Source organism: Bacillus sp. OK048 (assembly GCF_900103525.1).
In the GTDB taxonomy this organism is placed as follows: domain Bacteria; phylum Bacillota; class Bacilli; order Bacillales; family Cytobacillaceae; genus Neobacillus.
The window spans coordinates 229,534-342,102 of the sequence record NZ_FNHN01000005.1; the positions used below are offsets into that span (position 1 = coordinate 229,534).

The 112,569-nt window shown below is 36.4% G+C and carries 116 protein-coding genes, 1 tRNA gene, 1 rRNA gene, 2 riboswitches and 1 other annotated feature (1 of these 121 only partly in view); of the genes, 95 read left to right on the forward strand and 23 right to left on the reverse strand.

Features of this window, described 5'->3' with window-relative positions; translation table 11 throughout:
• The 10 genes from BLR86_RS11580 to kapD form a co-directional block, all read left to right on the forward strand.
• Positions 1 to 665, forward strand: the 3' portion of a protein-coding gene (locus BLR86_RS11580; RefSeq protein ID WP_090761512.1) for an NAD(P)/FAD-dependent oxidoreductase. Its footprint begins 553 nt before the window's first position; the window shows 665 of its 1,218 coding nt (coding positions 554-1,218); its start codon lies beyond the left edge, outside the window; the stop codon is at positions 663 to 665.
• Between the two features lie 81 nt (positions 666 to 746).
• A complete protein-coding gene (locus BLR86_RS11585; RefSeq protein ID WP_090761514.1) occupies positions 747 to 1,238 on the forward strand; it encodes an NUDIX domain-containing protein in 492 nt (163 codons plus the stop codon).
• A 156-nt stretch (positions 1,239 to 1,394) separates the two neighbouring features.
• Positions 1,395 to 1,526 carry a YuiA family protein gene (locus BLR86_RS26035; protein WP_175492860.1) on the forward strand — a complete coding sequence of 44 codons (132 nt, stop codon included), beginning with the start codon at positions 1,395 to 1,397 and terminating at the stop codon, positions 1,524 to 1,526.
• A 152-nt stretch (positions 1,527 to 1,678) separates the two neighbouring features.
• Positions 1,679 to 2,002, forward strand: a complete 324-nt coding sequence (locus tag BLR86_RS11590) for a YuiB family protein (protein WP_090761516.1) — start codon at positions 1,679 to 1,681, stop codon at positions 2,000 to 2,002.
• Between the two features lie 60 nt (positions 2,003 to 2,062).
• The gene (locus BLR86_RS11595; protein ID WP_090761518.1) at positions 2,063 to 2,305 is read left to right on the forward strand and encodes a hypothetical protein; all 243 of its coding nucleotides are present in this window, start codon (positions 2,063 to 2,065) and stop codon (positions 2,303 to 2,305) included.
• 141 nt (positions 2,306 to 2,446) lie between these two features.
• Positions 2,447 to 3,064 (forward strand): 3D domain-containing protein, encoded by a 618-nt coding sequence (locus BLR86_RS11600; protein ID WP_090761520.1) that lies wholly within the window; start codon positions 2,447 to 2,449, stop codon positions 3,062 to 3,064.
• 104 nt (positions 3,065 to 3,168) lie between these two features.
• Positions 3,169 to 4,677: a leucyl aminopeptidase gene (locus BLR86_RS11605; protein ID WP_090761522.1), complete on the forward strand. Its 1,509-nt coding sequence runs from the start codon at positions 3,169 to 3,171 to the stop codon at positions 4,675 to 4,677.
• A gap of 117 nt (positions 4,678 to 4,794) precedes the next feature.
• On the forward strand, positions 4,795 to 5,028 hold the full coding sequence (locus BLR86_RS11610; RefSeq protein ID WP_139185602.1) for a hypothetical protein: 234 nt from the start codon (positions 4,795 to 4,797) through the stop codon (positions 5,026 to 5,028).
• A 106-nt stretch (positions 5,029 to 5,134) separates the two neighbouring features.
• Positions 5,135 to 5,518 carry a hotdog fold thioesterase gene (locus BLR86_RS11615; RefSeq protein ID WP_090761719.1) on the forward strand — a complete coding sequence of 128 codons (384 nt, stop codon included), beginning with the start codon at positions 5,135 to 5,137 and terminating at the stop codon, positions 5,516 to 5,518.
• Positions 5,519 to 5,695: 177 nt separating this feature from the next.
• A complete protein-coding gene (gene kapD / locus BLR86_RS11620; protein ID WP_090761526.1) occupies positions 5,696 to 6,316 on the forward strand; it encodes a 3'-5' exonuclease KapD in 621 nt (206 codons plus the stop codon).
• Between the two features lie 37 nt (positions 6,317 to 6,353).
• Here kapD and BLR86_RS11625 read toward each other — a convergent pair whose 3' ends face one another.
• Positions 6,354 to 6,734, reverse strand: a complete 381-nt coding sequence (locus tag BLR86_RS11625) for a kinase-associated lipoprotein KapB (RefSeq protein WP_090761528.1) — start codon at positions 6,732 to 6,734, stop codon at positions 6,354 to 6,356.
• Positions 6,735 to 6,835: 101 nt separating this feature from the next.
• On the opposite strand from BLR86_RS11625, the gene BLR86_RS11630 reads away from it, so the two are divergent.
• The 7 genes from BLR86_RS11630 to BLR86_RS11660 all read left to right on the forward strand — a co-directional run bounded on the left by BLR86_RS11630 (position 6,836) and on the right by BLR86_RS11660 (position 10,978).
• Positions 6,836 to 7,576 (forward strand): peptidylprolyl isomerase, encoded by a 741-nt coding sequence (locus BLR86_RS11630; RefSeq protein ID WP_090761530.1) that lies wholly within the window; start codon positions 6,836 to 6,838, stop codon positions 7,574 to 7,576.
• Positions 7,577 to 7,671: 95 nt separating this feature from the next.
• Positions 7,672 to 7,887: a hypothetical protein gene (locus BLR86_RS11635; RefSeq protein WP_090761532.1), complete on the forward strand. Its 216-nt coding sequence runs from the start codon at positions 7,672 to 7,674 to the stop codon at positions 7,885 to 7,887.
• Positions 7,888 to 7,963: 76 nt separating this feature from the next.
• Positions 7,964 to 8,485 carry a superoxide dismutase family protein gene (locus tag BLR86_RS11640; RefSeq protein WP_090761534.1) on the forward strand — a complete coding sequence of 174 codons (522 nt, stop codon included), beginning with the start codon at positions 7,964 to 7,966 and terminating at the stop codon, positions 8,483 to 8,485.
• Between the two features lie 144 nt (positions 8,486 to 8,629).
• Complete coding sequence (locus BLR86_RS11645) at positions 8,630 to 8,875, forward strand: hypothetical protein (protein ID WP_090761536.1); 246 nt, start codon at positions 8,630 to 8,632, stop codon at positions 8,873 to 8,875.
• 174 nt (positions 8,876 to 9,049) lie between these two features.
• A complete protein-coding gene (locus tag BLR86_RS11650) occupies positions 9,050 to 10,261 on the forward strand; it encodes an alanyl-tRNA editing protein (RefSeq protein WP_090761538.1) in 1,212 nt (403 codons plus the stop codon).
• Positions 10,262 to 10,311: 50 nt separating this feature from the next.
• On the forward strand, positions 10,312 to 10,689 hold the full coding sequence (locus BLR86_RS11655) for a PH domain-containing protein (protein ID WP_090761540.1): 378 nt from the start codon (positions 10,312 to 10,314) through the stop codon (positions 10,687 to 10,689).
• Positions 10,690 to 10,714: 25 nt separating this feature from the next.
• Entirely contained in the window at positions 10,715 to 10,978 is a 264-nt protein-coding gene (locus tag BLR86_RS11660) for a DUF1871 family protein (protein ID WP_090761542.1), read from the forward strand.
• A 47-nt stretch (positions 10,979 to 11,025) separates the two neighbouring features.
• Here BLR86_RS11660 and BLR86_RS11665 read toward each other — a convergent pair whose 3' ends face one another.
• Positions 11,026 to 11,850: an alpha/beta fold hydrolase gene (locus BLR86_RS11665; protein ID WP_090761544.1), complete on the reverse strand. Its 825-nt coding sequence runs from the start codon at positions 11,848 to 11,850 to the stop codon at positions 11,026 to 11,028.
• A gap of 197 nt (positions 11,851 to 12,047) precedes the next feature.
• Positions 12,048 to 12,263 carry a helix-turn-helix domain-containing protein gene (locus BLR86_RS11670; protein ID WP_090761546.1) on the reverse strand — a complete coding sequence of 72 codons (216 nt, stop codon included), beginning with the start codon at positions 12,261 to 12,263 and terminating at the stop codon, positions 12,048 to 12,050.
• Positions 12,264 to 12,469: 206 nt separating this feature from the next.
• On the opposite strand from BLR86_RS11670, the gene yugI reads away from it, so the two are divergent.
• Entirely contained in the window at positions 12,470 to 12,874 is a 405-nt protein-coding gene (gene yugI / locus BLR86_RS11675; RefSeq protein WP_090761548.1) for a S1 domain-containing post-transcriptional regulator GSP13, read from the forward strand.
• 403 nt (positions 12,875 to 13,277) lie between these two features.
• On the forward strand, positions 13,278 to 14,561 hold the full coding sequence (locus tag BLR86_RS11680) for a Glu/Leu/Phe/Val family dehydrogenase (RefSeq protein ID WP_090761549.1): 1,284 nt from the start codon (positions 13,278 to 13,280) through the stop codon (positions 14,559 to 14,561).
• A 225-nt stretch (positions 14,562 to 14,786) separates the two neighbouring features.
• Here BLR86_RS11680 and BLR86_RS11685 read toward each other — a convergent pair whose 3' ends face one another.
• Entirely contained in the window at positions 14,787 to 15,011 is a 225-nt protein-coding gene (locus BLR86_RS11685) for a DUF378 domain-containing protein (protein WP_090761551.1), read from the reverse strand.
• Between the two features lie 131 nt (positions 15,012 to 15,142).
• On the opposite strand from BLR86_RS11685, the gene BLR86_RS11690 reads away from it, so the two are divergent.
• The 7 genes from BLR86_RS11690 to BLR86_RS11720 all read left to right on the forward strand — a co-directional run bounded on the left by BLR86_RS11690 (position 15,143) and on the right by BLR86_RS11720 (position 22,787).
• Entirely contained in the window at positions 15,143 to 16,306 is a 1,164-nt protein-coding gene (locus tag BLR86_RS11690; protein ID WP_090761552.1) for an iron-containing alcohol dehydrogenase, read from the forward strand.
• Positions 16,307 to 16,649: 343 nt separating this feature from the next.
• Positions 16,650 to 17,996, forward strand: a complete 1,347-nt coding sequence (locus tag BLR86_RS11695; protein WP_090761554.1) for a glucose-6-phosphate isomerase — start codon at positions 16,650 to 16,652, stop codon at positions 17,994 to 17,996.
• A gap of 109 nt (positions 17,997 to 18,105) precedes the next feature.
• The gene (locus BLR86_RS11700; protein ID WP_090761556.1) at positions 18,106 to 18,504 is read left to right on the forward strand and encodes a YugN-like family protein; all 399 of its coding nucleotides are present in this window, start codon (positions 18,106 to 18,108) and stop codon (positions 18,502 to 18,504) included.
• 141 nt (positions 18,505 to 18,645) lie between these two features.
• Positions 18,646 to 18,810, forward strand: a complete 165-nt coding sequence (locus BLR86_RS11705; RefSeq protein ID WP_090761558.1) for an aspartyl-phosphate phosphatase Spo0E family protein — start codon at positions 18,646 to 18,648, stop codon at positions 18,808 to 18,810.
• Positions 18,811 to 18,982: 172 nt separating this feature from the next.
• The gene (locus BLR86_RS11710) at positions 18,983 to 20,632 is read left to right on the forward strand and encodes a DUF6044 family protein (protein ID WP_090761721.1); all 1,650 of its coding nucleotides are present in this window, start codon (positions 18,983 to 18,985) and stop codon (positions 20,630 to 20,632) included.
• Between the two features lie 19 nt (positions 20,633 to 20,651).
• Positions 20,652 to 21,671, forward strand: a complete 1,020-nt coding sequence (locus BLR86_RS11715; protein ID WP_090761560.1) for a glycosyltransferase family 2 protein — start codon at positions 20,652 to 20,654, stop codon at positions 21,669 to 21,671.
• 489 nt (positions 21,672 to 22,160) lie between these two features.
• Entirely contained in the window at positions 22,161 to 22,787 is a 627-nt protein-coding gene (locus BLR86_RS11720) for a LysE family transporter (protein ID WP_090761562.1), read from the forward strand.
• A 347-nt stretch (positions 22,788 to 23,134) separates the two neighbouring features.
• Here BLR86_RS11720 and BLR86_RS11725 read toward each other — a convergent pair whose 3' ends face one another.
• Both BLR86_RS11725 and BLR86_RS26040 read right to left on the reverse strand, forming a co-directional pair.
• On the reverse strand, positions 23,135 to 24,496 hold the full coding sequence (locus BLR86_RS11725; RefSeq protein ID WP_090761564.1) for an amino acid permease: 1,362 nt from the start codon (positions 24,494 to 24,496) through the stop codon (positions 23,135 to 23,137).
• Complete coding sequence (locus tag BLR86_RS26040) at positions 24,480 to 24,653, reverse strand: hypothetical protein (protein ID WP_175492861.1); 174 nt, start codon at positions 24,651 to 24,653, stop codon at positions 24,480 to 24,482. The genes BLR86_RS11725 and BLR86_RS26040 overlap by 17 nt, the downstream gene beginning before the upstream one ends.
• A 218-nt stretch (positions 24,654 to 24,871) precedes the next feature.
• Here BLR86_RS26040 and BLR86_RS11730 point away from each other — a divergent pair, with 218 nt between their 5' ends.
• Positions 24,872 to 25,627 carry a yteA family sporulation protein gene (locus BLR86_RS11730; RefSeq protein ID WP_090761566.1) on the forward strand — a complete coding sequence of 252 codons (756 nt, stop codon included), beginning with the start codon at positions 24,872 to 24,874 and terminating at the stop codon, positions 25,625 to 25,627.
• 41 nt (positions 25,628 to 25,668) lie between these two features.
• On the opposite strand, the gene BLR86_RS11735 is transcribed toward BLR86_RS11730, so the two are convergent.
• Positions 25,669 to 25,887, reverse strand: a complete 219-nt coding sequence (locus BLR86_RS11735; protein ID WP_090761568.1) for a YozQ family protein — start codon at positions 25,885 to 25,887, stop codon at positions 25,669 to 25,671.
• Positions 25,888 to 25,978: 91 nt separating this feature from the next.
• On the opposite strand from BLR86_RS11735, the gene BLR86_RS26045 reads away from it, so the two are divergent.
• The 6 genes from BLR86_RS26045 to BLR86_RS11755 all read left to right on the forward strand — a co-directional run bounded on the left by BLR86_RS26045 (position 25,979) and on the right by BLR86_RS11755 (position 30,314).
• Entirely contained in the window at positions 25,979 to 26,119 is a 141-nt protein-coding gene (locus BLR86_RS26045; protein WP_175492862.1) for a hypothetical protein, read from the forward strand.
• A gap of 25 nt (positions 26,120 to 26,144) precedes the next feature.
• Complete coding sequence (locus BLR86_RS11740; protein ID WP_090761570.1) at positions 26,145 to 27,029, forward strand: cation diffusion facilitator family transporter; 885 nt, start codon at positions 26,145 to 26,147, stop codon at positions 27,027 to 27,029.
• 208 nt (positions 27,030 to 27,237) lie between these two features.
• The gene (locus BLR86_RS11745) at positions 27,238 to 28,176 is read left to right on the forward strand and encodes a magnesium transporter CorA family protein (protein WP_090761572.1); all 939 of its coding nucleotides are present in this window, start codon (positions 27,238 to 27,240) and stop codon (positions 28,174 to 28,176) included.
• A gap of 226 nt (positions 28,177 to 28,402) precedes the next feature.
• On the forward strand, positions 28,403 to 29,623 hold the full coding sequence (locus BLR86_RS11750) for a helix-turn-helix domain-containing protein (RefSeq protein ID WP_090761574.1): 1,221 nt from the start codon (positions 28,403 to 28,405) through the stop codon (positions 29,621 to 29,623).
• Positions 29,624 to 29,634: 11 nt separating this feature from the next.
• The gene (locus tag BLR86_RS26050; protein ID WP_175492863.1) at positions 29,635 to 29,787 is read left to right on the forward strand and encodes a hypothetical protein; all 153 of its coding nucleotides are present in this window, start codon (positions 29,635 to 29,637) and stop codon (positions 29,785 to 29,787) included.
• A gap of 116 nt (positions 29,788 to 29,903) precedes the next feature.
• Positions 29,904 to 30,314, forward strand: a complete 411-nt coding sequence (locus BLR86_RS11755) for a cytosolic protein (protein ID WP_090761576.1) — start codon at positions 29,904 to 29,906, stop codon at positions 30,312 to 30,314.
• 327 nt (positions 30,315 to 30,641) lie between these two features.
• On the opposite strand, the gene BLR86_RS11760 is transcribed toward BLR86_RS11755, so the two are convergent.
• From BLR86_RS11760 to BLR86_RS11790, 7 genes are all read right to left on the reverse strand, one after another.
• Positions 30,642 to 31,205 (reverse strand): FAD-dependent oxidoreductase, encoded by a 564-nt coding sequence (locus BLR86_RS11760; protein WP_090761578.1) that lies wholly within the window; start codon positions 31,203 to 31,205, stop codon positions 30,642 to 30,644.
• Between the two features lie 162 nt (positions 31,206 to 31,367).
• Positions 31,368 to 32,588, reverse strand: coding sequence for an MFS transporter (locus BLR86_RS11765; RefSeq protein WP_368086782.1), 1,221 nt, complete (start codon positions 32,586 to 32,588; stop codon positions 31,368 to 31,370).
• Between the two features lie 5 nt (positions 32,589 to 32,593).
• Complete coding sequence (locus tag BLR86_RS11770) at positions 32,594 to 33,007, reverse strand: MarR family winged helix-turn-helix transcriptional regulator (protein WP_090761582.1); 414 nt, start codon at positions 33,005 to 33,007, stop codon at positions 32,594 to 32,596.
• A 432-nt stretch (positions 33,008 to 33,439) separates the two neighbouring features.
• Positions 33,440 to 36,889 carry a methionine synthase gene (metH, locus tag BLR86_RS11775; RefSeq protein ID WP_090761584.1) on the reverse strand — a complete coding sequence of 1,150 codons (3,450 nt, stop codon included), beginning with the start codon at positions 36,887 to 36,889 and terminating at the stop codon, positions 33,440 to 33,442.
• On the reverse strand, positions 36,867 to 38,729 hold the full coding sequence (locus tag BLR86_RS11780) for a bifunctional homocysteine S-methyltransferase/methylenetetrahydrofolate reductase (RefSeq protein ID WP_090761586.1): 1,863 nt from the start codon (positions 38,727 to 38,729) through the stop codon (positions 36,867 to 36,869). Before BLR86_RS11780 ends, metH begins: the two co-directional genes overlap by 23 nt.
• 2 nt (positions 38,730 to 38,731) lie before the next feature.
• On the reverse strand, positions 38,732 to 39,919 hold the full coding sequence (metC, locus tag BLR86_RS11785; protein WP_090761588.1) for a cystathionine beta-lyase: 1,188 nt from the start codon (positions 39,917 to 39,919) through the stop codon (positions 38,732 to 38,734).
• Positions 39,919 to 41,034 carry a methionine biosynthesis PLP-dependent protein gene (locus BLR86_RS11790; protein WP_090761590.1) on the reverse strand — a complete coding sequence of 372 codons (1,116 nt, stop codon included), beginning with the start codon at positions 41,032 to 41,034 and terminating at the stop codon, positions 39,919 to 39,921. The genes metC and BLR86_RS11790 overlap by 1 nt, the downstream gene beginning before the upstream one ends.
• 80 nt (positions 41,035 to 41,114) lie before the next feature.
• Positions 41,115 to 41,228, reverse strand: a riboswitch (SAM riboswitch).
• 399 nt (positions 41,229 to 41,627) lie between these two features.
• Here BLR86_RS11790 and BLR86_RS11800 point away from each other — a divergent pair.
• The 35 genes from BLR86_RS11800 (at position 41,628) to BLR86_RS26805 (ending at position 77,854) form a co-directional block, all read left to right on the forward strand.
• Positions 41,628 to 43,577, forward strand: a complete 1,950-nt coding sequence (locus tag BLR86_RS11800; protein WP_090761594.1) for a lasso peptide isopeptide bond-forming cyclase — start codon at positions 41,628 to 41,630, stop codon at positions 43,575 to 43,577.
• Positions 43,578 to 43,581: 4 nt separating this feature from the next.
• Positions 43,582 to 43,734 (forward strand): paeninodin family lasso peptide, encoded by a 153-nt coding sequence (locus tag BLR86_RS25665; RefSeq protein ID WP_139185603.1) that lies wholly within the window; start codon positions 43,582 to 43,584, stop codon positions 43,732 to 43,734.
• Positions 43,735 to 43,910: 176 nt separating this feature from the next.
• Positions 43,911 to 44,843, forward strand: a complete 933-nt coding sequence (locus tag BLR86_RS11805) for a phosphoenolpyruvate carboxykinase (ATP) (protein WP_090761596.1) — start codon at positions 43,911 to 43,913, stop codon at positions 44,841 to 44,843.
• Positions 44,840 to 45,145 carry a lasso peptide biosynthesis PqqD family chaperone gene (locus BLR86_RS11810; protein ID WP_254782308.1) on the forward strand — a complete coding sequence of 102 codons (306 nt, stop codon included), beginning with the start codon at positions 44,840 to 44,842 and terminating at the stop codon, positions 45,143 to 45,145. Before BLR86_RS11805 ends, BLR86_RS11810 begins: the two co-directional genes overlap by 4 nt.
• A 79-nt stretch (positions 45,146 to 45,224) precedes the next feature.
• The gene (locus tag BLR86_RS11815) at positions 45,225 to 45,656 is read left to right on the forward strand and encodes a lasso peptide biosynthesis B2 protein (RefSeq protein ID WP_090761725.1); all 432 of its coding nucleotides are present in this window, start codon (positions 45,225 to 45,227) and stop codon (positions 45,654 to 45,656) included.
• A gap of 17 nt (positions 45,657 to 45,673) precedes the next feature.
• Entirely contained in the window at positions 45,674 to 46,846 is a 1,173-nt protein-coding gene (locus BLR86_RS11820) for a nucleotidyltransferase domain-containing protein (protein WP_090761727.1), read from the forward strand.
• Positions 46,843 to 48,636: an ABC transporter ATP-binding protein gene (locus tag BLR86_RS11825; RefSeq protein ID WP_090761598.1), complete on the forward strand. Its 1,794-nt coding sequence runs from the start codon at positions 46,843 to 46,845 to the stop codon at positions 48,634 to 48,636. Before BLR86_RS11820 ends, BLR86_RS11825 begins: the two co-directional genes overlap by 4 nt.
• Before the next feature lie 221 nt (positions 48,637 to 48,857).
• Positions 48,858 to 49,592, forward strand: a complete 735-nt coding sequence (locus BLR86_RS11830; protein WP_090761600.1) for a YveK family protein — start codon at positions 48,858 to 48,860, stop codon at positions 49,590 to 49,592.
• A complete protein-coding gene (locus BLR86_RS11835; protein WP_254782309.1) occupies positions 49,579 to 50,235 on the forward strand; it encodes a CpsD/CapB family tyrosine-protein kinase in 657 nt (218 codons plus the stop codon). Before BLR86_RS11830 ends, BLR86_RS11835 begins: the two co-directional genes overlap by 14 nt.
• 440 nt (positions 50,236 to 50,675) lie before the next feature.
• Positions 50,676 to 52,502 carry a polysaccharide biosynthesis protein gene (locus BLR86_RS11840; protein WP_090761602.1) on the forward strand — a complete coding sequence of 609 codons (1,827 nt, stop codon included), beginning with the start codon at positions 50,676 to 50,678 and terminating at the stop codon, positions 52,500 to 52,502.
• A 13-nt stretch (positions 52,503 to 52,515) separates the two neighbouring features.
• Positions 52,516 to 53,394 (forward strand): UTP--glucose-1-phosphate uridylyltransferase GalU, encoded by an 879-nt coding sequence (gene galU, locus BLR86_RS11845; protein WP_090761604.1) that lies wholly within the window; start codon positions 52,516 to 52,518, stop codon positions 53,392 to 53,394.
• A 26-nt stretch (positions 53,395 to 53,420) separates the two neighbouring features.
• The gene (locus BLR86_RS11850; protein ID WP_090761606.1) at positions 53,421 to 54,587 is read left to right on the forward strand and encodes a glycosyltransferase family 4 protein; all 1,167 of its coding nucleotides are present in this window, start codon (positions 53,421 to 53,423) and stop codon (positions 54,585 to 54,587) included.
• Positions 54,550 to 55,617, forward strand: coding sequence for a glycosyltransferase (locus BLR86_RS11855; RefSeq protein WP_090761607.1), 1,068 nt, complete (start codon positions 54,550 to 54,552; stop codon positions 55,615 to 55,617). Before BLR86_RS11850 ends, BLR86_RS11855 begins: the two co-directional genes overlap by 38 nt.
• Positions 55,618 to 55,629: 12 nt before the next feature.
• A complete protein-coding gene (locus BLR86_RS11860) occupies positions 55,630 to 56,748 on the forward strand; it encodes a glycosyltransferase family 1 protein (RefSeq protein ID WP_090761608.1) in 1,119 nt (372 codons plus the stop codon).
• A 22-nt stretch (positions 56,749 to 56,770) separates the two neighbouring features.
• Entirely contained in the window at positions 56,771 to 57,673 is a 903-nt protein-coding gene (locus BLR86_RS11865; protein ID WP_090761609.1) for a glycosyltransferase family 2 protein, read from the forward strand.
• 33 nt (positions 57,674 to 57,706) lie between these two features.
• Positions 57,707 to 58,774, forward strand: coding sequence for an EpsG family protein (locus BLR86_RS11870; protein WP_090761611.1), 1,068 nt, complete (start codon positions 57,707 to 57,709; stop codon positions 58,772 to 58,774).
• Positions 58,775 to 58,977: 203 nt separating this feature from the next.
• Complete coding sequence (locus BLR86_RS26055) at positions 58,978 to 59,664, forward strand: glycosyltransferase (RefSeq protein WP_175492864.1); 687 nt, start codon at positions 58,978 to 58,980, stop codon at positions 59,662 to 59,664.
• A gap of 334 nt (positions 59,665 to 59,998) precedes the next feature.
• On the forward strand, positions 59,999 to 61,126 hold the full coding sequence (locus tag BLR86_RS11880; protein ID WP_090761613.1) for a glycosyltransferase family 1 protein: 1,128 nt from the start codon (positions 59,999 to 60,001) through the stop codon (positions 61,124 to 61,126).
• Between the two features lie 21 nt (positions 61,127 to 61,147).
• Positions 61,148 to 62,344, forward strand: a complete 1,197-nt coding sequence (locus BLR86_RS11885; RefSeq protein WP_090761615.1) for a glycosyltransferase — start codon at positions 61,148 to 61,150, stop codon at positions 62,342 to 62,344.
• 59 nt (positions 62,345 to 62,403) lie between these two features.
• Positions 62,404 to 63,471, forward strand: coding sequence for a UDP-glucose 4-epimerase GalE (gene galE, locus BLR86_RS11890; protein ID WP_090761617.1), 1,068 nt, complete (start codon positions 62,404 to 62,406; stop codon positions 63,469 to 63,471).
• Between the two features lie 28 nt (positions 63,472 to 63,499).
• Positions 63,500 to 63,661, forward strand: a complete 162-nt coding sequence (locus BLR86_RS26060; RefSeq protein ID WP_175492865.1) for a YwzD family small protein — start codon at positions 63,500 to 63,502, stop codon at positions 63,659 to 63,661.
• Positions 63,662 to 63,680: 19 nt separating this feature from the next.
• Complete coding sequence (locus tag BLR86_RS11895; protein ID WP_090761619.1) at positions 63,681 to 64,295, forward strand: sugar transferase; 615 nt, start codon at positions 63,681 to 63,683, stop codon at positions 64,293 to 64,295.
• Positions 64,292 to 64,942 (forward strand): acetyltransferase, encoded by a 651-nt coding sequence (locus BLR86_RS11900; protein ID WP_090761621.1) that lies wholly within the window; start codon positions 64,292 to 64,294, stop codon positions 64,940 to 64,942. The genes BLR86_RS11895 and BLR86_RS11900 overlap by 4 nt, the downstream gene beginning before the upstream one ends.
• Positions 64,943 to 66,124: an aminotransferase class I/II-fold pyridoxal phosphate-dependent enzyme gene (locus BLR86_RS11905; protein WP_302847217.1), complete on the forward strand. Its 1,182-nt coding sequence runs from the start codon at positions 64,943 to 64,945 to the stop codon at positions 66,122 to 66,124.
• 40 nt (positions 66,125 to 66,164) lie between these two features.
• Complete coding sequence (locus BLR86_RS11910; RefSeq protein WP_090761623.1) at positions 66,165 to 66,503, forward strand: helix-turn-helix domain-containing protein; 339 nt, start codon at positions 66,165 to 66,167, stop codon at positions 66,501 to 66,503.
• A gap of 79 nt (positions 66,504 to 66,582) precedes the next feature.
• Complete coding sequence (locus BLR86_RS11915) at positions 66,583 to 67,659, forward strand: glycosyltransferase family 2 protein (protein WP_090761625.1); 1,077 nt, start codon at positions 66,583 to 66,585, stop codon at positions 67,657 to 67,659.
• A complete protein-coding gene (locus BLR86_RS11920; protein ID WP_090761627.1) occupies positions 67,656 to 68,828 on the forward strand; it encodes a CDP-glycerol glycerophosphotransferase family protein in 1,173 nt (390 codons plus the stop codon). Before BLR86_RS11915 ends, BLR86_RS11920 begins: the two co-directional genes overlap by 4 nt.
• Before the next feature lie 99 nt (positions 68,829 to 68,927).
• The gene (locus BLR86_RS11925) at positions 68,928 to 69,986 is read left to right on the forward strand and encodes a glycosyltransferase (protein WP_090761629.1); all 1,059 of its coding nucleotides are present in this window, start codon (positions 68,928 to 68,930) and stop codon (positions 69,984 to 69,986) included.
• Positions 69,987 to 70,019: 33 nt separating this feature from the next.
• Positions 70,020 to 71,216: a glycosyltransferase gene (locus BLR86_RS11930; RefSeq protein ID WP_090761631.1), complete on the forward strand. Its 1,197-nt coding sequence runs from the start codon at positions 70,020 to 70,022 to the stop codon at positions 71,214 to 71,216.
• A gap of 17 nt (positions 71,217 to 71,233) precedes the next feature.
• On the forward strand, positions 71,234 to 72,424 hold the full coding sequence (locus BLR86_RS11935; protein WP_090761633.1) for a glycosyltransferase: 1,191 nt from the start codon (positions 71,234 to 71,236) through the stop codon (positions 72,422 to 72,424).
• 4 nt (positions 72,425 to 72,428) lie between these two features.
• Positions 72,429 to 73,964: an oligosaccharide flippase family protein gene (locus BLR86_RS11940; protein ID WP_090761636.1), complete on the forward strand. Its 1,536-nt coding sequence runs from the start codon at positions 72,429 to 72,431 to the stop codon at positions 73,962 to 73,964.
• A 577-nt stretch (positions 73,965 to 74,541) separates the two neighbouring features.
• Positions 74,542 to 75,618: an acyltransferase family protein gene (locus tag BLR86_RS11945; protein WP_090761638.1), complete on the forward strand. Its 1,077-nt coding sequence runs from the start codon at positions 74,542 to 74,544 to the stop codon at positions 75,616 to 75,618.
• Between the two features lie 289 nt (positions 75,619 to 75,907).
• Entirely contained in the window at positions 75,908 to 76,369 is a 462-nt protein-coding gene (locus BLR86_RS11950) for a VanZ family protein (protein ID WP_254782310.1), read from the forward strand.
• A 221-nt stretch (positions 76,370 to 76,590) separates the two neighbouring features.
• A protein-coding gene (locus tag BLR86_RS11955) for an IS3 family transposase (RefSeq protein WP_090761642.1) occupies positions 76,591 to 77,711 on the forward strand; the annotation gives its coding sequence in 2 pieces (ribosomal slippage) (positions 76,591 to 76,840 and positions 76,840 to 77,711; 1,122 coding nt in all).
• 17 nt (positions 77,712 to 77,728) lie between these two features.
• A complete protein-coding gene (locus BLR86_RS26805; protein WP_302847218.1) occupies positions 77,729 to 77,854 on the forward strand; it encodes a hypothetical protein in 126 nt (41 codons plus the stop codon).
• A 158-nt stretch (positions 77,855 to 78,012) separates the two neighbouring features.
• Here BLR86_RS26805 and BLR86_RS11960 read toward each other — a convergent pair whose 3' ends face one another.
• Complete coding sequence (locus tag BLR86_RS11960) at positions 78,013 to 78,717, reverse strand: DUF421 domain-containing protein (protein ID WP_090761643.1); 705 nt, start codon at positions 78,715 to 78,717, stop codon at positions 78,013 to 78,015.
• A 26-nt stretch (positions 78,718 to 78,743) separates the two neighbouring features.
• The gene (locus tag BLR86_RS11965) at positions 78,744 to 79,802 is read right to left on the reverse strand and encodes a lactonase family protein (protein ID WP_090761645.1); all 1,059 of its coding nucleotides are present in this window, start codon (positions 79,800 to 79,802) and stop codon (positions 78,744 to 78,746) included.
• 533 nt (positions 79,803 to 80,335) lie between these two features.
• A riboswitch (cyclic di-GMP riboswitch) is annotated at positions 80,336 to 80,419 on the forward strand.
• Positions 80,420 to 80,448: 29 nt separating this feature from the next.
• On the opposite strand from BLR86_RS11965, the gene BLR86_RS11970 reads away from it, so the two are divergent.
• Positions 80,449 to 80,577, forward strand: a complete 129-nt coding sequence (locus BLR86_RS11970) for an anti-repressor SinI family protein (protein WP_090761647.1) — start codon at positions 80,449 to 80,451, stop codon at positions 80,575 to 80,577.
• A gap of 400 nt (positions 80,578 to 80,977) precedes the next feature.
• Here the strand turns inward: BLR86_RS11970 and BLR86_RS11980 are convergent, their stop codons facing one another.
• The gene (locus BLR86_RS11980) at positions 80,978 to 81,682 is read right to left on the reverse strand and encodes a DUF421 domain-containing protein (RefSeq protein ID WP_090761650.1); all 705 of its coding nucleotides are present in this window, start codon (positions 81,680 to 81,682) and stop codon (positions 80,978 to 80,980) included.
• Between the two features lie 29 nt (positions 81,683 to 81,711).
• Entirely contained in the window at positions 81,712 to 82,770 is a 1,059-nt protein-coding gene (locus BLR86_RS11985) for a lactonase family protein (protein ID WP_090761652.1), read from the reverse strand.
• A gap of 134 nt (positions 82,771 to 82,904) precedes the next feature.
• Between BLR86_RS11985 and BLR86_RS11990 the strand changes: the two genes are divergently transcribed.
• Together BLR86_RS11990 and BLR86_RS11995 are read left to right on the forward strand one after the other, a co-directional pair.
• Positions 82,905 to 83,612 (forward strand): DsbA family protein, encoded by a 708-nt coding sequence (locus BLR86_RS11990; RefSeq protein ID WP_090761654.1) that lies wholly within the window; start codon positions 82,905 to 82,907, stop codon positions 83,610 to 83,612.
• Positions 83,605 to 84,015 (forward strand): disulfide oxidoreductase, encoded by a 411-nt coding sequence (locus tag BLR86_RS11995; protein ID WP_090761656.1) that lies wholly within the window; start codon positions 83,605 to 83,607, stop codon positions 84,013 to 84,015. Before BLR86_RS11990 ends, BLR86_RS11995 begins: the two co-directional genes overlap by 8 nt.
• 61 nt (positions 84,016 to 84,076) lie before the next feature.
• Here BLR86_RS11995 and BLR86_RS12000 read toward each other — a convergent pair whose 3' ends face one another.
• A complete protein-coding gene (locus tag BLR86_RS12000) occupies positions 84,077 to 84,523 on the reverse strand; it encodes a Dps family protein (RefSeq protein WP_090761658.1) in 447 nt (148 codons plus the stop codon).
• 352 nt (positions 84,524 to 84,875) lie between these two features.
• Between BLR86_RS12000 and BLR86_RS12005 the strand changes: the two genes are divergently transcribed.
• From BLR86_RS12005 to BLR86_RS12010, 3 genes are all read left to right on the forward strand, one after another.
• Positions 84,876 to 85,475, forward strand: coding sequence for a cell wall hydrolase (locus BLR86_RS12005; protein ID WP_090761660.1), 600 nt, complete (start codon positions 84,876 to 84,878; stop codon positions 85,473 to 85,475).
• Positions 85,465 to 85,638, forward strand: coding sequence for a hypothetical protein (locus tag BLR86_RS26420; RefSeq protein ID WP_217642380.1), 174 nt, complete (start codon positions 85,465 to 85,467; stop codon positions 85,636 to 85,638). The genes BLR86_RS12005 and BLR86_RS26420 overlap by 11 nt, the downstream gene beginning before the upstream one ends.
• Positions 85,639 to 85,856: 218 nt before the next feature.
• The gene (locus tag BLR86_RS12010) at positions 85,857 to 86,996 is read left to right on the forward strand and encodes an HAD family hydrolase (protein WP_090761662.1); all 1,140 of its coding nucleotides are present in this window, start codon (positions 85,857 to 85,859) and stop codon (positions 86,994 to 86,996) included.
• A gap of 156 nt (positions 86,997 to 87,152) precedes the next feature.
• Here the strand turns inward: BLR86_RS12010 and serA are convergent, their stop codons facing one another.
• The gene (serA, locus tag BLR86_RS12015) at positions 87,153 to 88,787 is read right to left on the reverse strand and encodes a phosphoglycerate dehydrogenase (RefSeq protein ID WP_090761664.1); all 1,635 of its coding nucleotides are present in this window, start codon (positions 88,785 to 88,787) and stop codon (positions 87,153 to 87,155) included.
• Positions 88,788 to 88,853: 66 nt separating this feature from the next.
• Positions 88,854 to 89,062: a binding site (T-box leader), on the reverse strand.
• Positions 89,063 to 89,325: 263 nt separating this feature from the next.
• Between serA and BLR86_RS12020 the strand changes: the two genes are divergently transcribed.
• The 14 genes from BLR86_RS12020 to BLR86_RS12085 all read left to right on the forward strand — a co-directional run bounded on the left by BLR86_RS12020 (position 89,326) and on the right by BLR86_RS12085 (position 105,373).
• Complete coding sequence (locus BLR86_RS12020) at positions 89,326 to 90,612, forward strand: homoserine dehydrogenase (RefSeq protein ID WP_090761666.1); 1,287 nt, start codon at positions 89,326 to 89,328, stop codon at positions 90,610 to 90,612.
• A 5-nt stretch (positions 90,613 to 90,617) separates the two neighbouring features.
• Positions 90,618 to 91,679, forward strand: coding sequence for a threonine synthase (thrC, locus tag BLR86_RS12025; protein WP_090761668.1), 1,062 nt, complete (start codon positions 90,618 to 90,620; stop codon positions 91,677 to 91,679).
• On the forward strand, positions 91,676 to 92,599 hold the full coding sequence (gene thrB, locus BLR86_RS12030) for a homoserine kinase (RefSeq protein ID WP_090761670.1): 924 nt from the start codon (positions 91,676 to 91,678) through the stop codon (positions 92,597 to 92,599). The genes thrC and thrB overlap by 4 nt, the downstream gene beginning before the upstream one ends.
• A 131-nt stretch (positions 92,600 to 92,730) precedes the next feature.
• Positions 92,731 to 95,979, forward strand: a complete 3,249-nt coding sequence (locus BLR86_RS12035) for a winged helix-turn-helix domain-containing protein (protein ID WP_090761672.1) — start codon at positions 92,731 to 92,733, stop codon at positions 95,977 to 95,979.
• Positions 95,980 to 96,182: 203 nt separating this feature from the next.
• A complete protein-coding gene (locus tag BLR86_RS12040) occupies positions 96,183 to 97,364 on the forward strand; it encodes a substrate-binding domain-containing protein (RefSeq protein ID WP_090761733.1) in 1,182 nt (393 codons plus the stop codon).
• Between the two features lie 81 nt (positions 97,365 to 97,445).
• Positions 97,446 to 98,219, forward strand: a complete 774-nt coding sequence (locus tag BLR86_RS12045; RefSeq protein ID WP_090761674.1) for an ABC transporter ATP-binding protein — start codon at positions 97,446 to 97,448, stop codon at positions 98,217 to 98,219.
• Positions 98,197 to 98,904, forward strand: a complete 708-nt coding sequence (locus BLR86_RS12050) for an ABC transporter ATP-binding protein (RefSeq protein WP_090761676.1) — start codon at positions 98,197 to 98,199, stop codon at positions 98,902 to 98,904. The genes BLR86_RS12045 and BLR86_RS12050 overlap by 23 nt, the downstream gene beginning before the upstream one ends.
• A gap of 18 nt (positions 98,905 to 98,922) precedes the next feature.
• Positions 98,923 to 99,783 (forward strand): branched-chain amino acid ABC transporter permease, encoded by an 861-nt coding sequence (locus tag BLR86_RS12055; protein WP_090761678.1) that lies wholly within the window; start codon positions 98,923 to 98,925, stop codon positions 99,781 to 99,783.
• Positions 99,784 to 99,787: 4 nt separating this feature from the next.
• Positions 99,788 to 100,783, forward strand: a complete 996-nt coding sequence (locus BLR86_RS12060) for a branched-chain amino acid ABC transporter permease (protein ID WP_090761680.1) — start codon at positions 99,788 to 99,790, stop codon at positions 100,781 to 100,783.
• A gap of 10 nt (positions 100,784 to 100,793) precedes the next feature.
• Positions 100,794 to 100,973 carry a hypothetical protein gene (locus tag BLR86_RS12065; protein WP_090761682.1) on the forward strand — a complete coding sequence of 60 codons (180 nt, stop codon included), beginning with the start codon at positions 100,794 to 100,796 and terminating at the stop codon, positions 100,971 to 100,973.
• A gap of 18 nt (positions 100,974 to 100,991) precedes the next feature.
• Positions 100,992 to 102,005 (forward strand): 3-oxoacyl-ACP synthase, encoded by a 1,014-nt coding sequence (locus tag BLR86_RS12070; RefSeq protein WP_090761684.1) that lies wholly within the window; start codon positions 100,992 to 100,994, stop codon positions 102,003 to 102,005.
• Entirely contained in the window at positions 102,006 to 102,908 is a 903-nt protein-coding gene (locus BLR86_RS12075) for an intracellular short-chain-length polyhydroxyalkanoate depolymerase (protein ID WP_090761687.1), read from the forward strand.
• Positions 102,905 to 103,645: a 3-oxoacyl-ACP reductase FabG gene (gene fabG, locus BLR86_RS12080; RefSeq protein ID WP_090761689.1), complete on the forward strand. Its 741-nt coding sequence runs from the start codon at positions 102,905 to 102,907 to the stop codon at positions 103,643 to 103,645. Before BLR86_RS12075 ends, fabG begins: the two co-directional genes overlap by 4 nt.
• 228 nt (positions 103,646 to 103,873) lie before the next feature.
• Positions 103,874 to 105,373, forward strand: a complete 1,500-nt coding sequence (locus BLR86_RS12085; RefSeq protein ID WP_090761691.1) for an acyl-CoA synthetase — start codon at positions 103,874 to 103,876, stop codon at positions 105,371 to 105,373.
• Positions 105,374 to 105,405: 32 nt separating this feature from the next.
• Here BLR86_RS12085 and BLR86_RS12090 read toward each other — a convergent pair whose 3' ends face one another.
• The gene (locus BLR86_RS12090) at positions 105,406 to 106,305 is read right to left on the reverse strand and encodes a selenium metabolism-associated LysR family transcriptional regulator (protein ID WP_090761692.1); all 900 of its coding nucleotides are present in this window, start codon (positions 106,303 to 106,305) and stop codon (positions 105,406 to 105,408) included.
• 163 nt (positions 106,306 to 106,468) lie between these two features.
• Here BLR86_RS12090 and BLR86_RS12095 point away from each other — a divergent pair, with 163 nt between their 5' ends.
• The 6 genes from BLR86_RS12095 (at position 106,469) to BLR86_RS12120 (ending at position 111,030) form a co-directional block, all read left to right on the forward strand.
• Entirely contained in the window at positions 106,469 to 106,708 is a 240-nt protein-coding gene (locus BLR86_RS12095) for a sulfurtransferase TusA family protein (RefSeq protein WP_090761694.1), read from the forward strand.
• 91 nt (positions 106,709 to 106,799) lie between these two features.
• A complete protein-coding gene (locus BLR86_RS12100) occupies positions 106,800 to 107,162 on the forward strand; it encodes a DsrE family protein (RefSeq protein WP_090761696.1) in 363 nt (120 codons plus the stop codon).
• Positions 107,163 to 107,176: 14 nt separating this feature from the next.
• On the forward strand, positions 107,177 to 107,890 hold the full coding sequence (locus tag BLR86_RS12105; protein WP_090761697.1) for a sulfurtransferase TusA family protein: 714 nt from the start codon (positions 107,177 to 107,179) through the stop codon (positions 107,888 to 107,890).
• 15 nt (positions 107,891 to 107,905) lie between these two features.
• Positions 107,906 to 109,075 (forward strand): cobalamin-independent methionine synthase II family protein, encoded by a 1,170-nt coding sequence (locus BLR86_RS12110; protein WP_090761699.1) that lies wholly within the window; start codon positions 107,906 to 107,908, stop codon positions 109,073 to 109,075.
• Between the two features lie 27 nt (positions 109,076 to 109,102).
• Complete coding sequence (locus tag BLR86_RS12115) at positions 109,103 to 109,546, forward strand: OsmC family protein (protein WP_368086781.1); 444 nt, start codon at positions 109,103 to 109,105, stop codon at positions 109,544 to 109,546.
• Positions 109,547 to 109,674: 128 nt separating this feature from the next.
• The gene (locus tag BLR86_RS12120) at positions 109,675 to 111,030 is read left to right on the forward strand and encodes a DEAD/DEAH box helicase (RefSeq protein ID WP_090761703.1); all 1,356 of its coding nucleotides are present in this window, start codon (positions 109,675 to 109,677) and stop codon (positions 111,028 to 111,030) included.
• 42 nt (positions 111,031 to 111,072) lie between these two features.
• On the opposite strand, the gene BLR86_RS12125 is transcribed toward BLR86_RS12120, so the two are convergent.
• Positions 111,073 to 111,145: transfer RNA gene (locus tag BLR86_RS12125), tRNA-Ala, on the reverse strand.
• Between the two features lie 81 nt (positions 111,146 to 111,226).
• The gene (locus BLR86_RS12130) at positions 111,227 to 111,925 is read right to left on the reverse strand and encodes an MgtC/SapB family protein (RefSeq protein WP_090761705.1); all 699 of its coding nucleotides are present in this window, start codon (positions 111,923 to 111,925) and stop codon (positions 111,227 to 111,229) included.
• Positions 111,926 to 112,492: 567 nt separating this feature from the next.
• Between BLR86_RS12130 and BLR86_RS12135 the strand changes: the two genes are divergently transcribed.
• A 16S ribosomal RNA gene (locus BLR86_RS12135) occupies positions 112,493 to 112,569 on the forward strand; the annotation flags it as partial.

Sequence of the window (112,569 nt, forward strand, 5' to 3'; positions counted from 1 at the left end):
AATATGATGTGGATTTCCACAAAGTGAAAGTAACTTGTGTTGAGGCATCCCCTACGGTTTTACCAGGATTTGATCCAGAACTTGTAAACTATGCTGTTTCCCAATTAGAACGTAAAGGGGTAGAATTCTTAATTGGTACTGCCATTAAAGAATGTACACCTGAAGGAGTTCTTGTTGCTAAAGGTGATGATGAACCTAGGTTGATCCAGGCTGAAACAGTTGTTTGGGCCGCTGGTGTTCGAGGAAATTCTATTATTGAAAAATCAGGTTTTGAAGCAATGAGAGGTCGTGTGAAGGTTCAGCCAGACCTTCGTGTACCAAGCTTTGATGATGTATTTATTATTGGTGACAGCTCGCTTGTTATCAATGAAGAAATCAACCGACCATATCCACCAACGGCACAAATTGCCATGCAACAAGGTGAAGTGGTTGCTCGTAACTTAGCAGCATTAATTCGCAACAAAACTGAACTTGAAACATTTACGTTTGATAATAAAGGAACCGTTTGTTCGCTTGGTGAAGACGATGCCATTGGTGTCGTGTTCGGTAAGAAAATAACAGGTGCCAAAGCATCCTTCATGAAAAAAGTAGTCGACAATCGTTCTCTATTTATGATTGGCGGAGCAGGTCTTGTATTGAAAAAAGGGAAATTCAACGTTTTTTAAATAATAATTTTCCAAAAAGGGCAGAGATATCTGTCCTTTTTTTGTTACTATAAATATAACAGATAGGCGAGGGGGGTTTTTATGAGCAATAAAGAGAAGCGAGGCAAAGTTTGGTTAGCAGTTAGTGGGCTGGTTAAATCTTCCGAGGGGCATTGGCTGGTTGTAAAAAAGCGGTATGGCGGCCTGAAAGGGAAGTGGTCACTTCCTGCAGGTTTTGTAGACGAGGGAGAAACGGCGGATGAGGCGGTTGTTAGGGAGGTAAAGGAAGAAACCGGAATTTCCTGTACCGTAAAAGGATTAATAGGTCTAAGAACCGGTGTCATTTCAGAAGAAATTAGTGATAATTTGCTCGTCTTTTTACTTGAACCACTGGGTGAATATTTTATTAAGCACCAGGAAAATGAGTTGTATGAGGCAAAATTTATCGCACCCGAAGAACTTCTTCATGAAAAAGATGCTTCGATTATGCTTCACTATCTTATCAATCAAAAAGAAACAGTAACGATCCCTGGTTATGATGGATTAAACCCGGGAGAACAGTTTCATTACAGTTCCTATAAATTATTTTTTTAATTTTTAGAAAATTTGAGTATCATTTAGAAAATATAAGAAAACCAAGAGTGTATCCGCTTTTTTACCTTTTTTTGGGTGAATTTCGTCCTTTTCATTTTATCAGATTCTTGATATATTATCGGAATATTTTAAAAATATATTAAGGAGATGATTCGGATGAAAACAACAAGCTTAGATACGAAAAAATGTGAGTATTGCTCAGGTATCGGTTATTTTCAATTACTGCTTGGGGGTTCTGAAACATGTACCTGCTGCGAGGGCTCGGGAAAGAAACAGGAAAAATATTAATTATGGTCTATAATAACAATGGAGCCAGCTTCCACGAGCAATTTTGGGAAGCTATTTTTTTTAGGGATTTGCACCTGAGTACCGTATGTTAGGATTGACTCCCTTTTGGACATTCAGTAAACTTATTAATGATGTGTAAAGGGGGTTATTCCATGCAAATGAGCATTGTTGTTTTAATCATATCCATCTTATTATTCTTTGTGTTATTTTTTGGTATTGGGTTTATTCTTAATATGCTTTTAAGAATGTCATGGATTATGGCAATTATTTATCCGATTATTGCTATATTTATCGTTGATAAAGTTAGGTTTATTGAATATTTTACAAACAGTAAAGTAGCATTTCAAGAGCTTGGTCAAAAGTTAAGTAGTTTGGCTACAGCTGATATTCTCATTTTACTTAGCGGATTGGCAGGAGCAATTGCAGCCGGCATTACCATTAAAATGTTACGGAAAAATGGGTATCAAATGTTTTAAGATCTTTACCCTGGGTAAAGGTCTTTTCAGATTGTCGAGATAGGGTGTTTTTCCTTCATCATGAGTCTGGCAGTCTTAATCCAGCCGATGATAACTAAAATTCCTGGAAAAATCGCAAAAGTGGTCATCATCCCAGCCGATGATAACCAAAATTCCTGGAAAAATCGTAAAAGTGGTCATCATCAAGCCGATGATAACCAAAATTCCTGGAAAAATCGTAAAAGTGGTCATCATCAAGCCGATGATAACCAAAATTCCTGGAAAAATCGTAAAAGTGGTCATCATCAAGCCGATGATAACTAAAATTCATAGAAATTGGCTGTCGAGACTTTCTCGGCAGCCTTTTAAGATCTTTACCCTGGGTAAAGGTCTTTTTTTAATTGCCTTTTTGAATAATTCCTCTCAAGTTGGGAAATGAATATTTTGGGAGGAGTGAAAATTTAAATGAGTAATATGAAAAGATGGATAATACGAGTTACAATGACTTTTCTTTTTTTATTTGCCCTTTCCGTGACTGTTAAATCCATTTCAGGGATTGATTTTACATCATTCATCAGTCATGTCCTGCAGATTGAGGCTAAAGCTGCTGCAAGTGAACAAGTTTCTGAGACCCCTCCACCATTAGAGGAAGCATTTGATTGGTCAAAATATCCGAAAACAACCGTTATTGCGACCGGATATACAGCAGGGTACGAATCCACAGGAAAAAATGAAAGTCATCCCGAATATGGCATTACCTATTCAGGAGTAAAAGTAAAACGTGACTTATACTCTACAGTCGCAGCAGACTTATCGGTTTTTCCAATTGGAACGATTCTGTTCATTCCCGAGTATGGGTATGGGGTTGTTGCTGATAAGGGCGGAGCAATTAAAGGGAACAAAGTGGATCTTTATTATGAAACAGTTGAGGATGTTTATAACAAGTGGGGTAAAAGGGAAGTTGAGGTATATGTGGTTGAACAAGGAAATGGAAAACTTACCGAAGCCCAATTACAAGCATTAAATGAGGAAAAATCAATGCAAGTATTCCGTCAGCAATACATTCGTTCTGAAAGAGAATAAAGCAGGCCATGTGCCTGCTATTTTTATTGAATTACTTAGGAAGTCGAAATATATTCATTTTTCCGATATAATGAGAAGGTATTTTACACGGAGGTGGGAAGGCTATGTTTACTGTAATAAATGAAATTGACTTTTCAACAGCACATGAAGGAATGATTATCGGACTTTTTGATAAGCCAGAGAAGTTTAGCGGGTCCTTAGCGAAGCTGGATGAACTTTTTGGTGGACAATTAACTGAGCTTGTCAAAGCTGGTGATGTTTCAGCAAAGTATAAAAAAATTAGCAAAGTACATAGTTTTGGAAAAATAGCTGCTAAAAGAATTTGGTTTGTTGGACTTGGCAAGGAAAAAGAGTGTAACTTCGAAAAGTTAAATGAGGCTTTAGGGAAGGCATTTAAAGCGGTAAAGGCCAGCAAGCTCCAAGAAACGGCCATTCTTTTAGATACTTTTATGACAGAGTCAGTGGATGGAATAGAAGCCGCACATGCAGTAGGCGAAGCATTCTCATTGGCTACCTATCAATTCCAAGGTTATAAACAAAAGTCAAATGAACCCGAGAAGAAGCTTGAAAAGATCACTGTCTATAGTGAAGGTGTGGATAAAGAGGATATTCAGGCGTCATTAACTGTGGGTCTTGCTTTTGGAAATGGGACTAACTCTGCTCGTACCCTTGTAAATATTCCAGGTAACCTGCTGACAGCAACGGACATGGCGGATTATGCATTAAAACTTGCTTCTAAATACGACTTTGAAGCAGAAGTCCTTGATAAAGAAGAGATTGAAAAGTTAGGGATGGGCGCATTCCTTGCTGTTAACCAAGGATCTACAGAGCCTCCAAAAATGATTGTCTTAAAGTATCAAGGGAAAGAGCAATGGGAAAATGTCATTGGATTAGTTGGAAAAGGAATTACCTTCGATACTGGCGGATATTCGATTAAAACAAAAGCCGGCATCGTCGGGATGAAGTCCGACATGGGCGGAGCTGCGGCTGTTCTTGGGGCAATGGAAATCATCGGTGAATTAAAACCTGAACAAAACGTTGTCGCGGTTATTCCTTCGACCGACAATATGATTTCAGGTAATGCCTTCAAGCCAGATGACGTAATCACTTCAATGAGTGGCAAGACGATTGAGGTGTTAAACACTGATGCAGAAGGTAGACTGGTTCTAGCGGATGCTGTCACCTATGCAAAGCACCATGGTGCAGAATATTTAGTGGATGTGGCAACATTAACTGGCGGAGTTATTACAGCGCTCGGATTACACACGACAGGTGCCATGACCAATCATGAAACGCTCTATGAACAAGTTTTAGAAGCCTCTATGGAAGCTGGTGAACCAGTCTGGCAATTACCATTGTTCGAGAAAGACAAAGAACGGGTAAGAAATAGTAAAGTGGCAGATTTAAATAATTCCCCCGGCAGTGAAGGACATGCCATCGTCGCGGGTGCCTTTATTGGTGAATTTGCTGAAGGAACACCTTGGGTTCACTTAGATATTGCTGGAACTTCCACCACTTCTAAGGAACATGATCTAGGTCCTGCAGGGGGAACAGGTGTAATGACACGTACGCTGGCTCTATTTGTTGAACGTTTTGAACCGATCGGAAAATAGCTCTTTAAGCCCCTGATTAATTATCTGGGGTTTTTCCGCTGAATGCCCAACCCATCTCCCATCTTTTTGCATATGTAGTAGTGTAGGCAAGTATAGATGAAAAGGAGGTATGGCTGCATGCATTATTATCGAAGCCCTTACCCTACACGGAATGATCGCTTTTTTGGCATTGGATTTGGATTGCCATTTTTAGGTGGTTTAGCAGGGGCACTATTAGGTGGTGCATTATTGTATCCTCGTCCATTTTATGGGTATCCTAGCCCATTCTACGGGAACCAATTCTATGGAAACCAATTCTATGGCAATCAATTTAATGGTCCCCCCGGATTCGGTCCCCCTGGATTTTATTAAGATGTTAAAAAACAGCTTTAGAGGCTGTTTTTTCTTTTTTAAAGGAAATTACACCAATGAAAGAGAATATAGAATTACATACATTGAACTAGAAAGGATGAAAAAGATGATTAAAAATACGTTAATTGAAGCATTAGGAATTGAGATTACGCATTTGGAACCAGGAAAAGTTATCGCAACGATGCCAGTCGATGAAAGAACGCGCCAGCCATTTGGTTTGTTACATGGTGGTGCTTCAGTTGCCTTAGCAGAGACAGTCGCAAGTGTTGGTGCATTTGAATTGGTTGATAAAGAAACAGAAGGTGCTGCGGGTTTAGAAATAAATGCCAACCACGTGCGTCCTGTTAGCGAAGGAACCGTAACAGCGGTAGGGACTATCCTACATCGTGGGAAAACAACCATGGTCTGGGATATCAAAATTACCGATGAACAAGATCGCCTCATTTGTATTTCGAGATGTACAATGGCCATTTTTAAACAGAAAAAGTAACCTTTAAAAAGATGGGGATAATTCCATCCGCTTTTCTTGTTAATTGATAAAATATTTAAAAAATTTATACCGATTTCGTGATATAATGTAAGAAATATAGAGAATTAGTACAATACTTTGTACAGGTTTCTTTATATAATGGTAGTAAGAAAATGGTTTGGAAAAGGTGGTGAAAGTATGAAGGAAAAGAGACAAACTATCTTTATTGATTTTGAATTTACAATGCCTGAACGAAATGTCCGCATGAAAGACTTTTTCCCGGAGATTATTGAGGTTGGACTAGTGGCAGTTGTTGATGATCAAATAACAGAGCAATTTTCATTCTATGTGACACCACTCAAGTTCCCTATTCTTTCTGAACGCTGTAAATCATTCTTACATATTTCACAGCAGCAGGTTGACCAGGGAATTTCATTTTATGAACTCGTTCGAAAGTTAGGAGAATTCAATAATCAGTATGAAACTACCATCGTCACTTGGGGAAACATGGATATGAAGGTTCTTCGGCATAATTGTTTAGAGGCAGGTGTGGAATTTCCTTTTAAAGCGACAGAGTTGGATTTATCTATGGAATATAAGCGGTTTTTTGGGGATCAAAATCAAACAGGATTATGGAAAGCCGTTCAAGAATATGGAAAAGAGGGCACTGGAAGGCATCATCGAGCACTAGATGATGCACTGACTACTTATAACATATTTCGGCTTGTTGAAAAGGATAAACGCTATTTAGAAAAACCTAAACCTACCACAATCGGTGACCGCATTGATTTTTCAAAACTATTAAATGAATTTGCATAATAGGCCAAATCATTCAATCTGATTTGGCCTTTATTATTCATTTAAAGTAATCCTTTTCTAAAGAAGCTATGCTTTTTAAACTCATATCAGCCCAAGCAGTTTTATTCTCTGTTAATTCATTTTTCACTTTTTCCACTGCTTGTCTCAATGATTCGAGGTAGTCAGGGACTTCTTCTTTGAAAGGCTTTACCATCTGTTTTGGAATATTGGCCTGCTCTCTAAAAGAAAGTGCTTTTCTTTCATGGAAAATAAGTACATCTGCATCTTTTGGATTATGTAAATCACCTTGCATTGGATGTTTGACAACAGCTAAAACTCTGACTAAATAATGCTGCGGACGAACTTCGGTTATTTCCCCAATATATTTCCCGGTTTTATAAATTCCGGTGACAATCTCACCAATCTGTAACTCTGACATCATATTCTCTCCTTCACTCATCTAGGCTAATTACATTATATAAAAAACAAGGTGCAAAAAACAAAAAATTGGGTTAAATTAATAAAATGGAGGGATTATATATGAGAAAGAATTTGCTGTTTTTGTTCGTTTTGTTAATCGGTGTTCTTGTCTTAGCAGGATGTGGGACAAGCAAAGAGAAAGAGGAGGCAGCTTCTGGGAGTACTGCTTCAAAGACTGAGGAAAAGGAAGGGAGCGATCAAGTGGCTAATGCAGTTTATCCTCAACTTTCAAATGAAGTTTCTGAAAATGAAAAGCTCGTTGAAATAGAAACGACTATGGGAAATGTAAAAATTAAATTATTCCCAGAATATGCTCCAAAAGCGGTAGAAAATTTTGTGAAGCATAGTGAAGAAGGATATTATGATGGATTGATTTTTCATCGGGTCATCACTGACTTCATGATTCAAGGTGGCGACCCAAATGGAAATGGAACCGGTGGAGAAAGTATTTATGGGAAACCATTTGAGGATGAATTCTCCAAGAATCTATACAATTTACGTGGTGCCTTATCAATGGCCAATTCAGGGTCAAATACAAATGGCAGCCAGTTCTTTATTGTTCAAAAAAAATCAGTAGACCCATCAATGAAAACAGAAATGGAAAAGGCGGGCTTCCCTAAAGAAATTATTGGAGCCTATGAAGAAAACGGTGGTACTCCATGGCTTGATCAACGCCATACAGTCTTTGGTCAAGTTGTGGAGGGAATGGATATCATAGATAAAATCGCCGAGACTCCGGTGGACGATAAGGACAAGCCAGTAGAAGATGTGATCATTAAGGGAATCAAAATACTTAAGTAACAACCATGGATTCGAATCAATAAATGGCAGGTCACTCTTTTTGTTGCTATAATTAATTATCAGTGACATTCCTTTATAGAAAGGGAGAAAAAGAGATGTATCAGCCATTTGTATTATCGTTATTCTTATACTTTCCTGAAGATAAATCTGAATATGGTCCAGCAGCGATTACTTTTATTATCTTTATGATTGGAGCCTGGCTAACCATGCGGCTTATCATCAAGGTCTCTAAGCGAGAAGCTAAAAAGGCAAAAGAACTCGAAGAAAGAATCATAGCCGGGCAGCATAATCAAGGAAACAGTGAACAATAAGCTGTTTCTTTTTTCATACATAAATTTCCTCTCTAAGCGGATACTAAGACAAAATGTCGACTTTTGGGGGATACATATGAAGCAAATTTGGATACTCATCCTATTTATCCTGCTCACAGGTTGTTTGGAAAAGGATATAACGAAGCTTGATGTTGAAATGGTTAATGAAAAAGGTGAGTCTGTAGGGAAAGTTACCATACAAGAGGTATCGAGTGGAGTAAAAATGAAATTTAAGTTGAAGGGACTTCCTCCTGGTGTGCATGCGGTTCACATTCATGATATGGGAACATGCAAGGCTCCCAACTTCAAATCAGCAGGCAAGGATTTGAATCCTGATAAAAAAAAGCATGGTCTTCTACATCCGAAGGGTGCTCATCCAGGTGACCTTCCCAATTTAATTGTCGAACCGGATGGGTCTGTAAAGGCAGAGCTTAAGGCCCCTCAAGTTACGTTAAAAGAGGGGAAAGCATCACTTCTTACGAAAGATGGAACATCCCTTATCATTCATGAAGGAAAAGATGATGGCATGTCACAGCCTGAAGGTGATGTAGGAAAAAGGATTGCATGTGGTAAAATCTCCAAGGATAAGGCGAAGTAAGGGCGAATAGTATCACAGATAAAGGCTTCCTCCGATGAGAGACAGCCTTTTTTTGTGAGAGAAACTACTTTTTTAGGACTTTAACCTAAGCTTATCCACATAGTCATGCATACAATAGCATGTAGAAGAAAGGAGGAGATAATAATGGCAGAACGACAGTATGGAGGCTATCCACAAATGGGAGGATACCATCACGGCTATCCGCAAATGGGAGGATACCATCAGGGCTATCCACAAATGGGAGGATACCATCACGGCTATCCACAAATGGGAGGATACCATCACGGCTATCCACAAATGGGAGGATACCACCAGGGCTATCCGCAAATGGGAGGGCATCACCACCAAGGCTATCCGCAAATGGGTGGTTATGGTCAGCGGAAAAAATAATTAGAAAAAATTAGACGTAGCAAGCCTGTTTCTTCATAATTGAGGGGACAGGTTTCTTTTTAATGAACTTTGTAGCTTTTTGGATCAAAATTAATTGATTCTGCTATGTTTCCGCAGAAAAAAGCATAAATTTAGTAAGAAAATAGCCCTTATTAAAAACTAGGAGTAGTAAATATGGAAAATAAACTATTTTATCAAGACCCTTACATAACAGCATTCACAGCAAAAGTAGTTATTCAAGGAAAAGAAGATAATGGAAATGACTACATTGTATTGGATCAGACTGCCTTTTACCCTACTGGAGGAGGGCAGCCTCATGATGAAGGTACAATTGAAAACATTAAAGTAATAAATGTTGAGGAAGCTGAGGGAGAAATACGTCACTATCTCGAAAGTGAATTAGATGATATATATTCTACCGTGCATGGTGTTATCAATTGGGATAGAAGATTTGATCATATGCAGCAGCATGCAGGACAGCATATACTCTCTGCTGCATTTGAAACTCTTTTTAAACACAAGACGGTGGGGTTCCATTTAGGAAATGAAATTCTAACCATTGATTTAGAGACAGAAAACCTTACAGAAATAGAAGCTGAAAAAGCTGAGCAAATGGCTAATAAAATTATTTTAGAGAACAGGATCATTGATGTTAAATGGGTGTCCGAGGAAGAGTTATCTCGCTATCCTTTAAGAAAAGAAACAAAAGTAAAAGAAGATATACGGCTAGTTATCATTCCCGATTTTGATTATAACGGCTGTGGAGGAACACATCCGAAAGCAACGGGAGAAGTACAGGCAATAAAAATATTGGAATGGGAAAAGCAAAAGAAAAAAACGAGAGTACAATTTGTGTGCGGGAATCGGGTGATTAAGCAGCTAAGTCAAAAAAATAAGGTCTTAATAGAACTCACAAAACTTCTTAATTCACCGGAAAAAGAAATGCCAAAAAGTGTTACCCGCCTTTTAGAGAATGGTAAAAACACCGAGAAAGAACTAGAACAAACATTAGAAAAAGTACTTTATTTTGAAGCTAGGAGCTTACTTGATCATTCAACGGAAAAAAGAATTGTCAGTGAAGTGTTTCAAAACAGAACGATTCAGGAACTACAAAAATTGGCTCGTATTATATTAACAGAAGATGAAAAGGCTATTGTGTTATTTGTTTCTCAAAATGAGAACAGGCTTCAGTTAGTCGGTGCAAGAGGTTCAGCAGATCGTGTAAGTATGAAAAGGATTATTGGAGATGCCTTAACGCTAATAAAAGGTAAGGGGGGAGGCAGTGATTCATTTGCACAGGGTGGGGGCGAAGCCTTACTATCTGCAGACCAAATGCTGGAATATTTAATGGAGTTCATTCAAAAAGAATTGTTAAAAAATAATTGATAGCAATAGGTAGTATAATAAAGGAAAAGGTAGGAAAGGTGAGGGGTAAAATGGGATTTTTTGATGGTGTGATGGGAAATGCTTCAGAGGTGAACCCTGCTGATGCACAAAGGGAATTCGCTCGAATTTTGGCTGTAGATGAAAGAATTGAAAAAGCGTATAAATTAATTAGGGATTTGTTTATTTTTACGAATAAAAGGTTAATCCTTGTGGACAAACAGGGACTGACAGGAAGGAAAGTGGAATATCACTCCATTCCCTATAAAAGTATTACCCATTTTAGTATCGAGACAGCAGGAAGCTTTGATTTGGATGCAGAATTAAAAATCTGGATTTCAGGTAACGCCCTTCCTCTGCAAAAACAATTTAACAAGAATTTAAATATTTACGAGCTTCAAACAGTGCTTGCAGAATATGTTCTTAAATAGAAAAAAAGAAGTAGGAGAAAATGATATGGAAAGTGAAATGAAAACGAATCTGCAATTTGTGGACGTGTTAAATGAATGGGACCCTTTCCATTTAAAAAATGGCAATTATGATACAGAAATCGCCGATACCATTCAAGCGATCCATGAATTAGACCACCCAGAAGACTTAGCAGCAAGAATTCAAAGTATCTATGAATTTTCCTTTGAAAAGGCTATACCTATCGATCGATGCTTAAAAGTGGCAAACCAGCTTTTAGCGATAAAGGATAACGATTCCTGTACCATATAAAACGACAGCTATGCTTAAAGATAACTTTAAGCATAGCTGTCGTTTGTTTAAGCCAAGAATTGTTTGATATACTGAAACACATCTTCAGGGCGTTCTTCAGGAACCAAATGACCTGTTTCTTTTAAAATAACGAGTTCGGACTTTCTTAAATCATTTTTCAACCGCTCTCCCACGGTTAATGGTACTACCTTATCATGCTCTCCCCAAATTAATAAACATGGATGTGCAATTTGATTCAATGCTCCTGTAGAGAGGTCTCCTTCACGGTCGCGAATCATTCTTGTTAATGCCAAGAAGATTTCATCCTCTAAAAAAGGCTGCAAATAGCCAAACAGCATTTCGTCACTGAGTAATGAATGGTCATGCACAACATTTTGGAGATTTTGCCGTACACCAGACCGAGCGAGCCAAAACTTTACGTATAAATGGAAATAAGGAATGTAACTACTGATAATTAAAGGCAATCGTAAGCGTTTGGAATAAGATGAACTACAAAGCAGGACGGCCCTTTCGGCAATATCCGGCTGTTGATTTAGGATATTTAGGACGATTTGGCCGCCCATTGAATGACCGATTAGGGTAATATCCTTTAAATCAAGTGAATGAATAAGCTGAATGACAGTTTGTGCAAGATTGCTATAAGAATAAACAAATTTGCTGCTTTTTCCACTTTTTCCAAAGGGAGGAAGATCAATGGATACGACTTGAAATTCTTTATTTAAATAAGGGATTAAACGCCGATAACTAAAAGTTGAGGAAAGAAATCCATGAAGCAGTACGAGAGTCTTAGTGGAATCAGGGTTTGAATAGAATTCATAATAAATATCAATATTATTTACTTGCTGATTACGATAAAAGACTTTCTCTTCCACGTTGTTTATCCCACCTTCTGTTGATATGTTCGTGATTATAATTTCTCCTGCAATCTCTTGTTTCACACATGTTTTTGCACTTTTTCAAAAAAAAGAGGACATACCAAATATGGTTGTCCACTTCAAAAAAGGGGGGAATACTAGAAAGCTTACAGGTTTATGATGCCCTTTTTTTGAACATTTATGCAGTCAAAAAATTAAATTTGTTTGTCAAGTTGATCTAATTTAAGTTCAGAAGCAGGGATATCAAGTACAGTCGACAATTTTAGAAGAGTTTGATTGCTTGGGATTTGTTCGCCAGTCTCATATTTTTCAATTGTATGTGTCCCGACTCTAATTTTTTGGGCCAATTCCTCTTTGGTCATTTTCAAGTGTTCTCGATAATTTTTGATCGTACGGCCTATTGGATTCACACTGATCACCTCTCCTATAAAGACATTATCTCATATTTATATTACCATAAAATTCTTTTTTATTGGGAAGGTGCCATTTGAACATTATGTTAACGTTTTCCATTCCAACTTTAGAAAAACCTTTTTTGATTAAATTTGCACAATGTGTTATAATTTCTTATTGCGTATATAAAAGATAAAAATAATTATTTCTTAGGAGTGTTTTCATGACAGAAAAGATCGAAACTGGAAGTGTTTTAGCGGGTAAAGTAACTGGAATTCAACCTTATGGAGCGTTCATAGCATTAGATGATAATACACAAGGTCTTGTGCATATTTCAGAAATCACGCATGGTTATGTAAAAGATATTAATGATCATCTTAAAGTTGGAGATGAAGTGCAGGTAAAAGTATTATCAATTGATGAAAATGCTGGGAAAATTGGTTTATCCATTCGTGCAACGGAAGAAGCACCTGTTCAACAGGCTGTTGCTAAACCAAAGAAACCTCGTAAGCGTCAAGCAGCTACTATTGTACCTGATGTTGATGGACAACAAGGCTTTAACACATTAAAAGATAAGCTTCAAGAGTGGATTGACCAATCTCAACGTGAAGATTTAATAAAGAAATAAATAAATGGTAAAAAACCTAGTGCCCTGCTTAAATAATAGCAGGCATTAGGTTTTTTATTTTGAGGCTGTGTTAAACTTGGCTGTTGATTTGAGCTCCAGGCACTTCGCTTTCCGCGGGCGGTCGGTGAGCCTCCTCGCCGCTGCGCGACTGCGGGGTCTCACCCTGACCTGCTAGTCCCGCAGGAGTCTCGTGCCTTCCGCTCAAATCAACAGGTTATAAAATCAACAGTATCATTTAACACAGCTTATTTTGAAAAGATTTTTATCGATTTTGTTCATTCTTTTTGCTGCCTCGGCTACAATAGGTATATATATTATTCACTTTTGAATAGAGGAACAAGGTTTAAGGCAATAGAACGCATTCAAAAAGTGTTGGGCTAAATGAAAAAACAGAGGTGCCAAAATGGGGAATATTGAGATAACAAATAGTGTTGGTGATAATGAGATAGAGACATTAAATCTACTTACATCCACACAGATTGTTATTCATGATGCGTTAACAAGAATGGGAATAAGGAAAGAAGCATTTGAATTATTAAAAGAACCATTAAGGATTCTCGAGGTCAGGATTCCCGTTCGTATGGATGATGGTTCTGTTAAGACTTTTAGCGGCTATCGGGCGCAGCATAATGATTCAGTTGGACCGACAATTGGAGGTGTTCGCTTCCATCCAAAAGTAAATGAAGATGAAGTGAAGGCATTGTCAATGTGGATGAGCTTGAAATGCGGTATTGCTGATTTACCTTTTGGCGGTGGAAAGGGTGGAATTATTTGTAACCCTCGTACTCTTTCCTTTGGTGAATTAGAACGTCTAAGTCGAGGGTATGTGCGTTCCATAAGTCAAATAGTGGGTCCAACCAAGGATATCCCGGCACCGGATATGTATACAAATTCTCAAATAATGGCCTGGATGATGGATGAATACAGTTGTCTTCGTAAATTTGACTCTCCTGGTTTTATTACGGGTAAACCGCTTATACTTGGAGGTTCAGAAGGCAGGGAGGAAGCAGGGGCACTTGGGGCTGCAATTTGTATTGAAGAAGCGGCAAAAATACAAGGACTTTCTCTAAAAGGGGCTCGAGTCATTGTTCAAGGATTCGGTAATGCAGGCAGTTATATTGCAAAATTCATGGGGCAAGCTGGAGCGATAATTGTTGGAATTTCTGATGTATATGGTGCCCTTTACGACCCAGATGGACTAAATATTGAGTATTTATTGAGCCGCCGTGACAGTTTTGGAACGGTAACATCGCTTTTTGAAGGAACGCTTACCAATGAGGAATTGCTTGAACAAGAATGCGATATTCTTGTCCCTGCAGCGGTTTCAAATCAAATTACATCTAAAAATGCTTGTAATATAAGGGCTAAGATTGTGGTGGAGGCAGCAAATGGTCCCACAACAATAGAGGGTACTAGGATTCTTTCTGATCGTGGCATTTTAATTGTTCCCGATGTTTTGGCAGGGTCCGGGGGAGTTACTGTTTCATATTTCGAATGGGTTCAGAATAAACAAGGTTATTATTGGGACGATAAAGAAGTAGAAAAAAAATTACGAGAAAAGATGGTTAGGGCATTTCACCAAGTATATGAGACCTCAAAAATCAGTAGTGTAAATTTGCGCATAGCCGCTTATATGGTTGGCGTTAGAAAAATGGTCGAAGCCTCAGAGTATAGAGGCTGGATATAAGAAATCCTTGCAAATGGTTTGCAAGGATTTTTTTAAAAGATAAGAAAGTATAAGGTTTTGAACTTAGTTTACTGTCCAGCTCCAGCACCCTAGCGGCTAGTGTCCTTCGCTCTCCGCTCTACGATAAGTCAACATCGAATCGCCTCCGGCTCTTCGTGTTTCCTTTATCTCGGTTGGAGCGCTCCAGGCCATACGCCGCTGACCAGGGCGCTTGCGCTTTTCTTGTTAACTTCTATTGGTTTCTGGTTCTCTTACATGTGCCTCGTTTGGTTTGAAGAGAAGACCGAGGTTGATAAGCCCTGCTATTCCAACCAAGCCATAAATAATGCGTGAAAGTGCTGAATTACCAAAAATGGCTTCAACTAAATTAAAATGAAAAAATCCAATTAAGCCCCAATTGATAGCCCCAATAATGGTAAGAATTAGAGCAATTCTTTGAATAGTACTCAAGCATGATCCCTCCTATTAATATTCTTACACTACTAGATTGCTGAAAACTAGAAACAAATATACATCGTTCTATTCTTTGCAAAATAAATTTTTTTCGATAATAATAAAATGTGGAAAGGATGGTGCTGATGATGCATAACTTCACATTTTGGAATCCGACAAAATTAATTTTTGGAAAAGATCAGCTAGAGCAATTAAAAAATGAAATTCCTCGGTTTGGGAAAAAAGTCTTAGTCGTTTATGGCGGCGGAAGCATTAAACGTAATGGTCTTTATGCCAAGGTAATGGGCGTATTAAAGTCAATTGATGCACAAGTATACGAATTACCTGGAGTTGAACCGAATCCTCGAATTACGACTGCTCGTAAAGGGGTGGAAATTTGTAAAAATGAAGGGATTGACTTCCTGTTAGCTGTTGGCGGCGGAAGTGTAATTGATTGTACCAAGTTAATAGCAGCCGGTGCAAAATATGACGGAGACGCATGGGACTTGGTTGTAAAAAAAGCGGCAGTTAAAGAGGCATTGCCATTTGGAACGGTACTGACGTTAGCAGCTACTGGTTCGGAAATGAATTCTGGGTCCGTTATTACCAATTGGGAGACGAATGAAAAATATGGGTGGGGAAGTCCATTCACTTTCCCTAAATTCTCCATTTTGGATCCTGTACATACTTTTTCGGTTCCAAGGGATCAGACGATATATGGAATTGTCGACATGATGTCTCATGTATTAGAGCACTATTTTCACTTGGAGGAAAACACCTTATTCCAAGATCGAATGTGTGAATCATTACTACTTACCGTAATGGAAACCGCGCCTAAATTGCTTGCAAACCTTGAAAACTATGAACATCGGGCAACGATCCTTTATAGCGGGACAATGGCATTGAATGGGGTTTTAAATATGGGGTATCGAGGAGATTGGGCTACCCATAATCTTGAACACGCTGTATCAGCTGTGTATGATATCCCGCATGGCGGCGGTCTTGCGATTTTATTTCCTCACTGGATGAAACATAATCTCAACGTAAAACCAGAGCGGTTTAAACAACTTGCTGTAAGAGTATTTGGTGTAAACCCAGAAGGTAAGAGTGCGGAAGAAGCAGGACTAGAAGGGATTCAAAAATTACGTGAATACTGGAATAGTATCGGGGCACCAGTACGGTTAGCAGACTATGAAATTAATGACAGTAAAATTGAGTTGATGGCAGAAAGAGCCATGGCAAACGGTGAATTTGGCAACTTTACGAAATTAACTAGGGAAGATGTTTTAGCTATTTATCGGGAATCACTTTAGCTTTTAGCTGTGTTAAAGGTAAATGTTGATTTTTGCGGAAGGCGCGAGACTCCTGCAGGAGGACGGGACAGGGGAGACCCCGCAGGCGCTTTAGCGCCGAGGAGGCTTCCCGAACCGCCTGCGGAAAGCGAAGCGCCTGGAGCACAAATCAACAGCCCAGTTTAACACAGCCTAACTTTTAAATACGGGCATGTTCATCATGCTCGTTCTTTTTTCGACAAATTTTGAACAATGTAAAAAAAATGGCGAAAATGGGTACGCTTACAGGGAAAGACCATTCTTGATAATCTGTCCCGCATTGGTTAAAGTGAGTATTGAGAATAAAATTATGGAGGATACATTCATGACACACATACGTTTTGATTACTCAAAAGCGTTAACCTTCTTTGCAGAACATGAAATTACATACTTACGTGATGCCGTTAAGGTAGCACACCATTCCCTGCACGAGCAAACTGGAGCAGGAAGTGACTTTTTGGGATGGATTGACCTTCCTACAAACTACGATAAGGAAGAGTTTTCCCGTATTAAAAAGGCTGCAGATAAAATTAAATCTGATTCAGATGTGCTGCTAGTAATTGGGATTGGCGGCTCATACTTAGGAGCAAGAGCTGCAATTGAAATGTTACAGCACAGCTTCTACAATGCACTTCCAAAAGATAAGCGGAAAACCCCGCAAATTATTTTTGTCGGCAACAATATCAGTTCCACTTATATGAGAGATGTTATGGACCTTCTTGATGGAAAAGACTTCTCTGTTAATGTTATTTCGAAGTCAGGTACAACAACGGAACCAGCTATTGCTTTTAGAATTTTCCGTAAGATGCTTGAGGAGAAATACGGTGTGGAAGAAGCCCGTAAGCGAATTTATGCGACAACAGATGCCGAAAAAGGTGCTCTGAAAACATTAGCGAATGAAGAAGGCTATGAATCTTTTGTCATTGCTGATGATATTGGCGGCAGGTACTCAGTATTAACAGCAGTTGGCTTACTTCCTATTGCTGTAAGTGGTGCTGACATTGATACAATGATGCAAGGTGCAGCAAAGGCGCAAGAAGACTTCAGCCATTCCGAGCTAGAAGAAAATCCAGCCTATCAATATGCTGCCGTTAGAAATGCTCTTTATAATAAAGGGAAAACAATTGAAATGCTGGTCAATTATGAACCTGGACTTCAATACTTTTCTGAATGGTGGAAGCAATTGTTCGGAGAAAGTGAAGGCAAAGACCAAAAAGGGATTTATCCATCATCAGCGAACTTCTCAACGGATCTCCATTCACTTGGACAATATGTGCAAGAAGGTCGCCGTGATTTATTCGAAACGGTGATTAAGGTAGAAAAATCTCGTCATGAATTAACGATTGAAGGTGCCGAAAGTGATTTAGACGGTTTAAATTATCTAGCTGGACAAACTGTTGACTTCGTTAATAATAAAGCATTCCAAGGAACCATGCTTGCTCATACAGATGGCGGAGTTCCAAACTTAATCGTTTCAATTCCTGAACAAGATGAGTATACATTTGGCTATCTAGTCTATTTCTTTGAAAAGGCTTGTGCAATGAGTGGATACTTACTAGGAGTAAATCCATTCGATCAACCTGGTGTTGAAGCTTATAAGGTAAACATGTTTGCCCTATTAGGAAAACCAGGATTTGAAGAAAAAAAGGCAGAACTTGAAAAAAGACTTTAATAAATAGTTGTGTATATTGAATTAGATTATAAAAAAGTAGGGTACTGTGAAAATCAGTACTCTATTTTTTATAACTTTTGGGAAAACTAATAAAAAGGGGGCGAAAAGATTGATTGAGATACCATCAATTATTGAGGGTAAACAATATGATTTATACAAGCTGGAACAAACATTAAAGCCAATCGGATATTCTATCGGAGGTAACTGGGATTATGACCACGGTGCCTTTGACTACAAAATAAATGATGAAGTGGGTTATCAGTTTCTAAGGCTTCCGTTTACAGCTGTAGATGGTCAGCTTGATGCACGTAATTGCACCGTTGAGCTCGGTCGGCCATACTTGTTATCCCATAAATACCAAATGGGACTTGATGACCATATAGGTGATGCAGGTACCATGAATCAGTTTTCCGAGCCAGTGGATAAAGATGCAAGTTTTCCTGAACAATATATTGAAACAGGGAAGACCCTTGTTAAGGAGCTAGAATCCCTTTTGACTACGGTCTAAACGATAGGGATATTGTACTAGGATAATGTTCACGAAAGGTACAATTATTTTTAATTCAGCCTACTTGTTTTAATGTGAAAAATTACTTAAATTAAGGTTAATAATATAAATATGTTATAAACCCGAAAAGAGGTGTCAGCCATGGAAACGAGCATGAACTATTTGTTATCTGATATTGAAAAAACGAGAATTGAAATGATTGATTTAGCACGACAATATGGATATTCAAACCCAAATGTTGTTCAATGTAGCCAAAAGCTCGATATCCTTTTAAATGTTTATGATAATAAACCGGCAAGCCCCTAAATAATAAGTTCATGTAACCTTCCAATACAATCTATTGGAAGGTTATTTTATATATCGAAAAGGAAAACAATTGATAAAGAGGAATAATTTCCATGCCAGATGCAAACTTTATTAAACGTGAAGAAGGTTTAATTTGAGGTGTGTGTGATTGTTAACTGATACGAAAAAAGAGATGAAATACATTATTTTTGCTTTGTTGATCATTGCTCTATATCTATCCCCACTTTTTATTCTTCAAGAAAATGCTCATATTCGTGTTCATGATAACTTAGATTCGAATCTGGCATGGTATAAAGTTCTCGCCAATAGTGGTCAAATGTTTGGGGATGTCAATGCTGTCGTCCCCCAAATTATTAATGGAGTTCCAAGAAATACATTTGGAACAGAATACAGTATCATCGTTTGGCTCTATGCGTTATTTCCAACCATGATTGCATATGGACTTAGCCAGGCGTTGACAAGGGTTGTCGCCTTTATTGGGATGTATTTGCTTTTAAAAAAACATTTTCTCCCTGGTGACAAGTGGGCATTCCTCCAAATTACAGTATCGCTTGCCTTTGCTTTAACACCTTTCTGGCCCTCTGGAATGCTAAGCACCTTAGGGATGCCGCTTGCACTTTGGGCTTTCCTTACTATTCGCAATGGAGAGGGGACAGTGAAGGAATATCTCGTCCTTACTTTTATTCCCTTTTACGCGAGTATTGTTTTGGGATTTTTCTTTTTTCTAAGTGCAATGGGGATTTTTTGGCTTGTGGATGTGGTCAGGGGCAAGGGGTGGAACCTTCAATTTCTATTGTCTATTGCATACATGACAGTTATTTTTATGTTTGTTGAATATCGGTTAGTCTATTCCTTTTTATTTTCTACGGAACTCAATAGTCGTGATGAATATTTCCATGCATCCTTGCCGTTCTTACAGGCAGCACGGCTAACCATTAAAAATTATGTATTAGGTCATACGCATGTAATGACTGTACACGGACTCTTTATTTTACCTATTACGTTTATTGCCCTTTATTTTGTTTATGTAAAAAAGAGATGGAAACATGAAAAAGTTTTCGTTTTTTTATTTCTATTAAATTTCTTGTTATCCCTTTGGTATGCCTTTTGGTTCTATCGTGGTTGGTTACCAGTAACAAAAATTTTTCATTTTATGGACACCTTCAATTTTGCTCGCTTTCACTTTTTGCGACCGCTGGTTATTTATGCAGGATTTGCATTGGCATTAAAAATTATTTCACTTCAGGGGCATAGCTGGGCTAAAACGGCTAAATGGTTCGCCATCTTACAGATTCTTTTATTGGGTTTATATAATGATGAGATTATCTATCAAAAAAAGCCAACCGTTAAAGAGTTTTATGCCGAAGAATTGTTTACAGACATAAAAAACCATATTGGACTTAATCAAGAAGACTATCGGGTAGCGAGTATTGGAATCCATCCTGCTATTTCACAGTACAACGGTTTTTACACCATTGATACTTATAATAATTTTTACCCTTTAACCTATAAGCATCAATTTAGAAAAATAATTGAGTTGGAATTAGAGAAAAATAAGACCATCCGCAAGTACTTTGATCAATGGGGTGGGCGCTGTTATATTTTTACAGGGCAACTTGGAAAAAGATACATGATCAAGAAGGACTCCAGAAGGAAATTAAAAAACCTACAATTAAATACTTCTGTATTTAAAGAGATGGGTGGTCAGTACATACTATCTGCCATTCCGATTGAAAATTCAGAAAAAATCAAACTCTCCCTTGATAAAGTATTTGAATCAAAAAGCTCCGCATGGAAGATTTACTTGTACAAGACTTTATAAACACCGGGGGTTATTATCTATGATGGAACCTGTCCTGACAATAGTTGTGCCTTGTTATAATGAAGAGGAAGTATTAACCGAAACTATAAATCAACTTGATCAGTTCGTAGAACAATTGATAAGTGAACATCTCGTTTCGAAACGAACTAGAATCCTGTTGGTGGACGATGGTAGTAAGGACCGAACCTGGGAGATTATTTATAAAACAGGACTAAGAAATGAACATGTCCGCGGTTTAAAACTTTCAAGAAATGTTGGTCATCAAAACGCATTGTTAGCTGGTTTGTTTGCTGCAAAGGACACATCAGATTGTGTTGTCTCAATAGATGCTGACCTGCAGGATGAGATTGAGGTCATTCGAGAATTTATTCTTAAATATAATGAAGGAAATGAAATTGTTTATGGTGTTCGAAAGCGCAGAGATAGCGACACTTTCTTCAAGAGAACGACTGCACAAGGTTTTTATAAGCTTATGAAAAAAATGGGTGTTGATCTAGTTTACAATCATGCTGATTTCCGTTTAATGAGTAAACGAGCAGTAACGGAGTTAGAGGGCTACAAAGAAGTAAATCTCTTCTTACGCGGTATTGTTCCACTCCTCGGTTTTAAGTCCGATATCGTTTACTATGATCGCAAAGAAAGACAAGCTGGAGAAACAAAGTACCCTTTAAAAAAAATGCTTGCCTTTGCATTTGATGGGATCACATCCTTTTCTATTTCGCCAATTCGATTTGTATTATTTATTGGGTTTGTTTCTTTTTTCCTTAGCCTATTATTTGGCATATATTTCATACTTCTAAAGGCATTGGGGGAAACACAAACAGGCTGGACATCACTGATTACATCTATCTGGTTGATTGGCGGTTTACAACTGATTGCTATTGGTTTAATAGGGGAGTACGTAGGGAAAATTTATAAAGAATCAAAGCATCGTCCCAAGTTTATTATTGATATTGACACCTTTTCTATGCCAATCCCACGGCATCATTTAATTAGAGGCTATGAAGAGGAGGACCATTATGAATCTCCCCATCGCTAAGGCGAGGGGTTTCATAAAGAATACCTTTAATTGGCATTGTCTTTATGTGGGTGACCACAAAACCCGCTAATACATCAGGTCTTTAAAAAAGACCTTCAGCTTTGCATTAATCAAAGCCTATTTGATTCACGTTAGAAAACGTGTCATGGCTTTTTAATGGCTTGAACATTTTACGTGGCATAGCTCTAATACATGCCACAACCTTATATGTTCAGTTATCAAAGAACGTACGTTCCTATTTGTAACTAGTATATTCCAAATTGATTGAAAGGTCAAGTGATATGCTTATATCCCCATGCCTGAAGTCAGGGGTATTACGCACAGTATGATAAAAAAATCGAACAAAGAAAAGTATCTGATACGAACTAAATACCTTAAGGAGTTTTCTTTTCTAAAAAGAAGACTCTTTTTTTTATTTACAGTGGTACAACCCTTCCTTCCTGAATAAAAATTGATAGACGGACGATTTCAATTCAGGGAGAGATTTGGATGAATATTTTTTTAAGCTATATTTTGCTGGGATTGTCTCTTGCTGCTCCCATTGGTCCAATCAATGCAGCGCAAATTGATAAAGGAATCAAATATGGTTTTATGCATTCATGGCTAATAGGGGTAGGAGCGGTCGTAGCAGATGGGGTTTATATGTTAGTAGTTTATTTCGGGGTTGTTCACTTCCTTGAACATCCTTTTATGAAGACGTTTTTATGGCTTTTTGGATGCTTTGTCTTACTATACACTGGGATTGAAACCATGCTTTCCGCAAACAAGTTAAAAATTGGAGGAAGTAGGAAGGAGGAACCGCTAGTAAAGTCCTTTATATCTGGTTTCTTTATGTCCATATCCAATCCGTTAACCATTTTATTTTGGTTGGGGATATATGGTTCGGTGCTGGCAAAGACCGCTGCAACGTATGACACGAGCCAGATAATTTTCTATAGCAGTGCCATTTTTATTGGATTACTGATTTGGGATTTTACGATGGCTGGTATTTCTAGTAATTTTAGAAAGTATTTAACCTCAAAGCTGATTATAGGGATTTCTTTTTCGTCTGGAATATCATTGATTGGTTTTGGAATTTACTTTGGCTTCCAAGCATTTACTGTATTATTTAAATAATGGCTGTGTTAAACTAGGCTGTTGATTTTTGCTCCACTAAGGAAAGCTTCTTTGAATAATCACCGCAGTGACAGGCGGTTTCTGCCTGTAACGAGGCGCTTCGCTTTCCGCAGGCGGTTCGGGAAGCCTCCTCGGCGCTTAAGCGCCTGCGGGGTCTCCCCTGTCCCGTCCTCCTGCAGGACTTTGAATTACATCCTTGAATCTGCCCACGCACGAAGAAAATGCGATAGCATTTTCGAGGAGTCTCGCGCCTTCCGCAAAAATCAACATAGTTATTAATTCAACATTTATCTTTAACACAGCCTAAATAATAAAAGCCAGCGAAACAATCGCTGGCATATTTGTATTTAAGCAGTTGGCCAAGGACTAAGTACTTTTCCTTTTTTCTTTTTCTTTTTCCACTTTAGATTCATCATCAAGGTTATGCAGCCAATAATACAAATGAATGCCAGGCTGATAAAAAAGCCGGGTCTACTTGTACTGTGAAATAATGTGCCGGTGACTGCAATTACTAGTAAAAGGATCCCGATGGAATATTTTATTTTATCCTTAGCCGTTACCTCTAGCAGTTTCCATGACGAAGCTAAAATAAAAATCCAATTATAAAGAAGCATGAGCCCGGCAGCTGTTGTAATATACTCATAAACATGACCAGGCATCAATAATGCAGATACAATCGAGGCTGATATACCTAAAACGGTAATGAGCAGAGTAGGAACGGGCACTTTTAATTTTCCTGGTCTACAAAACAATCCAGGGGCATCCCCTTCTTCAGAAAGGGTAACAAGGATACTGGTAACGGCAAAGAGCGCCGCAACCATCGTCGAAAATCCTGCAATAATCAAAGCTCCATTAAATAGGTGGGGGATAAAGGTTAAATCGTAATTATCCAGTGCATTAACAAATGGACTTTTCTCGCCATTAAACTTATTCCAAGGGACCATTAAAACAGCAAGCCCGATAGAAAGTATATAGATAATCATCAGCGTTAACAACATCACCTTACCAGCCTTAGGTGCTTCCTTTGGGTCCTTTAACTGGGTTGCCATTAAGCCGAGTATTTCAATTCCTCCAAATGCATAAAAGGCAAAGATGACGCCGGACCATAAACCGAGGACACCATGTGGAAGTAAATCCTTTTTACTATCAGGATATTGAATAGGACGGTCTCCATCGATGACTCCAAATATCGCCAATAAAGCAATGATAACGAACATTACTATCGCGGCAATTTTTATGATAGCGAGAACATTCTCTAACTTATTTAATATACTTACACCGATTTGGATAACAACAAGACCAAGAAGAGCATAGCCGCCAGCAAACAACCATAAGGGAACCTTTGGAAACCAAAACTGTGAAAAAATCGAAAGGGCTGTCATTTGGCTGCCCATAATTAATACCTCTGAAACCCAATAGACCCAGCCGCTGCTAAAGCCAGCCCATCTGCCAAAGGCTTTTTTCGCATATGAGCGAAAGCCGCCCTTCAATGGTTCCTGAACTGTCATTTTTGCGAGTGCGTCGAATACTAAATAGGTACCAGCGGCTGCAAGAATAAAAGCGATTAAAATGGCGGGTCCCGTCATTTTTATGGCAATACTAGAACCAAGAAAGAAACCCGTTCCGATTGTACAACCAATTCCAAATAACGAAAGCTGCCACCACTTCATATCATTGGTTTCATTTGTACCGCTACTTGATTTTCCCATTTATATTTCTCCCGGTTGCTCCCACCGATTTATCTGTATTGTCTTGGTTATTATATTCAGGATCATTTACACCATATGGCTGGTTGTCACCGCCTAAATATGTGCTTTTATGTTCCTGCTGTACTTTTTTGAATTTCTTAAAATTTACGTTTACCATACATATCCCCTCTTTTCCTTTCTAATGAGTATCTATATGTTAAGATACACCCACTCTAAAAAGTTATTCAGACAGATTAAATGAGAAATTTAGGTTTTTGTTGGAATCAAGAAATAAATTACATAATCATCGCCTAAATCAATGAAAATAAAAAGGTACTAATGTGAAATAATAAATAGGCAATCTAGATGCGCATGAAGCCTTGAAAGGGGTTTACTATGTTAACAACAGAGCAACTTGCTGGTTTTCGTTTACAATTACTAAAAGAAAAAGAAGATATAGAAGAACGACTCGAACAAAATGATCATTATGGACTAGAACGAGGTCATTTTCATGAATCGATGGGAGAGTTATCTAGTTATGATAATCATCCTGCCGATGAAGGTTCAGAGTTATATGAACGAGAAAAGGATATCGCGTTAAATGAGCATACAGATTTGCAACTAAGAAATATTAATAAAGCGCTTCTTGCTATGGAAAATGGAAACTATGGAACATGTGAGGTATGTGGAAAAGAAATCCCCTATGAACGTTTAGAGGCTTTGCCTAATACAACCTATTGTAAAGAACACAGTCCAGACCAAGTGGTTTCACATGACCGTCCGATTGAGGAAGGAGTATTAATGCCGCCGTTTGGAAAATTCGATATGGATTCAAAGGATGAAAATGTTGCCTTTGACGCAGAGGACTCCTGGCAGATCGTTGAACAGTGGGGAACATCCGATACACCATCGGATTTAGCCTTTCCACAAGAGCATTACAATGACGTTGGTATTGAACCGGATGAAAATGAGGGGTATGTTGAAGACTACGAAAATTTTGTAGGTAATGATATGTATGGTAACAACATTACTGTATATCCAAATTCACAACATGAACGCTATGAAGAGGTACTTGATGAAGCGGGGACCATGACCAGCTTTGGAGACTTACCTGCATATGAACATGATCCTTATGTAGACGACGAAAAGTAGAAAGAAAACAGCTTTCGTTTGGAAAGCTGTTTTCTCTAATTTTATTCGTTTCTGAAAGGCTTTTGGGCAATTGGGAGATCCTTTGCGTTTAAATCGTCATCAGTGGATGGATCTATTGCACCCTCCATATAGCTGTCACTTGCCTGTTCGTGGGTGGTTGAAAGCCCAGTAGCGACGACATCGTTCTTTTGATAATCACTTGTTTCATAAGTACGTCCAGCAATATCCGAGCTGTTAGTAGTGGAATTCTTTTTATCCATGTTACACTCTCCTTTTCAAAAATAAAGTACAACTGTATTTTCTACTTTTTATTTGAGGATTACTCATACATAAAATAAGGAGCTGATAAATGTGAAAAAAGACAACTATCCTTCAAGAGAAGAATTGGATGAAGCCTTTCATTTTCTCCATGATGCGATTAACAGGATTACTGTAGAAGAAGAAGAGGAAATGATAATGGAGGAAAATGGGGATAATCAAATGAAGAAATAGAAACTTTTTTAAGGGGAGAGAGAAGATGCGGGAATCCTTAGCGAAAAAAATTGCTTGGATCAGTGTAATCAGTAATATCATCTTAACATTAGGGAAACTTATCATAGGCTGGTATGGAAATAGTGATGCTGTATTTGCAGATGGAATACATTCTGCTGCAGATGTCTTTGCCTCTGTTATCGTCTTACTGGTTATTAAACTCGCCAATAAGCCGGCTGATCAGGAACATCCATATGGTCATGGAAAGGCTGAGGTTATTGTTTCCGGAATCGTAGGAATTTTACTTTTTCTTGTTTCCATCTATGTTGTGTTTGAAGGAATCAGCGGTTTCTTCCATGAAATAGAAACACCAAGTTACTTAGCGATGTGGGTAGCGATTATTTCTTATTTTACGAAGATTATTTTGTATCGTTTATCCTTGAAAGTGGCAAAAGAGCATAATAGTAAGGCAATTGAGGCTATTGCATTTGACCATAAAGCAGATATTGTGGCTTCGATTGCTGCAGCTATCGGGGTTTTTCTCTCCATTCTTGGTGAACGTTTTGATATTCCATTTCTGCAATATGGTGACAAAGCGGCTAGTATTTTTGTTGCATATTTAATTTTTAAAATCTCAAAAGAAATGTTAATGGAAGCTTTTGATATTTTACTCGAACGGAATATTGACGCTACAACATTACAAGCATATATTAATGTAGTCAATGAATTTCAGGAGGTCAAGAGAATTGATCGGATCAGAGCGCGGGAGCATGGTCATTATATTTTAGTTGATTTAAGAATATCGATTGATCACTTTAAAACGATTAAAGAAGGTCATGACCTTGCCAAGTTAATTAAAGGGAGACTAATGGATAAATACGATAATATTGAAGAAGTATTAATTCACTTGAACCCCTATTTTCCTGAATGAAATCTTGTTTGTACTTTTTGGCTTTTGGGTTTATGATAATGGAGTAATTAAATGCCAGAGGAGTTGATATTTTTGAGTTATGCAATAGACCCAGACCCTAGTAGTAGTGGGGAAGTCAATGTTATCTTTGAATTGGATTCTTCAGGAATATCAACCCTTATGAAGGTAGTGTGGCTTCCTCCGAAAAAGTGAGTGAGGAGGTTTTATTATGTTGGAGATTTATAAAAGCACGGAAACAAAAGTACTTGAACAGGTAGAAACCATTTCAAAAGGCTGCTGGGTTAATATGTATGCCCCAACCGAGGAAGAGATCAATCGAATAGCGAATGAAACAAACATCTATATTGACTTTATAAAAGATGCCCTAGATGATGAAGAACGTCCAAGAATTGAGCGAGAAGACGGGCAAGTCTATATCATCGTGGATTACCCGTATATCACACATGATGATGCTGGCTTCCCAATCTATGAGACAATTCCAATTGGGATTGTTTTAACGGACGAATGTATCATCACTGTATCTTTAAAGGATACTCCAATATTAGAAGTTTTTAAGAATAATAAAATAAAAGAGTTTTATACTTTTAAAAAGAACCGATTTGCTTTCCAAATATTAGCTATTATTACATCCTATTATCTTCGTTATTTAAAACAAATTAATAAAAGAACCAATGATATCGAGCGGGAACTTCATCAATCGATGAAAAATAAAGAATTGTATGCGTTACTTGCATTGGAAAAGAGTCTTGTCTATTTCATGACCTCCCTAAAATCGAATAAAGTGGTCTTGGATAAAATTCTACGATTCAGTTATATCAAAATGTACGAGGAAGACAAGGATCTATTAGAAGATGTGATGATTGAAAAAATTCAGGCGATTGAGATGGCGGAGACGTACAGTTCAATTCTTAGTGGGATGATGGACGCTTTTGCATCGATTATTTCCAATAACGTAAATATCGTCATGAAGTTTTTAACATCATTTACGATTATTCTTTCATTCCCCACCATTGTGTTTAGCTTTTATGGGATGAATGTAGATTTACCGCTGCAAAATAGCCCGCATGCATTTTGGATTTCGATTATTGTCGCAGGTGTTTTATCTACTTTAACAGCATTGATTTTTTGGAAAAGAAAATATTTCTAAGTCTAAAAACCCGTCATTTCATAGGAATGACGGGTTTTTTATGCCGTTTTTACTGTGGGAGTTGTTTGTTTATGTCAAGCTCGTGTTGGAAATCGAATAAATTTCCCAACTTATCTTCCTGCTTATGATTATTGTTTTTTTAATAGTCTGAACAAATAGGTGGAAGAGGTGTAACTGTTGGTATAAAATAGGGGAAAAGGAAGAGCTTCTAAAGGGTGGTTATTTTATGGAATTTGGACCGTTAATTAAATACTACAGGACCCAAAAGGGGATTACCCAAAAAGAGCTTGCTGTTGGAATTTGCTCAATTCCTCATTTAAGTAAAATAGAAAACAACTCAAAAGACGCAAATGATGAGACTATTTCCTTATTGTTACAAAGGCTGGAAGTCAGCTATGAAGAAATGGAGGAAAAAGAGGAGTTAATAAAAACCTTATTAAGAGATTTTAGTGAAAAAATCAACTTTTATTTGCGAGAAGAAATTGACGAGATTTATCAAAAACTCAACAAAATGGAACATGTAATTCCTTTTTCTGCCCATATGTATACATACGAATTATATAAGTATCGTTATCTATTATTCAAGGGGGTATTATCAGAGGCGGAAGCTCAACGAGATTTATTACATAAGCAAAAGAAAAATTTTTCCCAACATGAGAGTTATTTATTTCATTATTATAATGCTGTATTCTTTATATTGAAGGGTCAATATATAACAGCAGATGAATTATTAGAGGAATTATATGTAAAGGATGATAATGAAACCATAAACGGGGAATTTCTCTATCATCTGGCTTTAATTAAAACTTCACTTGATCAATCAGGTCATGCGATTCATTTTGGTAAATTAGCACTTCAAACTTTTATGAACCAACATAATTTTTATCGAATTTTGCACACGTTAATGCTGTTGGGCATTAATTATACTCATTCTGCTATTTATGAAGAAGCGTTAGTTTGTTTTAAACATTTAATTCGTAATGCAGAATTGCTTAAAGAAGAAAAAATTCTGCCGGAAATCTATCATAATATGGGTTACTTACAAAAAAGAATGAATAATAATAAAGAGGCATTAGCTTTTTACGATAAAAGCCTGGCATTGCAACCTCTAAATTCTAGGAACTATCTTGTAACGCTATATACAATAGGAGAACTACACTGGTCAGGTCAAGCTTATGATAAGGCAGAAGAGTGCTTCCAGACAGTTAAATCACTCTCCAAAGAACTTGGCGTGAAAAAGTATACGCTTTTAGCAGAGTTTTATCTTTTGCATATGACTTCACTTGAAAAAGGGGTTAGATACCTAGAATTGAAAGTAATTCCTTATTTTGAAGAGGCAAAAGAACATAGAGATGATCTTACCCGTTTTTATAAATTGCTGTCAGATTACTATACCGATCAAGGGATGTACTTAGAGGCAGTAAAATATTTTACAAAGCAGAATTGAGGAGGATGATTATGAAAAAGGCAATAATAGTAGGAATATCACTTACACTTCTTATTCTATTAACACCGGTTAAAACCGATAGCAGCCAAATTGTTTCTGCTACCAACATCGAAAAGTCTAAGACTACTATTCTATATCACCCTATTTTACCACCAGTTGGGTGATGACCAAAATCCTTCAAGCTAGGTATTGCTAGCTTGAAGGATTTTTTTTGCTTTACTCATGAAATTTTATTATTAAGGGTAGATTAGTTTATATGTGTTAAAAAGGAGGAAAAAGAATGAAATCATTTATTGTAGGTTTTCACCAAGAAGACAATGTCGATTCGATGCAGATTCAAAAGTTAAGTCAAGAGGATTTTGAAAAAGCAACAGAAGGGGGCACAAGGCATTTATTTGACTTGGATACAAATATTGGATTCTTTGTCTTTTTCGATGCAGAGGATGCGGATGGCGATGTTTCCTACATGGTGCTTCAATACGAGGATCCCAAAGGAGAGGATGGCAGTGAAGATCCTGTTGGCTGTTATTCGTTCCAGTTGAAGGACTTTTATGAATTTACTGCCCTATACCTCAATGATCTTGAATTTAATGAGGAGGTTAGTGAAGAGGAAGAAGATTATGGACCGATACACCACTTGGCACATCTACTTTTTCATATCGTGGAAGAAGGTAAGGACCTCCAGGTTTAAGTTGAAAAATCCCCTATTAAAGGGGATTTTTTTAAAAGATGGCTATGTTATTACCCATTGTTGATTTTCGTGTAGGTATAAGAATTCATAGGCGGAGAATTTCCGGTTATTGTCTATAGTGGAGGCTTTAGAGGCAGAAATAAGCGGAGATATTCCGCTTAACTGCTCTAAATAAGACAAAATCCATCGATTTGGATCGTATAACCGGAAAAACTCCGCTTATTTTAAGGGAAATATGGGTATTTCACAATATAAACGGAATTTCTCCGCCTATTTTTCAAATTGAGTGAAATCAGCATTTACCTTTAACACAGCCTTTTGTTAAGATTAAGCTTTTAAAACATCGTGGTCAACGTAACGCTCACCATTTAATTCACTTACCACATTAAATGCAACTTTCGCACCGTCACCAGATGTAATGATTGTATGCACACTCACACCAGCAACTGTTCCCGCTGCCCAAATGCCATCTACATTTGTTTTGCCTTGTGCATCTACATCAATAATCGTTTTTACTCTTGGCTCAGTTCCAGGCTTAGTCGTTAACCCGGATTTTTCTGCAACATCTACAAGGAATCCAGTTGCCACAATAACATGTTTTGCTTCATGGGCTCCTGCATCAGTTTCTACTTTAAAACCGCCTTCAACTTTACTAATGTTAGTAACCGTAGCTTGGACAATTTCTCCGCCAAATTTGATTACTTGCTGTTTACCAACTTCAATTAAATCAGGACCAGAGATTGCTAATACGCCATAATGGTTCTCTACCCATGCACGCTTGGTAGCACTCTTATCGCTGTCAATCACTAACGTTTTCTTACCTGCCTTCGCTGTAATTAAAGCAGCACTTGCTCCTGCTGGTCCAGCACCAATCACTACTACATCTAACATGTAAAAACCTCCATTCGAAAAATAACTATACAAAAAAAGTGTACCTTAATAAGTAGGAAAAGTAAAAATCACTGCTCAAAAGAAAAGCGGAAGTGCCTAAGTAATCTAAGTACTTAAAAACTGCTTATTAAAAAGGAACCATCGTTTGATGGTCCTCACTGTTCATTGCTCTTTTACTTGTAAAGTTTGCTGGCTTTTTATTTCTTGCGTATTTGGTTTTCTTACTTGAAGGAAGTAGTATAGCACAGCCCCAATCAGCACGTAGAAGGAACATAGCAGATATAATGAACTAAAATCCATTTTTGCAGCAATTAAGCCAACTAAGAAGGAGCCTAATGCAATTCCAATGTCATAGATGGAGAGAAAGGTAGCAGTCGCTAACCCGCGTTTTCTAGGTGCAGCATTTTGAATCGCGATCGTTTGGAAGGTTGGGAAAAGTGTACCCCATCCTAAGCCAATCATTCCTGCTGAAGCAAGGAACATAAGTGCTCCACCACTTTGGCTTAAAACAAACATACCAAACGCGAATAAGACGATGGCTGGAAAAACGATAACATTTGGCCCATATTGATCGAGCCATTTGCCTGTAAAAGGTCTCGATATTAATAAAATAATCGCATAGACAACAAAGAAAAGACTAGAAACCTCGGTAAGATGTATTTCGCTCGCATAGACGGATACGAAGGACAACAGGGCAGAATAGACAATCGCTAGAAAACTGCCAACTATAGCAATTTTTACAGCAGAAGGCTCAAAAAAGTTTTTTAATGAGAATGCTGGAAGAATAACGATCTGTTCAGTGTCATCTGTTTTCGGTACCTTGACGGTTAAACCGGTAATAAGCGCTCCAAAGGCGACAATGACTGTCATGATAAACATCGTCTGTGAGCCCCATTGTTGAATGGCCGTTAATCCCACAAACGGTCCTAAAACCATCGCCATATTCGTCGACATGACAAAGTATCCCATTCCTTCTCCTCTTCGTGAACTCGGAATGAGGTCAGCGACAATCGCTCCAACGGCTGTAGTTGCCATTCCAAAACCTATGCCGTGTAATAAACGAATAACCAGGAAGCCTGTTATCGTAGTTGGGAAAAAATACAAAAGCGAAGCTGCCGCGAAAAGAATAAGGGCTGTTAACAGCACTTTTTTACTGCTTACCCGCTCGAGCCATTGACCAGCAAGCGGCCGTGATATGATGGCTGAAAGTAAAAATACCGTGGTCATTAATCCAGCCTGGGAGGCATCACTGTCAAATTCTTGCAAGGCAAAAATCGGCAGGGTTACGAGTAAAATATAAAAAGTTAGAAAAAGAAAAAAGTTACTTAAGGAAATATTAATAAAATCTTTGGACCATAATTTTGGTTTGTTCAAGTTATCCACTCCTCTTACAATAGTTCTTTTAACCATAAACCTTGAAGTCTAGTTAATTCTTGTTGTGAGTTTTGAGGAAAATTCGTTAGCAAGGTCTGATTGCACTCCGTAACAGCATGCTCCCATTTTGGAAATTCTGTTACGGCTTCCTCGGTTAATTGAATATACTTCTCTCGTTTGTCCTTACCAGGAATCTGTCTTACATAGCCTTGCTTGACAAGTCTCTGGATGGTCCGTGTCATAGGAGGAGCTTCAACAAATAAATATTCACATAGTTCTTTTTGAGTGATTGAGCCTTTTGTATGTAAAACAAAAATGACAGACCATTGAGCGCTATACAATCCAAAAGGTTTTAAAGCTTCATTTAGTTGATTGGTAAGTTGCCTAGAAAGTTGATGAAGCGTATGAAATAATGCGTGGTTCGTCAATTGGGTTCACTCCATTGTTAATATATGCATAATAGTTACCTGGGTAAGTAAATGATTACCTAGGTAACTATAAAGATTTTGAGGGAAAATGTCAAGGAATGCTCATTAGGAGGGGAGTTGGCGAGTAAATGACCGTTTATCGCGAGTAAAGCACAAAGTTTCGCGAGTAAAGCACATGATGACACACCATTCCGGAGAAAGATACAAAAAAAATCCGCGGAAACGAATCCGCGGACTTATTTTTAAGAGATAAGGAAGTATAAGATTCTGAACTTAGTTTACTGTCTAGCTCCAGCGCCCTAGCGGCTAGTGTCCTTCGCTCTCCGCACTTCGATAAGTCAACATCGAATCGCCTCCGGCTCTTCGTGTTTCCTTTATCTTGATTGGAGCGCTCCAGGCCATACGCCGCTGACCAGGGCGCTTGCGCTTTTCTTATCTCAATACATTAAAGTATCTTGCCTCTGGGTGGGCAAAGACCATTGCTGAAACAGAAGCTTCTGGCTCCATCATGCAGCCCTCGGTTAATTCAATCCCAATTTCCTCTGGATGAAGTAAAGCGAATAGTTTTTTCTGATCTTCTAAATCTGGGCATGCCGGATACCCAAACGAGAAGCGTTGTCCCTGATATTTTGCTGTAAAACGATCTTGCATGGTAAATGTTAACGGGTCAGGGAATCCCCAACGATCGCGCATTTGACGATGGATCAATTCTGCAAAGCCTTCTGCTGTCTCAAGTGCTAAGGATTGGAGGGCATGGCTCTCAAGAAAACGGCCCTCTCCTTTTAACTTGTCAGCTTGTTCACGGATACCTCTACCAGCAGTTACCGTAAAGAAACCTACATAATCTTTCACACCACTGTCAACCGACCTAACAAAATCAGCTAAGCAGAGATGTGGTGCAGATTCCTGTCGTGGGAAGTCAAACGTTTCAATAATCGTATTAGGCTCTTCCGGATGATAAATAAATATTTTATTCCCATCTGACTGGGCTGGAAAAAATTGATAGACAGCCGCTGGTAAAATCCAATTATTCTGTTTTGCATCTGCTAATAACCCATCAACCACTTCTTTGATTTTTACCGCTTTTTCATTTTTCTCAGCAAGTAGATTGGCAATTTTTCCTTTTACCCCTAAGTGGTGACCGAGTAACATTTGCATATTAATATACGGCTCAACGTGGGAGAGGGAATAGGTTTTTAGAATATGCTTCTTTGTATCCATTGGTGTAAAAACAGGAACTTCTGTTGAAACAGTTGGTCTAATTTTTACAGCTGTAGATACGGCTGAGCGGCTTTCAAACTCCTGCGGCAGTTCTAATCTAGCTAATTTTTCACTTTTTTCTGCCATCAGTTTTTCATGCTCCTCAGGAGTTTGCAGCTGATTGGCGAGTGATAATCCATACATCGCATCCTTTGCATAAAGGACAAGTCCATCGTATTCCTTGGCAATCTTGGTATCGGTAAACTTTCTAGAAAGAGCTGCTCCACCCACGAGAATAGGCGTTGAGATTCCTGCCTTTTTCATATCCTGTGCTGTTAAAACCATTTGCTGTGCAGATTTCACCAGCAAGCCAGACAATCCAACAATGTCCGGTTTTTCTTTTTGAATTGCTTGCACAAGTTCAGTAGGTGACACTTTAATTCCTAGGTCAAGCACATCATAGCCATTATTGCTAAGAATAATATCTACTAAGTTTTTCCCAATATCATGGACATCGCCTTTGACAGTAGCTAAGATGACCTTTCCTTTGGAAGCAGAAACATCACCTTTTTCCATGAAAGGTTCTAGATAAGAGACGGAGGCCTTCATAACCTCTGCACTTTGGAGGACTTCAGCAACAATTAGCTGATTTTCATTGAATAGTCGTCCAACTTCTTTCATGCCTTCCATTAATGGGCCGTTGATAATATTAAGTGGGGCAGGATAATTTTCAAGGGCTATCGCCAAATCGGGCAATAAGCCTTCTTTTGTGCCTTCAATCACATAATAAGAGAGTCTTTCTTCCAAACTCATGTCTGGTATAGTACTCTTTGCTTCTTTCTTTTTCCCTCGATAAAATTCAGTAAAGGTAGCTAATGTTTCATCTGTCGTATTAAATAAAAGGTTTTCTGCAAGTAATACTTCTTCCTTTGATATGGAAGCAAATCGTTCAAGTTTTTCCGTATTAACGATCGCATAGTCCAGCCCAGCTACTGTACAGTGGTATAGAAACACAGAGTTTAATACTTCTCTGCCAACAGGCGGAAGACCAAAGGATACATTACTAACTCCAAGAATAGTTTGTACTTTAGGCAGATGTTCTTTGATTAACTTAATTCCATCGACAGTTGCTTTAGCAGAACCGATATATTGTTCATCACCCGTTCCAACAGGAAAAACAAGCGGGTCAAAAATAAGATCCTGTGGATTTAGTTTATATTTATTAACAAGTAGGTCATAGGAACGTTTAGCAATAGCTAATTTCCGTTCAGCCGTTACTCCCATACCTTCTTCTTCAATCGTACCAACAACGACAGCTGCGCCGTATTTATGGATCAATGGAACGACTGCCTCAAATCGTTCTTCGCCATCCTCTAAATTTATCGAATTAATAATCGCTTTCCCTTGTGAATACTTAAGGGCTTGTTCGATTACCTTTTCGTCTGTTGAATCAATCACAAGAGGGACTTTTATTTTCTTAACCAATTCTGGGATAAAATTCATCATATCGCTTAATTCATCACGATCTGGGTCTGCAAGACAAATATCAATGACATGCGCACCGCCTTTAACCTGGGCACGTGCAATCTCTGCTGCTTCTTCAATCTTCCCTTCATTAATGAGGCGTTTGAATTTACGCGACCCAATTACATTGGTTCGTTCTCCCACCATAATCGGACGTAATGTCGGATCATCGTAAACAAATGGTTCAATCCCAGCTACCATATGGAAATCTGAAGATTGATCCCCGCGTGGTGAGTACTTTTTCATTTCTTCTGAAATGGCTCGAATATGATCCGGTGTTGTCCCACAACAGCCGCCAACAATGTTTAACCACCCATGTGCAGCAAAATCAGCAAGCTTTTTTGCCAGCGTTTCAGGTGTTTCATGATAATGCCCTTCTTCATCAGGCAACCCTGCATTTGGATAACAGATTATCGCAGAAGAAGCAAGATTAGCAAGTGAACGGACATGCTCTTGCATAAATTCAGGACCTGTCGCACAATTAAGACCCACTGCAATTGGATTCATATGCTCTAAAGAAATGTAAAAGGATTCAATAGACTGGCCAGCAAGGGTTGTACCCATCGGTTCAATGGTTCCAGATACTATTAGTGGAAGTACTTTTCCTGTTTTAGTAAAAGCGTTTTGTATCCCAACAAAGCCAGCTTTTACATTCAGCATATCCTGACTTGTTTCGAGGAGAAGCAGGTCAACACCACCGTCAATCAGTCCTAACGCTTGTTCCTCATAGGAAGCAGCGAGTGCATCAAACGTAGTTCCACCTGTAACACTTAAGGTCTTAGTGGTCGGACCCATTGAACCTGCAACATACCGCGGCCATTCAGGAGTAGAAATTTCTTCTGCTTCTTTTTTTGCAATTTGACCGGCAATTTTATTTAATTCATAAGCCCTAAAACCTAGATTGTAGTCATTAAGAACAATGCTTGTGGCCCCGAAGGTATTGGTTTCAATAATATCAGCACCAGCCTCTAAGTATTCACGGTGAATTTTTGCGATTGTATAAGGGGCTGTTACATTCAGATACTCGTTACAGCCTTCATATTCCTCACCGCCAAAGTCCTCTGCTGTTAAATTTTCATCCTGAAGCATGGTACCCATGGCACCGTCCATGACAAGAATTCGTTTTTGGAGTTGTTCACTTAATGGAGCTTTCGACATAGCTGTTCCCCCTAACTTGACTTGCGCGCTGTCTGGCATAAATGGCTAATTCTGTTGTTAATTCATAGCGTAAAAATGGTGTGATTAAATATATTCCATTGAATAAATCAAGTGCCGCGTCAATTAATGATTTGGTGATTTCAATTCCTTCACGAGCTGCTTGAAGCGGGTGATCAGAGAGTGCTGCCATCCTGTCTCGAATCGATTGAGAGATTTTGATCCCTGGTACTTCATTATGAAGGAATTCGGCATTTCGACTTCCTGTTAACGGCATTAATCCAATGTAAATGGGTGCGTTAAGGTGTTTGGTATTTTCGTATACTTCTATTAATTTTTCCTCTGAAAAAACAGGCTGTGAGATGAAATAATCAGCCCCAAATTGAATCTTTTTCTCAAGGCGTTTAACGGCCTTTTCAACGGAACGAACATTGGGATTAAAGGCGCCGGCGATACTAAAAGCTGTTTTTTGTCCTAGGTCTTTTCCTGAAAAGGACAAACCTTCATTTAACTGTTTAATCATGTGGATCAGTTCAAAGGAAGATACATCATATACAGATGAAGCACCAGGGAAGTCGCCAACTCGTGCCGGATCACCCGTAATCGCTAATACATCGTGCATGCCCAGAGTATGGAGCCCCATTAAATGAGATTGGAGACCGATGATATTTCTGTCTCTGCAGGCAATATGGATCAGGGGACGCATCCCTAATTCTTTTTTTACAAGATAACCAAGTGATTCATTGGATATTCGCACCTGTGCAAGTGAATTATCTGCCAGGGTAATGGCATCAATGCCAGCTTCCTTTAAGGCTTTTGCACCTTCAAAGAATTTTGATGTATCAAGTTTTCTAGGAGGATCTAATTCTACAATAACAGATGGTCTTTCCTTAACTAATTCCTCAAGAGGCTGGACATCTCTTTTGGCAGCATGTGATTCAATAGCCATTTTCTTAGCTTTAAATTTAACAACTTTTTCAGTTACTGGTGCACTGTTTTTTAATTCTGAAGCAATAGCCCGGATATGTTCAGGTGTTGTACCACAGCAGCCGCCAATTAATCGAACACCTTCGTTACGAAATGCTTGTGCCGATTTGCGAAAATAATCAGCATCGCCTTCATAGTGAAATTTCCCGTCCGTATAAGCTGGCAGGCTTGCATTTGGATAAGCAGACAGAAAGGCATGGCTGGGAAGTTCAATTTGCTCAAGTGTTTCAAGCATATGGTGTGGTCCAAGACGGCAATTCAAGCCTAAAACATCGGCACCTAGATTTTCAAGACGTTTTAGTGCTTCATTAATGGGCGTTCGGTCTTGGAGGATACCAGGCTCCTGAAGTGATACTTGTGCGATAAGAGGAAGTTTCGTTTCCTTCCTTGCAATCGTCAAGACCGTTTCCAGTTCTTCAAGGTCATAAAAGGTTTCAAATAGGAAACCATCCACACCCTCAAGCAGTAAACAATAAAATTGTTCGCGAAAACTTCGCTTAATTTCTTCTATTGTAACGGTACTACTCTTAATTCCGCGGATACCGCCTATAGTACCCAAGACATAGGCCTGACCGCCAGCAGCTTTTTTAGCATTTTGAACGGCGCCAGCATTTATTTCTTTTACTGAATCTTCGAGCCCGTATCTTTGCAATTTCAAATAATTGGCCGCGTAGGTGTTCGTTTGAATGACATCAGCACCTGCGTCAATATAGGCTTTATGGATTTCCTGTATTTTTTCTGGATGTGAGAGGTTGAGTTCTTCAAAACAGCTATCGGTGCCAAAAGAATAGAGGAGGGTGCCCATGGCACCATCAGCTATTAATATTTGGTTTTTTAATTTTTCTAAAAATGTCATGATCATTCTCCTTGCTGCAAGACCAATAGTTTTTCATTGACTTGATTCAATGCCTGGGAAAAATCATTCATTAGATCGACTGGATTCTCTAAACCCACCGACAAACGAATGAGGCTATTTTTAATTCCTCGTTTTTCCCTTTCTGCTCGTGACATGGCAGCATGAGACATTTTTGCAGGGTAGGATAGAATGGATTCAACCGCTCCTAGACTAACCGCAAATACAGGTATTTTAACGTTGGAAAGAAAAACTTGAAGCGCACTTTCATTCGTGAATTCAAAGGATAAAACCGCCCCAGGTCCGCCTGCCTGACTCTTTTGCAACTCGTACTGTGGATGGTTTTCCAGACCAGGGTAATAAACCTTTTGGATTAACGGATGAGCCTCTAAAAATTCTGCTAGTTTCCTAGCTGATTTTTGTGATTGTTCTAATCTGACATGAAGGGTTTTTATTCCCCGTAGCACTAACCAGGCATCCTGTACCCCAAGTATGGCACCAAAGGAGTTTTGTAAAGAATAAAGTCTACGACCTAATTCCTCATCTTTTACCACCGCAAGACCTGCCACCACGTCACTATGGCCTGATAAAAACTTCGTTGCACTATGAAGGACAACATCAGCTCCAAGCTCCAAAGGTCTTTGGTACTCAGGAGTTAAAAAGGTGTTATCTACATAAGTAATGGCGTTTATCTCTTTTGCCAAACCACAAATAGCTTCAATATCGGTAACCTTTAATAAAGGGTTTGATGGTGTTTCAACATAAAATGCTTTGGTGTTAGGCTTAATGGCCTCTTTCACTTGATTTAAGTCAGTCATGTCAACAAATGTATGCTCAATTCCGAATCGAGTCAGTACTTGTGTAACCATACGATAAGTTCCACCATATACATCATCCGTTATGACAATATGGTCACCGGCAGATAGCAAGAGGAAGGCGGTTGATATAGCAGCCATTCCTGATGAAAAAGCAAAGCCTCTCGTTCCGCCTTCCAATTCAGCAATTACATCCTCTAACGCTTCTCTTGTCGGGTTTCCACTTCTAGCGTAATCGTATTTCCCGTAATTTTCTAAATCAAATTGATGGAACGTTGATGCATGCTGGATTGGCACACTAACTGCTCCTGTTGCTGGATCCACTTTATGCTGATTATGAAGGAGCTTGGTTTCAAAACTATAATTCTCTGAACTCATTACCCAATCACTCCTACTTTTAATTTTGCTAATGCTTGTTCAAGATCTTTAATGATGTCTGTTGGATCCTCTAATCCTACTGAAAATCTTAATAGTCGATTGCAAACACCAGACTTAATACGAATTTCCAGTGGAATATCTGCATGGGTTTGTGTCGCTGGGTACGTAATAAAGCTTTCTGTTCCGCCAAGGCTTTCAGCAAAGGAAATAAGTGAAAGACCTTTAAGGAATGGATTAACCCATGCTTCATCTTGTAACCGGAAGGAAACCATTCCGCCTTTACCAGGGTAAAGTACATCCGTTACACATTCATGGCCAGCAAGGTATTCTACAATGACCTTTGCATTGCTTTCATGCCTTTGCATACGAAGGGATAAGGTTTTCATTCCGCGCATGACTAGCCAGGAATCAAAAGGACTTAGGACTCCGCCCGCTCCGTTATGATGAAAAGCGAGCGCCTCACAAATTTCCTTTCCTTTTGCTACAATCAGCCCTGCAAGGACATCATTATGACCACCTAAGTATTTCGTCGCACTATGGATAACAATGTCGGCACCAAGTAAAATGGGCTGCTGGAGGAGCGGTGTATAGAATGTATTGTCAACGATCAGAATAATTCCGTGCCTTTTTGCAATCTTAGATACAGCAGCAATGTCTGACTCCTGCATAAGTGGATTGGTTGGTGTTTCAAGAAAAATCGCCTTTGTGTCAGGAGTAATCCTTCTCTCAATCTCTTCAGGACTACAAGTATTAACATATTGAGTCTTCAGACCCCATTTTTTAAATCCCTGTTCTAGTAAACGATACGTTCCTCCGTATAAATCCTCGCTGACAATCCATTCGTCTCCGGATTGGAATAAAGAAAGTATCGTAAAAATAGCTGCCATACCTGAACTACAGGCAAAGCCTTGATCTGCACCCTCTAGATCCGCTATTGTTTTTTCTAGCAGCTGGCGTGTGGGATTTCCAGTCCGGGAATAATCAAATCCAGTCGACTGACCAATTCCTTCATGACGGTAGGCTGTTGAAAAATAAACAGGAGGATTAACGGTGCCTGTCACCGAATCACTTCTATTTCCAATCTGCGCTAACTTCGTGTCCACTTTATAAACCATTTCGATTTCCTCCCTCTAAAAAAACAAAAAAGTCTTCTATAAGAAGAAGACTTTTGGATGCACAATTGCATAGGTCATTCTTCTTATCTGCCAAGTTAAAATAACTTGTTGGAGTTAGCACCTTTTCAATGAAAAAGCCATTGATGGTTGCTGAGGCGTCACAGGGCCATTCCCTCTACCTCTCTTGATAAGAACAAAAATATTTAGATTATTTATAAAATTTACTACAGTTTAGTGTGAGTGTCAATTCCTTTTTGTATTGTTCCTTTAAACCACTAAAATCTTGTCGAAAAATTATCTTAAATAAAACGTATTTATTAGTCAAATAAGAGTTGACTCTTAAAATGGAAGCATTTATGATAGGTATAACAAGATGTTCTCTATTAAGAACCACTAAAAGTAAAAATAATGATATTGGGACCTTTACCTTTCTCAATATCAATATTAATAATATATTTGCACTGTTTGGGATTACTTTTAAGAATCCTATAATTAACTATGTTATTTGTGTTCATTTTAAAGAACTGGAAATTGGTATTAATCCTATGTTGATATCGTTTTAAAATCAAACGTAGAAGTAGCAGGAGGAAAAGATGAGCGCTATTGCTGGTATATATCATTTGAACGATGAACCTATAAATCTCGAACATGGCAGGAGAATAATGAAAGAGTTAGAAAGATTTCCAGCCGATGATGTTCAAACCTGGCATAGCGACAAAGTCTTTCTTGGCTGCCATGCCCAATGGATTACACCAGAATCTATAGGTGAAAAACTTCCTTTTTATGATCAAGACAGAAAGTTAGCAATTACAGCTGATGCAATTATTGATAACCGAGATGAATTATTTGAAAGATTACAAGTTGATAAAAGGAAAAGAAAAGAGATCACTGATAGTGAACTAATCCTGCTCTCCTATCATAAATGGGGAGAAGACTCTCCGAAATATCTAATTGGCGATTATGCCTTTATGATTTGGGATGAAAAAAATCAAAAGTTATTTGGGGCAAGAGATCCCTCTGGATATAGGACTCTATACTATTTCAATAATAATACACGTTTAAGCTTTTGTACAACAATCGAACCATTGTTGACTTTACCCTATATTGAAAAGCATTTAAATGAGAATTATATTGCTGAATTTTTAGCGATTACTGGAATGATCGATACAGTTGATGCTCGTATGACTCCTTTTAAAAATATAGAGCAGGTACCTCCCTTCCATTCAATTTCAATTGTTGGAGGAAAGATTAACTTAAATCGCTTCGGAACATTTATGCCAAAAGAAAAATTAAAGTTAAAAACCAACGAAGAATATGTAGAGGCGTTCCAAGAGGTTTTTCAGGAGGCTGTCAACTGTAGGTTGAGAACGTTTAGGGAAATCGGTTCTCAATTAAGTGGGGGGTTGGACTCAGGTTCAATTGTGGGGTTTGCCGCAAAAGAGCTGCGAAAAGATAATAAAACATTACATACTTTTAGTTATATTCCACCAAAAGATTTTGTCGATTTCACACATAAGCAGATAATGCCTGATGAGAGGCCATTTATTAAGAAAACGGTTGAATATGTAGGAGGAATTTCTGATCATTATTATGATTTTGACGGGAGAAGTTCTTATACCGAAATAGATGACTATCTTGATGTGATGGAAATGCCGTACAAATTTGCGGAAAACTCTTTCTGGTTAAGAGGTATTTTTGAAAAAGCTCATGAAAAAGGTGTAGGGATTTTATTAAATGGTGATAAAGGTAATTCAACGATATCATGGGGTTCTGCACTTGATTATTATGCGATTCTTTTAAAGAGGTTTAAGTGGCTGCGTCTTATTCAAGAATTACAGCAATATAGCTTAAGAACCGGTGGAGCCAGATTTCGATTGCTCCCTAATATTGTTAGAATAGGCTTTCCATTTATAAATCAAATGGTAGCTAGGGACAAATCGCTGGAACTTCCAACATTAATTAATTCAGAGTTCGCAGAGAGAACCAGAGTATTTTCAAAGTTAAAAGAGTATGGAATTGATAGCTCTGGTTGGCTAACCTCTCAAAATATGTACGAGCAACGAAGGGTCGTATTTGATGAAATACCCACTTGGAATTCTGGGAGTACATTTAATGCCAAACTTTCATTGCGATACAAACTTTGGAAACGTGATCCTACGAATGATATTCGGGTGGTCCGTTATTGTTTTTCAGTTCCAGAAGATCAATTTGTTCAAAATGGCTTGGATCGGGCACTCATTCGAAGATCAACAGAAAATGTGCTGCCAGATGATATTAGGTTAAATCAACGTGTCTGGGGTATCCAAGGTGCAGACTGGCTCCATCGTATGGTCCCAAATTGGAATATGCTCATTGAAGAAGTAAAGGAACTCATCAAAGATTCTAGCGTATTGAGATTTTTTGATGGGGAGGTAATAAGGTTAGCACTGGTCAAAAGTGAAAAGGGTCTAAAGTTAGAAAGGATGTCTGACCCCGATTATAGAATTTTAATGAGGGCTGTAATAGTATATCGGTTAATAAAGAAATACTTTGAAAGGGGGTGATTTAATGAAAAGAGAATGGCAAAAACCGGTATTAGAAATGTTAGATGTGAAGATGACAGCGCACAATGTTGCTGGTAACAAATATGATGCCGACTGGTCCAATGGGCAGCCAGTACCTCAAGATCCAAATGGTAACCATCTTGATATGAAGAGCTAATTTGGAAGACCAGTGGGTATGACTTATCAAGAGACAATTATTAATCTTTATCTATTTGAATTTCATTTTATGAATTCAAAATAGATGGAATTTGTTAACTTACATAAAAGGCCCTTATATATAGATGATGATATAAGGGCTTTTTATATAAACATGGATTTATTGGAGTGAATACGATGGTGAAAGTTGCAAATGAAGAAATTTATAAGGCCTTTGGATTTTCGGTGAGAAGTAAAATCCCTTTACCTGAATTATTAGTGGCCGATAACGCTACGGACTCTATAGATATAGAAATTGGATTAAAGGATTTATCAAATTTATGGTCAGAATTATCTGATTCGCAGAGCAGATTTGTAATGAATGAAACTCTAGTTATGTTTAAGGTTCCTGATACTGCTATTTTTCTAATCGAAGAAGGAAAACGAATCACTGTATCCCCTTTGAATGAATATAAAGAAGATGTGATAAGACTCTTTGTATTGGGAAGTTGCATGGGGTCTATCTTGATGCAAAGAGGAATCTTTCCTTTACATGGGAGCGCAATTGCAATTAATGGAAAAGCTTACGGTATTATTGGTGATTCCGGGGCCGGAAAATCTACCTTGGCATCAGCATTTCTACATAAAGGTTATCAATTGCTAACAGATGATGTTATTGGTGTTTATTTTACAAATGAAAATGTTCCTATGGTGATCCCATCCTATCCCCAACAGAAACTCTGGCAGGAAAGCTTAGATGAGTTCGGAATCGACAATAGGGAATTCAGACCTATTTATCAAAGAGAAACTAAATTTGCCATTCCAATTAAAAACCAATTCTCATCTATGCCACTACCACTTGCTGGTTTATTCGAATTAGTATTAACCGAAAAGAAGGAAATAGAACTTAAACAAATTGAAGGTCTTTCTCGTTTGCAGACACTATTAATTCATACATACAGGAATTCACTTATCCAAAACCTGGGCCTAACCAACTGGCATTTTACAAAATCAACGAAGATTGTTAATCAGATAAATATGTACCAGTTACGTAGACCAAAAAATACATTTACTGCGAATGAATTGGTTTCACAAATAATAAGCTGTATAAACAAGGAGATTGAAATATGAAAATGTTAAGTGTAGATAAACTCTCTATGGAAACGACTATCGTTCAAAGTCCAGGAAATATAATAAGTGATATGGATGGAGAAACTGTAATGATTAGTATTGATAACGGAAAATATTACAATTTAGGAACAATCGGCGGGCATATTTGGAAAAGTATAAAGATACCTATTACTATTAATAAATTAATCTCAAAATTAACTAGCGAGTTTGATGTGGAAATCAGTGAATGCCAGCAAGAAGTCATTCCCTTTCTAGAGCAGCTATTAAATGAAAACATTATAAAGATTGAAAAAGGTCTATAGAATTATCATTGTTTAAAAAGTAAGGAAGGATTCGTGAAAAGTGAGAAAAATATGGTTATTCTTCACTTCAGATGTTCAGATGAAAAGTTTACTAATTGAAGCGTACATTTTTTTAGCATGGGCACGTGTGTTAAAAACCTTCCCTTTCAGAAGGGTTTCCCCTTTTCTTGGCTCTCAAATGAGTGAAACATCTTTTGAAATTGCTGCTGTAAATATAAAAATCGTTAAACAAATATCCCATGCTATTCATATTATGAGTAAATATACATTGTGGGAAAGCAAATGCTTAATAATGGCAATGGCTTGTATGAAAATGTTAGAACGACGGCAAATTGATAGTACTCTTTATTTAGGGACAGCCAAAGATGAGAATGGACAAATGATTGCTCATGCTTGGCTGAGGAGTGGGCCTCTTTATTTGACTGGAGCTGAGGAAATGAAGAAGTTTGTAGTTGTTGGTAAATTTGCCAAAAAAGTCGAGGTATTAATAAATAAGGAGCAATTACAGTGAAAAAATTCAGTCTCGACATGCGGGATGTTCCTAAAGAATTAATTCTTATACTTAATATGTTAAAGAATGATGATGGTTGTATTCAAGATTATTTAAGAGAAGAATACGAGAATATAGATTGGAAAATGTTTTTGGATTTAACGTTACATCATCGGGTTTATCCTTTACTAGCTTCTAAACTTAAAAATTTTGATGCTAGTTTAATTCCTCCATTCGTAGGCCAAAAGGTAACTGAATTCTATAAGAGAAATATTTTTAAAATGCTCCAACTTAGTGGTGAAATGGAACAATTAGCTACTTTATTTAATGCGAATGATATAAAAACCATTTTTTTAAAAGGGCCATTACTGGGAAATGAGATCTATGGGGATGTTTCACTTAGGACATGTGGAGATTTAGATATACTTATTCCTATTGAAGATTTAGATAGTGTGCATAAAATTCTAGAAAAACAAGGTTTTATAAAAGATGAATATATACTAAGTATATTGGGAGATTGGAAATGGAGACATCATCATGTTACTTATTACCAAAAATCCAAAAATGTTAAAGTAGAAATTCATTGGAGACTAAATCCAGGACCTGGAAAGGAACCAGGATTTTTAGAATTATGGGAACGTAAGAGAAAAAGCTTATCTGTTAATAGTCCAATTTATTTATTAGGCAGGGAGGATTTATTTTTATTTCTTGTTTCTCATGGTGCAAGACACGGATGGTCACGTCTCCGTTGGTTAATAGATATTGAGAGAATGATTGAGCAGGAAATGGATTGGCAAAAAGTTCATTCTCTTACGAAAAAACACAACAATTTTCATGTGGTTGGACAAAGTATAATCTTATCTTCTGCCCTATTAAATGCAAATGTATCAAAAGAATTGCTAATATTTACAAGTAATCAATCTAAATCATTAGCTCAGAATGCGATATTTTATATGGAAAATATGGTTAATTTGCATGATGACCTTGTCCCAAAATATATTTCTATATACCATGGCCGCCATTTATATTCGTTAATGTCTCGTCAGCAAAAGGTTTTGTACAAAATCAGTTATTTATACCCCTATCATATCGACACCGTGACGATACCATTACCTAAAAAACTCCATTTTTTATATTTTATTCTAAGACCTTTTTTATGTTTATGGAGAAAGGCAATAAAGCAAGAACTATCCTTGGAGGAACCGAAATGAAAGAGATCATGCATTTTGTAAAACTTATCCATTCCTTTTCAGGGAAAATACTGTATTTTAACCTTACTGCAATGTTATTAATTAGCCTTTTTGAAGGTATAGGTATTTTTTTGCTATTACCCTTAATTCACTTAACGGAGATAGTAGATTTAAATATAAATAATAGTTTTTTAAATCAGTTTTCTTTCATTTTTCAAGGTATTCCGCAAACAACCTCTTTAGCTATAATCTTAGGTCTATTCGTGTTGTTAATGATAGGACAAAGTTTTTTTCAAAGGCAACAAACCATATTGAATGTAAAAATTCAGCAAAGCTTTGCTTGTTATATTAGAGAAGAAACGTATAAATTAATCTTATTGGCTAATTGGGGATTTTTTTTAAAAAATCGTAAATCAGATCTCATTAATTCAATGATTTCGGAAACTGGTCGTGTTAGCGGAGGTATAAGTGTTTTTTTTAGTTTTATCTCTTCGTTCATATTTACACTTATTCAAATTGGGATTGCTTGTTTTTTTTCAATAAAGATGACCATATTTGTTACTTTATTCGGATTATTAGTGGTAATTTTCTCGAGAAAATTTATCAAACAATCTAGTAAATTAGGAATGGAAAATATCGAATTGGGCCAAATGTATATGGCAGGAATTACCGATTCCTTCAATGGTATAAAAGATATAAAAAGTAACAATATAGAGGAGCACCACATTTCGTGGTTCAAGGAACTAAACGGGAAAATGGTTAAGAACTCAATCAAAGCTGTGGAGTTAAAAACAAAATCAAACTTTATTTATAAAGTAGTATCAGCATTATTAATTGGAATTTTTATATTTATTTCAATAAAAATGTTTAAGGGGCAGTCCGCATCCTTGTTTATAATTCTTGTAATATTTTCTAGAATATGGCCAAGAATAACTGGAATACAGTCAAATTTGGAACAGGTAGGTTTAGCATTACCTTCGTTTAAGAAACTTCTAGAACTACAGAATCAATGTATTAAGGGACGCGAGTTAAATGAAACCATGATTCATAACGTAGATCCAATCATGATAAAAAAAGGTCTAGAATGTAGGGATGTTTATTTTAAATATAATAAAGCAGAGCAATATGCCTTACAAAAAATTAACTTGCGATTTCCCGCCAATCGAATGACTGCAATTGTGGGTCCTTCAGGTGCTGGTAAAAGCACGCTAATAGATATATTAATGGGGCTTAATCGGCCTGAAACTGGTGAGGTATTAATTGATGGTGAAACTTTAACGAGTGAAAATTTACTTGCGTTGAGACGTTCAATTAGTTATGTACCCCAGGATCCATTCTTGTTTAATAATACAATTCGAGAAAACTTATTAATTATTGATAAGAATGCAAAAGATGATCAAATCTGGGAGGCTTTGGAGTTTGCAGCAGCAGCTGATTTTGTTAAAAGACTTCCTGAGGGTCTAGATACACTAATTGGCGATAGGGGAGTAAAACTTTCCGGAGGTGAACGTCAAAGACTTGTCCTTGCAAGAGCCATTTTAAGAAAGCCATCTATTCTTGTCTTAGATGAGGCAACCAGTGCGTTAGATACAGAAAACGAGACTAAAATCCAAACTGCGCTTGATAAGTTAAAGGGATCAATGACAGTCATAATAATTGCACATCGTTTATCAACTATTCGGAATGCTGATCAAGTAATAGTTTTAGATCAAGGTGAAATCATTCAACAAGGCCAATTCGGACAACTAGCAAATGAGAAACATGGAATGTTTAGTAGGCTGTTAAAAAAGCAAATGGAAGTAAGTGTTTGATAGATATCCTAACCCTAAGCTTCATAACTTAATAAAAAATTCGGAATATTCCGTTGACATGTTCCTTATTAAGAACTAAAATAGTCTATAAATAGTTTAATTTTGTAGTTTATAATGGTAAAAACAAGATTAACAAATTTTTTTTGCAAAAATTGTTCTTTATTCAGAACAAACATAATATTTCTCTTCAATTGTAGATGTCTTACCCAAAAGGTGGTTAAATGAATAGTTTTAATCAAAATAACAGTATAGAAAAAAGAAGAGCAAAGGAAATAAATTTAAAGGATTTATTCCAAGTTTTAAAGAGGCGTTTTTGGATAATCTTTATATTCACAGTTCTCGCCAGTATAGCTGGTGTATTCATGAACCAAACATCGACTACTCCGTTGTATCTAACTTCTTCTAGAATTATTATTGGTGCTGATGCGGAATCAAGAAAGACGCTGCAAGTCATTATTAAAGACTCAACCATCTTAGATAAGGTGGTTCAGGAATTGAATCTTACTCAATCAGCTGAAGCGTTGGCAGGGCAAATTACAGTTGCTAGTGTTGAAAGTTCTCAGGTAGTAAGTATTAGTGTGGTGGATAGGGATCCGAATGTAGCTGCCAAAATTGCGGATACAACCGCAAGAGTTTTTAGGGAAGAAGTGCCAAACATTGTTGGGCAAGATTATGTAAGGTTATTATCTATTGCTAAAATAAACCCCGCACCTATTAATCAAGATAATGGTAATAAGTTATTTATTGCCATTTTTGCAGGAATAGTAGTCGGAGTTGGATTAGCATTTTTAGTAGAATCTTTGGACGATAAAATTCGCTCAGAGCGAGAAATCGAATCATTATTTGGTGCTCCAGTATTAGGAAGGGTTTCAAAGATGAACAATAAAAATATAAAAAAGAAAAACAATAGTCAACTGGCACTAAAAATAAGAGGTGAGACAATTGGGTTTAAATAAACGAAAGAGCTTAGTTGCTACAAAAAAGAAATCGTTAATCACCCATTCTTATCCAGATTCAATTATTTCAGAGCAGTTTCGGATGATCCAAACAAATATTAAATTTTCGATGGCAGGAGAGAAAAGTCAAATCTTTTTAATCACTTCTCCAAGTGATGGAGAAGGTAAGTCAACCACTGCAGTAAATCTGGCTATTTCAATGGCACAACAGAAAGAAAAGGTACTTTTAATCGATGCCAATTTAAGAAAGCCAGCATTACATTCCTTTTTTAAAACAGATAACACTTATGGGTTGACAGATGTTCTAAGTGGGAAAATATCCTTTTATGATGCTGTTTTTCATACCGAAATTGGGGGATTAGATTTAATACCAAGTGGACCGATTCCCTATAATCCTGTTGAATTATTAGGATCACAAATGATGCAGGAACTTCTGAAGACTACTCTAAAATCATATGATGCAATATTAATTGATTCCAATGCCATTCTTGAAGTAACAGATACGAAACTTTTAGCCAATCAATGCGATGGCGTGGTATTAGTTATCCAAAATGGAAAAACAAAATTTGAAAAAGCAGCTGAGGCTAAAAAAGTGTTGGAATTTGCTAGAGCAAAGCTAGTTGGAGTAGTTTTGAATAAATAAGGAAAAAATTTTCGTTTCCTCGTTCTTTATAAAGCTTATTAACGTTTCTTATAAGAAAGATATATTATCTGGTGATATCTCCTTACCGTTATCAAAGGAGGTACTCGGTCATGCTGTGGGTTTTGTACCTTAGACGTTAGTCGTCGATAGTGTGATGTGAGGATGGGTTAGATGCCCAACTTTACTATTAAAAAAGTTTAATTATGTGGTCTCCAGTAGACTATATAATTAAACTTTTTTAAAGAAGTGACATTGTGAACAACCTTGATAAATATCCAAAATCTATAAAAAAAGCAGTCAGATATATTAAACAAGATGCATCCTTAGATGAGTTAAAGGAAATTAAAAGTCTAATAGATAAAGCAATAAGGATAAGGAACCAATCCACCAAGAAAACCAAGTTATACCTTTAATAAAATCTGTTGTCTAAGGAGGAAAGTATGACCTATCGCCAAAGATTATCGTTATTTATTGTAATTGACTCATGCATTGTCTTAACGGCTATTTTTTTTAGTCGTTTTTTAGTAAATGGAACTATTCATGTTATTACCTTTCCCATCGCATTAAGTGCTAGTGTCCTTTTAATAAGTCACCATATCCTTTCATTTCAATATCATCTTTATAAAAAAGCCTGGGAATACGCAAGTATCGGCGAGTTAGTCAGTATTTTAAGGGTAGTGACTATTTCAATTCTTACTGCAGCAGTTTTTCAGCAAATCATTGTTCAGGAGATAAACTTTCGATTACTAACCGTCACGTGGTTACTCAATATGTCTTTTATTGGCGGTTCGCGCTTTTGCTGGAGGATGTTTAGAGATTCGTATCTCAATAAAGTTGTTAATAAAAAGCGAACGCTCATTGTTGGTGCTGGATCCGCTGGAATGATGGTAGCAAGGCAACTAAAGAAAAATAATGAGGCAAACCTCTTACCAGCTGCGTTTATTGATGATGATGCCAAAAAGCATCAGCTTGATATATTAGGAATACCGGTACTTGGTGGAATATCAAACATTGAGCTTGCTGTTAAGAAATTAGGAATTGAACATATCATCATTGCGATACCATCACTTAGTAAGAGGGAGTTAAATACAATTTTTCTGGAGTGTGCAAAAACAAACGCGAAAACACAAATACTTCCGATGCTGGAAGATTTAGTTACTGGAAAAGTATCCGTTAAACAATTTCGTGATGTACAGGTAGAGGATTTACTAGGTAGAGAGCCGGTAGAATTAGATATTAATAGTATTTCTGAAAATATTGCCGGAAAAGTGGTTCTAGTCACAGGAGCAGGTGGTTCGATTGGCTCGGAAATTTGCCGCCAAATTTCAAAATTTGATCCCAAACGGTTGGTATTGCTTGGCCACGGTGAAAATAGCATCTATTTGATTGAGATGGAATTAAAAGAGACCTTTAAGAATACTAAAATTGAATTTATTCCGATAATTGCTGACTTACAAGATGAAAGAAAAATGATGAAGGTTATGAGTATATATCAACCAGATACTGTCTATCATGCGGGAGCTCATAAACATGTACCACTTATGGAAGCTAACCCTGAAGAAGCAGTCAAAAATAACTTAATTGGAACAATGAATGCGGCCAAGGCTGCCAGTTGGAATGGTGTTAACACCTTTGTTATGGTCTCAACGGATAAAGCAGTTAATCCCACAAGTGTTATGGGTGCAACAAAAAGACTTGCAGAAATGATGATTCAATATATGGACAGTGAAAGTAAGACGAAATTTGTTGCCGTTCGTTTTGGAAATGTGCTAGGAAGCAGAGGGAGTGTAATTCCCTTATTTAAAAAGCAAATTGAAAAAGGGGGACCAGTTACGGTTACCCATCCTGAAATGGTTCGTTATTTTATGACGATTCCGGAAGCAGCGAGATTGGTCCTTCAAGGCGGGGCACTAGCAAAAGGTGGAGAGATTTTTGTATTAGATATGGGGGATCCAGTAAAGATCGTTGATTTAGCTAAAAATCTTATAAAACTATCGGGTAATTCTATAGAAGAAATAGGAATTCAATTCTCAGGAATAAGACCAGGAGAAAAGCTTTTTGAAGAACTATTAAAAGCAGAAGAGGTTCATGAGCAACAAATCTACCCGAAGATTTATATCGGCAGAAAATCTGAAATTTACTTAAAAGAAATAGAAGATCTACTCTCAACATTCTCAAATTTAGATAAAGAGGAGATAAGAGAGAAGCTTTTAAACCTTGCTAATAATAAAGTAGCATCACAAACAAAATTAACTGTATCTGTTTAAAGGGGAGTAAACAATGAAAGTCAGAAAAGCAATTATTCCAGCAGCGGGACTTGGGACGAGGTTTCTGCCTGCTACTAAGGCAATGCCGAAAGAGATGTTACCAATCGTAGACAAGCCAACGATTCAATATATTGTAGAGGAAGCAGTAGAGTCAGGGATTGAAGATATTATTATCGTAACGGGTAAAGGTAAACGAGCCATTGAGGATCACTTTGATAACTCTTTTGAACTTGAGCAAAATTTAATAGAAAAAGGTAAATTCCAGTTACTAGATGAAGTTCAAAAGTCATCAAAATTGGTAGACATACATTATATTCGACAGAAGGAACCAAAAGGATTAGGTCATGCCATCTGGTGTGCACGAAAGTTTATTGGAGATGAACCATTTGCTGTACTTCTAGGCGATGATATAGTGAAAGCCGAAAAACCATGCTTAAAGCAATTAATCGACCAATATGAAAGATACAATGCTTCCATACTAGGTGTGCAAACAGTTGCTGATCATGATGTTTCCAGGTATGGAATTGTTGATGGCAGGTGTATTGGTGAACGATTTTATAATGTGAATAGCTTGGTAGAAAAACCAAAACAGGATGAGGCCCCATCAAATCTCGCAATTCTTGGACGTTATATTTTGAGTCCCAAGATATTTGAAATATTAGGCAAACAGAAACCTGGTGCAGGTGGTGAAATTCAACTTACTGATGCCATTGCATGTTTAAACAAGTATGAAGCTGTCTATGCCTACGATTTTGAGGGTATTCGGTATGATGTTGGTGAAAAAATGGGTTTCATTCAAACAAGTATTGAATTTGCTTTACAACGTGAAGATTTAAGGAATCCATTACTAGATTATCTTTCATCTATTCTGGACAAAGAGCTTGTTAAGTAGATTTAATTAAAGGATGGATGATAGAAATGCAAAAGAAAGTGCTGTTCTGTGCAACAGTGGATTATCATTTTAAGGCTTTTCATTTGCCCTATTTAAAATGGTTTAAAGAACAAGGTTGGGAAGTTCATGTTGCGGCATGTGGTGACATGGAGCTTCCGCATGTAGACAGAAAATATAATATCCCGATTCAAAGGTCCCCATTTAACAAAAGGAATATTATGGCTTACAAAGAATTAAAGACAATAATTGAAAATAATCAATATAAAATTATTCACTGTCATACACCGATGGGGGGAATACTTACCCGGTTAGCTGCCAGAAAGGCGAGAAAAGGTGGAACAAAGGTGCTATATACGGCCCATGGGTTCCATTTTTGTAAGGGTGCACCGTTCAGAAACTGGATCCTTTATTATCCAATTGAAAGATTTTTTTCGAGGGTTACAGATTGCCTACTTACAATCAATAATGAGGATTTTAACCTTGCTAAAAATCACCAGTTTAAAGCTAAAGTAATAAAACATGTACATGGCATTGGAGTAAATACAGACATTTACAAATCGGTTGATGACGCACATAAATCTAATTTAAGAAAAGATCATGGGTATTTTACTCATGATTTTTTAATGTTTTACGCAGCGGAATTTAATAGGAATAAAAACCAAAGACTACTGATTGAATCATTAGCCTTAATAAAAGATAAAGTACCGAATGCAAAGCTATTACTTGCTGGGGATGGACCTTTACTACAAGAATGCCAAGAACTCTCCCTTAGATTAGGAGTCGATGGGATGATTGACTTCCTTGGATATCGTAATGATATTGATATAATACTAAAAATGAGTGATATAGCAGTTGCCTCTAGTCTTAGAGAAGGGCTGCCAGTAAATATTATGGAAGCAATGGCCAGTGGATTGCCGGTTATAGCAAGTATAAATAGGGGCCATTCAGAGTTAGTTCAAAATGACTCAAATGGATATGTTCTTTCCCCAAATAATTCTCAGCATTTCGCATTAAGATTGCTTGAAATGTACCAATCTAAGGAACTTTGCAGAAGAATGGGATTAGTAAGCGAAAATAAAATGAAAAAGTATTCGCTTTCTCGAGTAGGATTAGAGTTAAAAGAGATCTACTCAAGTTATATGGTGGAGGACGCAAATGAGACCCAAAGTAAGCATAGTCGTGCCTATATATAATGTAGAAAAGTATTTGAGTAGATGTTTAGATAGTTTATTAGCACAATCTTTAAAGGACATAGAGATAGTAGCTGTTAACGATGGTTCTTATGATCTAAGTCTTGATATTCTGAAAAAATTTGCTTTAATGGATAGTAGGATTAAAGTAATTGATAAGCCCAATGGTGGTGTTTCCACTGCTAGAAATGAAGGGATAAAACTGGCAAAGGGCGAATATATAGGCTTTGTAGATCCGGATGATTGGATAGATAAAGAAATGTACGAAGTAATGCACAATAATGCAAAAAGTGAAAAAGTAGATATTGTAATGTGTTCGTACATCCGTGAGTTTGAAAATCATTCTAAATTAAAGAACTTCAAACTTCCAAGAAAAGTTCGTTATGAAGATGAAGAGGTTAAATTAAACATCATGAGGCGTTTAATCGGCCCAGTAAATGAAGAAATTGCTAACCCCGAATTATTGGATGCATGGGGAACAGTGTGGTCGAAGTTATACCGGGCTGAGATCATAAAGGAAAATGGAATACGGTTTGTTGACCTCAATAAGATTGGTACAAACGAGGACACCTTATTTAATATTGAGGCTTTTTACTACACAAAATCATTCTTGTTTATAAATTCACCCTATTATCATTATTGGCGTGCAAATAGCACCTCTGTTACTTCAGGATTTAAACCAAATCTAGTGGACCAATGGATATATCTATTTAGCTATATTGAAAAATTCCTTAAAGACAAGAATATGACTCATGAATATTATGTAGCATTAAATAATCGTATCTGCCTAAACACTCTTGGTCTGGGATTAAATACAATTAGTAAAGATAATCAAACTTCTACTTTAGAAAAGATAAAGAATATAAAAATATTCTTAAGAAATAAACGTATAAAGCATTCTTTTAAACAATTAGAGATGTCCAAATTTCCTATTGTTTGGAGAGTGTTTTATTTTTGCGCTAAATTCCGTTTTGCTGCTGGATTCTATTTAATGTTAATCTGCATTGAATATCTCAGAAAAATTATTAGATAAGGGGTAAGAAGCTTGAGTCCAATTCGAATCCTTCAAGTAGTCACGATAATGAATCGTGGTGGTCTTGAAACTATGTTAATGAATTACTACCGACAAATGGAGCAAACTAAGGTCCAATTTGACTTTATGGTTCATCGTACTGAAGAAGGACATTATGATAAAGAAATCCTAGAACTCGGCGGAAAGATTTATCACATGCCACAAATTAAGCCAGGTAATTATAGAATGTATTTTAAACTTCTTGAAGAATTTTTTTTAAACCATAAGGAATATAAAGTAGTCCATTCCCATATTAACGAAAACAGTAGCTTTGTATTAAGGGCTGCAAAAAAGGCAGGAATACCTTGCCGAATTGCCCATAGTCATTTAAGTGATTTGGGGATTGATGTGAAGCTTCCATTTCGATTGTATGCTAGAGCTTTTATGAAAAATAATCCAAACAATTATTTTGCCTGTTCTAAGAAGGCCGGCCAATGGCTTTTCGGAAATAAAATTGCTAATTCAAAGGAAATGAAAGTTTTCAACAATGCGGTTAACGCTAATGAGTTTAAGTATAACGAGACTACTAGAAGGAGAGTAAGAAATGAACTAGGGATTAATGATGAATTAGTTATAGGACATATTGGAAGGTTTAATAAGCAAAAAAATCATGACTTCCTTATTGATATCTTTCAAAATGTGAAGCAGGAGCGAACGGATGCCATACTAATTCTTATTGGGGATGGAAAGTTGCGAGCTTCAATAGAAAGGAAGATTGAGAACATAGGTTTATCCGCAAATATAAAATTGTTAGGTGTTAGAAGTGATATATCCGATTTAATGCAAGCGATGGATATATTTTTATTCCCGTCTTTATTTGAAGGTTTACCAGTTGTATTAGTGGAGGCGCAGGCTGCTGGATTAAAATGTATTGTTTCAGATGCTATTACTGAGGAAAGTGACATAACAGGAAGAGTTGAATTTATAAGCCTTGATAAATCCACGGAATATTGGAAAAATCAAATACTTTCTTCCTCCTTTGAGCATGTAAATACTTACAAAAGGTTACAGAAAAATGGCTATGATTCTGTAACAATGGCTAAGTGGTTATCAAATTATTATTCAAATTATTATCCATTAGAAGCTAAATGAACTAAAGATTGGAGGAGCATTGATGCCCCCATTATTAACAGTCTTTACTCCAACATACAATCGTGCGTATACACTTCATTTATGCTACGAAAGTTTAAAAAGGCAAAAGAGTAAGGACTTTGTATGGTTGATTATCGACGATGGTTCTACTGATAACACTAGAGGATTGGTGGAAAGATGGATATTAGAGAAAGCTATCCCAATTCGCTATCATTTTCAAGACAATCAGGGTATGCATGGTGCACATAATACTGCTTATGAACTAATAGATACAGAGCTTAATGTATGTATAGATTCTGATGATTATATGGCAGATGACGCTGTTGAGAAGATCAAAAATTTTTGGAATAAATTTGGATGTAAAAAATATGCAGGTATAGTTGCCCTAGATGCTAGTCCAGATGGGGAAATAATTGGCACCAAAATGCCTGGGAATCTTAAAGATTCAACTTTATCGAATTTATATGCAAAGCACAAAGTAAAGGGGGATAAGAAATTAGTTTATCGGTCAGAACTAACTAGAGAAACGCCACCGTATCCGATATTTCCGGGTGAGAAGTATTGTCCTTTAAGTTATAAATATATTCTTATTGATCAAGAATATCCGTTGTTAGTTTTGAATGAAATTCTCTGTTACGTAGAATATTTAGAGGATGGTTCAAGCATGAATATTATAAGACAATATAAAAAAAATCCAAGAAGTTTCTCCTTTTTCCGAATGATTGCAATGGCACATGCACCTTCATTTAAAGAAAGATTTAGAGAGAGTATTCATTATGTATCTAGCAATATAATGATAAAAAATTCAAAGTTTTTGTTTGAAACGCCATATAAAATGACAACTTTAATGGCTACTCCTTTTGGTTTAGCATTATATTTTTATATCCAAAAAACTGGTAAGAAAACAGTTTTTAAAAGTGGTTAAAGTAGACTTATTATTTGTGAAAGGATTAAGATAATGGGAATTTTGTGGATTAATTTTATAGTGGTTTATATTTCTGCGGTTTTTGCAAGATTTTTTTCTAAACCTCTGGCCATTGAAGTTCCATTTGTTAAGCCCAATAAATTACTAATATTTTTATCTATAGCTTCTTTATGCATTATTTCCGGTCTTCGAAATAATATTGGTGATACTTATTTTTATATGCATAGTTATAACACAAATCAATTTGATTTTGGAAATATTGAATATAGAGGGGATTTTGGATTTAATATCCTACAAGTACTGTTACAGAGAATTACACCTGATCCACAAATATTAATCTTTACTGTGGCACTTTTAACCAACCTATTTATAGGAATCGTTTTATACAAATATTCAAGAATGATTGAGTTAAGTTTATTCGTATACATTGCTTCTGGAATGTATACGGTGACAATGAATGGGATAAGACAGTCTTTAGCCGCTGCTACTGTATTTATTGCAACAAAGTATATATTAAATGGAAATTGGAAAAAGTTCATTTTAATAGTTTTATTAGCCTCTACTATTCATCAAACCGCATTAATTTTTATTCCGATTTATTTCATAATCAGAAGAGAGGCATGGTCAAAGGTTACTTTTATATTATTGGGTTTGGCGGTCTTAATTGCGACTGGATTTAATCAGTTTTCAACACTTTTATTTGATGTACTCAATAATACACAGTATGGTCATTACAGCAATTTTTCTGAAGGAGGAGCAAATATATTAAGAGTTGCGGTAACAGGTGCACCATTAATTGTTGCATTTTTTGGAAGGAGGAAATTTAGTGAAATATGGCCAAAAAGTGATTATATCGTAAATCTTTCTATATTAGGTTTTGTATTTATGGTTATATCAACTCAGAATTGGATTTTTGCAAGATTTAATATTTATTTTGGTTTATATAATTTAATATTAATTTCTTGGATAGTAAAACTATTTTCAAAACAGGATAGAAAATTTATTTATTATTTGCTTTTAGGTTGTTATGTTATCTACTATTATTATGAGCAGATTATATCTCTAAATATTGTGTATAAAAGTAACTACATTGATTTCTAAATATAACTTTAGTAAATTTAGAAGGTGAAATTATGAATAAGAATAAAAAGACGAGGATTTTACACGTCTTAGGTGGCTTATACTGTGGAGGGACTGAAACTTTTGTTGTTAATATGTATAGAGCAATTGACAAAAGTAAATTTCAATTTGATTTTTTAATACATGAGAAATCAGAGGGGCATTATGATTAAGAGGTAATATCCATGGGTGGAAAAATATATCGAATTCCTGATCGGTCAGAGGTAGGCATGTTAAAATATTTTATTACCCTCTTACGTATTTTATCAAAAATTAACCCGGATGTAATTCATTCACACGCAATGTTTAATTCAGGTGCCATTATGTTTGCATCATTTTTGGTAGGTATTAAAAAGAGAATTTCTCACTCGCATAATACTGCAGATCAGTCTGAAGAAAATGTACAACGAAAAATATTTCGATTGGTTATGCGCTTCTTTATTATTAAGCTCTCAAATGGATTATTAGCATGCAGTCAGGATGCAGCAAGGTATCTATTTGGTAATAAAATTGTAAATATGGGTAAATCACATGTTGTAAATAATGCAATTGATGTGAAAAAATTTAAATTTAATAAAAGTATAAGAAATAGGGTAAGAACAGAACTAAGTGCAAGTGGGAAATTAGTGATAGGGCACGTTGGTCGGTTTAATAAACAAAAAAATCACGAATTTTTAATTGATATTTTTAAAGCAATTAATGATAAAAATCCAAAATCAATACTAGTTATGGTAGGTAATGGTGAGTTAAAAGCAATTATTGAAAAGAAAACTAGGAATTTGGGTATAACATCTGCAGTGAGATTTCTTGGAGTCAGAGATGATATTTCTAATTTAATGCAAGGTATGGATGTTTTTTTACTCCCGTCATAGTTTGAAGGTTTTCCAGTAGTTCTAACTGAAGCACAAAGTGCGGGATTAACTTGCATTGTTGCGGACACAATTACAAAGGATACCGATATTACAGGTCTTGTGAAATTCTTAGATTTAAATGCATCTGCTGATAATTGGGCCGAGGAAATCCTTTCTATATCAAGTTTACATATAGATACATCAGAGATTATCAAATTAAAAGGATATGATACGGATACCAATGCTTATTGGATGGAAAATTTTTATCTCAATTTTGTAAGTTGAAATTTTAAAGTATTGTTTGTTTAAAAATAAACTTTGTAAAAACAAAAAGGGAAGGTGGTGAATTGGGATAATGAATTCTCCTAAAAGAGTCTTACATATTGTCAGTGCCATGAATCGCGGTGGCACAGAAACATTACTTATGAACTTGTATCGTAATATAGATAAAGGTAAAATTCAATTTGATTTTGTCTCCCATCGTAAAGAAAAATGCCATTACGATGATGAAATTGAATCATTGGGTGGGAACGTATTTAGGATATCAAGCCTTGGACAAACAGGGCCTATTTCATATATTCGTGAATTAAAAAAAATTATGAATACTAATGAATATACTGCAATACATTCCCATACAGATTATCAGTCTGGATTTCCTGCATTGGCTGCAAAAGTTTCTGGTATAAATAAGAGAATATGTCACTCACATAGCAACCGATGGACAAGAAAAAGTGGTTTAAAAGAAAATATGGTTCTAAATTTACTTAAAAAGGTTATAAAATTTTCCGCTACAGATTTTTGTGCATGTAGTGAAGAAGCTGCTAGATTTTTATTTAGTAGAAAAGAGGTTGACCAAGGTAATGTTCATATCTTGAAAAATGGAATAGAAGTAGATAAATTTATTGGAATAAGTGAAAATTGTAGTATTAGTGTTAGGAAGGAATTAGCTATTCCTAGTAACGCAAAAATTATTGGGCATGTTGGCAGTCTGTCCCATATAAAAAATCAAGGTTTTATTTTAAAAACAATAAAGCAAATGTTGGAGTATGACATAAACATTTATGCAGTGTTTGTAGGGGATGGTGAGTTAAGAACATTTTACGAGGAAGAATCCCGAAATTTGGGTATTCACGATCATGTTAGATTCCTAGGTATAAGGGATGATATTCAGAGACTAATGAAAGCATTTGATGTCTTTGTTTTCCCATCGATATATGAAGGGTTTGGAATAGTAACTATAGAAGCACAGTGTGCAGGTACACCATGTGTTGTTTCAGATACAGTTCCTAAAACCACTGATATGGGACTTGGTCTTATTTCTTATATAAGCCTCGAAGAAAACTTTAACCATTGGTCAAAGGAAATTAAAAAATCTCTAAACTTAGAAAGACCGAATAACACAAAAATTCATGATTGCTTTTTAAAAAATGGTTTTAACATAAAAGATAATGTAGATCATTGGTTATCGTTATATGGAACCTAAGTCTACAAAGGAGTTAAAAGTGTGAAAAAAAAATTATTGTTCATAACCCAGTACCTACAAACAGGAGGTGTTGAAAAAAGTTTATTAACTCTTCTCACAGAATTAGATTATGAAAAATACGAAGTTGATCTACTATTATTTGATCATAGTGGAGTTTTATATAATGAAGTTCCAAAAGAGGTCAAAATACTCCCACCTCTTTTTGAAACATTTTCGACCCCTCTTGCAGAAGCTATACCTAAGCTTTTAAAGAAGGGTCGTTTTCGTATACTTACTGGAAAATTACTTGCTGGATTGTTAGGTAGAATGTCTAAAGGTATGGGGACAGGAATAAGATGGTCCATCTATAGGCACTCATTATCTAAAACTAAGCAACATTATGATGTAGCTATTAGCTATCTTGATTTCTTTTGCAATTATTACGTTATTGAAAAAGTTAGTGCTAAGAAAAAAATTATATATAACCATATGGATTATGAATTCAGCCAAAAATATGGTTGGCCATGTCCAAAACTTGATAGAAGGAGCTTTTCAAAAAGTGATTTTATTGTAACTGTTGCAGAATCTTCTCGTTTATCTTTAGAATCTTACTATCCCGAATTTTCTAATAAAATTCATGTAATTCACAATAGAATTCAACCTAAAGCGGTTCGTGTCTTATCAAAAAAAACACCAGAAAGAATTAAATTTAAACAAGATATGACATTTAAAATAGTTACTGTTGCTAGACTTGTTGAAGAAAAGGGGGTTTTACTTGCATTACAGGCATGTAAAATACTCGTTGAAAAGGGTTATGATATTATTTGGTATTTAATTGGTAACGGTCCTTTGGTTAAGGAATTAGAAAAAGAAGTAAAAGTTCTCGGAATTGAAAAGAATTTTATCCTTTTGGGAGAGCAGTCTAACCCATATCCGTTTATGGGGATATGTGACGTGTACGTGCAGCCATCAAAAACTGAGGCACATTGCGTGGCTGTAGAAGAAGCAATAGCGCTTTACCGCCCAGTAATTGTAACAGATATTCCTTCATTTCAAAATCAAATTGAAAATGGAAAAACAGGGATTATAGTTAAAGCCAATCCCGAAGGAATCGCTTCAGGGGTAGAGAGATTATTTAACTTTAATGACTTAAGAAAAGAAATTTCTAATAATTTATTAAATTTAGAGGATAGAAATAAAGAAGGCCTGATTAAATTTTATCAGTTAATTGATGGGTAGTATAACTCTATAAGTTCCTTAATCCAATACTATAGTTATATCTGGAGGTGTAATGATCAATGGCAATTTTGATAACCGGAGGAGCTGGCTACATCGGCAGCCATACCTGTGTTGAATTATTGAATGCAGGCCATGAAATTGTAGTGGTGGATAACTTTATTAATAGTAACCCAGAATCTTTGAACAGAATAAGAGAAATTACAGGTAAAAGTTTTAAGAGTTATTATATTGATTTAGTAGATGAGGAGAAGTTGAATAAAGTATTTTGGGAAAATGATATCGATGCGGTCATCCACTTTGCTGGTTTAAAAGCAGTTGGGGAATCGGTTAACCTTCCACTTAGATATTATCAAAACAATATTACTGGTACCCTAGTCCTGTGCCAAGCGATGAAACGAAATAATGTAAAAAAATTAGTTTTTAGTTCATCAGCAACAGTATATGGTATGCCAGAGCGGTTTCCAATTTCAGAGGATTTTCCACTTAGGACATTGAACCCGTATGGTCGAACAAAGTTAATGATAGAAGAAATCCTACAGGATCTTTATGTGTCAGATAGTGAATGGAGTATTGCCCTGCTAAGATATTTTAATCCAATCGGGGCACATTCTAGTGGACTTATTGGGGAATCTCCAACTGGTATTCCTAATAACATTATGCCTTATATCACACAGGTGGCAGTTGGAAAACTTAAGGAACTAAATGTATTTGGAAATCAATATCCTACCAAAGATGGAACCGGTGTCCGGGACTACATTCATGTAGTGGATTTAGCGAATGGCCACCTAAGAGCACTTGAGAAAGTTTCAAACTCAGCTGGTATTAATGCCTATAATCTTGGTACTGGAAAAGGCTATAGCGTGTTAGAACTGGTATCAGCTTTTGAACAGGCAGCAAAGAAAAGAATACCATGTAAGATTGTAGATGCGAGACCTGGTGACGCAGCAGTATGTTATGCTAATCCGTTAAAGGCAAAAATAGAACTAGGATGGGAGGCGGGGAAGGATATTAAAGAGATGTGTCTTGACTCTTGGAGATGGCAGATGAAAAATCCAAATGGATATGACAATAAAATAGTTGACGTTGAAAATCACCACTTTGTAAAAAGTGGTGATTTTAATTTGTAAAAATTAATAATGGCTGTGAGGTAAGGTAATGAATGGGAATAAATTATTAACTCAACAGGAACTTCAGCAAATTTTAGTAAAAACATTTTCTAGAGTTCAGGAATCTGAAAAAATTAGTGTCATAGAATTAGTAGAAGAAATAAAGAAGCAAATTATCTTTGGAACACCTAAAATGAAGAATTTAGATTAAATATAGGGGATGACCAGAATTGAAACGACTGTTTGATTTTACAGTATCACTGGTTTTGTTAGTAAGTTTTTCCCCCTTCTTTTTCATTTTTGCCTTGTTGGTAAAGTTAAAGTTAGGGTCTCCAATTATATTTAAACAAAAGCGACCGGGTTTATACGAAAAACCGTTTTTCCTTTATAAACTTAGAACTATGACGGATGAAAGGGACCAGAAAGGTCAATTGCTGCCAGACTATAAAAGGTTAACCCCGTTTGGTCAATTCCTACGGAAATATAGTATCGATGAATACCCTCAGTTAATTAACGTTATTAAGGGTGATATTAGTTTAGTTGGTCCAAGACCTTTGTTAATGGAGTACCTGCCCCTTTATACACAGGAGCAATCAAAACGCCACAATGTTAGACCTGGTATTACCGGTTGGGCACAGATAAATGGTCGAAATGCAATAACGTGGGAAGAAAAATTTAATTTAGATATCTGGTATGTTAAAAATTATTCGTTTTTGCTTGATATTAAAATACTGATTTTAACAATCTATAAAGTAGCTGTTTCTGAAGGAATAAATCAACCGGGTAATGTAACAATGGAAAGTTTTAAAGGGTCGAATATTACGGTTGGAGGAAGACATGGATGAAGATTGTTGTGATTGGTTGTGGAGGTCACAGTAAAGTAATAGTCGATATGATTTTATCTACTGGGGAAAGTGATATTGTTGGATTTTTAGATGACAAATATGATGAATTGCGATTAAAAGAGGATACTTATTGCGGACCTATTTCAGCAGCTGAAAGATTGCTTGAAAAATCACCAGATATTAAATTAGTCATTGCAATCGGGGATAATAAGGTTCGTCAATCTATTGTGCAAAAACTAAACCTCTCATATGAATATTTTGTAACCGTAAAACATAAGTCGGCAGTCATCAGTCCCACTGCCAAGATAGGTCATGGAGCTGTTATTATGCCTAATTCGGTAATAAATGCTGATAGTAGAATAGGAGATCATTCCATTATTAACACAGGCTCAGTGATTGAACACGATAGTATTGTAGGTGATTTCTCCCATGTGTGCCCAGGTGCCACATTAACTGGTTCTGTTCAATTAGGAGAGGGGGCATATGTTGGTTCGGGATCCACCATTATCCCAAACATAAAGATTGGTGAGTGGACTATTATTGGTGCCGGGGCAACAGTGATTTCGGATATTCCTGCTTATTGTACAGCCGTTGGTATTCCTGCCAAGGTTAAAAAAATCAATCAAATGAGTTTGAGGGTGAATTAATTGCTAAATACAACTTCTAAAAGGAAAATCTTTCTTTCTTCTCCACATATGAGTGGGAATGAGAAAAAATATATAGATGAGGCATTTGAAACCAACTGGATAGCTCCACATGGTCCAAATATTGATGAATTTGAAATAGAAATTGCCGATTATGTGGGAGTCAATGAAGCTGTTGCCGTTAGTTCGGGTACCGCAGCCATTCATTTGGCTCTTTCTTTATTAGATGTGAAAAAGGGTGACAATGTTTTTTGTTCTAGCCTCACCTTTGTTGCTAGTGCCAATCCCATAATATATCAAGGTGCAGAGCCAGTATTTATCGATTCAGAGTTAGATACATGGAATATGTCTCCCAAGGCTTTAGAAAAGGCATTTATAGATGCAAATAGTGAAGGTAAACTACCAAAAGCAGTTATCGTTGTGAACTTGTACGGGCAGAGTGCAAAAATGGATGAGATTCTTTCTATATGCAATCAATACGATGTTCCGGTAATTGAAGATGCAGCAGAATCATTAGGATCAACTTATAAAGGGAAAGCAAGTGGAACATTTGGGAAATATGGAATTTATTCATTTAACGGCAACAAAATTATTACCACATCCGGTGGAGGCATGCTTATCTCAGAGGATATAACAGGTTTAAGAAAAGCTCGCTTTTTGGCAACACAAGCCCGTGATCCTGCACCACATTATCAGCATAGCAATATAGGATTTAACTATCGAATGAGCAATATATTAGCGGGGATTGGTAGGGCGCAATTAGCTGTTTTGAACCATAGGGTTGAAGCAAGAAGACTAATCTTTGAAAAATATTATCGAGAATTAGCACATTTACCAGGTTTTAACTTCATGCCTGAACTAGAAAATACCCTTTCAAATCGTTGGTTAACAGCTCTTACGATTAATGAGGCAGAAGCAGGAGTTTCTGTTCGAGATATTTTACATGCATTAACAGAAGAAAATATTGAAGCCCGTCCAGTTTGGAAGCCGCTTCATATGCAGCCAATTTTCCAAGGAGCCAAATATTATCCCCACAGTAAAAGGGTGAATATCTCTGAATACTTATTTGAAAATGGCATATGTTTACCATCTGGATCTAATATGACAGAAGAAGATCAAATAAGGATTATTAATTGTATTAAAGAAACTTTATCGTTAGCAAATGGGAGAAAGAGATGTGTTTGAGAGCTAAAAAATTTTAAAAGACTAAACGGGGTATATGGTGATGATAGGAAAAAATATCTATGAAATTAGAATGAAAAAAGGGCTAACATTATCAGCTCTTGCGGAACGTGCAAATATTTCAAAGTCCTACCTAAGCAATATTGAGAGAAACTTAAATCAGAATCCCTCAATTCAAGTGATTAAAAAAATTGCCCTTGTTTTGGATGTTGACATAAAATTACTGTTAAAAACTTTAGAATCTAAAGAAGACCAACAACCTCCTGATAAGGAATGGCTTGATTTAGTAAATGAATTAAAAGAATCAGGGATTGAGAAAAATGAATATAAAACATTGATTGAATTTATTAAGTGGCAAAATAGGATTACGGAAGTTAAATAATATGAGCAGAGGTCATATTTGATAAGAAAAAAATGAGGGAAATTTATACAATGATGAAATGTATTAGGAGGGTATTTTTATGATATTACCCTTAGTGAGCGTTATTATTCCTGTATATAATACCGAGAAGTATTTAAATAAAAGTATTCCATCAATATTGGATCAGACTTATAAAAATATAGAAATAATCATAGTGAATGATGGCTCAACTGATAGAAGTGATGAAAAAATAAAAAATTACATTTACCAAGATCAAAGAGTTATTTATTGTAAACAGAAAAATAGGGGACCTTCAGCTGCAAGAAACGCAGGAATAGAAATTTCAAGCGGAGAGTTTATTATTTTTGTTGATGCTGATGATACTGTTGAAAAGGAATATGTAGAAAAACTAGTAACAGCAGCAATTAAATTTAACCATGACATTGTGTCATGTGGTTATACAGAAATTTCTATTCATGGAAATATAAAGTTAAATGATTTTTGGGATGAAAAAACCGATAACTCAAAAGAGCAATTTATAATAAATATATTTCAGGGTGTGGGAGGTACTCTTTGGGGGAAAGTCTTTAAAAGGGAAATAATATTAAAACATAATCTCAGGATGAACCCAGAGATTAATATGTGTGAAGATATGGTTTTCGTTTTACAATACGCTACTCATTGCGTTAGATGTGGTTCAATTAAAGAGAGTTTATATAATTATAATAGATTAAACGAGAATAGTATTACTGCTATGTTAAATTTAAAACATCTTGAAAGTTTAATTATTGTAATAAAAAGAATTGAAGAGGTACTTAAAATGAATACTTTTGATACCAAGCAAATAGATTCCATATTATCTATGCGAGTCCAAGGGTTGATTGAATCATTTGTAATACAGCAACATAACTGTAAATACTCAAAGAGAAAAAAAATAGATAATATGAAATTACTGTTTGAAAATAAATATTATATTAAGTATGAAAAGAATTTACCTCAAACCTCAATAAATTCAAGAATCCTTTTTTACCTAATTAGAATGAAGGATAAAAACTTAATTTACTATTATGGTTTCATACTATGTCTCCAGCAGCAAATTAAAGACATACTCAAATTAAAGTTGTATAAAAACCAGATAAGAGCTAAGAGATTAATATTTGAGGAGGGGATTTCTTGAAGTATATTAAACATTTTATTGATCTTAATAAAATTATTATAGCTATTCTTATTTCAAGGGTCCTTAAATTATCAAAGATGAATAAGGATATTTGGCTAATCTCAGAAAGAAGAGATGAAGCAGAAGATAATGCCTTTCATTTATATAAATATATAAGAGAAAATCACCCAACTCAAAAGGCATATTATGTTATCGATAAAAAGTCACACTCCTATTTAAAGATAACAAAATTTGAAACAATAATTCAGCAGAATTCTCTAAGGCATTATATATATTACTTTTTAGCTGAAAAACACCTTTCAGCATTTCAATTTTTTGGAGTTCCTGAAACACCAATTTTATGGAGACTAGAGAGTTATGGGTTAATAAAAAAGAAAAAGGTTTTCTTGCAACATGGAATTACTAAAGAAATATTACCTTTTTTAAATTATGCGAATACTAAATACAATCTATTTGTCTGTGGTGCTAAGCCAGAATTTGATTTTGTCAAAGAACACTTCGGATATCCAAAAGAAAATGTTAAATATTTAGGTTTTTGTAGGTTTGATAATTTACATGATTATAAAGTAAAAAATCAAATTCTCTTAATGCCGACCTGGAGACAATGGTTTGGGATGACAAATAGTGATAATAATACTGAGATGAAATATGATGAATTTATTATGTCCGAATATTACCATAGGTATAATAATTTGTTGAATAGTGTCAGAATACATGAGTTTTTGGAAAAACATGATATTAAATTAATTTTTTATCCGCATCCCGAAATGCAAAGATTTATTAAAGCATTTAACTGTAATAACTCTAATATAACAATTGCTAATAGAAATAATTACAACCTACAAAATTTGCTCAAAGAGTCCAGATTATTAATTACGGATTATTCTAGTGTTGCTTTTGACTTTGCTTATATGAGGAAACCACTAATTTATTATCAGTTTGATCAACAAAGGTACTATACAGATCATTTCCAAAAAGGTTACTTTGACTGTAATAGAGATGGATTTGGACCTGTGATTAGGGATGAAAAAATTCTAATTGATTGTATTGAAAAATTCATGTTAAAGGATTCCAACGATGAAAAATATAATGACAGGGTTGGTGACTTCTTTCAATTATATGATAAGGAAAATTGTAAGAGACACTATGAAGTAATAAGTAGTATCTAGAAACTATGTTTATAACCAATTTCATTGATGCTTAAAAAAAGCACTAAAAGCACATTTGTCATAAAAAGCTGGAACCTTAAAATCAGGGGGTATATGTGATTGAAGCCTTTAGTTAGTATTATTGTTCCAATATTTAAGGTGGAAAATTACCTTAGAAAATGTATTGATTCACTGTTAAATCAAACATTATTAAGTATTGAGGTAATATTAGTTAATGATGGATGCCCTAACGGTTGTGGAAACATCATTGAGGAATATAAAAAAAGAGATACAAGAGTAATAACTATTCATAAAAAAAATGGAGGTCAGTCATCGGCTAGAAATGCCGGTTTAGATATTGCTAGAGGTGAATTTATAGGATTTATTGATCCTGATGATTGGATCGAACCAAATATGTATGAGGCACTATATAAATCTATAATTTCATCAAATGCTGACGTAGCAATATGTGGTCGGGGTACTTATGAAGAAAATGGAAATGTTGGATCTCCGATAATTCCGGAACAAATATTAATTGATTTTAGTAGTTACCCAAAATTTCAATATGTAATTCAAAAGTTTTTTTTTCCTCATACAGCATCAACCTGTAATAAGTTATATAGAAGAGAAATATTATATAAATATAATCTTAGGTTCAAAGATGTTAGTTATGTTGGCAGTGAAGATGCACTATTTAATTATGCAGTTCTTTGTAATGCTAAGAAAATAGTTGCGATAAGTGATGTCTTATATAACGTGTTGATTAGAAACGATTCAACTGTAAGGACTTTTAATGAAGGTTATATGATTCGAACTTCAAATTTAATCAAATCTATGCATGAGTATTCTGGAGAGTTTGATACATTAGATTTGTATCGGGATTCGTACCCGATTATTTTTTTATATTATCAGCAGTGGAATATAGATAGAGTAAATATGCTTACTAATAATAATATCCAAATTATTACGAATGAGTTGAAGCAAGCCTCTAAATTAGATTATTTTAATAAAAGTAGTTTAAGAGTAGCTTTAGATTATAAGATGACAAATCATATGAAGAAAATAGGATATAGCTCTAAAGGAATTCTATTCATTCGCATTTTTATGTTATTAAGTTCTTTTAAATTATATAACCTAGCTTCTAGATTTAGATCAATGAGGCGATTAAAGCCAAATTGATAAGTATTTCTTGGTGAAATGAGGCAAATAGAGATGAAGAAAAAGATATTATTTGTAATAAACTCTTTGACAATTGGTGGGTCAGAGAAAAGCTTAGTGTCACTTCTAAATTTGATTGATCTTACTATTTATGATGTTGATTTAATGATGTTTAAAAAAGGAGGAGAGTTTGATAAGGACGTGCCGAAGGAAGTTAATATATTAGAAGAACCAGAGTATTATAAATTTGTTGCTAAAGATCTTAAAAGTAAAGATTTATCACTTAAAGATAATATTAATTATAGGATTTGCAGGTTGAAAACAACCTTTAATCTAAGAAAAAATTTAATGAATTCAAAAAAAAGACAAACAGAACAAATACTTTACAAAAGTCAGCGAAATGCATTGAGGAAATTAGAAAAGGAATACGATGTCGCCATTGCATATAGTCAAGGGATGCCTACTTATTTTGTAGTAGACTTTGTTAATTCAAAAAGGAAAATTGCTTGGATTAATTGTGATTATGTAAATACTCAATATGACAAGGATCTTGACTATAGATTTTACAAAAAGGTTGACAAAATAGTAGTTGTTTCAAAAGCAATAAGGGAATCTATAGCGGCAATGAAACCAGAATACGATAAGAAAATGAATTTAATCTTAGATATTGTAAATCCAAATATAATTAAAAATATGGCAAACCAAGGTGCTACTGTATTCCATGATAAATCTGTAGTAAATATTTTAACCGTTGCGCGATTGATTTCCCATTATAAGGGTTATATTACTGCAATTAAGGCAGCTAAACTTTTAAAAGATAATAATTATAAATTTAAGTGGTATGCAGTAGGAGAAGGTGAGGATAGGAAAGAAATTGAAACATTCATTAATGATTTAGGAATGAATGAGGAATTTATTTTATTAGGGAAAAAAGAAAATCCATACCCTTATATGAAAAATTGTGATATATATGTTCAACCATCTAAAAAGGAAGGTTTTGGACTCACTGTAATTGAAGCGAAAGTATTAAAAAGGCCAATAGTTTGTACTAATTTCAATACCGCAGATGAATTAATTAATAATGAGGTTGATGGATTGGTTGTTGGACACAATGAGCAAGATATCTTTTTGGGAATAAAGAGATATTTAGACGATATTAATTTTAAGAATAATATTTTAAAGACACTAATGAATGAAAAACCATATAGTTCAGTCGGCGAAATAGATAAAATATATAAATTAATTAGTTAGTAACTGGGGAAGATGAAATGAAAAAAATATTATTTATGCTTATTAACATGAATGTTGGTGGAACGGAAAAAGCATTGCTCAACATGATATCTGAGATACCAAAAGAAGATTACGAAATAACAATATTAATGTTGGAGAAATACGGTGGATTTTTGAATTCAATTCCAGAGCATGTTCATATCAAATTTTATAATGGATATAAGGATATAAAACATATATTGAACAAACCACCACGTACAACTGTTTTAAATTTTCTTAAAGCAGGTAAAGTACTACAGGCTTTGAACATCACATTAATCCACCTTCTATCAAGTATATTAAAGGAAAGAACCTTGTTATTTAAGTATCTTTTAAAAGGATACTATGAAATTGATACTGAATATGATCTTGCAGTAGCTTATGCCGGCCCAATGGACTTCATAAGCTTTTTTGTTATAAACAAAATAAAAGCTAAAAAGAAAGTTCAGTGGATACATTTTGATATAAATAAAATAGGATTTAACAAGAGGTTTGCTTTAAAAGTTTATAAAAAGTTCGACAAAATTTTTATTGTATCAAAAGAAGCTAAATCAAAATTAATTAGTTTGGTACCACAATTAAGTGGAAAATCTGAGGTTTTTTTCAATATTGTTTCTCCGGAAATTATTCGGAACCAAGCTAAGGATGGTAATGGATTTAAGGATGAATTTGATGGATTAAGAATATTAACAATAGGTAGATTATCAAGGGAGAAGGGGCAAGATCTAGCAATTCGTGCATTAGCTAAATTAAAAAAGGATGGCTGCAAAGTAAGATGGTACTGTATTGGAGAAGGAGATTCACGGAAAAATTATCAAAAATTAATAATGGATTACAATTTAGAAGATAGTTTTATATTATTAGGAGCAGACACAAATCCGTACCCATATTTAGAACAGTGTGATTTATATGTACAACCATCAAGGTATGAAGGATATTGTATTACCATAATTGAGGCTAAACAATTTAATAAACCAATTGTAACTACTAATGTAAATGGGGCAAAAGAACAGATTGTTAATGGAAAAACTGGATTAATTGTAAATATTGATGAAAATGAAATTTATTCTGCACTAAAAAATTTAATTGATAGTAGTTATTTGCGAGCAGAGATTTCCAGTAATTTAGCCAAAGAAAACTATGATACATCTTTAGAAATGATTAAGATATTTAATGTTATGGAAGGATAATAAAATGAAAAGTCAACTTAAAGCAGGTGCGGTATTAACATACGTTGCATTGTTTATTAATAGTGCTATTTCTATAATTTATACTCCTATAATGTTAAATCTACTCGGTCAATCAGAGTATGGTTTATATAGTTTGGCTAGCTCAGCAACAGGGTTTATTGGAGTTTTAAATTTTGGATTAGGAAATGCAGTAATTAGATACACAGCAAAATATAAAGCACTAAACGACGAGGAAAGTTGCTCGAAAATATATGGTATGTTCTTTATTATGTATGGCATTCTAGGGATAATTGCATTAATATCTGGTACGATATTAACAGTAAATTCAGATGTGCTGTTTTCAAATTCATTAAGTATACCTGAGATGAATAAATTAAAAATTCTAATGGCAATAGTAACTATTAATCTATCTATAGGAATAGGATTAGGTCTATTTAGTGTTATTGTACTTGCCCATGAAAAGTTTATTTTTCAAAGAATTATTGTTATTGTCAGTTCAATCATTAATCCTTTAGTAATGTTGCCATTATTGTTAACAGGGCATAGATCAATTACTATGGCGATTGTTACAGCATTAATTAGTGTGTTTTCCATTTTGCTCAACATATATTATTGTTTTAACGTTATAAAAATAAAGATTTTATTCAAAAGAATTGAATTAGGATTATTAAAAGAAATTATTATTTTCTCCTCATATATATTTATTAATTTAGTAATAAGTAAATTATATGATTCAACAGACCAAGTTATATTGGGAATTTATAGTGGTACAGTTGCTATCTCCTTATATACTATTGGTGCAACATTTACTGGCTATTTTTCTGGATTTTCTTCAGCAATCTCTAATGTTTTCCTAAGTAAAGTTACTGGAATGGTGACAAGGGAAGTTTCCACCGATGAATTGTCAAATTTATTTATTAGAATAGGAAGAATTCAATATATCGTTATATCATTTGCTTTAAGTGGGTTTGTTGTTTTTGGGCAAGAGTTTATAATTTTATGGGTTGGTAAAGAGTTTCAACTTTCTTACATAATAGCCATAATAATTCTTGTACCAATGGTAGTCTCTTTAATACAAAGTATGGGTGGCGTAATACTTCAAGCAATGAATATGCAAAAATTTAAAACCATAACTAATGCAGCCGTTGCAATATTAAATGTCCCTCTAAGCGTTATTTTTGCCCAAAGGTGGGGGGCTGTTGGGTGTGCACTTGCTACTGCAATTGCTTTTACCGTTGGTAATATTATTGTGATTAATTTCTATTATTGGAAAACAATAAAGATAGATGTACCTGCCTTTTGGAAAAATATACTTTTTATGAGTCTACCTGTTTCTTTAAGTCTTTTATATGGGCAGACTTTAAATAAAATTATCCTAGCTGATTCTTGGCTTTTATTGTTTACTAAAATTTTAATTTTTTCAGGTGTATATATTCTATTAATGTGGTTTACGGCAATAAATAAACATGAAAAGGATTTATTTATTGTTCCGATTAGGAATATTACACGAAGGTTTAAAATTAGAGATCATGTTGCCTAAAACATAAGTGTCATCTCTTTGCATAGGGCTTACTCTAAGCAAAATAAATATATAAGTTAAGAGAAAACAAACCCAAAAAGGTGGCTCTTGAAATTTGAATAATATAATGTAACAGTAAATATAATTAAAAGTAGAGTAAAGCATCTAGCATTTTAGACATATTACGTTTTTTTTCCGCATTTGTAGTCTTCTTATTTCATTTCTATGTACCACTTCCAGGCTATCAAGCAGTTATGGTATTTTTTGTATTAAGTGGATATTTTATTTCAGCAACTATATTAAAATCATTAAAGAGAATAGGTGGAGTTGGTCTGAATATTTTTTGAAAAGGGTAATACGCTTATGGATAGTACTACTACCCTGTTTAATTTTGACGTTTCTATTGGCAAATTTACAATTGATGCTCTTTGGTTCAGATCAAAAAATAGGTAATTTCTTAGATTTAAAAACCTTTTTAGCAGCTATTCTCCTTTGAAGGCAACAAAAACACCATAAATTATTATAGCGGAAATTAACTTACAATATATTTCAATAAAGAGGAAAATTGCTAATTATGATTTTTTAAGGAGAATTATATATGGAATTCACAAAAAATGATATAAAAGTAACAAAAGGAGTAGCGATATTATTTATGCTGCTCCTTCATCTTTTTTGTAGGAAAGATGTTAATGGTTTGTATGAAACATTCCCAATAATAGATGGAGTTCCTTTGATTTACTATATTGGTTTGTTCGGTGATGCATGCGTGCCTATGTTTTGTTTTGCAAGTGGATATGGATTATTTGTAAGTATGAATAAGGCGAAGGGATCCATTCTAAAGAAGAATTTCATGAGAATTCTTAAATTACTTATTAACTATTGGATTGTTTTAATAATTTTTGTAGCTATAGGGGCAATGACTGGTATGTCTGAAATATTACCAGGTAGCCCAACTAAATTTCTTCTTAATTTCTTCGTATTATCTAATTCATATAATGGTGCATGGTGGTTCGTACAAACCTATATTATCCTTGTACTTTTAGCACCACCACTTTTCAAGGTAATTAAGAAGTATAATTCTATTACTATATTTTTGATATCTGGATTTATTTATTTAATTACTTATATCCAACGTATAAAACAAGTTCTTGATTTCGGGGACAACTCTGCCATAAATATTCTTGTAAATGCAATTGTTTTGGTAGGTACTTCCCAATTGCCTTTTGTTGTAGGGGCTATTTTTGCAAAGGAAAAGATTTATTCAAAGTTATATAATACACTAAATAAATTTAAGCAGAAAAATTTAATTTGTATAGCTGGAATACTTTCACTATTTATCATACATTCACTATATGAGTCAATGATAATAGCACCTATTACGGGCATCACATTTATTTGTTTTTTTAATTTAATCGATAAGAATCTTAACATTCAAAAGGGCCTAAACTTTATTAGTAGTCATTCAACAAACCTTTGGTTAACTCATATGTTCTTTTACATGACTATCTTTCCGAAGCTGACCTTTGCTCCTAAATACCCAATACTGATCTTTTGCTGGTTAATCATACTGTGCTTAATTTCTTCTTATATAATTAACCTTATTTATAAACCAATGATTCATTATATTGATAAGAAGAATTTAGTTTTAAATCTAAATAAAAAGATTGCAGGATAAAGTACATTCTTGGTGAATTTATTATTAAAACTTGAGAGTAGGTGTACAACAAGTCATCGTTCTTCCAATCCTTGATTGATAGAGCTATCTACGACGTTAGTGAAGAATTAACGTTACTAATTTAGATTTTTCTTATTCAGAACAAATGGAGAAATTGTTAAAAAAGGATAGAATTTAGTGTGAGGAGTCATCTACCTTCTTTTTTTTGAATAGTAAGAAAGGATTACTATCACTTGTTTAGCGAAAATATAAGGATTGGTGCTGCAAAATGCGATTTATTGGCCGTTTTATGCTTACGTTATTTCCATTTATTTATATGTTCTTAATTTGGCAGCAAACAAGTAAATTTGACCCGGAATCAGTTAGTGGTTTATCAACAGTTTTAAGTGATGTTGTTATTCTTGCTATAGGGGGAACATTGGAACTTGCCCATCTTTTTGAATTTAGCATCCTATACTGCCTAATAATAATGGCGTTGCTTTGTTATGGATACTTGAATAAGTGGAAAGAGACATTAGCTATTGTGATTTCACTTTTATATGGACTAGCGGATGAAATTCATCAATTATTCGTCCCATTTAGGTCTTTTTCCATTATAGATTTAATAAAAAATTCAATAGGGATTTTGGTAATATGGTACTTCATCCATCAAAAATACTTTACTAAAAAGGACTCAAGATTGGGTTCTTTTTTTAGAAAAATAACAACGTTTTTTAAAAAGGAAAAGGCGAATACTTCTATTAAGTTATAACGAATGTTATGTTAATGTTCGAATACTATCTTTTAACATGGGGGATAACTTTTTTGAATAAAAATTTTTACAAAAAGTAAATATATCACACAAAAATAGTTCTTTGAAGAGAACGGGTTGTGCGATATAATTAGTTTGATACACTAGTGATGCATTAATTTAATTTCACTATTAGTTAAGGTCAAGTAGACTACAGTTACTATTACTGAGGAGAATCTATTATGACCAAAAGAGAGCGTAGAAAGTTTACTGAAGAATTCAAGCACCAAATGGTCCAGCTCTATTTGAACGGGAAACCTAGAAAAGAAATTATTCGTGAATATGACCTGACTCCATCGTCACTGGATAAGTGGTTGGGTCAAAATAAGACAAGCGGATCATTTAAGGAAAAGGACAATAAAACACCGGAGGAAACAGAATTGATTAAACTCCGGAAGGAAAATAAGCAGTTACTGATGGAGAACGATATTATAAAGCAAGCAGCGCTGATACTAGGACGCAGGAAAATGTGATACGTAATAACCAACACAAATACTCGATTTCAGCAATGTGCAAGGTCCTACAACTTCCGAGAAGCACCTATTATTATGAAGTGAAAGAAAGGGCAAAAGAGGATGACATTACATCCGATGTGATTGATATTTTTCAGGCAAGTCGTCAAAACTATGGAACCCGCAAAATAAAAGTAGAATTAAAGAAACGTGGTTTAATCGTTTCTAGACGCCGAATTGGGCGAATTATGAAAGAGCAGGGCCGTGTCTCAGCTTACACTGTAGCTCAATTTAAACCACATTCGAAATCATGTAATGAATCTGAACAGAAGAATGAATTAAACCGCAAGTTTGACCAGGAAGAAGAAATGTCAGCGATAGTGAGCGATTTAACGTACGTAAGAGTCAATCAAAAATGGCATTATGTATGTATGTTTGTCGACCTCTTTAATCGGGAAATCGTGGGCTGCAGCACAGGTCCAAACAAAGATGCATTACTAGTTTATCGTGCATTAGCCTCCATCAAAGTGGATCACAATAAGGTACAGATTTTCCATACTGATCGAGGAAATGAGTTTAAAAATAAACTGATTGACGATGCCTTAAAGACCTTTAATATTCAACGTTCTTTAAGCATGAAGGGCTGCCCGTATGACAATGCCGTAGCTGAAGCCACGTTCAAAATCATCAAAACAGAACTTGTTAAGGGACGACATTTTGATAGTTTAGAAGATTTGACAAGAGAATTACATGACTATGTCCACTGGTTTAATTACTTACGAATTCATGGAACACTTGGTTATGTAAGTTCCATTGATTACAAAAATGCAGACCTTAAGGAATTTGTCTAGTTTAGTGTTGACATACCATGACAATCATTGTCATTGCTCATCAAGTAAACGTGTTAGATGAAGTAGGATTATTCAAAGAGGAGAATTTGGTCAACTTGCAAGGGAAAAAAGTATGTTTGGTCAATAATACAAGACCAAATTGAAGCTTAGTAACAACATTCAATATTTACCCATAGCTTCAACCAATCTAAAATATCCTTAGTTGATATTAATTCGATTAAAGAAACAAAGAATTAAGGGTGACAATATCCTTCTTGAAGAATAGTCCCAAGAATAAAATATTTATTCTATGGGACTATTTTTATTTATACAAAAAAACCTCCAAATGGTTATTACAATCAATGGTTGCAAGCAGCACGTTTTTAATATTTGTATGATATAGATTTTCTAGCTTCTCAACAACCCAGTCCTCATTTATGTTCACTTGTTTTAATACGTTGGAATAGATGGTACCTTCCTTAATAATCGTCCTTGGAAGGTCAAATGGTTCAATTTCCATTTTATATGTTGCAGGTGTAATAGGGTTATATTTTGGATCCAAAAAAACGGATACTTTCCCATCAGCTTCCCACAATGCTAATGCAACTTTTTTAATATCCTCAACTTTTTCTTCCCGTAATTCTTCTAACAAAAGATCGATTGATATTCGTGCTTTATATAATCCTTTATAGATAATCTCCCCGTCCCTAACAAGTGTGATGGGGGCAGGATTAATTAGGTTTCTTATTCGTGGAAATTTTAAAATAGTATAAACACTGCCAATATACAATATCACCAAAACCACTGTAGTCGTAAGAGAACCTTTTAGTCCAAGATGTTCATCTGATAATGGGTGAGCAATGATGTTCCCGATTATTAGAGCAATTGCAAAATCAATCAATCTTAGCTGAGCGATGGAACGCTGACCCATCACCTTGGCTACAAGAATTAAAAAGAAATAGGCTACGACTGCACGAAGAGTCCATTCTAATGTTGTTAGTGTTTCCTGACTATGAAAGAAATCCATCGTTAACACATCCTTAGAGGTAAGCCCTAATTTCTTAAAAACTTAACACAAACAGGGTGTGGTACCTTAATATCAGATTGTAAAAGAGTCAATCTTCCTGTGCTTTTATCTCTTGCATATAAAACAATATTGCTTGATTCTTGATTAGAAGCAACAATGAATTTTTCAGAAGGGTCAATTTCAAAATCCCTTGGCCATTCCCCTTCGGTTGAGGTGTGCTCCACGAAGTTCAGTTCACCGGATTCTTGGTTTATTTGAAAGAGGGCAATACTGTTATGCCCACGATTACCAGCATAAACAAAACGGCCATCTCCAGAAATATGAATGGCACTTCCTTGGTTATTTTCTTTAAAGTTTTCCGGCAAAGTAGATATATATTGTAGCTCAGTAAAATGCGCGTTTTCCGGATGATAGTTCAATACAATTACCTCAGAGCTAAACTCGGTCATAATATAAGCATATTTGCCATTAGGATGGAATTCGAGGTGCCTCGGACCGCTTCCAGCTTTCAATGGCAGTAGGTTTACTTTTTCAAGTCTACCATTGTCATTTACTTTATAGGAAATTAGGGCATCAATACCCAGTTCAACCACCGCTAAGAATTTTTCATCTGGGGTTAACCCTGCATAATGAGTATGCGCCTTTTCCTGTCTTGGGTCAGGACCTGAACCCTCATGTTTCATAATCGAAACAGCAGGTTGTACGGATCCGTTTTCTTGTTCAAGCAAATAAGAATCTACCGTTCCTTTATGGTAATTAGCACTAAAAAGATAGTTATTATTAGTGTCTACACTTACATGGCATGGTGGTGATCCCTCTGAAAATTGACTGTTTAGTACTTTTAATTCACCGTTATCGGTAATAGAGAAAGCTGCTATTCCCCCTAATTCTCCTTCTTTTACAACTGAATATAGGCGGCGATTATTTGGGCTAATTGTTAGGTAGGTTGGGTTTTCTAACCTGGCAGCAACTTTAATGTCTACTATAGTTCTGTTATCCGTGTCTAGTGTGAAAGAATAGATTCCTTCGCTATCTCCTTTCGTGTAGGTTCCAATAAAACCTGTGAAACGTTTTTTTTCAGTCATCACTTAAACTCCTTTAATTAAATATAATTTATTTATAATATCAAACTAGCCATCGAATTATTTACATCTATCTGGTCTGTAATAAATGTTCTTTGTGAGTGTATGTCTTATGATTACATTAAATGCGGAAAATAAACAAGTAAAAAGTATAACTTGTTTATTTTCCGCAAATAGTCATATTAACTATTTCAGTGGAGTATATGTATCTACTACCTTCTTCCCAATTTATAAACAACAAACAGTTCCTTATTGCACTATTAATATTTCTTTATAATGAACTAACCTATTGATTTTTATATTTGTAAATAAATACATCGTTAACTTCTTCTAAGGATGATAATAACCATTACTTCAATAATTTTACATAATACCGGTCCTTTCTACCTGCAATTGAATTAAATTTGTTATCTTATATTTATATTTGTAACAGTTCTATGGAAAAAATGTAAAAAGGTGTCGTAATTTTTGGAATTTTTTTTGTTCTATATAAAGAATTAATGTGGTACTATTTTCTTATAAACTTTATAGCTTTAATAAGATAAAGGCAAACCTCTCGAAAGATAGGGACGCAAAGCTACAGGTCTAAAGTACTGAACAATGATGGCTGAGCTGCTAAATACTATATTTTAGGGGGACACCTAGTACTATGTTAACCGCACTAGTAGATGAAAAAGAACTAGATAAGGAATGGATTGGCCTCATTTTAGAAGCTCGAAATTTTGGAATTACGGTTGATGAAATTAAGGACTTCCTAAAAGAAACTACTCATACTTAAAAATGTCCTCCTTGGATTTTTATCTGCATAGCAAATCAGCCATAATCGCTTACATTAGGGGTTCAATGGAAAAAAGAACTTGCTTTAACAAAAAATGTCCATTAAAATGGGCCTTTTTTCGTGTTAAGGGGATTAAACAATATATGGATTTTATTGATTACCAATTTTTTAGCTATGATAGTGTTAAGCACAGTATGATAGAAATCCGTCATTGGATATTCCCTTCAAAATTTGATCTCTCATGTGAACTAGGAGAGATACAAAAGGGAAGCTCCATTATTAAAATGTACATATCGTTATATAAGAATAGGATATCAGGACTAGTAAAGGTAATTTTTTAAAATGATTCAAATAAAAAAATAGAGCACGTAAGGGAATAGTACCCTTACGGTGCTCTATTTTATTTATAAAGGAAAACCCTTAAATTGTCTTTTTGATCAATGGTTGCAAGCAGCACATGTTTTATATTTGTATGATATAGATTTTCCAGCTTGTCAACAACCCAGACCTCATCTTTGTTCATTTGTTTTAGTAAATCAGAATTAATGGTACCTTCCTTAATAATCGTTTTTGGAAGGTCAAAGGGTTCAGTAACCAAGTTATAGGTAGATGGGGTGATTGCTTCATATTTTGGATCCAAGAATACCGAAACTTTTCCATCTGTCTCCCACAATGCCAGTGCTACCTTTTTAACATCTGCTGCCTTTTTTTTCCTTAATTCTTCTAATAAAATATCGATTGATATTCTTGCTTTTTTTAATCCATTAAAGATAATCTCTCCGTCCTTAACAAGGGTAACAGGTTCGGGATTTATTAGTTTTCTAATTCGCGGCCATTTTAAAATAGAATATATACTGCCAATATACAATATCACTAAAACCGATGTAGTCGTAATAGAACCTTTTAGTCCAAGACGTTCATCTGACAAGGGGTGGGCAATGATGTTCCCAATAACAAGAGTAATTGCGAAATCAATTAATCTTAGCTGAGCAATGGAACGCTGTCCCATTGCTTTGGCCACAATAATCAAAAAGAAATAGGCAACGACAGCACGTAGAATCCACTCCATTGTCGTTAAGGATTCCTGACTTTGAAAGAAACTCATCGAAGACACGTCCTTTTATTCAGTTAAGACTAATTTCCTAAAAACTTAACACAAACAGGGTGCGGTACATGAATATCAGATTGTAGAAGAGATAGTTTTCCAGTATTTTCATCTCTAGCGAATAACACCAAGTTGCTGGATTCTTGATTTGAAGCAACAACATATTTACCACTAGGATCAATGGCAAAATCCCTAGGCCAATCCCCTTCTGTAGAAGTATGCTCTACGAAACTAAGCTCCCCTGTTTCCTCATTGACACCAAAGACAGCAATACTATTATGTCCACGATTTCCTGCGTATACAAACCGTCCATCGGCAGAGATATGAATCGCACTTCCTTGGCTATTTTCTTTAAAATCTGCTGGAAGGGTAGAAATGGATTGGATTTCTGTAAAAAGACCCTCTTCTTGATCATAGTTTAAAACAACTACCTCAGAGCTAAATTCAGTCATGAGATAAGCAATTTTTCCATTAGGATGAAAAGTCAGGTGGCGCGGACCGCTCCCAGCTCTTAATGGAAGGGAATTTGCTCTTGTCAATGCACCATTTTCAAACACCTTATACGTAATCAAGGCATCAATACCTAAATCAACCACTGCTAGATATTTTTCATCAGGAGTTAATCCTGCATAGTGGGTATGGGGCTTTTCCTGTCTTGGATCAGGTCCAGAACCTTCATGTTTAACAATAGATGCAGCTGGCTGGACTGAGCCATCTTCATGATTAAGTAAATAAGATTCAACGGTTCCTTTATGGTAATTAGCGCTGAAAACATAACGCTTCTGACGATCAATACTTACATGACAGGGAGAGGCACCATCTGAAAATTGACGATTAATAGGCACAAGATCCCCGTTTTCACGAATGGAGTAAGAAACAAGTCCACCAGATTGACCATCCTTAGCAACAGAATATAAATTCTTTTTATCATGGGACAAGGTTAGATAGGTCGGATTTTCAAGGGAGGCAACGGCTTTAATATCTGTAATATTCCCTTTAGTATGGTTTAAGATAAAGCTGTAAATTCCTTTACTATCACCTTTTGTATAGGTACCGATAAACCCTTGCTGTGAATTAGTTGTTGTCATTATAAAAACTCCTTACATTTTGATATTCTATTATTTTAACCTTATAAAGGTCCTTCAGTCTAATAACTGGAATTTTTGTGTGACCCGCTTTATAGTTAGTAACATAAAAAGTAAATAAATAAGGAGATTAATCTATGGCACAAAAGAAAAAAAACACTAAAAAAGGAACGAAACCACCAACCTCATCATCAAAATTTGTTTTTTGGATTATCGGATTGATTGCAATTAGTATTATTGGATTTATTTTTCTCGCAAATAATGATAAATCTGCGGATAATGCGAAAAACGAGATTGATTATGCCAATCAGCCTTTTTTAGGTGAAGAATCTGCACCAGTTTCTATTGTAGAATTTGGCGATTATAAATGCCCTAATTGCAAAAAATTTACCGACAATGTGGTCCCGCTGATTGTAAAAGAATTTGTTGATACTGGTAAAGCTAAATTTTATTATTTTCATTATCCATTTATTAATGTTGACTCCGATCGTACCGCGAAATTCTCAGAAGCGGTTTTTCATGAGTTAGGGAATGATAAATTTTGGGAGTTTCATGATCTAATTTATAAAAAACAGCCTGAAGATACACGCTACGAAAAAGTGGATGTATTTACCGAGAAATTTTTAACAGAAACTCTTACTGAAATTGCCAATGAAGATGAAGTTAAAAAAGTAGTAACTTATTTCGATACAAAGGCACCAGAGGATGCTTGGAAGAGTGACGAGGCGCTGGGAAGAAAATTGGGCGTACAGGGAACTCCAACCATTTTCGTAAATGGAAAACGATTTGATGGACAAACAATGGAAGACTTAAATAAATTGGTAGAGGAAGCGGCCAATGAATAAGCCTTTACTGCTTGCATGGGTGGCAGCCCTTATGGCTACCATAGGTAGTTTGTACTTTAGTGAAGTTCTCCATTACATTCCATGTACACTATGTTGGTATCAGCGTATCTTTATGTATCCGTTAGCGGTCATTCTGGGTATTGCCTTTTACCGAAACGATAATGGAATTGTAAAATACACTTTACCGCTGTCAATCATTGGGATGCTTATTTCAGGCTACCATACGGCACTTCAAAAGATTCCGTATTTGCAGCAGTTTGAAATGTGTAAAAGCGGGATACCTTGCTCTAAGGATTATATTAATTGGCTTGGTTTTATTACCATTCCAATCTTGGCGTTTACCGCCTTTACGATTATTACCATCTGCTTAGTAATCATTACTCGCAAAAAAGAGACTAATTAATAGTCTCTTTTTTGTGCTGATTAAAAAAGTCCAACTTATGAAGTTGGACTTACGTTGCAGGTTAGATTGATTTCCCAAGGAAAGCAGTAAGCATCCAGACATGTTTTTCTAATCCAGAATGAATGGCAAGTAACATATCGCCAGTTGTTTCATCACCAATTTCTCCAGCATGGCTCATACCTTCTTTTAACTCACCAATGATAATAGCGAAATCATTGATAATGGTTTGAACCATTTCTTCAGCTCTTTCATTACCATTTGCTTCTTGAATCGATGCCATTTCAAGACATTCTCTCATGGTAGCAACTGGTTTTCCACCTACTGCTAATAATCTTTCTGCTAACTCATCTACATGAAGGCCTGCTTCATTATAGAATTCCTCAAATTTGGCGTGTAAAGTAAAAAATTGTCCGCCCTTCACATACCAGTGATAGTTATGTAACTTGATATACAATACAGACCAGTTTGCAATTTGTTTGTTAAGTACGCTGACTAACTGATTTTCCATGTATGAACCCTCCATCATTTTGTCTTCTATTATATTATTACCAAAGATTAAGTAAGAATTCTTACCGAATTTGAATGACTTTTTGTCAATTTCGTGAAGATTATCAAGGTTACAAAAGGATTTCATGAAATAAGCATGAAATAGACTGTAATATCTCCACCTTAAATACCCATTAGTGGAAATAAACTGGAAGTATAAAGATATTGGGTTATTGTTCCAATTGGTAGATAGATGCTTTCATAGTAGGAAAGAATTGAACCTTTTTCACAATGGGATTTTTTGGCTAATGAATAAGAATGTTACAACTGATAGCCTTAGTAGTAGAGAAACGAACTACGAGGAGGAACATAACATGAAAAAACTAAACAAGCTTATAATTGCAACGGGATTAATCCTATCAATGTCAGCATTTACCGGAGTGACTAAGTCAGAAGCCGCTACCAACCATAAAGTACAATCAGGTGAAACGTATTGGAAAATCGCATCTAAGTATGGCGTACCAGTTAATAGTTTAATGAAAGCAAATGGTGCGTCGAGTTCACTACTTTATGCAGGCTCGAATCTAGTAATCCCAAATGCTTCTATTTCAGCTGCTGATAAAGACTTAATGGCACGTCTTGTTCGTGCAGAGGCAGTTGGTGAACCATATGCTGGTAAAGTAGCGGTTGCAACAGTAATTTTGAACAGAGTTGCAAGCCCTGATTTCCCTAACTCGGTAAGAGAAGTTATTTATCAAATTTCAAATGGGCATTACGCGTTCACACCTGTTCAAAACGGACAAATTAATCAACCAGCGGATGCAGCATCAAAACAGGCTGTAAATGAAGCACTTGCTTTCCAAGGACAAGGAAATGGCTCTTTATTCTTCTACAACCCAAACACAGCTGTAAGTCAGTGGATCTTCTCACGTGAAACAACAGTTACAATCGGAAATCACCGTTTTGCTAAATAAACAGTTTGAAGAGCTAGTCATTATTATGGCTGGCTTTTTTTGTATCTATTCAAAAGAAAAAATCGATGATGACCAAAACTCATATAAAAAACATGGAAATGGTCATCATAGCATCGATGATGACCAAAACTCATGGAAAAAAACATGGAAATGGTCCTCATAGCGTCGATGATGACCAAAACTCATGGAAAAAAACATGAAAATGGTCCTCATAGCGTCGATGATGACCCAATCTCATGGAAAAAAACATGTAAATGGTCATCATAACATCGATGATAACCAAATTCTTTTATAATGATTCCTGGTCTTTTTCTTTAAATTTAGCTCAATACTGTGTTACGATAACGAGATAAAGCGGTTTGGGAAAAGAGGGTAGTTTAAATGATTAAAACAATATTATTTGATGTTGATGGCGTTTTGTTAAGTGAAGAACATTATTTTGACGCATCTGCTTTAACCGTTTGGGAATTGTTAATCAGTAATAAATATTTGGCAATGGCACCAGAAAAATTTAGAACAGATTTTAATGAAGCAGAGATTAAGGCGATTCGGGAAACTGTATTTGGAAAAAATGATGAGGTTCTAAAGCTCATGAAGTCGCGGGGACTTAATGCCAATTGGGATATGATCTATTTATCATTTGGTCACCAACTTATTCATCTCCTATCACAGATAAAAGATAGCGAAAATGAGAAAATAAGCAATTGGTTGAAGGAACCGATTACGAGAGAAGTGCTGGTTGAAATGGGTAGAGTTCTAGATAACTATTCTGTTAAAACAGATTTTCAATTATTTGTAATTGATTTTGAACATTCAACGGAAACGAAGCAAGAATTGTTCGATTACCTTAACCAATTGGTAGAAGAAAAGCTAGGGGTAAAAACGACGATCTTTAGTGGAATTGGCGCACTTTGGTCTGTATGTGAGCATACTAGCCAGGAATGGTATGTAGGGGATGAAAATGTACTGAAGTCTACGGGTAGACCTTCTGTTCAACTAGGAAAAAAGGGCTTTTTAGCAAATGAAACGACATTGGCAGCTAAAGAGGACATTGATTTGCTATTTACATTCCTGAATGAAGCGGGAGTTAAGATAGGGATTGGTACCGGGAGACCAGAGCTTGAAACCAATCTGCCGTTTCACCACCTTGACTGGTTAAAACATTTTAATATCAATCATATTGTTACTGCAGATGATGTACTAAGAGCAGAAAAACAGCTTGATGAAAGACGCTCATTATCAAAACCTGATCCTTTTACGTACATTTTGGGACTAAAGGGCAGGGAAACTTCGGTAGAGACCTGTTTACGTACTCCATTGCCAATTGAAAATGGAGTAGAGGTGTTAGTGGTTGGTGATTCCTTGGCCGACTTGCTGGCTGCAAGGCAAATGGGGTGCCAGTTTGCTGCAGTTTTAACCGGATTATCAGGAAAAGCTGCGAGAAGTGACTTTGAAAAGCATGAAGCTGACTATATTTTGGATTCTGTCCTTGATGTTAGGGGAATTGTTGAGAGAAACTAAGTGGGGATTGCAGTGCAATCCTTTTTTGGTGTGTCATCCAGGTGGTTACTCGCGGAATATTCGAATTTACTCGCGACTTTTTCACATTTACTCGCCAACTCCAAAAAATAGATAAGAAAAATGACCAAATCACGATCAGATTTGGTCATTACTTCATTATTTCACTTTTTCTAATTCAAATCTTCCTGGATAAAAGGAATCGGCATTTGATAACTCCAAAGATTGAGCTTCGTTTAATCCGTTAATGAGTGCAAGGGCACGAATAACCTCTGCGTTAAGTTGTTTATCAAGGGTTAACACCATGACGGCTTCTCCACCAACGGTGGTTCTCCCCACCTGCATCGTTCCAATATTGATCTGATAATCACCAAGGAGGGACCCAACCTTACCAATCATACCAGGGACGTCCTGATGTTTAACAAGTAAGAGATGGCTTTCTGGTCTAACATCAATACGGTACTCGTTGATTTTAACGATTCTAGCCCCGTAACCGTTTAATACGGTGGCACCAATTTTAGCTGTTTCCACACCCTTTGTTATTGAAAGCTCCATGTAATTGGCAAACCCTTTATTTGTAGCATTTTTTTGGACATTGTAGGAAACACCCTGTGCCTTTAAAAGATGAAGAGCGTTAATTAGATTAACAGAATCACTTAAATGATGGGATAGGATTCCTTTAATCATCGTTCTCGTTAATAATTCAGTATCTTCTTCAATTAAATCACCATAATAGTTGATTTCAATTTTAGAAGGTGCATGTTTTAATAATTGAACAACCAATTGACCCATTTGTTCGCCAAGCAGTAAGTATGGCTGCATTTTTTTCTGTGCCTCGCCGGACATTTGCGGCATATTGACGGCATTGCGGATAGACTGTGTTTCAAGGATTTCAATAATTTCTTCACTTACCTCTTGGGCAACCTTTTCCTGTGCCTCTACAGTAGACGCTCCTAAATGCGGAGTTACAATAATATTCGGGTTATCCAGCAATGCTGGGTCAGCAACTGGTTCTTTTTCAAATACATCGAGTGCTGCACCTGCAACGTGCCCTGCTTGAATCGCCCTTACCAATGCTTTTTCATCAATAATTCCGCCTCGTGCAACGTTGATAAATCTTACACCCTTCTTTGTTTTGCTTAAGTAGTCGTCATTAACCAGACCTTTTGTATCACTTGTGAGCGGTGTATGGATCGTAATGAAATCAGACTCACGTGCGATTAAATCGAGGCTGGCTTTTTTCATTCCTAATTTTTCGGCTCTCTCTTCCGTGAAGTATGGATCATACCCTAAGATGTTCATCCCAAAGCTTTTAGCTCGCTTTGCGACCTCGGTGCCGATCTTACCCATACCGATGACACCGAGAGTTTTTTTGTATAATTCTACACCTTTGAAAGAATTGCGGTCCCATTCACCGCCTACTGTTTTTTTGTGAGCCTGCGGGATCATCCTGGCCATAGAAAGCATCATCGCTAGAGTATGTTCAGTAGCCGCAATCGTATTGGCCCCAGGAGCGTTAATGACGATAATCCCTTTACCGGTAGCAGCATTGACATCAATGTTGTCAACACCAACACCGGCCCTTGCAATTACCTTAAGACGATCCGCATATTGGAGCAGTTCAGCTGTAACCTTCGTCTGACTCCGTACAATTAAAGCCTCGTAATCTCCTATTATATTCTTTAATTCTTCGGGCTTTAGTGTAGGCTGGCGCTCGACAATAAAATTAGGGTGATCAAACAAACTTTTTAAACCAGTATCGCTAATACCATCTGTTACAAGTACCTTAAACATTGAACCTCATCCTTTCGTTATTTATAAAATTAAAAAATCCCCCATAACAGACAGATTTGTACTGTTATGAGGGACGTGAACTACGTGGTGCCACCCTCTTTTACTGCAAAAATGTGCAGCCTCAGGCATGTTAACGGGTTGTCCCGGGCATTCCTACTAAAACTTTAGTCTGCCAGTTCAGAAGGGCTGGGTAAAAGTAAGAAATTGCACTGGTTCACAGCAACCACCAGCTCTCTGAAGCATTTTCTTACTACCGTCTTCATCATCACACATTCTATTCGATTAAATTTTCATTGAATTTATTGACTATTCTACCTTGGTTTCTTTATCCTTGTAAAGGGTTAAATTGAATAATTTTTAGAAATTTTTGATTAAATAAATTTTTATAAAAAATAATTCAATAGTGGCGCAATGTTAAGCGATTACATTGAATTTTTTAAAAAATTAGTCTATTGTAATTATATTGAGAGAATAATATAATGTCTACTATATAAATACAATTGTACGCATGTGGTAGACAGCCGTGGGAGGGATAGGTATGAAAGCAATCCAAATTGGCTTACTCGGTTTGGGAACAGTTGGTTCAGGTGTGGTAAAAATTATTAAAAATCACCAAGATAAATTAATGCATCAAGTCGGTTGTCCTGTTGTTATAAAGAAAATCCTGGTCCAAGATGTACAAAAAACTAGACCGGTTGAAATCGATCCCGTTTTGTTAACATCGTCCCCATCAGATATCCTGCATGACCCGGAAATAGATGTTGTGATTGAAGTGATGGGCGGGGTACAGGAAACAAAGGAATATTTGCTTAGTGCCCTCTGCCAAGGAAAGCATGTTGTGACTGCAAATAAGGATTTAATGGCCCTTCATGGTTCAGAGATATTAACTGTAGCTTCACAGAATGGCTGTGATTTGTTTTATGAAGCAAGTGTGGCAGGTGGTATTCCAATTTTAAGAGGTCTAGTTGATGGCCTTGCTTCTGATCGTATCACGCAAATGATGGGAATTGTGAATGGAACGACTAATTATATTTTAACAAAAATGAGTCAAAGTGGCTCAAGTTATGAAGATGCCTTGAAAGAGGCACAAGAATTGGGATTTGCAGAAACAGATCCTACATCTGATGTTGAAGGCTTAGATGCTGCCCGGAAAATGACGATTTTAGCAACTTTAGGTTTTTCGATGCATATCGAGCTAAATGATATAGAAGTATCTGGAATTTCATCTATTACAGATGAAGATATACGCTATGGAAAACAATTAGGCTATACCATGAAATTGTTAGGATACGCGCATCGAGAAGGGGAAAAAGTAGAAGTAAGTGTCCAGCCGACCTTCTTATCCGATAACCATCCATTGGCTTCTGTTCAAAATGAGTATAATGCAGTTTACGTCTATGGCGAAGCAGTTGGTGAAACGATGTTTTACGGACCAGGAGCTGGCAGTATGCCAACTGCAACAGCTGTTGTATCAGACTTAGTGGCGATAATAAAAAACCTTCGCCTTGGGGTAAATGGACGCAGTGCAGTTACACCACAATATCCTAAGCGTTTAAAGGATGATAATGAAAAGTACTCTAAATACTTTTTACGAATTCATGTACAGGATGAGGTTGGGGTATTTGCAGAAATCACTTCAATATTTGCCAAGTATGGCGTCAGCTTCGAAAAAATATTACAATTGCCAGTTAAGAAAAATGAAACATCTGAAATTGTCTTAGTCACACATCGAGCATCGTTGACAAATTATGATGCAATTCTTTATGAGTTAAACGATTTACCTGCAGTGAAAGAAATAAAAAGTGCATATAGAGTGGTGAGGTAATCATTATGAGATGGCCAGGATTAATTGAAGCATATAAAGAATTTTTACCAGTAAATAACGAAACACCAATGTTAACGTTACATGAAGGAAATACCCCGTTAGTAAAGTTAGAAAACCTTTCAAAGGAATGGGATATTGAGCTTTACGTGAAATTGGAAGGCGCAAATCCGACGGGCTCCTTCAAAGACCGCGGAATGGTGATGGCTGTTGCCAAGGCGATTGAATCCGGAAGTAAAACGATTATCTGTGCCTCAACTGGAAATACATCTGCAGCAGCTGCCGCCTATGCAGCTAGAGCAGGGTTACGTTGTATTATTGTCATTCCAGAAGGAAAAATTGCAATGGGCAAGATGGCGCAAGCAATGATGTATGGTGCTGAAATTATTTCCATAGAAGGTAATTTTGATCAAGCGCTCCAGATGGTCCGGAATATCAGTGAAGAAGAACCGATTACCCTTGTTAATTCCGTTAACCCGTATCGTTTGGAGGGTCAAAAAACAGCTGCTTTTGAAGTTTGTGACCAGCTAGGATTTGCACCCGATATTTTAGCCATTCCTGTAGGGAACGCGGGGAACATTAGTGCATATTGGAAAGGGTTTAAAGAATACAGAGACCATAAAAGTACTGGCTTGCCTAAAATGTATGGTTTTGAAGCTGCCGGTGCAGCTGCACTTGTTCATAACCGTGTCTTTGAAAATCCTGAAACGATTGCCACAGCGATTCGAATTGGAAATCCTGCAAGCTGGAATTTAGCAGTTTCGGCTGTGGAAGAATCAAATGGTCTGTTTGACGAAGTAAGTGATGAAGAAATAGTTGCTGCCTATAAGAAAGTGGCCTCATCCGAAGGAATTTTTGCAGAACCTGCTTCATGTGCATCGATTGCTGGAATCTATAAGTCAATACAAAAAGGCAGGATTGAAAAAGGAACGAAAATTGTGGCCGTTCTTACTGGTAACGGCCTAAAGGATCCAGATACTGCGATACAAAGCAGTCAGGTAAACATAAAGCAATTGCCAAATGATGAGCAAGCGGTAACGGAACATATAAGGGGAGTTGTCCATCAATGACCCTAAATGATGGAAAGTTTAGTATTATCGTTCCAGCTAGCTCGGCAAATCTAGGACCCGGCTTTGATTCAATGGGTGTTGCCCTAAGTCTATATTTGCAATTAGAAGTAGAGAAAAGTGAGAAGTGGGAATGTTTTTCCACTTCTGAAGAATTAAAGGACCTTCCAGGGGATGAACAGCATTTTATTTGTCAGATTGCACTACAGACAGCTGCAAAATATGGGGTGGATTTGCACCCTTGTAAAATCAAGGTTGAGAGTGACATTCCTTTAGCGCGAGGGTTAGGTTCAAGTGCATCGGCTATTATTGCAGGAATTGAACTGGCAGATTATGTTGGCAAGTTAGGTTTAACAAAAGAAGAAAAGCTATTACTTGCGACTGACATAGAGGGACATCCAGATAATGTGGGAGCTTCTTTATATGGTGGTCTAGTGATCGGCAGTTACCAAAATGGTGAAGTGGATATCCTTTCACTAACAGAAATTTCTTTCGAGATGGTTGCTGTCATCCCGAAGGAAAGCCTATTAACGAAGGATTCACGTGGAGTCCTGCCATCTACCTTTTCTTATCCGGATGCCATTCAAGCGTCTTCCACAGCAAACCTATTAGTTGCAGCAATGCTAACTAAGAACTGGGAACTGGCAGGTAAAATGATGGAGCAGGACCTTTTTCACCAACCGTACCGAAAACCACTGATCCCTTTCTACAAGGATGTTGAAACCTTGGCAAAGTCAGAAGGGGCATTTGGTGTAGCATTAAGCGGTGCAGGACCTACTTTACTATGCTTTAGTGAAAATGGAAAAGGGGAATCCCTGGAGAAAACATTACAAACAGCTCTACCCCACATGTCTGTTAGACGATTAGATATTGATTACTCTGGGAGCAGGGTGTACAAGCTGGAAAATGTAAATAGATCATGATTGGGCTCACTTACTGTGAGCCTTTTATTTTTCTTAACTAGTAGCATGATACTGAATACCTAAATCTGCCACTTAAGGACCTAATATGATAAAATAGTTATAAAATTGAAAAAATGGAAAGGAGAATATAAATGAAGCTGCCAATCATTCAAACGAAGCTCCGGATACCTGTGGTCAAAGATGAATTTATTAGACGGGCTAAGCTTACAAGGAAAATGAAGAAAATTCCAGAGCATCCTTTGACCATTATTCATTCAGGAGCAGGGTTTGGAAAAAGTACGGCACTAGCTTTATTTATGAGGGATGAAAAGATCGCGGGCTGCTGGTACTCCATTTCGTCCATGGATGATGACATTCTTCCTTTCCTTTCCTATATCATTCATTCAATACGTGGATGTGTCCCCGACTTTGGACAAGAAATTGCTGCCTATATCGAAACAATGGACCGGTACATACGGGAAGAAGATATCAGCTATTTATGCTCATTATTTATTAATGAGGTCCTTGAAGTAAATGATGATATCACGTTAATTTTAGATGATTACCATCAAATCGAACATTCTTATACCATTAATAGTTGGATTGAAAAATTGCTCGAGCACATTCCCGCAAACTTACATTTAGTCATCTCAAGCCGTAGCCGTCCTAGCTGGAAACGGCTAACAAAAATGAGGGTAAATGGGCAGTTAATAGAAATCTCACGAGAAGATTTAGTCCTAACCATTGATGAAATGGAATTGCTATTATCGGACCTATATAGTCTGGAAGTGGAGCCAGCCCATTTACAAATGATTTATCAGCTGACAGAAGGCTGGATCATTGCATTATGTATGATTGCCCAGCAGATTCCCCTTACCGGAGATATCTCAGCGCTAGTTGAACATTCCTCATACTCACTTCAAGACTTGTTTGACTACTTGGTAATGGAAGTCTTTTCGAAACAGCCTCCAATGATTCAACAATTTTTGGAACAAACATCCATCTTAGATGTCATCGAGGAAGAACTTTGTGATGAAGTGATTGGAATCGTTGGAGCATCTAGCATGCTTGAGCAATTGAAGGAAAGAAATTTGTTCATTCAAAAGATTGGGCGGAATCATTATCGCTACCATGCGCTATTTAAGGAGTTTTTAGAAAACGCCTTCAAAAAAAATAATCCCCATAACTATTCCGCGCTCCACGAGAAATGTGCACGTTTCTATGAAAAAAGATTGATGTGGGAAGAAGCGCTCTATCACTATAAAAAAATCAAACATTTTAAAGCAATGGCTTCTATTTTACAAGAACATGGGAGTAATATGCTCGAAGGTGGGAAGCTAAAAAGCTTGTCAGACCAATTAATGTTTATTCCTGTGTCAGAGTTAGATTCTTATTACCACCTTTGGTTTTTAAAAGCAGAGGTCCACAGATATCGCTCCCAATATCAGGAGGCGGAAGAATGTTATGAGCGGACCTTTATAGCAGCAAAGAAAAGAAATGATTTTCTTGAAATGAGTAAAGCGTTAGAAGGTAAAGCAAAGATTTATTTAGACACAATCCAGCCCCACCATGCAGAAAAATTATTATATGAAGCCATTGAGGCACGAGAAAAAAGCATAAGTTCAGAAGAAGAAAAGGTAAAACTATATTATTTACTAGCGGAAAATCTCTTGAATTCTGGAAAAGCATTCCATGCAGAAAAATGGCTGAAAAAGGCAAAAGAGGCTAGCACAGCCTTATTGGATGTCAATATTGAAGCAAGATTGTATTTAAGGACGGGACGATTTGAGGAAGCAAAAAAGTTTCTTTTTAGCCAAAAAGAGAAGCTTTCAACTAAAAATAGTTCAGCACTACCGAAGTCTCATAGAGAAACGGATCTAATATTATCCTTAATAGAAGCCTTTACTGGTGAAGGTATAAAGGCAAAAGAGTTAGCACAGGCAAGCATTCAACAGGGAATCAGTCTACGGGCGCCGTTTGTGGAAGCATGTGGCTGGATTCGGATGGGGCATGCTGTCCAAATTCTCAATAAATATGAGTCGGATTTGGCAGAACAGTGCTACAATACAGCCTTGGATATTATGGGTAATCTAAATGTAGATAGGGGTAAAGCGGAACCTTTGATGGGACTGTGTATCCTATATGGGACTAGGGGAGAATATGAGCGTGCGATGGAGGCTGGGACTAAAGCATTGCAGGAGACCGAAAAAGTTCAGGATATTTGGCTTTCAGCGCTAATCAGTCTTTGTATGGGAATCACCTGTATTTATAATGAAAGAATAAATAAAGGCTTATATTACCTTGAAAAGACAAGAGGGTTATTTGTTCAATGTGAAGATCGCTATGGACAGATGATATCCAATTTTTGGCTCGCCTATATTTACTTTACTGAAAAAGACCAAGAATGGTTTAGAGTAACCATGGATACGTTTTTAGCTATGGTACAAATCGATGATTTTGAGTTTTTCTTCCATAAAGTATCCGTTTATAGTCCAAGGGATTTACAACTGGTTGTACCCATGTTAATAGAGTGTGCGAAAGAAAATATTCAAAGCTCATATGCTGTAAAAATTCTTCATGATATGGGGGTCACCGGATTAGATTCCCATCCTGGATACTCGATAACCGTCCAAACACTGGGCCAATTTAAAGTATGGCTTGGGGAAAAGGAGGTCGGTGAAAAGAATTGGCAGCGTGAAAAAGGAAAGGAATTGTTTCAACTCTTTCTAACGATGAATGAATTGATTTCCAAAGAAGAAATCCTGCAAATTCTTTGGCCGAGTCAAGATAAAAAAAGTGCTGACCGTGACTTTAAAGTTGCATTAAATAGTCTCCATCATGTACTTGAACCGATGCGTAAGGCGAGGGCAGCCCCTTTCTTTATCATAAGAGAAGGTATGTTTTATGGTTTAAATCCACATGCCAAGATTGAATTAGATACAACGCAGTTTCAAGAATGGATTCAAAATGGATTACGTGAATCTTCACATGAAAAAGTAATAAGCGTTTTAGAGAAAGGCTTAAAGCTGTATCATGGAGAATACTTACCTGAAAGACGGTATGATGATTGGTGTATTAGTAAAAGGGAAAGTATGCTTGTCTATTTTTTAAGAGGTGCTGAAAAAATGGCGCAATTTATGGTCCGAAAAGAGAATTATGATCAGGCGATTTATTGGTGTGAAAAGATATTAAAGCGGGACCGGACCTGGGAAGAAGCTTATCGACTACTAATGTATTGCTATTATCGGAAAAACAACCGCCCACAGGCAATGAGGTGGTATCAAAAATGCCAAGTGGTTTTAGAAGAAGAACTAGGTGTAACGCCACTGGAACCAACAAAACAAATGTACAATATGATCATAGAATCAGAAAATTATATAAATCAAATCGAGCAGCCTTAGATTGGCTGTTCTTTTTGTTTAGGTACATCTCCAAGGGGCTGATGAGAAAATAGAAAACCGCTTTTCTTTGTAACTTCTCTGTAACTCTTTTTTTCTATTATTAACCCAACGCTTTGCAAGTTTTTTATTTTACATTATAAGGGGGAAAAGAAGTGAAGGCATTTCGCGGAAAAGGGATTTTAGTAGGATTTCTTATTTTTTTGATGATTTTTACAGCAGCATGTTCCTCAGACAAAACAGAAGGGGATACAAAGGATAGTGGTGAGAAAGTTGAAGAGAAAGAGCCGATTAAGATTGGTGTCCTTGCCTCTACAACCGGTGCACTCGAATCATATGGTAAACAAACGTTAAGAGGCTTTGAATTAGGTCTTGACTATGCAACGGAAGGAACAATGGAGGTTGCAGGCAGAAAAATAGAGTTTGTCGTTGAAGATACAGAAACAAAACCAGAAGTTGCGGTTCAGAAAGCTACAAAGCTATTAGAAGAAGATAAAGTAGACTTTTTAGTAGGATCCTCCAGCTCTGCTGATACATTAGCAGTTTTACCACTAGCAGAAGAATACAAAAAGATTATGATTGTTGAACCAGCAGCCGCTGATAGTATTACAGGATCTGAATTTAATAAGTATATTTTCCGTTCAGCACGTAATTCCTCACAGGATGCGGTAGCAGGTGCAGCCGCCATTGCTGGTAAGGATGTAAAAATTGCCACACTTGCTCCAGATTACTCCTTTGGACGTGATGGTGTAGCAGCCTTTAAAGAAGCAGCTGTTAAGCTTGGTGCTAAAATTGTGTTAGAAGAATATGCAGACCCGGCAGCAACTGACTTTACATCCAACATCCAAAAAATTATTGACGCAAAGCCTGATTATTTATTTGTAGTATGGGCGGGAGCAAACTCTCCTTGGAAACAGATCTCTGATATGAAGGTCCAGGACAAAGGAATCAAAATTTCTACGGGTGCCCCTGATATTGCTGCTTTAGCCACAATGGAGCCGCTTGTTGGTATGGAAGGCTTTACAGTTTATTATCATGACCTTCCTAAAAATAAAATTAATGATTGGTTAGTAACAGAACATAAGAAGCGATTTAACGGCGATGTTCCTGATTTGTTCACACCAGGCGGTATGAGTGCTGCGATTTCGATTGTTGAAGCCCTAAAGAAAACAGAAGGCGATGCCGATGCAGACAAACTCATTAAAAAGATGGAAGGCATGAGCTTCGAAACACCAAAAGGAAAAATGACCTATCGTCCTGAAGACCATCAGGCGCTTCAAGCTCTATATGCGATTAAACTAGAAAAGAAAGATGGAGTTCCTTATCCAGTTCCAGTGCTCATCAGAGAATTGAAACCAGAAGAAACAGCTCCTCCTGTTCGTAATTAACTTTAAAAAATATGAGGGTTCGACCTGGTTTTTATGGTCACCCTCTTCCTTATTTCTATCTACAAGAATGGTGGTGAAAGCGTGACAACACTAATTGAAACAAATAATTTATCCATAACCTTTGGAGGGCATACTGCGGTTGATTCTGTCAGCATCTCGGTCCCAGAAAAACACTTCAAATCAATCATTGGACCCAATGGAGCTGGAAAAACAACCTTCTTTAATCTTTTAAGCGGCCAATTAGCGCCATCAAATGGAAACATATATTTTCGCGGCAAGGATATTACCAAACTATCTCCGACAAAACGGACGAGAGAAGGAATAGGCCGCTCTTTTCAAATCACCAATGTCTTTCCTAATTTAACGGTATTGGAAAATGTAAGGTTGGCCGTTCAATCTAGAGCTGGAGTTCGTTACCAGATGTTATTTCATTATAAAAAATATCATGAATTTGAACAAAAGGCACTTGAGTGGTTACGTCTTGTGCTCTTAGACGATAAAGTGGACTCTTTAGCAAGCAATTTGGCCCACGGAGAAAAAAGAAAGCTAGAAATGGCAATGCTGCTTGCGCTTGAGACGGAAGTACTTTTATTAGATGAACCGACTGCAGGTATGTCTTTAGAGGATGTTCATGCGATATTAGAAGTCATTAGAAGAATAAAGGAACAAGGGGACCGGACGATCATATTAATCGAGCACAAAATGGATATGATTCTAGATTTATCGGATTCGGTGATGGTGCTATTTAATGGCAGGCTGTTAGCGGATGGGACACCAGAAGAGATTATGAAAAATGAAACGGTCCAGTCAGCCTATTTAGGAGGTATCAGCGATGAACGAGCTGCTGAAGCTTAATCAAATTGAGACGCATATTGGACAATATCATATCCTACAAGGTGTTTCCCTTGAAGTAAAACAGGGAGAAGTAACGGTTCTGCTTGGTAGAAATGGCGCCGGGAAAACAACTACACTACGAACGATCATGGGTCTAAATCCAGCATCAAAAGGGAGTGTGGTCTTTAAAGGGGAGCCGATTCAGTCCCTGCCTACGTATACCATTGCCCAAAAAGGAATTGGCTATGTTCCAGAAGACCAAGGTATATTTGCAGGATTGACTGTCGAAGAAAATATGAAAGTAGCGATTCAAAAAGAAAACGACGAAACCAATAACCGACTTGACTATATATTAAATCTGTTTCCTGATTTGAAAAAGTTCTGGAAAAAACCTGGAGGATTATTGAGTGGTGGTCAAAAACAAATGCTTTCGATTGCTAGAGCGTATGTGAATGAAAACGAACTTCTATTAATAGATGAGCCTAGTAAAGGTTTAGCACCAATTGTGGTAGAAAAAGTGATGGAATCTATTATCCAGATGAAGGACCAAACAACGATTGTCTTAGTGGAACAAAATTTTTATATGGCGAGTACAATCGGTGATTGTTTTTACATTATTGATGATGGAAGAACGGTTAGCAATGGATTAATGAAACAGTTAAAAGAAGATGAAGAAATGAAACGAAAGTATTTAGGAATAGCCTAAGAAAGGAGGAACGTTTGAGTGGAGCTATTATTCAATCTAACATTAAATGGATTGGCAACAGGCATGCTGATCTTCCTATTAGCTGCAGGCTTAACGCTTATTTTTGGGTTAATGGATGTACTTAATTTTGCCCATGGCGGATTGTTTGCCTGGGGTGCCTACAGTGGTATTTGGATTTATTCCACGACTGGCAGCTTCTTGATTGGTATCATTGGTGCCATTCTTACAGGTTTTATACTGGGAATCATTACTGAAAAGTGGATCATCCAACCAGTGTACGGCAACCATGTTCAACAAATTTTAATTACCCTCGGCTTAATGTTGGTTTTATCAGAAATGCTAAAAGTTATTTGGGGACCTAATCAATTAACAGCTAACACTCCGGAATATTTGAGTGGAAGTTGGGAAATTGGCAATATCATTATCATTAAATATCGTGTATTCATTATCGTGGTAGGATTACTGGTATTTGCCGGCGTGCAGTTTTTGCTCAAAAAAACCAAAATTGGTCTTGTTGTTCGGGCCGGAGTTATGAACAAAGAAATGGTGCAGGCATTAGGAATTAATATTAAGAAAGTATTTATGTTTGTTTTTATGATTGGTTCTGGCATGGCAGCGCTCGGCGGGGTACTTTTCGGTCCATATTCTGGTGTCATTCATGCGGGAATGGGAATGGAATTTGCGATTTTAGCATTTATTGTTGTGGTTATTGGCGGTATGGGAAATTTCAAGGGGTCCGTTATGGCTGCGATATTAGTTGGTTTATCCGGTTCGTTTATGGCTTATTATGTCCCGGAACTATCATTAGCTGTGAATATGCTATTAATGGCAGTCGTATTAATCGTGAAGCCACAAGGACTATTTGGCGGGAAGGGGTGAGAAGATGAAGTGGGTTGTAAATAATCGAATGAACGCTATTTATATGATCATAGCAGCTTTTTTGTTAATCTTGCCCTTTGTTTATGAATCTAGAAATATGTTAATTTTATTGACGCAAATTTTTGTGTTTGCCATCCTAGCTATGAGCTACGATTTATTATTAGGCTTTACTGGAATTGTCTCCTTTGGTCATGCGATGTTTTTTGGAATCGGTGCCTACTCAATTGGGATATTCATGAAGCGTTTTGAGCCAACGATGCTTCATTTCATTTTTGCTGTACTGGCAACCATACTCATTACAGGAATTGTTAGTTTTATTGTTGGTTTGCTTACACTAAGGTTGAAAAGTCACTTTTACGCGATGTTAACCATGGCTTTGGCGGGATTATTCTTGGTATTAGCAGAAAAGTGGCGGACATTAACGTTCGGAAATGATGGATTTACTTTTCGCGTGCCAGAAGTATTTATCGACCGGACTAATTTTTATATCATTTGTTTGCTGGTGATGATTGCGGTATTTATGATCTTAAAACGCTTTACCAACTCTCCGCTTGGGAGAGTGCTGCAGGCAATAAGAGAAAACGAACAGAGGACAGAATCATTAGGATATCAAGTATTACATTATAAGATTGCTGCAAGTGTTGTTTCTGGTGTATTGGCTGGGATTGCCGGAATCTTTTATGCGATGTCACTTCGATATGTGAATACAAGCGTGTTCGCGATGGATATTACCTTAGATGCGTTATTGATGACAATCATCGGAGGTGTCGGAACCTTAGTTGGTGCGATTATTGGTGCTGGATTAATTGAATTTGCGCATGACGGGTTAACCGAACTGGCAAAGGAACACTGGATATTTGAGCGTTGGATTATTTTCTTTGGCATTATCTATATTTTAGTTGTTATCTTTTTCCCACTTGGAATTGTCGGGACATTGAAGAAATTAACATGGAAACGAGTAAAGCAATCTGCTAAGAAAAAAGAAAATTTAGCAGGATAGGGGGTGCATAATGGAACCGTTACAAATTGCATCCTTCGTTGTCCGTTTTCAACTGGCAGCTGTGGAAGAGGGAACAGGAAAAAAACAATGGAGAATCAAAGTTACCCATGTTCAAGAAGATCGGGAAACTCTATTTGATTCTATTGAAGAAGCAACAGCTTTTATGAAGTCCATGGTGAATGACTTCTAGATTAGGGTGGTGTAAATTTTGCAGATTGGTATTGTTAGTACGGGAACTTATCTCCCAGAGAAAAGTATGACGGGGAAAGAGATAGCAGAAATAGCAGGTATCCCAACTATTGTTGTCGAAGAAAAGATGGGAATTAAAAAAAAATATCTTCCAGGTCCGAATGACCATACGTGTGAAATGGGGATTATTGCTGCAAAACAAACAATTGATAAAGCAGGAATTAACCCTTTGGAGATTGATGTCGTTATTTATATTGGCGAGGAGCATAAGGAATACCCACTCTGGACTGCTGGTATTAAATTACAGGAAGCGGTAGGAGCATTGAATGCATGGGCATTTGATATTGCCTTGCGCTGTGGAACCACTGTTATGGCGCTTAAAGTTGCAAAAAGTCTGATGATCGCAGATTCTCGAATCAAAACGGTCCTGTTGGCGGGAGGTTACCGGAATGTAGATTTCATTGATTATCAGAATCCAAGAACACGCTTTATGTTTAACTTAGGTGCTGGCGGCGGGGCGATTTTGTTGAAAAAAGGGTATAACGAAAACATTCTGTTAGAAACAGAGCTGCTAACGGATGGTTCCTTTTCAGAGGATGTTGTTGTTGTTTCCGGTGGAACAAAAAATCCTATTACAAAAGAAGCAATTGACCAGCGCTTAAATAAACTTGACGTCCTTGACCCAGAGGGGATGAAGCTGCGGCTGGAAAAAAAGTCGATGGCTAATTTTATTAAAGTAGTTCGGGAATCAGTTAAAAATAGTGGATATAATGTGGAGGATATTTCTTTTATCGCGATGCTCCACATGAAAAAGTCGGCGCATGAATATGTATTAAAAGAATTAGGTTTGACTGATCAGCAATCGATATACTTGGAGGATTATGGTCATATCGGTCAGATCGATCAAATTTTATCTCTAGAGCTTGCACTTAAGGAAGGAAAGGTAAAAGAAGGAGACCTTGTTGTTTTTGTAAGTGCTGGTATTGGCTATGCCTGGGGTGCCACTGCAATTAAATGGGGGAAGGTGAACTAAATGGTTAAAGTGACGATAAAAGAAGTTCAGTTAACAAATGGAGAAACAATTGCCTATCGTGAGCGCGAGGGTGGAGACAAAAAACTACTTTTAATCCATGGAAACATGACTTCATCAAAGCACTGGGACCTTGTTTTGGATACTATGCCAGAGGAGTATAAGTTATTCGCATTGGATTTACGTGGGTTTGGAAAATCAAGCTACAATACACTGATTACTTCAATCAAGGATTTTTCGGATGATGTGAAGCTCTTTGTCGATGAACTTGGTTTGAAGGACTTTGCCATGATTGGCTGGTCAACAGGCGGTGCTGTCGCCATGCAATTTACAGCTGATTATCCTGGATATTGTAATAAGCTGATTTTATTAGCATCAGAATCTACCAGGGGTTATCCGTTTGAGGGTAAAATAAGTGTGAACGAGGAACCCCGAAGATTTTCATCCTATGAAGATATCAAACGTGACGTAATTCGAACGATTCCTGTCCAAACAGCTTATGATACAAATAATGTGGAATTATTAAAATTAATTTGGAATGCTGTTATTTATACAAAAACACAGCCTGCACCAGAGCTTTATGATGAATACGTTCAGGACATGAGAACACAGCGTAACTTAGCAGAGGTACATCATTGTAACAATACTTTTAATATCAGCCATCATTCTAATGGATTGGTAGCAGGGAATGGCTTGGTGGATCAAATTAATGTGCCAGTTCTTGTTTTGAGAGGAGATCGTGATTTCGTTGTTACGGCTGAAATGACAAGAGAACTGGTAGAGGATTTAGGCGCAAAAGCTAAATTTGTTGAGTTAAAGGATTGTGGTCATTCACCGCTTGTCGATGACTTACCACAGTTACTAAATGAAATTGATGTTTTTTTGAATGCGGAGGTGTTCAAATGAGATTAAAAGATAAAGTAGCTGTTATTACAGGTGCCGCCAATGGAATTGGCTTAACGGCTGCAGAAGTCTTTGGCAAACAGGGTGCAAAAGTGGCAATGGCTGATTTTAATGCAGAACAAGGTACAAAGCATGCACAAGAATTAAGAGCAAAAGGTTATGATGTGACCTTTTTCCAAGTCAATGTTGCAGACCGCTCGAGCGTGGATGAAATGGTGACGAAGGTTCGTGAAGTCTATGGAAAGATTGATATCCTAATCAATAATGCTGGAATTACCAGAGATGCGATGCTTTCGAAATTAACAGTAGATGATTTTCAAGCGGTTGTTGCTGTTAATCTTACAGGTGTGTTCCATTGTACACAAGCCGTTCTACCATCCATGATTGAGATTGGAAAAGGAAAAATTATTAATACTTCTTCTGTATCGGGTGTATATGGAAATGTCGGGCAAACGAATTATGCTGCAACAAAAGCGGGTGTAGTCGGGTTGACGAAGACCTGGGCAAAAGAGCTTGGACGCAAAGGGATTAATGTCAATGCGGTTGCTCCAGGGTTCATTGAAACAGGAATGACGGCAAAAGTTCCTGAAAAAATACTAGATCAAATGAAGCAGATGGTGCCGCTTTTACGGCTCGGGAAACCTGAAGATATTGCAAATGCATACTTGTTTTTAGCGTCAGATGAATCGAATTATATAAATGGAACCGTCCTTCATGTAGATGGGGGAATCATGATGTGATAAACGGCCTTTAAAGGTCGTTTTTTTGATGGTGGTGGTGTGCCAAAATGTCGTTACTCGCGGGAAATGGATGTTTACTCGCGAAAAATTCAGATTTACTCGCCAACGCCATAAATTCAAGAATTGGTCAAAATTAAGAAATCTTTTTCAAAACCATATGCGTGTAACTTTGCTGTAACTAAGATTCAGTAAGATGTTCACATCTAGTTGTGAAGGAGAGATTGTTCGGTGAGGTGGGAACTAGATTGGCTGGAAAATAGAGCAAGGTTATCGCCAAATAAAAAAGCAATTATTGATGAAGATACAAATAAGGTATGGACTTATGGAGAAGTAAATAAACGTTCGTCCTCGGTGGCAGAGTGGTTAAAAAGTCAAGGCGTGAAAAAAGGGGATCGAGTTGCTCTCTTGTCACCAAATGATATCAGCTATTTTGATTTGCTGTTTGCTTGTGGAAAAATTGGTGCTATCTTTGTCCCGTTGAATTGGCGGCTGTCCGTACATGAATTAACTGAAATAGTACTTGATTGTACACCGTTATTCCTTGGTGTACATCACCAGTTCCAAAACGAGTTTCGTTCCTTGCAAACTAATATCGCTCATTCTTTTTTTGTTGGTGGTTCAAGTTACGATGAGATTGCAACCCACAAAGGTGAAAATACACATACAGACGTAATTTCAGAACACGACCCACTAGCGATAATTTATACAGGAGGAACGACTGGGAAACCAAAAGGAGTTGTCTTAAGCCATCAATCGATTCAATGGAATGCCATTAACACGATTCTCAGCTGGAACCTATCAGAGGAAGATGTAACCATAAACTATATGCCAATGTTCCATACAGGAGGATTAAATGCGTTATCACTGCCAATTTTAATGATTGGCGGGACAGTCGTAATTGGTGGACAGTATTCAGGTCAAAAAGTGATCGATTCAATCAATCGATACAACTGTACCATTATTCTCCTTGTTCCAACCATGTACCATATGTTAATTCAATGTGAGGAATTTCAGGAAAGTGATTTTCCGTCAATGAAAATCTTCCTATCTGGTGCGGCACCTTGCCCGTTACAAGTATATGAAGCCTTTCTGACCAAAGGATTAGCCTTTAAGGAAGGGTATGGGTTAACGGAAGCCGGGCCAAATAATTTCTTTATCCATCCTGATGATGCACAAATTAAACGGGGTTCAGTAGGGAAACCAATGTTATATAATACGATAAAACTTGCAAAGGAAGATGGTCAAGAAGCAGCGATAAATGAGGTTGGGGAACTCTTAATAAAAGGTAAACACGCCTTTTCACATTATTGGAATAACGAGCTTGCAACCTTAGAAACCAAAAAAGGCGGCTGGGTTCGTACTGGAGATTTGGCTAAGAAGGATGAAGAAGGCTTTCATTATATTGTCGGCAGAAAAAAAGATATGATCATCACTGGAGGTGAAAATGTTTATCCTTTAGAGATTGAACATTGGCTGGCTGCGCACCCAGAGGTCGATGAAGTTGCAGTAATCGGGCTCACAGATGAAAAATGGGGCGAAATTGTTGCCGCCTTCATTGTTCAAAAACACAGCCACTCCATTGATGAAGAGGATTTAAAAGCATATTGTGAAAGGAAATTGGGCCGATACAAAATCCCTAAAAAATTCATTCAAGTAGATGAACTTCCAAAAACACATGTTGGCAAAATTGATAAAAAGAAATTAAAGGAATTTAGTAATCAAACATAGAGGAGAACCGTCACTGGTTCTCCACTTCTTCATTAAATTGTGATAGGTTCAATCAATTCAGTCGCACTATTGATAAATAAGTTAGATAACATTGATTGAGTTTTGTTTTGGTTATATACAAGGTAAAAATATCTTTCATCATTAAATCCAACAATCTCATGAACCTTTAATAAGTTCCTATCATAATGCTCTCTTGCCGCCATTTCTGAAATAATCGCAATTCCGATATCTTGAAGAACGAACTGTATCAAGCTTTGCCCGCTTTCTGTATAGGCAACAATATCTAATTGATCTTTTAAAATCTGATTTTTCTTCAAGAATTTTTCAATTAATGAATTCGTACCGGAATCAGAGTTTCTCATAATAAATGGGTACTTCAGCATATCAAGAATATTAACAGGTCCAACAATACTAGAGTTCTGTGATGTAATTAGTACTAAACTTTCTTTAAGTAAAGGAATATAGCATAACTTATCGTTTTCGTACTTTTCCCCTAAAATACCGAAATCTACTGAACCATGAAGGACCTTTTCGGCAACATTTTTTGAGGATGATTGGTTGATATGAAAGGCAGCCTTTGGATATTGATCTCTAAATCGCTTGACCATTTTCGGAATCATAAATTGTCCAGGTACTGAACTAGAAGCGATTCTGATCATTCCCCTAAACTCTGTAGCTCCCTCTTTTAAGTCGAGCAAGGCCTGATCCTTTAATAATAAAAGTTTTAATGCCCATTGATACAAGCGCTTTCCTGCAGGCGTGAGAATATTCTCTCGGCCGACTCGATCAAAAAGATTTACATTTAAAGTTCTTTCTAATGATTGAATATGTGAACTGACCGTTGATTGACTTAAAAAAATATCTTCTGCAGCTTTAGAAAAACTTTTATGTTCGACTACCTTCGTAAATACAAACAATTGGTGTAAATCCATTAATCTCCCTCCTTAATATTCAGAAAATAGATTTGTATCAATAGATAGAATAGATAAAATGAATTTATCTAATCATAACATTTTCTTATAATAGAATGGACTCGAAGTCATGAACAGTTTATGAAACTGTGAAAACATTAATATTTGATGGGAGTTGTAGGGAATGTCACTCCAATATGTACCAGATCATATTTATGATGCAGGACCAACAGGGTGTGGTGAGTTGATTATGAACCTGTTTTTGACCATGAAAAAGTTGAACAGCGGGCAAATTATCGAGGTTATTTCCTATGATCCGGGTGCCAGGGAGGACCTGCCTGCTTGGTGCAGAATGCAAAAGCACAACCTGCTGGATCGCAAGGATTTAGGGAAAATCAGTTATTACTATATTGAAAAAGGCTGATTTAGTCTTTTACATAGACTGTTTTCTTATTACATTTTGTTCCAAAGAGAAAAGAGTCCGCAAAAAAAATAAATTTATGGAGGAATTTAAAATGGCTGGAAAATTTTTAGTTAGTTTAACAAATGCAAAGAACGATCCTGATAAAGCAACAGTTGGTTTTGTTGTAGCAAATGCTGCAGTTGCTTCAGGACAGGAAACGGTTGTTTTTCTTAATGTTGAAGGCGCTTACTTAGCATCAAAAGGATATGCCGATGATATTCACGAGGCAGGATTCGCACCTTTAAAACAATTAATGGATAACTTCGTTGAAGCAGGCGGAACACTTTGGGTTTGCAGCCCTTGTTATAAGAAAAGAGAATTGGATGAAGAAAACCTTGTTGAAGGTGCAACCATAGTCGGTGGAGCGAAATTAGTAGAGTTCCTTAGCCTTGGTGCAGCTTCTATTACCTATTAAGCAGGGTGTGGAATATGGAGAATGCACATGCTGTCTGTGACGGTGGGGATTTAGATTGTGGTTCGGGGCTGCTGTTGATTATTAAAAAGTCAATGGATCCCCTGCTAAATGGTCAGATTCTTGAAGTGCGCAGCAGAGAGAGAAGTGTTGCGGAAGATCTTCCTGCCTGGTGTAGGATGGTTGACCATGAGTTTCTTGGTTCAGAACCTGGTGATAATACCATTCGCTATTTTATTAGAAAAGGTTCAACACAGGCGGAACTAGAAAATGATTTACAAGCAGCAAAGGGCTATGAATGGAGTGTACGTGCACGAGGAGACAAGGATTTAACTGCAAAAATCTATTCAAGAAACCATACTTTTATTGCAGGTCAGCCCGCTGACTTCAGTCCAAAGGTAAATGCCCCGAGCGCCATTGATTATTTGCTTGCATCGTTAGCGGCTTGTTTGACTGTAGGTTACAAGGCGCAAGCGTCACGTAAAAATATCGAGATTGATCATGTAGAACTCATATTAAAAGGCGGTTTAGAGAACGTCTTATTTCACATGGAGTTAGATGAAGAAGGAAGTCCGAAAATGAACCGAATTTCTGGGACCTTTTATGTATCGTCACCGGAAGCAGAAGACTTACTCGAAGAATTATGGTGTAATACGGTTGCTAGGTCACCTATCTATCAAACTCTTCATCAACTTATAACGATTGATATTAAGCATTCAATAGTATTTTAAGAGGGAGGAAAAACTGTGAATTTACCCCAATTCCCTACCACTGTTATTGGCAGTTGGCCAAGATCAACTGAAGTAAAACGGGCAATGCGTGATAAACGTGCTGGAAGAATTAGTGAAGTAGAGTTTGAGTCTATTGCAGATCAGGCTGTCTTACACTGCTTAAAATGGCAGGAGGATGCTGGAATCGATATTGTTTCTGATGGAGAACAACGGAGGGATAACTATATCTCATTTGTTGCAGAGCATTTAAATAATGTTAAAATGCTGATGGTATCCGAACTTTTAGATTATATAGAGGATAAAGCAAGCTTTGAAGAGATTCTTGGAACGTTAGATGTACCTGCATTTTCGATGTCAAATCCAGCGGCAACTGGGAAGATTAGCCGAAAAAAGCCACTTGCACTAAATGACTTTTTATTTCTTAAAAAGCATACGGACAAAGCGGTGAAAGTTACTCTTCCCGGTCCATACCTCTTAACCAGGTCAATGTGGGTGGAAGGATTATCGAAAGATGCTTACCCAACAAAAGAAGATTTGGCAGTAGACATTGTAAGTGTTTTAAGAGAAGAATTAGAGGATTTAATCGCTGCAGGTGTAGAATTCGTACAATTTGATGAGCCAGTTTTGACTGAGCTTGTTTTTACTCAAAAAAATGCAAATCGGACTTTTATGTGCGGGGCATTGACTGCCAAAGCTGATACAGAGGAAGAAATTGCATTCGCCTTAGACCTGATGAATCAGGTTACTGATGGAATGGTAGGCAGAGGGACAAAAATTGGTGTCCATGTTTGCCGCGGCAATTGGAGCACTCAAGATGAAGTATTATTAAAAGGCCCATATTATCCATTGGTTCCATATTTCTCAAATGTGAATGTCGACCAATTAATCCTTGAATATGCTACACCACGAGCCGGAGAGATTGAAGCAATAAAAGATTTTGGCGGCAAAGAACTTGGATTTGGTGTTGTTAATCCACGAACTGAAACAGTTGAAACGGTGGAGGAAATCATAGAACGTGTACAGGAAGTAAGAAAGTTCTTAGCGGATGACAAAATCTTTTTAAACCCTGATTGTGGATTTGGAACATTTGCGCAACGGCCAATGAATAGTGATGAAATTGCCTTTGAAAAATTAAAAGCGATGTCTTCTGCTGCAAAAAAATTGAGAGAAACGATTTTAGTATAAACGGAGGAAGGTAATAGTATGGGACATATGATGAATGTAAAAGTAGAAGGAAAAGGTACTGTAATGCGGACAGATTTAATTGCAGGAAAACATGCAATTGCAATTGATGAACCCGTATCATTTGGAGGTAAAGATTCTGCAATTGATCCAATGTCTACACTTTTAGCCTCACTCATTGGCTGCGAAAATGTTATGGCTCAATTAATTTCAAAAGAAATGAAGTTTGACCTCCAAGGGATTTCTTTTGAGGCTGAAGGAAATTTAGATGTAGCGGGGTTAATGGGTGATTTATCAGTAAAACCTTACTTCCAAAATGTCACGGTGAAAGCATTTTTAGAAACATCAGAGCCTGATGAGCGTATTGAAGAGTTGCAAAAAGCCGTTGATTTACGCTGCCCTGTTTTCAGAACCTTAAAGGATGCAGGAATACCGATTGTAAATCATTGGGTAAAAGCAACTGTTACAGCTTAAAAGTAGTTAAGATCTTATCATATCGATAAGGTCTTTTTTTTTGTAAAAAAATATTTGCTATTTCGGTGTTAAACACTCAATATTAATAAGACAAAATTATTGTAGAGATAGAGAAAGTAGGGATTTTTTTGCCTGATTTTAAATCATTAGGAATTACTGAATCGATCGTAAATAAATTAATGAAATCCGGTATAGCAAAACCAACACCTATTCAAGAAAAGGCAATACCATTTGTAATGGGTGGAAAAGATGTCATTGCACAGGCGCAAACAGGGACAGGAAAGACGTTGGCCTTCCTATTACCAATTTTAGAAAAAGTAAATCCTCTTGCTGCTCATGTGCAGGCCCTCATTGTTACTCCAACCAGAGAATTGGCTTTGCAAATTACAGATGAGTTCCAAAAATTGACCAATGATATGGACGGTGTTGATGTACTAGCAGTTTATGGAGGGCAAGATGTCGATAAACAGTTAAAAAAACTAAAGAAAAATGTTCAGATTGTTGTCGGCACGCCAGGGAGATTGTTAGACCATATTGGAAGAGGTACTGTTCAGCTATCTGAAGTATCATTTCTTGTTCTTGATGAAGCGGATCAAATGCTCCATATAGGCTTTTTGAAAGAAGTTGAAGACATCATCAAGGAAACGCCTAAGACTCGGCAGACGATGCTATTTTCTGCGACGATGCCAGAGGAAATAAGAGTGTTAGCCAATAAACATATGCGTAAACCTGAATATATCCAAGTTGAAAAAACACAGGGTCCTGCTGAAAATGTTAAATTACTTGCCATTCATACGATTGATCGAGCGAAGCAAGCCACATTGATCCAATTGGTTGAAACGCATCGACCATATATGGCCGTTATCTTTTGTAGGACAAAACGGAGAGTTTCTAAGTTATATGAGGTTCTAAGATCTCATAAATTTTTATGTGATGAACTTCATGGTGATTTATCACAAGCAAAAAGAGAGCAAGTAATGAAACGATTTAGAGATGGAGAAATTCAATTGTTAATCGCAACAGATGTCGCTGCGAGAGGTCTTGATGTTGAAGGTGTGACACATGTATTTAACTATGATATCCCACAAGATGCTGAGAGTTTTGTCCATCGAATTGGAAGGACGGGAAGAGCAGGTACCAAGGGTCTAGCGATTACATTCTATTCCACGGATGACCGTCCAACCCTTGATATGATTGAAAAAGAGCTTAACATTACGATTCCAAAACAAAACATAGGTAATGGAGAAGGCAAGGGAAAGAACAATTCAGATATCTCGAAGAAACAGGTAAAGAAAAATCATAGTAAGCTAAAAAGCCGTAATTTAACTGATAAAAAGGAAGTAAACGAAGGCGGACACAAGAAATTTAGTACAAGGAAACCTACTGGAGCTTCACAAAAAGGGCATTCATTAAAAGGAGAACGAAGGAATAAAACGGAAGGTGTAAAAAGTGGAGTGAAACACAGGCAAGAGAAAAACAAATGATAAAATAGAAAGAACCCTTGCTAGCAAGGGTTCTTTTAAGTATGGAGACTATCGGGATCGAACCGACGACCTCTTGCATGCCATGCAAGCGCTCTCCCAGCTGAGCTAAGCCCCCGTATATGCTACAAGAAAAATTATAGCTGTCTCATACCGATCTTGCAAGAGTATTTTTTATTTTTTTTCTGACAAAAGGCGATTAGCCGCCCATGCTTTCTATTTCAACCTTTTGAACTCCATCCATATTAGAAACTGCATCATACACGTCGGTTGTTTTTTCACGATAATCGACTGCAATTAATATTTGAACGAGATGGTCGCCATTATCTAAATCCTTTATACGGATCCTGCGAATAATGTACTTTTTATCCATAATAAATGAAATTGCTTTTTCAATTTGGATTTTATCGCGAAAGAATAATTGAAGACTAATTTCCTTTTCGCGTAATTGCTTTGGACCAATAAACTTCATTACATAAGGAACTAATTCCACGCTAATAATAAGTAAAGTTACTCCTGCAAATGCCTCAATAAAAAAACCTGCTCCAACAGCAATTCCAATTCCTGCTGCTCCCCAAATCATAGCAGCTGTTGTTAATCCAGAAATACTATCGTTTCCTCTTCTAAGGATTACACCTGCACCTAAAAACCCGATTCCTGAAACAATTTGTGCTGCGAGACGAAGGGGATCCATAGTGATCTTTACATGATCAGAATCTGGAAACATATAAGCAGATTCTATGGAGACAATTGTTAATAGACAACTTACAACAGAAATGACAAGACTTGTTTTTAATCCAACAGGCTTTCTTTTTAATTCGCGTTCAAGTCCAATGATAAGTCCAAAAATGGCTGATATTCCAAGCTTAATTAATATATCGTAATCAATATTCTCCATGAATTCACGTCCATTACAGTATGTTTATGATACCTTGATGCATCGATCCTTACTATTATACGACAACCCTACTCTAAAAAAATGTTCCTTAATTAAATCATCGATAAAAATAGAGTTAATTTTAATAATTAGGTGAGCCTAATTATTCAGGGCTTTATTTAAGTTCCTCTATAATTACATATACATGAATTGTTAATTTTATGAGCGAATCGCAGTTTGATTTTATCAATTGACGGTTAGAGACTGTTTATTCTTTTATAGAAGGAAGTGACCAAAAAATAATGAATCTGAAAAAACTTTGAAAATTATATTGCAAACATTATTTAATCATGTTATATTAATTCTTGTCCTCTCCGAGAGAGTCTAACAACGAAAAAAAGAATTTAAAAAAGTTGTTGACACCCAGTTGCAGGATATGCTAAATTATAAAGGTCGCTTTTGAGATTCGAATACAGCTCAAAGTGGTCGCATTGTTCTTTGAAAACTAAACAAACAAGAACGTCAACAAACAATTTTTTAGCTTTTTATAAAAGCTAAGCCAACGTAACAAAATGAGCTATATCAACTTTCTTGGAGAGTTTGATCCTGGCTCAGGACGAACGCTGGCGGCGTGCCTAATACATGCAAGTCGAGCGAATCTTGAG

Coding starts and splice junctions, on each gene's coding strand:
- BLR86_RS11585 (WP_090761514.1), top strand. CDS start 747: ATGAGCAATAAAGAGAAGCGAGGCAAAGTTTGGTTAGCAGTTAGTGGG.
- BLR86_RS26035 (WP_175492860.1), top strand. CDS start 1,395: ATGAAAACAACAAGCTTAGATACGAAAAAATGTGAGTATTGCTCAGGT.
- BLR86_RS11590 (WP_090761516.1), top strand. CDS start 1,679: ATGCAAATGAGCATTGTTGTTTTAATCATATCCATCTTATTATTCTTT.
- BLR86_RS11595 (WP_090761518.1), top strand. CDS start 2,063: ATGAGTCTGGCAGTCTTAATCCAGCCGATGATAACTAAAATTCCTGGA.
- BLR86_RS11600 (WP_090761520.1), top strand. CDS start 2,447: ATGAGTAATATGAAAAGATGGATAATACGAGTTACAATGACTTTTCTT.
- BLR86_RS11605 (WP_090761522.1), top strand. CDS start 3,169: ATGTTTACTGTAATAAATGAAATTGACTTTTCAACAGCACATGAAGGA.
- BLR86_RS11610 (WP_139185602.1), top strand. CDS start 4,795: ATGCATTATTATCGAAGCCCTTACCCTACACGGAATGATCGCTTTTTT.
- BLR86_RS11615 (WP_090761719.1), top strand. CDS start 5,135: ATGATTAAAAATACGTTAATTGAAGCATTAGGAATTGAGATTACGCAT.
- kapD (WP_090761526.1), top strand. CDS start 5,696: ATGAAGGAAAAGAGACAAACTATCTTTATTGATTTTGAATTTACAATG.
- BLR86_RS11625 (WP_090761528.1), bottom strand. CDS start 6,734: ATGTCAGAGTTACAGATTGGTGAGATTGTCACCGGAATTTATAAAACC.
- BLR86_RS11630 (WP_090761530.1), top strand. CDS start 6,836: ATGAGAAAGAATTTGCTGTTTTTGTTCGTTTTGTTAATCGGTGTTCTT.
- BLR86_RS11635 (WP_090761532.1), top strand. CDS start 7,672: ATGTATCAGCCATTTGTATTATCGTTATTCTTATACTTTCCTGAAGAT.
- BLR86_RS11640 (WP_090761534.1), top strand. CDS start 7,964: ATGAAGCAAATTTGGATACTCATCCTATTTATCCTGCTCACAGGTTGT.
- BLR86_RS11645 (WP_090761536.1), top strand. CDS start 8,630: ATGGCAGAACGACAGTATGGAGGCTATCCACAAATGGGAGGATACCAT.
- BLR86_RS11650 (WP_090761538.1), top strand. CDS start 9,050: ATGGAAAATAAACTATTTTATCAAGACCCTTACATAACAGCATTCACA.
- BLR86_RS11655 (WP_090761540.1), top strand. CDS start 10,312: ATGGGATTTTTTGATGGTGTGATGGGAAATGCTTCAGAGGTGAACCCT.
- BLR86_RS11660 (WP_090761542.1), top strand. CDS start 10,715: ATGGAAAGTGAAATGAAAACGAATCTGCAATTTGTGGACGTGTTAAAT.
- yugI (WP_090761548.1), top strand. CDS start 12,470: ATGACAGAAAAGATCGAAACTGGAAGTGTTTTAGCGGGTAAAGTAACT.
- BLR86_RS11680 (WP_090761549.1), top strand. CDS start 13,278: ATGGGGAATATTGAGATAACAAATAGTGTTGGTGATAATGAGATAGAG.
- BLR86_RS11690 (WP_090761552.1), top strand. CDS start 15,143: ATGCATAACTTCACATTTTGGAATCCGACAAAATTAATTTTTGGAAAA.
- BLR86_RS11695 (WP_090761554.1), top strand. CDS start 16,650: ATGACACACATACGTTTTGATTACTCAAAAGCGTTAACCTTCTTTGCA.
- BLR86_RS11705 (WP_090761558.1), top strand. CDS start 18,646: ATGGAAACGAGCATGAACTATTTGTTATCTGATATTGAAAAAACGAGA.
- BLR86_RS11710 (WP_090761721.1), top strand. CDS start 18,983: ATGAAATACATTATTTTTGCTTTGTTGATCATTGCTCTATATCTATCC.
- BLR86_RS11715 (WP_090761560.1), top strand. CDS start 20,652: ATGATGGAACCTGTCCTGACAATAGTTGTGCCTTGTTATAATGAAGAG.
- BLR86_RS11720 (WP_090761562.1), top strand. CDS start 22,161: ATGAATATTTTTTTAAGCTATATTTTGCTGGGATTGTCTCTTGCTGCT.
- BLR86_RS11725 (WP_090761564.1), bottom strand. CDS start 24,496: ATGGGAAAATCAAGTAGCGGTACAAATGAAACCAATGATATGAAGTGG.
- BLR86_RS26040 (WP_175492861.1), bottom strand. CDS start 24,653: ATGGTAAACGTAAATTTTAAGAAATTCAAAAAAGTACAGCAGGAACAT.
- BLR86_RS11730 (WP_090761566.1), top strand. CDS start 24,872: ATGTTAACAACAGAGCAACTTGCTGGTTTTCGTTTACAATTACTAAAA.
- BLR86_RS11735 (WP_090761568.1), bottom strand. CDS start 25,887: ATGGATAAAAAGAATTCCACTACTAACAGCTCGGATATTGCTGGACGT.
- BLR86_RS11740 (WP_090761570.1), top strand. CDS start 26,145: ATGCGGGAATCCTTAGCGAAAAAAATTGCTTGGATCAGTGTAATCAGT.
- BLR86_RS11745 (WP_090761572.1), top strand. CDS start 27,238: ATGTTGGAGATTTATAAAAGCACGGAAACAAAAGTACTTGAACAGGTA.
- BLR86_RS11750 (WP_090761574.1), top strand. CDS start 28,403: ATGGAATTTGGACCGTTAATTAAATACTACAGGACCCAAAAGGGGATT.
- BLR86_RS26050 (WP_175492863.1), top strand. CDS start 29,635: ATGAAAAAGGCAATAATAGTAGGAATATCACTTACACTTCTTATTCTA.
- BLR86_RS11755 (WP_090761576.1), top strand. CDS start 29,904: ATGAAATCATTTATTGTAGGTTTTCACCAAGAAGACAATGTCGATTCG.
- BLR86_RS11760 (WP_090761578.1), bottom strand. CDS start 31,205: ATGTTAGATGTAGTAGTGATTGGTGCTGGACCAGCAGGAGCAAGTGCT.
- metH (WP_090761584.1), bottom strand. CDS start 36,889: ATGTCGAAAGCTCCATTAAGTGAACAACTCCAAAAACGAATTCTTGTC.
- BLR86_RS11780 (WP_090761586.1), bottom strand. CDS start 38,729: ATGACATTTTTAGAAAAATTAAAAAACCAAATATTAATAGCTGATGGT.
- metC (WP_090761588.1), bottom strand. CDS start 39,919: ATGAGTTCAGAGAATTATAGTTTTGAAACCAAGCTCCTTCATAATCAG.
- BLR86_RS11790 (WP_090761590.1), bottom strand. CDS start 41,034: ATGGTTTATAAAGTGGACACGAAGTTAGCGCAGATTGGAAATAGAAGT.
- BLR86_RS11800 (WP_090761594.1), top strand. CDS start 41,628: ATGAGCGCTATTGCTGGTATATATCATTTGAACGATGAACCTATAAAT.
- BLR86_RS25665 (WP_139185603.1), top strand. CDS start 43,582: ATGAAAAGAGAATGGCAAAAACCGGTATTAGAAATGTTAGATGTGAAG.
- BLR86_RS11805 (WP_090761596.1), top strand. CDS start 43,911: ATGGTGAAAGTTGCAAATGAAGAAATTTATAAGGCCTTTGGATTTTCG.
- BLR86_RS11810 (WP_254782308.1), top strand. CDS start 44,840: ATGAAAATGTTAAGTGTAGATAAACTCTCTATGGAAACGACTATCGTT.
- BLR86_RS11815 (WP_090761725.1), top strand. CDS start 45,225: ATGAAAAGTTTACTAATTGAAGCGTACATTTTTTTAGCATGGGCACGT.
- BLR86_RS11820 (WP_090761727.1), top strand. CDS start 45,674: ATGCGGGATGTTCCTAAAGAATTAATTCTTATACTTAATATGTTAAAG.
- BLR86_RS11825 (WP_090761598.1), top strand. CDS start 46,843: ATGAAAGAGATCATGCATTTTGTAAAACTTATCCATTCCTTTTCAGGG.
- BLR86_RS11830 (WP_090761600.1), top strand. CDS start 48,858: ATGAATAGTTTTAATCAAAATAACAGTATAGAAAAAAGAAGAGCAAAG.
- BLR86_RS11840 (WP_090761602.1), top strand. CDS start 50,676: ATGACCTATCGCCAAAGATTATCGTTATTTATTGTAATTGACTCATGC.
- galU (WP_090761604.1), top strand. CDS start 52,516: ATGAAAGTCAGAAAAGCAATTATTCCAGCAGCGGGACTTGGGACGAGG.
- BLR86_RS11850 (WP_090761606.1), top strand. CDS start 53,421: ATGCAAAAGAAAGTGCTGTTCTGTGCAACAGTGGATTATCATTTTAAG.
- BLR86_RS11855 (WP_090761607.1), top strand. CDS start 54,550: ATGAGACCCAAAGTAAGCATAGTCGTGCCTATATATAATGTAGAAAAG.
- BLR86_RS11865 (WP_090761609.1), top strand. CDS start 56,771: ATGCCCCCATTATTAACAGTCTTTACTCCAACATACAATCGTGCGTAT.
- BLR86_RS11870 (WP_090761611.1), top strand. CDS start 57,707: ATGGGAATTTTGTGGATTAATTTTATAGTGGTTTATATTTCTGCGGTT.
- BLR86_RS26055 (WP_175492864.1), top strand. CDS start 58,978: ATGGGTGGAAAAATATATCGAATTCCTGATCGGTCAGAGGTAGGCATG.
- BLR86_RS11880 (WP_090761613.1), top strand. CDS start 59,999: ATGAATTCTCCTAAAAGAGTCTTACATATTGTCAGTGCCATGAATCGC.
- galE (WP_090761617.1), top strand. CDS start 62,404: ATGGCAATTTTGATAACCGGAGGAGCTGGCTACATCGGCAGCCATACC.
- BLR86_RS26060 (WP_175492865.1), top strand. CDS start 63,500: ATGAATGGGAATAAATTATTAACTCAACAGGAACTTCAGCAAATTTTA.
- BLR86_RS11900 (WP_090761621.1), top strand. CDS start 64,292: ATGAAGATTGTTGTGATTGGTTGTGGAGGTCACAGTAAAGTAATAGTC.
- BLR86_RS11910 (WP_090761623.1), top strand. CDS start 66,165: ATGATAGGAAAAAATATCTATGAAATTAGAATGAAAAAAGGGCTAACA.
- BLR86_RS11915 (WP_090761625.1), top strand. CDS start 66,583: ATGATATTACCCTTAGTGAGCGTTATTATTCCTGTATATAATACCGAG.
- BLR86_RS11930 (WP_090761631.1), top strand. CDS start 70,020: ATGAAGAAAAAGATATTATTTGTAATAAACTCTTTGACAATTGGTGGG.
- BLR86_RS11935 (WP_090761633.1), top strand. CDS start 71,234: ATGAAAAAAATATTATTTATGCTTATTAACATGAATGTTGGTGGAACG.
- BLR86_RS11940 (WP_090761636.1), top strand. CDS start 72,429: ATGAAAAGTCAACTTAAAGCAGGTGCGGTATTAACATACGTTGCATTG.
- BLR86_RS11945 (WP_090761638.1), top strand. CDS start 74,542: ATGGAATTCACAAAAAATGATATAAAAGTAACAAAAGGAGTAGCGATA.
- BLR86_RS11950 (WP_254782310.1), top strand. CDS start 75,908: ATGCTTACGTTATTTCCATTTATTTATATGTTCTTAATTTGGCAGCAA.
- BLR86_RS26805 (WP_302847218.1), top strand. CDS start 77,729: ATGACAATCATTGTCATTGCTCATCAAGTAAACGTGTTAGATGAAGTA.
- BLR86_RS11960 (WP_090761643.1), bottom strand. CDS start 78,717: ATGGATTTCTTTCATAGTCAGGAAACACTAACAACATTAGAATGGACT.
- BLR86_RS11965 (WP_090761645.1), bottom strand. CDS start 79,802: ATGACTGAAAAAAAACGTTTCACAGGTTTTATTGGAACCTACACGAAA.
- BLR86_RS11970 (WP_090761647.1), top strand. CDS start 80,449: ATGTTAACCGCACTAGTAGATGAAAAAGAACTAGATAAGGAATGGATT.
- BLR86_RS11980 (WP_090761650.1), bottom strand. CDS start 81,682: ATGAGTTTCTTTCAAAGTCAGGAATCCTTAACGACAATGGAGTGGATT.
- BLR86_RS11985 (WP_090761652.1), bottom strand. CDS start 82,770: ATGACAACAACTAATTCACAGCAAGGGTTTATCGGTACCTATACAAAA.
- BLR86_RS11990 (WP_090761654.1), top strand. CDS start 82,905: ATGGCACAAAAGAAAAAAAACACTAAAAAAGGAACGAAACCACCAACC.
- BLR86_RS11995 (WP_090761656.1), top strand. CDS start 83,605: ATGAATAAGCCTTTACTGCTTGCATGGGTGGCAGCCCTTATGGCTACC.
- BLR86_RS12000 (WP_090761658.1), bottom strand. CDS start 84,523: ATGGAAAATCAGTTAGTCAGCGTACTTAACAAACAAATTGCAAACTGG.
- BLR86_RS12005 (WP_090761660.1), top strand. CDS start 84,876: ATGAAAAAACTAAACAAGCTTATAATTGCAACGGGATTAATCCTATCA.
- BLR86_RS12010 (WP_090761662.1), top strand. CDS start 85,857: ATGATTAAAACAATATTATTTGATGTTGATGGCGTTTTGTTAAGTGAA.
- serA (WP_090761664.1), bottom strand. CDS start 88,787: ATGTTTAAGGTACTTGTAACAGATGGTATTAGCGATACTGGTTTAAAA.
- BLR86_RS12020 (WP_090761666.1), top strand. CDS start 89,326: ATGAAAGCAATCCAAATTGGCTTACTCGGTTTGGGAACAGTTGGTTCA.
- thrC (WP_090761668.1), top strand. CDS start 90,618: ATGAGATGGCCAGGATTAATTGAAGCATATAAAGAATTTTTACCAGTA.
- thrB (WP_090761670.1), top strand. CDS start 91,676: ATGACCCTAAATGATGGAAAGTTTAGTATTATCGTTCCAGCTAGCTCG.
- BLR86_RS12035 (WP_090761672.1), top strand. CDS start 92,731: ATGAAGCTGCCAATCATTCAAACGAAGCTCCGGATACCTGTGGTCAAA.
- BLR86_RS12040 (WP_090761733.1), top strand. CDS start 96,183: ATGATTTTTACAGCAGCATGTTCCTCAGACAAAACAGAAGGGGATACA.
- BLR86_RS12050 (WP_090761676.1), top strand. CDS start 98,197: ATGAACGAGCTGCTGAAGCTTAATCAAATTGAGACGCATATTGGACAA.
- BLR86_RS12060 (WP_090761680.1), top strand. CDS start 99,788: ATGAAGTGGGTTGTAAATAATCGAATGAACGCTATTTATATGATCATA.
- BLR86_RS12065 (WP_090761682.1), top strand. CDS start 100,794: ATGGAACCGTTACAAATTGCATCCTTCGTTGTCCGTTTTCAACTGGCA.
- BLR86_RS12075 (WP_090761687.1), top strand. CDS start 102,006: ATGGTTAAAGTGACGATAAAAGAAGTTCAGTTAACAAATGGAGAAACA.
- fabG (WP_090761689.1), top strand. CDS start 102,905: ATGAGATTAAAAGATAAAGTAGCTGTTATTACAGGTGCCGCCAATGGA.
- BLR86_RS12090 (WP_090761692.1), bottom strand. CDS start 106,305: ATGGATTTACACCAATTGTTTGTATTTACGAAGGTAGTCGAACATAAA.
- BLR86_RS12095 (WP_090761694.1), top strand. CDS start 106,469: ATGTCACTCCAATATGTACCAGATCATATTTATGATGCAGGACCAACA.
- BLR86_RS12100 (WP_090761696.1), top strand. CDS start 106,800: ATGGCTGGAAAATTTTTAGTTAGTTTAACAAATGCAAAGAACGATCCT.
- BLR86_RS12105 (WP_090761697.1), top strand. CDS start 107,177: ATGGAGAATGCACATGCTGTCTGTGACGGTGGGGATTTAGATTGTGGT.
- BLR86_RS12115 (WP_368086781.1), top strand. CDS start 109,103: ATGATGAATGTAAAAGTAGAAGGAAAAGGTACTGTAATGCGGACAGAT.
- BLR86_RS12130 (WP_090761705.1), bottom strand. CDS start 111,925: ATGGAGAATATTGATTACGATATATTAATTAAGCTTGGAATATCAGCC.